The organism is Streptomyces sp. NPDC025806 (genome assembly GCF_055558275.1).
The window spans coordinates 240,380-325,478 of sequence record NZ_JBVHMU010000001.1 but is presented as its reverse complement, the minus strand read 5'-3'; the positions used below and the strand labels follow the sequence as shown (position 1 = coordinate 325,478).

Below are 85,099 nucleotides of genomic sequence, written 5' to 3'. Positions count from 1 at the left end.
GGGCTAGTACTTCTCCGGGAGCAGGGCCGGCGTCCGGTGGGCGTCGGCTCGTTCGGCGGTGCAGGACGCGCGAGCCTTCTCGAACGAACGTGACAATCCGGGCATGAACGTCTTTCGCGCGCGCACGCTGCGCCTCGCCCTTCCGCTGTCCGGTGTGCTGTGCGCCGGGGTCCTGCTGTCCGGGTGCTCCGGGTCCGAGGGGGCGGCGCGTTCCACGACGCGGGCCGCCGTGCCGGCCGCGCAGCAGAAGGCGGGCGACAGCCTGCAGGACGACTACATGCGGGTGATCAAGCAGGTCCTGCCGTCGGTCGTGCAGATCCAGGCCTCGTCGGACCTCGGCTCCGGGGTCGTCTACGACGACAAGGGGCACATCGTCACGAACGCCCATGTGGTGGGCGACGAGAAGACGTTCCGGGTCACGACGGCCAACAGCACCGAGGAACTCTCGGCGAAGCTCGTCTACTCGTACCCCGAGCAGGACCTCGCCGTGATCAAGCTGGACAAGGTGCCGGACGGGATGGAGCCGGCGCGGTTCGCGGACTCCTCGAAGGTCGCCGTCGGGCAGATCGTGCTGGCGATGGGCTCGCCGCTCGGCCTGTCGTCGAGCGTGACGCAAGGCATCGTGTCGGCGACCGGCCGGACGGTGAGCGAGGGCCGGTCCGGCGGCGGCACGGGCGCGACGATCGCGAACATGGTGCAGACCTCGGCGGCGATCAATCCCGGCAACAGCGGCGGCGCCCTGGTGAACCTCGACGGGCAGGTCGTCGGCATCCCCACGCTCGCGGCGACCGACCCGGACCTGGGCGGCAGCGCGGCACCCGGCATCGGATTCGCGATCCCGTCCTCGATGGTCACGACCGTCGCCGACCAGGTGCTCAAGGACGGCAAGGTGACGGACTCGGGGCGGGCGGCGCTCGGCATCAAGGGCCGTTCGGTCCTCGACGACGGGTACCGGCCGGCCGGGGTCGGGGTGGTCGAGGTGACGGACGGCGGCGCCGCGCAGAAGGCCGGCATCCGGCCCGGCGACGTCATCGTGCGGATCGGCGACACGGACGTGACGACGACGCAGTCCCTGTCGGAGGCGCTGGCCGGGGAGAAGCCCGGGGACGAGGTCTCGGTGACGTACACGCGGGACGGCGCCGAGAAGAAGACGACGGTCACGCTCGGCGAGATGTGACCGTCCGTCGGGAACCGCGGTGCCGGGCGCGGCCTCGGCGGGCGCCCGGCACCGGTCGGGTCAGTCCTGCGGCGCGGCCGCGTCCTCCGCGTGCAGGCTCATCGGGCCGTAGATCTCGGTCGTGTCCTCGAAGAGGCGGACCTGGTCGGCGCCGCCCTCGGCGAGCTCCTTCCAGTACTCACCGATCCAGGACTCGGCGTCCCCCTGCGTCGTGAACTCCTCGGGCTCCACCGCCGGGGCCACCTCGGTCCCGTCGGCCTTCTCGAACCGCCACGTCCATGCCGCCATGTGTCAGCCTCCCGCGTACCGGATGTCCGATGCGTTCTGTCACCGTCGCTCGCTCTGTGCGTCGAGCGATGTCCCTGGAAGACTAGCCGGGCGCGCGTACGTCACGGGGGCGCGGGAGGATCTTGGTGTGGAACTCACTCTGCTCGGCACCGGCGCCCCCGAGGGGCTGCCCCGCCCCGACTGTCCCTGTGCCGCCTGCGCGGCCGCGCTCGGCCCGGACGCACGGGCCGCGACGGCACTGCTGATCGACGGCACGCTGCTGCTCGACCTGACGCCGGGCGCCGCGTTCGCCGCGGCCCGGGCGGGGCACAGTCTCGGCGGGGTGCGGCAGGTGCTGCTCTCCCATCCGCACGACGGGCCCGCCGTCGAGGTGCCGGCCGGGCTTCCGACCCCGGGCCGGGTGCCGGACGGGCGCGAGCTGGCGCTGCTCACCGGGCATCGCGTACGGGCCCTGTCCCTGGACGCTCCGGGCACCGGGTACGAGGTGGCGGGGCCGGAGGGCGAGCGGCTGCTGTACCTGCCGCCGGGTGCCGGGCCCTCGGGCCTGGAGGCGGTGCGCACTCCGTACGAGATGGTGATCGCCGATGTGATCGGGCGGCCCGACGCGCTGGCGCGGCTGCGCTCGGCCGGGGCGATCGGCCCCACGACGGACGTGCTCGCCGTCCACCTCGACCACGACGTGCCGCCGGGCGCGGAGCTGGCGCGGCGGCTCGCGGCGGCCGGGGCGCGGGCCGTGCCGGACGGGACGACGCTGGTCGTCGGCGCGTACGAGGAGGTGCCGGACGTGCCGCGCCGGACGCTGGTGCTCGGCGGCGCGCGGTCCGGGAAGTCCGTGGAGGCGGAGCGGCGCCTGGAGGCGTTCCCCGACGTCCTGTACGTGGCGACGGGCGGGACGCGGGGCGGGGACACGGAGTGGGCGCAGCGGGTCGCGCTGCACCGGGAGCGGCGGCCCGGCTCGTGGCGCACCTCGGAGACCTGCGATCTGGTGCCGCTGCTCACCGACCCGGACGACGACGCGCCGCTGCTGATCGACTGTCTGTCGCTGTGGCTGACCTACGCGATGGACGAGGTCGGGGCGTGGGACGACGCGGAGTGGGCGGACGGCGGGGAGAAGGCGCTCCGCTCGCGCGTGGCCGAGCTGGTGGGGGCGGTGCGGGCGGCTCGGCGGGTGGTGGTGGCCGTGTCCAACGAGGTCGGGTCCGGGATCGTTCCGGCGACCGCGTCCGGGCGGCGGTACCGGGATGAGCTCGGTCGTCTGAACGCGGCGTTCGCGGGCGAGTGCGAGCATGTTCTGCTGGTGGTGGCGGGGCAGGCGCTTGCGTTGCGGGGCTGACGGGTTTCGTCGGCGGGTGCGGGTCCGGTGGGGGCTGGTCGCGCAGTTCCCCGCGCCCCTGAAATGCAGACCCTTCGGGTCGCATTTCCCCGATCAAGGTGCGGGGCGCCTTTGTCGGGGAAATGCGCGGCGAAGCCGCATGCCTTCCAGGGGCGCGGGGCTGTGTCGATTTGCGACTCCGTCGCGGGGCGCGACCGGCGGGCCCCTGGGGCGCACGAAGTGTGCCTTCCAGGGGCGCGGGGCTGTGTCCGATCAGCGACTCCGTCGCGGGGCGCGACCGGCGGGCCCCTGGGGCGCACGAAGTGTGCCTTCCAGGGGCGCGGGGAACTGCGCGAGAAGCCCCACCAGGCCGCGGATCACGGCGACGGGTCGGAGTTGCGGCGGGCGATGATCCGGTACGCGTTCGCGTAGGGGCTCCGGGAGATCAGGGGAGCCAGGGCGCGGTCGGCGACCCGCGCCGACAACAGGGCCGGCACACTCGCCCGGGTCAGAGCGGAGCGCACCCGCCGCTGGACCTCGGTCGGCGCCGAGGTCCGCCAGGGATCATCGGCCCGGGGCGACCACCGATCGAGAAACAGCGCACAGGCCGCCGTGAGATCCCGCGGCACATGCGCCGCCCGCCGGTCGACCCCCACGACCGTGAAGCCCAGCGCCGCCAGCTCGGCCCGCAGATTGGCGAGCGGGATGAAGTGCAGGTGCTGCGGCTGGAAGTAGGAGACCCACCAGCGGCCGAGGAGATGGGCGTACCGGCACTCGGGGTCGGGCAGTTCGAGGAGGAGATGCCCGCCGGGCCGCAGCACCCGCCGCGCGGCCCGCAGCTCCGCGCGCGGGTCCGGGGTGTGTTCGAGATGGTGGAGCATGCTGAGCGCGTCGTACCGCCCGGCGAGCCGCGGCACGAGCTCCTGGAGTCTGCCCTCGTGGGCCTCGTCGACCCGCCCCTCGCGCCGCGCCTCGGCGATCCCGGCCCCGACGTCGGCCCCGTCGAACGCGGTGTAGGGCAGCTCCTCGCGGGCGGCGGCGGGGAACTCCCCGCGTCCGGTGCCGACGTCGAGCCAGCTCTCGGGTTCGATGTGCCGGGCCAGGGCGCGGGCCCGCTCCCGGTGCCGGCGGGTGTCGCCGCGGGCGCCGGGGACGCGCCGCACGTGTTCGGCGCGCAGCCCGTCGTAGAAGTCGCGGTAGTAGAAGTCGAGGCCCACGGGGGTCAGCCGCGGGTTCTGGAACGAGTGGGCGCAGGCCCGGCACTGGTCGACGGTGAAGCTGCCGGGCTTGTGCTGGAGGAGATCGGTGGTGCGCAGCCGGGTGCGCAGTCGGGTGGAGCCGCACCAGGGGCAGTCGGGGCGGCGCGGTTCGTGGAAGCGCTCGGTGCCCTGGGCGAGCTCGCTGAGGTAGGCGGGGCGGCGCTCGGCCACCACCTGGGCCGTGGTACGACAATCCGACACAAACCGGAACGTAAGGGATCAGGAAGGGCGATGCAATGACGCTGTGAAGCCGGTGCGTCGCCCGCCCGGCGTCAGGGCTCGGCGGGGCCGGTACTGTTCGGCGAATGAGCTCGCTGAATCTCGACGACTTCACCGATCTGATCGAGCGCCCGGACGGCGGGACCCGCCGTGACGCCGAGGAGCGCAGGGCCCGGCAGGCCGTGCCGCCCGGCGCTCTCGGCCGCCTCGACGAACTGGGCGAATGGCTGTCGGCCGCCCAGGGTGCCGTGCCCGTACGGCCGGTGGCCCGGCCGCGCGTGGTCGTGTTCGCGGGCGACCACGGGGTCGCGGAGCTCGACGTGTCGAAGCGGCCCGCGGGCAGCGCCGCGGAGCTGGTGCGCGAGCTCGTCGAGGGCGCGTCCACGGGGGCGGTCCTCGCCCGGCGGCTCGACGTGGGTGTCCGGGTCGTCGACCTGTCCCTGGACTGCGAGCCGGACGAGCTGCCGAAGGGGGTCGAGGACCGCCGGGTGCGGCGCGGCTCCGGGCGCATCGACATCGAGGACGCGCTGACCCTGGAGGAGGCGGAGGCCGCGTTCCGCGCGGGCATGGCCGTCGCCGACGACGAGGCGGACTCCGGTACGGATCTGGTGGTGCTCGGCGACCTCAGCGTGGGCGGCACGACGGCGGCGGCCACGCTGATCGCGGCGCTGTGCGGCACGGACGCGTCGGTCGTCACGGGGCGCGGCGGCGATCCGATCGACGATCTGGCGTGGATGCGCAAGTGCGCGGCCGTGCGGGACGCCCTGCGGCGGGCGCGGCCGGTCCTCGGCGACCAGTTGCAGTTGCTGGCGACGGTGGGCGGGGCGGATCTGGCCGCCGCCACCGGGTTCCTGTTGCAGTGCGCGGTGCGGCGCACTCCCGTGATTCTGGACGGGGTCGTCTCGGCGGCCGCCGCGCTCGTGGGGCAGCGGGTCGCGTTCCGGGCGCCCGACTGGTGGCTCGCGGGGCATTCCAGCGGGGAGCCGGCGCAGGCCAAGGCGCTGGACCGGATGGCGATGGACCCGCTGCTCGATCAGGGGGTCCGGCTGGGCGGGGCCACGGGTGGGCTGTTGGCTCTGCCGCTGGTGCAGGCCGCCGCGTCTCTCTCCGCCGAACTGCCCGAGCAGCCCGAGGCGCCCGAGGCACCCGAACTGCCGCTCCAGAGCTGAACGCCGGCACAGGCCGCGGAGGCGCCCGCTCCCTCACGAGCGGACGCCTCCGCGGCCTTCGTCATGGCTGATCGCGCCCGGAAACGGCCCCGCGCCGCTGGCCGAACTGGACAAAAAGCCGCAATATGCTCGCCCGCATGGGAGCAGCCGTCACGACAAGCACACCCGCCTCGCGCCGCGCCGCGGGCTTCACGGTCTGGTATCTCCGGGTCGTCACGTTCATCAACCTGCTGAGCGCGGTCTGGGTCTCGTTCGGGCAGGACCTGCGCCGCCACAACGAGGAGAACTACTTCACGCCGTACCTGCTGGCGGCCGGCTTCTCCTCGGCGCTGGTGGCCGCGTTCCTCGCCATCACGATGCGCCGCCGCAAGCGGGCCGCGTGGATCCTCAACCTGGTACTGAGCGGCCTGTTCCTCGTGCTGTTCGCCCTGGTGATGTTCTTCCCCGAGGTGCGCGGGCACGCCCAGAACTGGATCTCGCTCGTGCTGACCGCCCTGTTCGTGGCGGCGCTGATCGTCGGGCGGCGCGAGTTCTACGCGAAGGGCGACCGGTCGAACCCCAAGCTGGCGGCGGTCGTCGCGGTCGGCGGCCTGCTGGTCACCTCGCTCTTCGCGACGTTCCTGGTGACGGTCACCAACCAGGCCCACGACGAGCACCGTTCGACGTTCCTGGAGCGCTGGCGCTACGGCACCCTGCGCATGCTGTCGGTCGCCTCGAACGACGCGCACTACGCCGGGATCTCCACCCCGAACTGGGTCAACGTCGTCATCAACATCCTGTCCACGGCCCTGCTGATCGCCGTCGTCTACGCCGCGTTCCGCTCCCGCCGCGCCGTCGACCCCCTCTCCCCCGAGGACGAGTCCAAGCTGCGCGCGCTGCTCGACAAGGACGGCGAACGCGACTCGCTCGGCTACTTCGCGCTGCGCCGCGAGAAGAGCGCCATCTGGTCGCCGACCGGCAAGGCCGCCGTGACCTACCGCGTCGTCAGCGGTGTCTCGCTCGCCTCCGGCGACCCGATCGGCGACCCCGAGGCATGGCCCGGCGCGATCGAGCCCTGGCTGGCCGAGGCGCGGGCGCACGGCTGGATCCCGGCCGTGATGGGCGCGAGCGAGGAGGCCGGCACGATCTACGCCCGGCACGGCCTCGACGCCCTGGAGCTCGGCGACGAAGCCCTCGTGGAGACGAAGGAGTTCACCCTGGAGGGCCGGGCGATGCGCACCGTCCGCCAGGCCTTCAACCGGGTCAAGCGGGCCGGCTACACGGTCCGCATCCGGCGCCACGAGGACATCCCCGAGGCGGAGATGGAGCAGCTCCTGAAGCGGGCGGACGACTGGCGTGACGGCGCCACCGAGCGCGGCTTCTCGATGGCGCTCGGCCGGCTCGGCGACCCGCACGACGGGCAGTGCGTGATGCTCGAATGCTCGGACGGCGAGGGCGAGTTGAGGGCGCTGCTGTCGTTCGTGCCGTGGGGGCCCAACGGCCTCTCCCTCGATCTGATGCGCCGTGACCGGGACGCGGAGAACGGCCTGATGGAGTTCATGGTCATCGAACTCCTGCAGCGCGCCCAGGAGATCGGGATCACACAGGTGTCACTGAACTTCGCGATGTTCCGCTCCGTCTTCGAGCGTGGCTCGCGACTCGGCGCGGGCCCGGTGCTGCGCCTGTGGCGCTCGCTGCTCAGCTTCTTCTCGCGGTGGTGGCAGATCGAATCGCTCTACCGGGCCAACGCCAAGTACCGGCCCATCTGGGAACCCCGCTTCCTCCTCTTCGAGAAGAGCGCCGACCTGCCCCGCATCGGCATCGCGTCGGCCCGCGCCGAGGGCTTCCTCGAAGTGCCGGGCCTGCCCTCGTGGCTGCGCCGCAGGCGGCTGGAGCACCACTGATGACCGCGGTGCGCCGCTGGGCGCACCGCGAATGGGGCCCGCTCCTGAGCACCGTGCGGGACGGGCTCGCGGCACGGCGGTGGCGGGCCGTCCCGATGACGCTCGCCGCGGTGTGCCTGACGGCCGCGTTCCAGTACGCGCAGAACCGGCCCTGGGGCTACGGGTTCGTGCAGGACGTCGGCGCGGTGCGGGCCGCCGACCCGTGGTGGCGGGCCCTGCTGCGCACCCCGCTCTCCCTGTTCGTCCCGGCCCTCGACCTGCCGGTGTGGGGCGCGCTCGGCCAGATCCTGGTGGTGTTCGGCGTCGCGGAGATCTGCCTGGGCCGGCCCCGCACCCTCGTCATCGCCTATGTGGCCACGCTCACCGGCACCCTGTACGCGCGGCTCGGCGTCGCGCTCGGCCCGGGCAGCCCCTTCGGCCTTCCCGCCTCGGACGCGCAGGTCGTCGACACCGGCCCGTCGGCGGCGGTCGTCGGGCTCGCCGTGTACGTGTGCGTGCGCTACGGCGCCCGGTGGACGGCGGCCTGCGTCGTCGTGGCGATGGGTGTCGAGTGCGCGCTCAAGCCGAACCTCGCGGGCAAGGAGCATCTCGCCGCGATCGGCGCCGTGCTTCTGCTGTGCGCGGTGGAGGCGCTGGCGCGGCGTCAGGACGGAGGCGGCTTGCGCTCCGGGTCCGGGGTGCCGCCGATCAGGTTCTGGAAGCCGCGGTCGAAGCGGGACCAGCGGCGCTCGTGCCGATAGGCCCGCAGTCCGGCCCGGGCGCGGGCGCGGGGCCGCCTCCGGTACCAGCGGCGGGCCCAGTACGAGCCGGGCCGGGCCAGGCGCAGCGCCCCGAACCAGGCGACGAACGGCACGAGCACGCCGATGACCGCGAGCCGGGGCTTGCCCTTGAGCAGCGTGACGAACACGAACGTGAAGTTGATGAACAGCGTCGACACGAGGGTGACCCGGTCGTGCTGCTCCTGGTCCGTCATGTCGTTCACACCGAGCGGCGAGAAGCCGCCGATCACCAGGAGACCGAGGGCGGACGCGAGGACCACGACCTCCACGCTGCGCCGCCCCTGCTCGCTCCAGTACACGTCCTGGAGATGCAGGATCAGGGCGAACTCGTCGAGCACGAGGCCCGCGCCGATCCCGAAGACGACGGCGCAGAGGGACGCGGCGAGCCCGTGCCGGCCGCTGCCGACCGCGCCGAACCCGCCGACGACGGTGAGCACGACCCCGGGCACCACGTGGTGGATGTGCATGCCGCCCGGCGTGATGTTGCGGAACGGGCCGCGGCCCGCCCGGATCAGCCGGGTGATGGTGCGGGTGATCAGGAACGTCGCCATGAAGGACAGCAGCGCGAGAAGCAGCGGGAGTTTGCCCGGCTCCGTGATGTTCCGGTACCACCAGTCGCCCATGGGCCCATCCTGCCGCCGGGCCCCGGGCGCCGCCCGCCCTCGTCGCCTGTCCGGGTAACCTCCCCCGATGCCCGATGTGAACTCCCGCGCCTCCCTGCCCGACGGCATACGTTTCGCCTTCGGCACCCTCACGGTGCTGCCCGTCACCGTCACCCGCTGGGACCGGGACGCGGCCCGCACGGGCATGCTGTGCGCCCCGCTCGCCGGTCTCGTCGTGGGGCTGTGCGCCGCCGCGCTCGGCGGGGCGCTGACCCTGCTCGGCGCGGGCCCGCTGCTCGCCGCGGTCGCCTCCGTCGCGGTGCCCGCCGCGCTCACCCGGGGGCTGCACCTGGACGGGCTCGCGGACGTCGCCGACGGACTCGGCAGCGGGAAGCCCGCCGAGGACGCGCTGCGCATCATGAAGCAGTCGGACATCGGCCCGTTCGGCGTCGTCACCCTCGTGCTCGTGCTGTTCGCCCAGGTGGCCGTCCTGGCCCAGCTGTACGGCGAGTCCTGGGCGCGGGGCGCGATCGCGGCGGCCGTCGCCGCGGTGACGGCCCGCCTCGCGCTCACCCTCGCCTCCCGCGCCGGGGTCCCGCCGGCCCGCCCCGAGGGGCTCGGCGCGGCGGTCGCGGGCACGGTCGGGCCCCGGGCCGCCCTGGTGGCGGGCCTGGTCGTGGTCGGGGTGACGGCCGGCGTCTCGTTGCCGGGGGCGGTCTCCGTCGTCCTGGGGTGCGGTGCGGCGGAGTTGCTGCTGCGCCGGTGCGTGCGGCGGTTCGGCGGGGTGACCGGGGACGTTTTCGGGGCGCTCGCGGAGGTCGCCGCGACGGCCGCTCTGATAGCACTTGCGCTGTAAGCGCACCCTCCGCGGGTCACATGGTGAGACACCGGCGTAGGCTCGCGTTCGGGCCACCCGACCCCGACAACGAAAGAGGGACCTCACCACCGTGACTGCTCTGACTCTCAGCACCGCTACGGCCACCGGCCTCCGCGCCGACGCGCTCGTCGTCGGTGTCGCGAAGGGCGACAAGGGCCCGGTCGTCGCGCCGGGCGCCGAAGCCGTGGACCAGGCGTTCGACGGAAAGCTCGCTTCCGTCCTGGAGACCCTGGGCGCCGCCGGCGCCGAGGGCGAGGTGACCAAGCTCCCCGCGCCGTCCGGCGTCAAGGCTCCGGTCGTGCTGGCGGTCGGTCTCGGTGCCCTGCCCGAGAAGGACGACGTCTTCGCCGCCGAGACCCTGCGGCGTGCCGCCGGTGTCGCGGCCCGCGCCCTGGCCGGTTCGAAGAAGGCCGCGTTCGCCCTCCCCGTCGAGGACGCCGAGGACGCCGGTGCGATCGCGGAGGGCGCGCTCCTCGGCGCGTACTCCTTCGACGCCTACAAGCAGTCCGCCAAGGACGCGAAGAAGAACGGCAAGGCGCCGCTCGCCGAGGTCGCGATCCTCGGCGGCAAGCCGCGCGACAAGGCGTTCAAGGCCGCGGTCGAGCGCGCCGTCGCGCTGGGCGAGGAGCTCAACCGCGCCCGCGACCTCGTCAACACCCCGCCGAACGACCTGAACCCGGAGTCCTTCGCCGCCGTCGCGCAGGCCGCGGCCAAGGAGCACGGCATCAAGGTGCAGGTGCTCGACGAGAAGGCGCTCGTCAAGGGCGGCTACGGCGGCATCCTCGGCGTCGGCGCCGGTTCCGCCGCGACGCCGCGCCTGGTGAAGCTGTCGTACACGAGCTCCAAGGCGGACAAGCACCTCGCGTTCGTCGGCAAGGGCATCACGTACGACTCGGGCGGCATCTCCCTGAAGCCGGCCGGGCACAACGAGACGATGAAGTGCGACATGGCCGGCGCCGCCGCCGTGTTCGCCGCCGTCGTCACGGCCGCCCGCCTCAAGCTCGACGTCAACGTGACGGGCTGGCTGGCCCTCGCCGAGAACATGCCGTCGGGCTCCGCCACCCGCCCGGGCGACGTGCTGCGCATGTACTCGGGCAAGACCGTCGAGGTCCTGAACACGGACGCCGAGGGCCGTCTGGTCCTGGCCGACGCGATCGCCAAGGCCTCCGAGGAGAACCCGGACGCGATCGTCGACGTGGCGACGCTGACCGGCGCCATGATGCTGGCGCTCGGCAACCGCACGTTCGGCATCATGGCCAACGACGACGCTTTCCGTACGTCGATCCACGAGGTCGCCGAGGAGACGGGCGAGCCGGCCTGGCCGATGCCGCTGCCGGCCGACCTGAAGAAGGGCATGGAGTCCTCCACCGCCGACATCGCCAACATGGGCGAGCGGATGGGCGGCGGTCTCGTCGCCGGTCTGTTCCTCCAGGAGTTCGTCGGCGAGGGCATCACGTGGGCCCACCTCGACATCGCGGGCCCGGCCTTCAACGAGGCCGCCCCGTTCGGTTACACGCCGAAGGGCGGCACGGGTTCCGCGGTGCGCACCCTGGTCCGCCTCGCGGAGCGCACGGCGGCCGGCGACCTCGGCTGAGTCCGGCTCCTTCGCAGGTGATCGACGTGTTCGGCCCCGGGTGCACTGCGCCCGGGGCCGTTCGCTTTCGACGAAATCCGTAGGTTCCTCCGAGGCCCGCACGGTCGATTCGGGTGTAACCGCCGTCTCAGACCCCGGCCCGACGTCCCGCACTCCTTCGACAAGTGCGAGGATGGGTGCCGGCAGGACAGGGCCCCCACCCGAGGGCCGAAGCAAAGAGCGGCCGGACACCAGCCGCCGCCCGGTCACGCGAGACCGGCGTACGGCGCACATGCATGGAGGACGTGACGTGGCGAACGACGCCAGCACCGTTTTCGACCTAGTGATCCTCGGCGGTGGCAGTGGCGGCTACGCCGCGGCCCTGCGCGGAGCGCAGCTGGGTCTCGACGTCGCCCTGATCGAGAAGAACAAGGTCGGCGGCACCTGCCTGCACGTCGGCTGCATCCCCACCAAGGCACTGCTGCACGCCGGTGAGATCGCCGACCAGGCGCGCGAGTCCGAGCAGTTCGGCGTGAAGGCGACCTTCGAGGGCATCGACATGCCCGCCGTCCAGAAGTACAAGGACGAGGTCATCTCGGGCCTGTACAAGGGCCTGCAGGGGCTGATCGCCTCCCGCAAGGTCACGTACATCGAGGGCGAGGGCCGGCTGTCCTCCCCGACGTCGGTCGACGTCAACGGCCAGCGCATCCAGGGCCGCCACGTGCTGCTCGCGACGGGCTCCGTGCCGAAGTCGCTGCCGGGCCTGGAGATCGACGGCAACCGGATCATCTCCTCGGACCACGCGCTGACCCTGGACCGCGTCCCGCAGTCCGCGATCATCCTGGGCGGCGGCGTCATCGGCGTCGAGTTCGCCTCGGCGTGGAAGTCCTTCGGCACCGACGTCACGGTCGTCGAGGGCCTCAAGCACCTGGTCCCGGTCGAGGACGAGAACAGCTCGAAGCTTCTTGAGCGCGCGTTCCGCAAGCGCGGCATCAAGTTCAACCTCGGCACCTTCTTCGAGAAGGCCGAGTACACGCAGGACGGCGTCCGCGTGACCCTCGCCGACGGCAAGACCTTCGACGCCGAGGTCCTCCTCGTCGCCATCGGTCGTGGCCCCGTCTCGTCCGGCCTCGGCTACGAGGAGCAGGGCGTCGCGATGGACCGCGGCTACGTCCTGGTCGACGAGTACATGCAGACCAACGTGCCGACCATCTCGGCCGTCGGTGACCTCGTCCCGACCCTCCAGCTCGCGCACGTCGGCTTCGCCGAGGGCATCCTGGTGGCGGAGCGTCTGGCCGGCATCAAGACCGTCCCGATCGACTACGACGGTGTGCCGCGCGTGACGTACTGCCACCCGGAGGTCGCCTCCGTCGGTATCACCGAGGCCAAGGCCAAGGAGATCTACGGCGCGGACAAGGTCGTCGCTCTGAAGTACAACCTGGCGGGCAACGGCAAGTCCAAGATCCTGAAGACCGCGGGCGAGATCAAGCTCGTCCAGGTCAAGGACGGTGCCGTGGTCGGCGTCCACATGGTCGGCGACCGGATGGGCGAGCAGGTCGGTGAGGCCCAGCTGATCTACAACTGGGAAGCGCTGCCGGCCGAGGTCGCCCAGCTCATCCACGCCCACCCGACCCAGAACGAGGCGCTCGGCGAGGCCCACCTGGCCCTCGCGGGCAAGCCGCTGCACTCGCACGACTGACCTCGTTCCCGCCTGTCGCACTGTCGCATGGGCGCGACGACCGACCCCACAGACTTCCGCACTGCGTTGCCGCGCATTGCACATTCGTAAGGAGCAACAGAAACCATGGCGGTTTCCGTATCCCTTCCGGCGCTCGGTGAGAGCGTCACCGAGGGCACTGTCACCCGCTGGCTGAAGGCCGAGGGCGAGCGCGTCGAGGTCGACGAGCCGCTGCTCGAGGTCTCGACCGACAAGGTGGACACCGAGATCCCCTCGCCGGCCGCCGGCATCCTGGCCTCCATCAAGGTTGCCGAGGACGAGACGGTCGAGGTCGGCGCCGAGCTGGCCGTCATCGACGACGGCACGGGCGCGCCCGCTGCCGCTCCGGCTCCGGCCGCCGCCGAGGCTCCGGCCCCGGCCGCCCCGGCTGCCGAGGCCGCTCCGGCCCCGGCTCCCGAGGCTCCCGCCGCCGCTCCGGCCGCTCCGGCCGGCGCCGCCTCCGGCACCGACGTCGTGCTGCCCGCGCTGGGCGAGTCGGTCACCGAGGGCACCGTCACCCGCTGGCTGAAGGCCGTCGGTGACGAGGTCGCCGAGGACGAGCCGCTGCTCGAGGTCTCGACCGACAAGGTCGACACCGAGATCCCCTCGCCCGTCGCCGGTGTTCTCCTGGAGATCGCCGTCGCCGAGGACGAGACCGCCGAGGTCGGCGCCAAGCTCGCCGTGATCGGTGCCGCGGGTGCCGCTCCGGCCGCTGCCGCCCCGGCCGCGCCCGCTGCCCCGGCCGCCTCTCCGGCTGCCCCGGCCGCTCCCGCCGCTCCGGCTCCGGCTCCGGCCGCCCCCGCGGCTCCGGCTGCTCCGGCCGCGCCCGCCGCCCCGGCTGCTCCGGCTCCGGCCCCGGCCCCCGCGCCGGTCACCCCGGCTCCGGCCGCGCCGACCGCCGTGTCCCCCGTGGACGACGGCGCCTACGTGACCCCGCTGGTGCGCAAGCTCGCGTCGGAGAACGGCGTGGACCTGTCCACCGTCAAGGGCACCGGCGTCGGTGGCCGCATCCGCAAGCAGGACGTCATCGCCGCCGCGGAGGCCGCCAAGGCCGCCGCTCCGGCCGCTGCCGCCCCGGCCGCCGCCGCGCCGAAGGCCCCCGCCCTGGAGGTCTCCCCGCTGCGTGGCCAGACGGTCAAGCTGCCGCGCATCCGCAAGGCGATCGCCGACAACATGACCAAGGCGCTGCACGAGCAGGCGCAGCTGTCCTCGGTCATCGAGGTCGACATCACCAAGCTGATGAAGCTCCGCAACCGGGCCAAGGACGGCTTCGCCGCCCGCGAGGGCGTCAAGCTCTCCCCGATGCCGTTCTTCGTCAAGGCCGCCGTCCAGGCGCTGAAGGCCCACCCGGTCATCAACGCCCGCCTGAACTACGACGAGGGCACGATCACCTACTTCGACTCGGAGAACGTCGGCATCGCCGTCGACTCGGAGAAGGGCCTGATGACCCCGGTCATCAAGGGCGCGGGTGACCTGAACATCGCGGGGATCGCGAAGCGGACCGCCGAGCTGGCGAACAAGGTCCGTACGAACAAGATCGCTCCGGACGACCTGGCCGGCGCCACCTTCACGATCTCCAACACGGGGTCGCGCGGTGCGCTGTTCGACACGGTCATCGTCCCGCCGAACCAGGTCGCCATCCTGGGCATCGGTGCCACGGTCAAGCGTCCGGTCGTCATCTCCGACCCGGAGCTCGGTGACACGATCGCCGTGCGCGACATGACGTACGTGACGCTCTCCTACGACCACCGTCTGGTGGACGGCGCCGACGCGGCCCGCTACCTGACGACGGTCAAGCAGCTCCTCGAGGCGGGCGAGTTCACCGCCGAGCTGGGCCTGTAGGACCCTCAGGAGCGCCCTGCGGGACCTCGGGAGCGCCTGAGAAGCACGACGGAGCCCCCGTCCGGAGACCGACCTCCGGGCGGGGGCTCCGTGCTGCCCGGACGCCGGGGCCGACGGTGTCTCAGCCTGTGGTCACCGGGCGTCCACCGGCGGCCCCGGGGAGGGCCCGGGCGCGGGCGTGCCGATCGATGCCGGTTCGGGGCCCAACGGGGCTTGTGGGCGCCGGAGTTGGCCCGTTTCGGGGGGCGTCCGGCAGGGCCCTCGACGTCCGGCACATCGGTGGCAAACCGTGCCACGTAACGCGCATCACCTGCGGCGGAAGCCCTCGCGCCCTTCCTGGCCTGGGGCGCGGCCGTATTGTCTAGTGGTCGATGTCCTTGGCCTCCCGGAGGAGCCCACAATGACCACGCCCGTCGTCCACTCGCTGCGCGAACAGATCCGCGAGCACATCGTGGAGGGGATCGTGAGCGGCCGCTGGAAGCCGGGCGAACGGATCGTGGAGCGGCGCATCGCGACCGAGCTGGAGGTCAGCCAGACGCCCGTGCGGGAGGCGCTGCGGGAGCTGGAGTCGCTGCGCCTGATCGAGTCGGCGCCGAACAAGGGCGTACGGGTGCGGAACCTGTCGGCGGCCGATCTGGAGGAGAGCTATCCGGTGCGGGCCGGCCTGGAGGCCATCGCGGCCGAGCTGGCGGCCGAGCGCCTGGCCGAGGACTGCTCGGCCCTGGAGCCGCACGTGGCGGCCCTCTACCGGGCCGACCAGGAGGCGGACGGGACCGGGCAGGTGCGGCACACGGTGGGGTTCCACCGGGAGCTGGTGCGCGCCGCGAACAACTCGGTGCTGCTGCACACCTGGGAGGGGCTCGGCATCGAGGTCTTCACCGCGCTGTCCATCCGCTGGCTGGGCACCGTGCAGCAGTCGTACGCGGAGGAGCACGAGGAGATCGTCGCCGCGTTCCGGCGCCGGGACCCGGCCATCGCGGAGATCGTGAAGACCCATGTCCTGGGGTGCGCCCCGCGCGCGTGACCTGCGGGACGAGGAGGAACGCGGGAGGGGCACTGGGTGCCCCTCCCCTTCGTTTTCGGGTCGCTTTGGGGTGATTTCCCTGGCACCTTGTGCCGACTTTCGCGTTCTGGCGAGGTTTTACCCCTGCACCCTTTGATCGATCATCGATCAGGGAGTTACAGTCGCCGACGGGTCCACACCCGGACCCCGCCCTGTCCTGCCAAAGACATCAAGGGCACCCCCTACCCCACCCCCTTCGACTCAGGAAGGCGTGCGGCGACTATGACCGACCCCATGCGCATCCAGCAGAGCGAGCTCGACCAGCTCCCGGACCGCGACCCGGAGGAGACCGCCGAATGGCAGGCCTCCCTGGACGCCGTCACGGAGGCCGCCGGCCCGCACCGTGCCGCGTACCTGATGCGGCGCACGCTGGAGCGCGCCGAGGCGGGCGGCCTGGCGCTGCCGAAGCTTCTTGAGACGGACTACGTCAACTCCATCCCCACCGCGGCCGAGCCGGCCATCGACGGTGACGAGGAGATGGAGCGCCGGATCACCGCCTGGAACCGCTGGAACGCGGCGGCCATGGTGACCCGCGGCTCGAAGCACGGCGTCGGCGGCCACATCGCCACCTTCGCCTCGGCCGCCTGGCTCTACGAGACCGGCTTCAACCACTTCTTCAAGGGGAAGGAGGGCGACGGCTCCGGCGACCAGCTGTACATCCAGGGCCACGCCTCCCCGGGCATCTACGCCCGCGCCTTCCTCGACGGCCGCCTGAGCGAGCAGCAGCTCGACCTGTTCCGCCAGGAGTCCGGCGGCAACGGCCTGCCGTCCTACCCGCACCCGCGGCGCCTGCCCTGGCTGTGGGAGTTCCCGACGGTGTCCATGGGCCTCGGCCCGCTGTCGGCGATCTACCAGGCCCGGTTCAACCGGTACCTGACCAACCGCGGCATCAAGGACGTCTCGGCCTCGCACGTGTGGGCGTTCCTCGGCGACGGCGAGATGGACGAGCCCGAGTCGACGGCGGCCCTCGCCCTGGCGAGCCGCGAGGGTCTGGACAACCTGACCTTCGTCATCAACTGCAACCTGCAGCGCCTCGACGGCCCGGTCCGCGCCAACTTCAAGATCGTGCAGGAGCTGGAGGCCCAGTTCCGCGGCGCCGGCTGGAACGTCGTGAAGTCGCTGTGGGGCAACGCCTGGGACGAGCTGTTCCAGCTCGACACCACCGGCGCCCTGGTCCGCCGGCTGCGCGAGGTCCCGGACGCGCAGGTGCAGACGTACCAGACGCGTGACGCGGCCTACATCCGCGAGGACTTCTTCGGCAAGGACCCGGCGCTGGTCGAGCTCGCGAAGCTCCTCAGCGACGACAAGATCCTCGAGTGCTTCCACCTGTCGCGCGGTGGCCACGAGCCGCGCAAGGTCTACGCCGCGTACAAGGCCGCCCTGGAGCACAAGGGCGCCCCGACCGTGATCCTGGCGCAGACCGTCAAGGGCTTCACCCTGGGTGAGGGCTTCGCGTCGAAGAACGCGAACCACCAGATGAAGAAGCTCACGACGGACGAGTTCAAGAACATGCGTGACCTTCTTGACCTCCCGATCAAGGACAGCGACTTCGTCGACGGCGTGGTCCCCTACGGCCACCCCGGCGCCGACTCCCCCGAGGTGCGCTACCTCCAGGAGCGCCGCGCGGCCCTGGGCGGTCTCGCCCCGGCCCGCCGCACGCAGCCGCTGCCCGCGCTCCCGGCCCCGGCCGACAAGGCGTTCGCGTCCTTCGACAAGGGCTCCGGCTCGCAGTCGGTGGCGACGACGATGGCCTTCGTACGCCTGGTCAAGGACCTCGTGCGCGACAAGGAGACCGGCAAGCGCTGGGTCCCCATCGTCCCGGACGAGGCCCGCACCTTCGGCATGGAGAGCCTCTTCCCGTCCCTGGGCATCTACTCGCCCAAGGGCCAGACGTACGAGCCGGTCGACCGCGACCAGCTGATGTACTACAAGGAAGCCAAGAACGGCCAGATCCTCAACGAGGGCATCACCGAGGCCGGCTCGATGGCCGACTTCATCGCCGCGTCGAGCGCGTACTCGACGCACGGCGAGGCGATGATCCCGTTCTACATCTTCTACTCGATGTTCGGCTGGCAGCGCACGGCCGACCAGATGTGGCAGCTCGGCGACCAGCTCGGCCGCGGCTTCCTCGTCGGCGCCACCGCCGGCCGCACGACGCTCACCGGTGAGGGCCTCCAGCACGCGGACGGCCACTCCCCGATGATCGCCGCGACGAACCCGGCCGCGCTGTCGTACGACCCGGCGTTCGCCTACGAGGTCGCGGCCATCGTCAAGGAGGGTCTGCGCCGTATGTACGGCGAGGCCAAGCAGGACGAGGACCAGAACGTCTTCTACTACCTGACGGTCTACAACGAGCCGATGCCGCAGCCCGCGAAGCCCGCGGCCGACGGCATCGACCATGGCATCGTCAAGGGCCTGTACCGCTTCAACACGGCGGAGACCGCGGGCCTGTCCCCGGCTGCCAACGCGCCGCGCATCCAGCTGCTCGGCTCCGGCACCGCGATCCACTGGACCCTCAAGGCGCAGCAGCTGCTCGCCGAGGAGTGGGGCGTGGCCGCCGACGTGTGGTCCGCGACCTCGTGGACCGAGCTGCGCCGTGACGCGCTGGAGGCGGACGCCGCGATCCTGCGCGGCGAGGAGCGGGTGCCGTTCGTGCGGCAGGCGCTCCAGGGCGCCGAGGGCCCGGTCCTGGCCGTGTCCGACTACATGCGCCAGGTCCCGGACCAGATCGCGCAGTGGGTGGAGCAGGACTGGTCCTCGCTCGGTGCGGACGGCTTCGGTCTGTCCGACACCCGTGAGGCGGCCCGCCGTCACTTCGGCGTCGACGCCGAGTCGATCGTCGTCGCGGCCCTGGCCCAGCTCGCCAAGCGCGGCGAGGTCAAGGCGACGGCCGTGAAGGAGGCGCGCGAGCGCTACGGCCTGTAGGTCGTCCCGAGAGGTACCGCGCGTGCCCCGTCCCGGATTGCCGGGGCGGGGCACGCGTGCGTGAATGGACGGGTCCGCCGCCCGCTGCCCGGAGGCGTCCCGTGAAGATCTCCAAGACTCCGTCCGCGCCCTGCTGGGCGAGCCTGTCGACCACGGACACCGCCGCGGCGGGCCTGTTCTACGAGGCCCTGTTCGGCTGGCGGGCCGAGCCGGTGGCCGATTCCTCGGCCGGCGGCTACGGGAACTTCGCGCTGGACACCGGCGGGCCGGTGGTGGCCGGAGTGGGCCCGGTGCGGATGCCGCAGCAGCCGGCGACCTGGCTGCCGTACTTCCAGTCGAGCGGGGTCGAGGCGATGTCCGCGCGGGTCGGCGGCAACAGCGGCCGCGTCGTGTCGGGGCCGCACGGCATCCTCGACCAGGGGCGGCTCGCGATCTGCCAGGATCCGGCGGGCGCGGCGTTCGGCCTGTGGGAGCCGCTGGAGCACGCCGGGTTCCAGACGGTGAACGTGCCGGGCAGCTTCTGCTGGTTCGAGCTGCTGACCCGGGACGCGGCGGGGGCCGTGGACTTCTACCAGTCGGTGCTCGGCTGGGGCACGCACCGGCGCGGGGACGGCCCGTACACGGAGTGGACGGTGGCCGACGAGCCGTTCGGCGGGATGGTCGACATGTCGATGGGCGAGTTCCCGCCGGACATCCCCTCGCACTGGAACCTGTACGTGGCCGTCGACGACCCCGACGCGACGGCCGCCCGGTGCGCGGAGAGCGGCGGGCAGGTGCTCGTGCAGCCGACGACGATCGACGCCGGGCGCTTCGCGATGCTGGCCGATCCGCAGGGCGCGGCGCTGTCCGTGATCCGCTTCGCGGACTGAGCCATGATGGCGGCATGCGTGCCGCCCGGCTGATCAAGATGGTGCTGTTGCTCCAGTCCCGCCCCGCGATGACGGCGGCGGAACTGGCCCGTGAGCTGGAGGTGTCGGAGCGGACCGTGACCCGGGACGCGCAGGCCCTGTCGGAGGCGGGCGTCCCTGTGTACGCGGACCGGGGCCGGGCGGGCGGCTACCGGCTGATCGGCGGCTACCGGACCCGGCTGACCGGGCTCGCGCGCGGGGAGGCGGAGGCGCTGTTCCTGTCCGGGGTGCCGGGCGCGCTGCGCGACATGGGCCTGGAGGACGCGGCGTCGGCGGCGCGGCTCAAGGTGTCGGCGGCGTTGCTGCCCTCGCTGTCGGACGCGTCGCGGACGGCGGCGCAGCGGTTCCATCTGGACGCGCCGGGCTGGTTCCACGAGCCGCGCACGCCCGAGCTGCTGCCCGCGGTGGCGGAGGCGGTGTGGGCGGACCAGGTGGTGCGGGTCGCCTACCGGCGCGGCTCGGCGGACTCCGGGTCGGCGCTCGTGGAGCGGGAGTTGGAACCGTACGGGCTCGTGCTGAAGGCGGGGGTCTGGTACCTGGCGGCGCGGGTGCGGGGAGGTTCCGGCGGCGGGTTCCGGGTGTACCGGCTGGACCGGCTCGACGCGGTGGAGCCCGTCACGGAGGCGGGTTCCGGAGGCGCGGAGTCGTTCGTACGGGACGAGGAGTTCGATCTGCCCGCGTTCTGGGCGGAGCGGGCGGAGCAGTTCGCGCGGGCTCTCCTGCGGGCCGAGGTGGTGGTGCGGTTGACGGAGGCCGGGGTGCGGCGGCTGCCGCAGGTCACGGACGGGGCGGCGGCGCGGGAGTCGGTGGCCGCGGCGGGGCCGGCCGACGGGGCGGGGCTCGTCACGGTGACGCTGGCGGTGGAGTCGGAGGAGGTCGCGTTCACGCAGCTGCTGGCGCTGGGGCCGGACGCGGAGGTGGTGGCGCCGACGGGGCTGCGGGAGCGGCTCGGGCAGGCGGCGCGGGCCATGGCGGCGCGGTACGCGTGAGCCGCCGGCAGGTGCGGCTTCGGCGAGTTCGGGCACTCGGCGTGCGCCCTTGCGGCGCAGGGCAGATGCTTGTCCCGTGATGGACGAGACGGAGTTCTGGGAGATCGTGGACAGCACCCGCGAGGCCGCCGAGGGCGACCCCGAGGACCACGCCGAGCTGCTCGTCGACCGGCTGCTCCAGCTGGATCCCGACGCGGTGCTCGACTTCGCCCGTCACTTCGAGTCCCGGTACAACCGGGCGTACCGGTGGGATCTGTGGGGCGCGGCGTACGTGCTGCTGGGCGGGGCCAGTGACGACGCCTTCGACTACTTCCGGTGCTGGCTGATCGGGCAGGGGCGGGAGGTGTTCGAGGGGGCGCTGCACGATCCGGACTCCCTGGCGGAGTCGCTCCGCGAGTTCGACGAGGAGGTCGACGGGGACGGGGAGGAGCTCGGGTATGCGGCGGACGAGGCGTACGAGGAGTTGACCGGGGCGGTGGCCGCGGATCTGGGGATTCCGCCGGCGCCGGCCGAGCCTGAGGGGGCGCCGGTGGACTTCGAGGACGCGGGGGTTCTGACGCAGATGTATCCGCGCCTGACGGAACGGTTCGGCGTTTCGCCGTAGCCTCGTCTCTTTGCGTCGCCGGGTGCGGGCCGGTGGGGCTTCTCGCGCAGTTCCCCGCGCCCCTGGAAGGCATGCGGCTTCGCCGCGCCTTCCCCAGATGAAAGGCACCCCGCACCTTGATCGGGGAAATGCGACCCGAAGGGTCCGCATTTCAGGGGCGCGGGGCTGTGTCGATTTGCGGCTCCGCCGCGGGGCGCGACCAGCCCCCACCGGGCCGCACCCGGGAACGGACCAGGTCAGGCAGCCTCGATCGCCGCGCGTAGCGTTGGGTGCCGGAACTCGAAGCCGGATTCCAGGAGGCGGGTCGGGACCGCGCGGGTGGAGCCGAGGACGTCGCCCGCCATTTCACCGAGCACCGCGCGGAGCGCGAACTCGGGGACGTGGAGGACCGCGGGGCGGTGCAGGACGCGGGCCATCGTGGAGGTCACCTCCCGGTTCGTCGCCGGGTCGGGCGCCGTCAGGTTCACCGGCCCGGACATCGACTCGGCGTCCAGGAGGAACCGCAGGGCCGCGACATGGTCGTCGAGGGCGATGAACGACCAGTATTGCCGCCCGTCCCCGAGCCGTCCGCCGAGCCCGGCCCGGAAGAGAGGGAAGAGCCTCCCCCACGCACCGCCGCGCCGCGCCACGACCAGCCCCGTACGCGCGAGCACGGTCCGGATGCCGGCCTGGTGCGCGGCGGCGGTGGCCGCCTCCCACTCGACGCACAGGGACGGCAGGAACCCCTCCCCCGCGGGCGCGGACTCGTCGACGACCCGGCTGCCGGTGTCGCCGTAGTAGCCGACGGCGCTGCCGTTGAGGAAGACGCGCGGCGGGGTCGCGAGCGAGGCCGCCGCCTCGGCGAGGGCGGTCGTGCCGAGGACCCGGCTGTCGTGCAGCTCCCGCTTGTAGGCGGCGGTCCAGCGCCGGTCGCCGACCCCGGCCGCCGCGAAGTTCACGATCGCCTCGCAGCCTTCGAGGCCCGCCGTGTCGACCCGCATGCGGCGCGGGTCCCAGCGCACCTCGTCGCCCGCGCGCGGGGCGCGCCGCACCAGCCGCACCACGTCGTGTCCGTCGGCGGTCAGGGAGCGGACGAGGGCCGAGCCGATGAGCCCGGAGGCGCCGGCCACCGCAATTCGTGTCATGGCTCCATCCTGCCGGTCGTACAGTGAGCCGCATGTCAGAGCCAGGGCCTCACATACGTATCGCCGTGTCCGGGGACGAGGAGGCGCTGGGGCGCCTCGACCGGGCGACGTGGTCGACGCTGCACGCGGTCAAGCCCCGCGACCAGCCCCCGTACCAGCCCTTCTTCACCGAGCGTTTCGGGCCGCGCGACCACCTCGTGGCCGAGCTCGACGGCCGGCTCGTGGGGTACGTCCGGGTCGGGTTCCCGACACCGCTCGAGTCGAACACGCACGTCCGGCAGATCCAGGGCCTCGCGGTCGACGAGGCGGCGCGCGGGCGGGGCGTCGGCCGGCTGCTGCTGCGGGCGGCGGTCGGGGAGGCGCGGCGGCAGGGCGCCCGCCGGATCACGCTGCGGGTGCTCGGGCACAACACCCCGGCCCGGAAGCTGTACGAGGCGGAGGGCTTCGTCGTCGAAGGGGTGCTGCCGGAGGAGTTCCTGCTGGCCGGGGAGTACGTGGACGACGTGCTGATGGGGCGCTCGCTGCTGCCGTGACGGCGTGCGGCGGTGCCCGAGTCGTAGCAGGCTCGTAGCAGGGCGTGGGGTCCACGCGCCCGTCCGCCGCGAAGGGAGCCCCGGTATGGACTGGCCCGTCGCGCGCCGCCGGGACCGGGAGGAGCGCGCGTGGCTGCGCGGGGCGCCGCCGCCGCGCTGGGTGCGGCTGCTGCCGTGGGTGATGCTCGTCGCCCTGTGCCTGGTGCAGCTCTTCACGGACGACCGGCTGGAGCTGGGCTTCCTGCTGGCGGCGATCCCGCCGCTGGCCGCCCTGTCCTACGGGTCGGCCACGACGGCGCTGCTCGGCGGGCTCGTGGTGCTGCTGCTGGCGCTGCCCGCGGTGGACCTGGGGCGCCCCGGCAACAGCGACGTCCTGACGGTGCTGTTCGTGGCGCTGCTGAGCGTGGTCATCGCCTGGGTGCGCAGCCGCCGCGACGAGCAGTTGGTGACGGTCCGTACGGTGGCGGAGGCGGCCCAGTTCGCGGTGCTTCCGCCGCTGCCGGAGAAGGTCGGTACGGTGCGCTGCGCGGGCCTGTACCGGGCGGCGCAGCGCGGGGCGCTGGTGGGCGGCGACTTCTTCGACGTGCGGCGCGGGCCGAGCGGGGTGCGGGCGGTGGTCGGCGATGTGCAGGGACACGGTCTGTCGGCGGTGGGCACGGTGGCCGGGCTGCTCGGCGCGTTCCGGGAGGCGGTGCTCGACCGGCGGGAGCTGGTGGGGGTCGCGGCGCGGCTCGACCGGCGGCTCGTGGTGGACGCGGGGCCCGAGGAGCACGCGGAGCTGTTCGCGACGGCGGTCCTCTTCGAGTTCCCGGACGGCTCCCCCGTCGTACGGGTGATCAGCTGCGGCCATCCGCCGCCGCTGCTGCTGCGGGACGGGCGGGTGAGCGAACTGCCGGTGCCGGCCGGGACGCCGCTGGGTCTCGGGGTCGCGGGCATCGCGCCGCCGGAGGTGCTGACGGTGCCGCTGAAGGCGGGCGACCGGCTGGTGGCGCTGACCGACGGGGTGACGGAGGCGCGCAACGGGGCGGGCGAGTTCTATCCGCTGGCCGCCCGGCTGCCCGGGCTGATGGACGCGGACCACGCGGATCCGGGCGAGCTGACGGACGCGGTGTGGCGGGACGTGGTGCGGTTCGCGGGGACGGTGCGGGACGATCTGACGCTGCTGGTGTTCGCTCCGGAGGACCCGGATGTGCCGGACGCCGCGTGAAATGTGAACGTAGGGCCCATGACTTACCAGGGACTCGCGCCTCGACCGCGGCGCGTCGCGGTCACCGCTTCCGTGCTGCTGCTGCCGTTCGCGCTGGCCGCGTGCTCCGACGACGGCTCGGCGACGCCGCCGCCCGCGGCCACTCCCGCGGCCACGGCGAGCGGGGCGCGGTGCGCGACGGATCCGCTGCCCTCGGGCGTGGACGCCGGTACGGGCACGGCGGGGACCTCCGTCTACACGGTGGACAGCGAGATGGCGACGGCGCCGCGCGGCAAGCCGTTCGGGGCGCGGACGGCGGACCGGTCCGCGGTGCTGGTGTCCGGCGGGGGGACGCTGAAGACGCGGGACTCCGGGGTCCGCAAGAGCGGTGCGACGACCTCGGCGGCGGCCTCGGGCGACCGGGGGCTCAACGCGGCGGTGCTGGTGCGCGACGGGAGCGGGCTGACGCTGTCCGGCGGGGAGATGAACACGGCCGGGCGCGGGTCGACGGGCGTGTTCGTGACGGGCGAGGACAGCTCGGCCACCATGAGCGCCAACCGGGTCACGGCGACCGGCGGGTCCGCGCGCGGTGTCACGGCCGCGCACGGGGGCCGGCTCGAACTGCGGTACACGGAGCTGCGGACGGCGGGCTCGCAGTCGGCGCCGATCGTGGCGGGGCCGGGCGGCGGGAAGGTCACGGTGTCCGGCGGCACGATGACGTCGGCGGGCTGCGGGTCGCCCGGGGTGCAGACGGCGGGCACGGTGTCGCTGACGGGCACGCTGTTCACCGTGGCGAACTCGGAGGCGTTCACGCTGGAGCCGGGCGGGGTGCTGACCCTGAAGGACGTGCGGTCGTCGGCGGCCGCGGGCGGGGTGCTGCTGCGGGGCTCCGGCGAGACGTCGTTCGAGATGACCGGCGGGTCGCTGGAGGCGGCGGAGGGTGACCTGTTCACCGTGCGGGAGAGCGTCGCGGACGTACGGCTGCGGGGGCGGGCCCATCTCACGACGGACGACGGGGCGCTGTTGCGGGTGAAGGACGGCGGGTCCGTGACGTTCTCGGCGCGGGACGAGAAGCTGCGCGGGGACGTGCTCGTGCCCGACGGGTCGGCGTCGGTGCGGCTCGACGGGGCGTCGAAGCTGACGGGGCGGGTCTCCGGGGCGTCCCTGTCGCTCGGGCGCGGCACGAAGTGGACCGTGGACGGGGACTCCAAGGTGGAGGAGTTGGAGCTGCGGGACGGGGTGAAGGTCTCCGACGTGCTGGTCGGCAACGGCTCGGACGTCACGTACGACCGTGCGGCCAGTCCGGATCTCGGGGGCCGCGCGTTCCGCCTCCCCGGGGGCGGGACGCTCCGGCCCGCCTGATCCGCCGGTTCGTCTGCGGGTGCCCTTGCCGGGCGGGTGCGGGCCGGTGGGGCTTCTCGCGCAGTTCCCCGCGCCCCTGAAATGCAGACGCTTCGCGTCGCATTTCCCCGATGGGGCACCGCCCCTATGGAGATCGCGCACGAAGTGCGCATCTCCAGGGGCGCGGGGAACTGCGCGACCAGCCCCCACCGGGCCCGCGGTCGGCGGACTACCTCTACCGCCCCTGGAGTTCCGCCGCCCGATCGCGGATCCAGGGAAGCTCGGACATCAGGGCAAGCCCCGGGCAATACGTCTCGTACCCGTCCCGGTGCCCCGAGATCGCCGAGAAGGACGCCTCCGTACCGGCGGGAAACCGGCTGAGGCTGTTGCTGGAGACCAGGCGGACGTGCCCGCGCGGGTCCACCCCGGCGGGCCCGAGCTTCCACGCGGCGACGGCGGCGATCGCCTCCGCCATGGCCCGCGGCACCGGCGTGCCCTCGGTGAACGTGCCGATGGCCGCGATCCCGGTCGTGTTCTTGTTGAACCCCTGCGTGTGCGCGCCGATGACGGGCCGGTCGACCCCGCCGGCCCGGCCCTCGTACACGTTCCCGCAGCGGTCGACGAGGAAGTTGTAGCCGATGTCGTCCCATTCCTTGGTGCCGGCCTGCCCGGCGTACAGGGTGCGGATGATGCGGGGCGCGTCGGCGCAGTCGTAGCGGTTCGGGGTGTCGGTGTGGTGGAGGAAGACCGCCTCGACACGGTCGGCGTACCGGACGGGGTCGCGGTGGTACGGCTCGGTGCCGGCGAGCCAGACGCGGCGCGGCACGATGTGCGGCCGGGCCGCGTAGTGCCGGGCCGCGGCCTGCTCGGTGGTGGACGCGCGGGGCGCCCGGGCCGCGTCGGGGCCGATCGTGACCGCGCAGAGCACGAGCGCGCCGAGGGCCAGCGCCCCGGGCACACAGCTGAGCACCACTCGTAGGACACGCACGTCTTCCACTGTCGGCCCGTTGCGGCGTTCCGGCCTGTGCGGTCGGCCACACGTGGGCCGAACGGAGGAACCGGCGCCCCCGCCCCGGGCGTTTGTCACCGATATGAACCTGCACTTCTCCGTGCTCGACGTGGCGCTGCTCGTACTGGCGCTGCTGTACGCGGCGTCCGGCTACCGGCGGGGCCTGCTCGCGGGCTGCGTGTCGCTGGCCGGGTTCGTGGGCGGCGCCGCGGTGGGGGTGTGGTGGCTGCCGTTCGTGATGCGGGCGGTGACGGAGGGGACGTCGACGGCCACGGTGGTGGCGGTGCTCGCGGTGCTGCTGCCGGCGGTCGCGGGGCACGCGCTCGCCGGGCGGCTCGCGGGGCGGGTGCGGGGCGAGATGGACCGGGCGCCGGGGCCGCTGCGGGTCGCGGACGGGGTCGGCGGGGCCGCGGCGGGCGTCGTGGCGATGCTGGTCGTGGCGTGGGTGGCGGGCAGTGTGCTCGCGGCGTCGTCGTCGACGGCGCTGAACCAGGCGATCCGGGGCTCGGCGGTGCTCGGCACGGTCCAGGACGCGATGCCGTCGTCGACGCCGGCGTGGTTCGCGCGGGCGTCCGGTGCGCTCACCTCGGCGGGGTTCCCGCAGGTCTTCGACCCGTTCGCGCAGGAGCCGTCGGCCGAGGTCGCGAAGCCGTCCGGGGACAGCGTGACGCGTGCGGCGACGCGGGCCGCGACGGCGAGCACGGTGAAGGTGGAGGGTGCGTCGGGCACCCAGGGCCGCGAGGGCAGCGGTTTCGTCTACGCGCGCGAGCACGTGATGACGAACGCGCACGTGGTGGCGGGCATCGACCACCCGACGGTACGGGTGGGCGGCGTCGGCCGGCCGCTGGCGGCGACGGTGGTGCTGTTCGACCCGGACAAGGACGTCGCGGTCCTGTACGTGCCGGACCTGAAGGCGCCCGTGCTGCCCTTCGACGGCTCGGCGGCACGCGGGGACGCGGCGGTCGTCGCGGGCTATCCGCAGGACGGCGGCCTGGATCTGCAGGCGGCGACGGTCGCGGACACGATCCGGGCCGGCGGCCAGGACATCTACGGCTCGGGGAGCGTCACCCGCGAGATCTACTCGATCCGCTCCACGGTCCGGCCGGGCAACTCGGGCGGCCCGCTCCTGACCACCGACGGCCGGGTCTACGGCATGGTGTTCGCCCGCTCCACGACGGACGACGGCACGGGCTACGTCCTGACGGCCGCCGAGGTCACCCCCGACGCCGACCGAGCGACAACGGCGACGACCCCAGTGGACACGGGCTCCCCGACAGAGTCGTAGGCGCGGGGCGCGACCGGCATGCCCCCTGGGGGCGCACGAAGTGTGCCCTTCAGGGGCGCGGGGAACTGCGCGAGCAACCACGACGGCGCAGCAGTCGGCGACGCTGCTCAACCCCTACGGCGAGGGCGCCGCGGCCGGCCACTGGAGCGTGGCCGGACGCGGCGCCGCGCCGGGCAAGCGACGGCCCCGGGTCAGACCTCGAGCCGCAGGGTCGGGTTGACACGACCGAGGATCATGTCGGTGCGGGGCTGAAGCGTCGCCTCGACCATCCCCGGCTGCGGCAGCACCCAGTACTGCCCGGCGGCGATCTGCTCGAAGCACCGCCGCGCATGCTCCTCCGGAGAGATCCCCTCCGCATCGGCCCGCGCCTGCAACTGCGCGTTGAACCCGGCGACTTCGGGCCGCGTCTGCGCGTCCGGCCCGGCCGCCTTGAAGATCTCGCTGCGCACGGAGTCGGGGAAGACGACCGAGACCTGGATCTCGGAGCCCTTCATCTGGAGCTCGTACGCGAGGGACTCGCTGAGCGCCAGCGCCCCGAACTTGGTGACGCTGTACGGGGCCATGAGCGGGCTGGGCAGGAACCCGCCCACCGACGACACGTTGACGACCCACGCCTTGCCGCCCTGCGCGAGCAGCCGCGGCACGAACGCCCGGATCCCGTTGACGTACCCGCCCACGTTGATCCGCAGCGCCGCGTCCCAGCGCTCGGCCGGGATCTCCCAGGAGTAGCCCATGGCCATGATCCCGGCGTTGTTGAGCAGCAGGTCGACGGTGCCGAAGCGCGCGTAGGCCCGCTCGGCGAGCGCCTCGACGGAGGCCGGGTCACCGACGTCGGTGACGACGTCCTCGACCTCGGCGCCGCCGGCCCGCAGTTCGTCGGCGAAGGCGGTGAGCCGGTCCTTCGCTATGTCGGCGAGGACGAGCTTCATGCCGAGCGAGGCGGCGTGCCGGGCGAACCCGGCGCCGATCCCGGCGGATGCCCCGGTGATGACGGCGGTGCGCCCGCCGAACACCTCGGCGGGGGTCATCAGAAGTGCGTCCCGCCGTCGATGCGGACCTCGGTGCCGGTGATGAACTTGCCGTCCTCGGAGGCGAGCATCGCGACGACGCCGGCGACGGTCTCGGGGCCGGCGAAGCCCTGGCCGAGGGCGGGGGCGAGCTTGGCGAAGAGGGACCAGTCGGTGTCCTCGGGGAGGCCGGGGCCCGCGGACTGCCTGCTGGCGCCGGAGCCGTCGGTCATGCCGGAGGAGATGGAGCCGGGCTGGACGGCGGTGAAGCGGATGCCCTGCTTCGCGTACTCGGCGGCGAGGGCGTGCGTCATGGACTGGATGCCGCCCTTGCTGGCCGCGTAGGCCGCCATGTAGGGGTGGGCGAACATCGCGGAGGTGGAGGAGAAGTTCACGACCGCGGCGTCGGTGCCCTCGAGGAGCGCCGGGATCGACTCGCGGATCATGAGGAAGGTGCCGGTCAGGTTGACCCGGATCACCGACTCGAACGCGTCGAGGCCGGTCTCGTGGGTGTGCGAGGAGCGCAGGATGCCGGCCGCGTTGACCAGCACGTCCAGGCCGCCGAGGGTCTCGACGGCGGCGGCGACGCCTTCGCGTACGGAGGTCTCGTCGCCGATGTTCACCACGAGGGTGGTGAGGCGCTCGGCGTTGTCGCCGGCCTTGGCGACGGTGTCCTTGAGGCCGTCCTCGCTGATGTCCGCCGCGACGACCCGGCCGCCCTCGGCGAGCATGCGCAGGACGGTGGCCTGGCCGATGCCCGAGCCGCCGCCGGTGACCAGGGCGCGGCGTCCCTCGTAGCGGTTCAGGATCTTCGTGTTCGTCATGGCGCGCCTCTCGTTCCTGTCCGCGGGCCGTGGATGGCGGTCCGCTGGTTTCCTTCACTTGCCACAGTACGACTTTGTGACACGTTTTGCCACAGTGACATTTCGCGCCGCACTGGCAGTGGACCGGTTAGGCTTCGTCCGGTGAACATCGAGCGCCGCACCCTGACCGAACGCCGCAAGGCCGCGACCGAGCTGGAGATCGCCCGCTCGGCGGTGCACCTGTTCACGGAACAGGGCCCCCACGAGACGACGGCGGAGGCGATCGCACAGCGCGCCGGGGTCTCGCTGCGCACCTTCTACCGGTACTTCCGCGGCAAGCAGGACGCCGTCGGCCCGGTCCTGGCGGCGGGCGGCGACCGCTGGCGCGAGCTGCTCGCGGCGACCCCGGCGGGCACCCCGCTGCTCCGCGCCCTGGAGCTCGCGGCCGTCGCGGCCCTGTCCGAGCCGGGGGAGGCCGCGCGCGAGGGGCTGGAGCGGACCCGTGCGCTGCTGCGCGCGGCGGCGGACGACCCCGCGCTGCGCGCCGTCTGGTACCGGGTCAACCAGGAGTCCGAGGAGAAGCTCGTCCCCGTCGTGGCCGAGCTGGCCGGCCCCGGCTCCGACCCGATGGAGAACACGCTGCTCGCGGCTGCCGCGACGGACGCGATCCGGATCTCCCTGGAGACCTGGTCGACGACCGACGCCGACACCGCCGGACCCGGCTCCCCCGCGGACCTCGTCGTCCGCTGTCTGCACCTCCTCACGCGCCCCCGGGCGTGACGGGGCGCACTCCCGGGCGCCGCGGTGCATCCGTGCCGCCCCGACGCGCGACTCCCCGCGCGCGGCGCTCCGCCTAACCTCGATCCGAACTCGAAACGCACGCGGACCGAGCTCGACGCGGACTCGACTGTTACCGGGCCGCGCCGAGGGGCATGAGGCCCCCAGACATCAGCCGCGCAACCTCGGGGAGGGGCACGTGCTTGAGCCCGCGCACGCGGACGTCGTCATCGTGGGGGCCGGAGTCGCGGGACTGACCGCGGCCCGGCAGCTGACCAGGGCGGGTGTGAGTGTCCTGGTCCTGGAGGCCGCCGCCGGCGTCGGCGGCCGCATGTCCACCGAGAAGATCGACGGGTTCCGCCTCGACCGGACCGGACAACTGCTCACGCCCGCGCACCGCCCGTGCCCGTCCTGTCCCGGCCTGCCGGACACCGACGGGCTCGCGGGCCTCGCGCTGCGGCCCTTCGCGCCCGGGGTGCTCGTGCACGGCGAGGGCCGGCGGCACCGCACCGGCGAACCCACACACCGCCCCCGGCGCGCGAGGGGCGCACTCAGTGCGGCACGCGCCCTGGCGAGCGCCCCCCGGCCGGCCCGGGGCCCCCGGCCCCCGCTCGGCGGCCCGTTGGACCACGCCCGCCTCGGCACGGCACTGGCCCGGCTCGCGGCGACCCCGGCCGAGCATCTGCTCGCCCGTCCGGAGCGCCCCGTCGGCGCGACCCTGCCGGAGCGGGGCATGCCGGCCCGGACCCTGCACACCTTCGTACGGCCCCTGCTCTCGGCCCTGTTGTGCGATCCGGACCTGACGACGTCGAGCCGGGCCGCCGATCTCGCCCTGCACGCGTACGCCGTCGGCGGGCTCGCCGTGCCCGAGGGCGGCGCGGACGCGCTGCCGGAGCGGCTCGCGGCCGGGCTGCCGCCGGGCACCGTGCACACCGGGGTCCGTGTCACCTCCGTCGCGACCAACTCCGTGACGACCGCCGGGCACGGCCGGGTCCGCTGCCGCACGGTGGTCCTCGCGACGGACGCGGTCGCCGCCGCCGCACTGCTGCCGGGACTGCGCGTGCCGGACTTCCACGAGGTGACGGTCGTGCACCATGCGGTGCCCGAACCACCGCTGGCCGAACCGGTGCTGCTGCTCGACGCCGACCGTCCGGGGGCGCTCGCGCACACCTCCGTCATCAGCCAGGTCGACCCGACGCGCGCCCCCGCGGGCCGTTCGCTGGTCTCCTCGGTCGTCCTCGGTCCGCCGCCCGACCCCGCGTCGCTGCGCGCCCGGCTCGCCGTGCTCTACGACACGTCGACGTCCGGCTGGGAGACCCTCGCCGTGCACCACACGCCCCGGGCCGTGCCCACGATGCCCGCCCCGCACGATCCGCGCCGCCCGGTGCGGCTGCTCGACGGCCTGTACGTGTGCGGGGACCACCGTGAGACGAGCACGGTGCAGGGCGCCCTCCACTCGGGCCGGCGCGCGGCCCACGCGGTCCTCGCCGATCTGGGCGTCCCCGTCCCCGTCCCCGAGTCCGCCGGACCGGCCCAGGAACACCCGGCGGGAGCCCCCTCGATCGGGGAGGCGGCGGCCTGAATCCCCACCTCTTCCGCCCCTGATCCTCCTTCCGTCGACCCCTCCTGAAGGTCCGTCACACCTCGGATCTATCATCCCCAAGACGCGCCCGTCCCCGTGGAACGAACCGGGGGCGGGCGCCTTCAACTCCCGCCCCTCCGCCGCCCCGCACCCCTGTCGGCTCTCTTGTCACCGTCACAACTCGCCTTTACGGTCAGCTCCATCAGCCGTCCAGGAGGTCGCAGTCGTGCGCAGACGTGTCCCGGGTCCGCTCCTCACCACCCTCGCCCTCGTCGCAGGATTCATCGGAGCTGTACTGCCGGTGCTCCCCGCCGCCGCGGCCGATCCCGGGGGCGGGCCGCCGACGGTGGTGCCCCGGCCCACCGACTGGACCTCGCTCGACGGCACGGTCCGGCTGAGCGAGAAGTCCCGGATCCTCGTCGACCCGCGCAGCCGTGACGCGCGGGTCCTGGCCGCGGGACGCGCCGAGTTCCCGGGTCCGGCCCGCCAGGACACCGAGGACCTCGCGGAGCGGCTCCGTACCGAGATCGAGGCGGTCACCGGGCTCGCCCCGAGCATCGGGAGCGACACCGCGCACGCGGGCCCCGGCGACATCGTGCTCGCACTGCGCGACGCGGACCGGCTCGGCGCGGAGGGCTACGCGTTCGACAGCGCGGACGGCCCGGTCCGCATCGACGCCGCGTCCACGCACGGCCTGTACTACGGCACCCGGACCCTGCTCCAACTCCTGCGCGCCACCGACCCGGACGGGCACCGCACGCTCCCCCGGGCCCGCGCCACGGACGTGCCCACGCAGCCGGTCCGCATGGTGCACATCGACGCCGCCCGCAAGTACTGGTCGGTGCCGTACTTGAAGAACCTGATCCGCAGGATGGGCGACCAGAAGCTCAACACCCTGCTGATGCACCTGTCGGAGGCGGAGGGCTTCCGGCTCCACAGCCCGAAGTTCCCGGGGCTCGCCGACCCGGCGCACAGCTACAGCCGCGCCGACATCGAGGAGCTGAAGGCCTTCGCGGCCCTCCACCACGTCCAGTTGACGCCCGGTCTGGAGATCCCCGGTCACGCGACCGCGATCAGCGACACCTTCGGCATCGGCTTCGGCGACGGCCCCGGCGCGTGCACCGCCGCGCACACCCACTCGCATCTGACGCCGGACTGGATCATCGACATGACCAGTGAGAAGGCGGTCGAGAAGACGAAGGAGATCGTCGACGAGTTCGCCGGCTGGTTCGACGCGCCGCTCTTCTCGATCGGCGCCGAGGAGGTGCCGGGCCAGCTCGCGGACTGCCCGCGCGTCCAGGACTATCTGGCGAAGGACCCGGACGTCACCACGCTCGGCGACCTGCTCAACCGGTACATCAACACCCTGGACGACGTCGTCACCGCGCACGGCCGCCGCACCGCCGTCTACAACGGCTCCGAGCACATGACGGCCCCGCAGCAGAAGGTGCACGGCCCGGTCGTCTTCCTCACCTGGGAGGGCACCGGTTCCGAGCCGGTGATCCCCGGCCATGACGAGATCGCCATCGGCCCGTTCTACGTCACGCCGAACAACTACCACCACAAGTACCCGGACCAGTCGTGGATGTACGACAGTTGGCAGCCCAGCACGGCGACCGACATGCTCGGCTCGGGCCTCACCAACTGGGCGGACTACAACTTCTGGGCCGAGGACGGGTACTTCGAGCAGCAGATGGCGGGCGCCCGCGCGGCCCTCGCCGACCGCGCCTGGAACGGCACCGCGACCCCGGACACCCTCGCCGGCTTCCGTACCCGCGCCGCCCTGATCGGCGACCCGCCCGGCATCACCGCGCAGCCGGAGCGCCCCCGCATCGACGACGGCCGGCCGAGCCACCACTGGACCTTCGACCCGGCCCCGTACCCGTCCGGATGGACCTACGCGGGCTCCCCCGGCAACACCCTCTACGCCGAGGACGTGGCCGGTGACCTGGCCGGATCCTCGTACATCGTCAACAACCCGACGCCGGTGGCCGACGGGGTGCACGGGCAGGCCTGGCGCTTCGACTCGGACCGGGACGGGGTCGGCTTCGGCGGGCTCGACGTGGCGGAGCCGTGGACGGTCTCGGTGTGGGTGCGTCCCTCGGCCCGCACCGTCGACCAGGTGCTGCTCAGCTCCTCGGCGGGCGCCCTCAAGCTCCAGCAGTACGGCACGGGCCGGGTCGGCCTGACCGCGTACGGCAAGGCCGACCACTCGTTCGACTACACGCTGCCGCTCGGCGCCTGGACGCGGTTGACCTGGGTGGCGACGCCGGGCCACACCGTCCTGTACGCGAACGGCGAGCGGGTCGGCGCGGTCGACGCGTCGATCCCCCTGCCGATGCGCTCGGTCGGCACCGAGAAGGCGTCCCTGCGCGGCGACCTGGACGACCTGAAGACCTGGGACGAGGCGTTGAGCCCCCAGGCGGTGGCCGCGCTGGACTGATCGCGAGGCGGCCGGGCGGAGGAAGGCCCTCCGCCCGGCCCGTGCTCACCCCAGCGCGGCGACCCGCTCCCGGTACCCCCGCACCGGCCCCGCGTCGCGGTAGGGCTCGAGCCGCCGCTCGAACTCCCGGACGTACTCATGTGCCCGCACCGAACGCATGTCGGCAGCCGCCGTGGCCGCCTCCGCGCCCAGGGCGCACGCCGAGTCCAGCTCGCCGAGGCCGAGCCGGGCGGAGGCCAGGACGACGCGGCAGAACAGCCGGCTGCGCGCGAACCCGGGCGCCCGCAGCTGGAGCGACCGCTCGGCGTGCTGCGCGGCGGCCCGGTACTGCTGGAGGTCGCGGTGGCAGTGCGCGAACTCGTCGGCGAGCTGCGCCTCGTCGAAGAACCGCGCCCACTGCGGCACCTCGTCCCCCGGCCGCGCCGCCTCCAGCGCCCGCTCGGCCCGCACCAGCGACGCCGTGCAGGCCCGCACCTCGCCGAGCACCCCGTGCCCGCGCGCCTCCACGGAGTGCAGCAGCGCCTGCACCACGGGCGGCGCCGCGGCCCCGACGCCCTGCTGCGCGACCCGCGCCAGCTGCACCGCCTCCCGGCCGTGCCCGAGGTAGACGGCCTGCCGGCTCATGGTGACCAGCACGTAGGACCCGTAGCCCCGGTCCCCGGCCGCCTGCGCGAGCCGCAGCGCCTGCACGAAGTACCGCTGCGCGAGCCCGTGCGCCGCGATGTCGTACGAGGTCCAGCCCGCGAGCCGGGTCAGATCGGCGACGGCGGCGAACAGCCGGCGCCCGGTCTGCTCCCCGTACGTGCCGCGCAGCATGGGCTCGGCCTCGTGCTCCAGGTAGCGCACCAGGGCCTGGCGGGCGTGGCCGCCGCCGTAGGCGTGGTCGAGGGCGCGGAACAGCTCGCCGACCGAGCGCAGGGCGGCGATGTCGCCGCCGGAGACCTTCTGCCCGGCGCCGCGCTCGGTCTGCAGGCGCTGGCGGGGCACGGCGGCGGGGCGGCCCTGTGTCGGGACGCGGTGCGGGGCCTCGCCGCGGGTGACGCGCTCGTCGGGGCGGCCGATCAGCCAGTCCCGGCTGGGCACGACGAGCCCGGCCGGGGTGAAGGCGATCTTGCGGAGCTCGGCGTGGCTGCCGGAGTCCTTGCGCCACAGGCCGCTGACGATGTCGACGGCCTCCTCGGGCGAGGCCGCGAACTCCAGGCCCGCGTAGACGGGCGCGCAGGCGTCGAGTCCGAGGTCCTGGGCGGACAGGCGGCGGCCCAGGCGCCGGGTGAACACCTCGGCGATGAGGGCGGGGGTGGTGCCGCGGGGCTGCTGCCCGCGCAGCCACCGGGTCACCGACGTCTTGTCGTAGCGCAGGTCGAGACCGTGTTCCAGACCGAGCTGGTCGACGCGGCGGGCGAGCCCCGCGTTGGAGAAACCCGCCTCCGCGATGAGCGCGGCGAGCTGGCGGTTCGGTGTGCGCTGCGGAGGTCGTTCCGTCATCAGCTGTGCGGTCTCCTGCCTTCCGGGCCGCGCTGCAGCCCCCTTGGAACGGCGTGAATTTAGCGGCGATACCAGGTCTGGGCGGGGTTCTGGCCAGGCCTTCATCCGATCGTGTGACGATGGGACGGAGTCACTGACGCAGCGGCCCGCGATCCGGGCGGACGTACAGTGGCTCGGGGCGCGATAGGTGCACGGTGAAGGTTTTCGAGGGAGGCACGTGCCGTGAGTGAGTTCCGGTTCGTCCGCATGGGATTCGGTGCGGACATGGTCGAGTACCAGGTCGCCTGGGACGAGCAGCGCCGTGTGCACGCCGCCCGTTTCGCCGACGAGGTGCCCGACACCTGTCTGCTCCTGGAGCACCCGCCGGTCTACACGGCGGGCCGGCGCACGGCCCCCGAGGAGCGTCCGCTGGACGGCACCCCGGTGATCGACGTGGACCGCGGCGGCAAGATCACCTGGCACGGCCCGGGCCAGCTGGTCGGCTATCCGATCCAGAAGCTGCCGCGTCCGGTGGACGTGGTCGCGCATCTGCGCCGCCTGGAGGACGCGATGATCGCGGTCTGCGCCGAGTTCGGCGTGACGGCGGCCCGCGTCGAGGGCCGGGCCGGCGTCTGGGTCCTGGGCGACCCGATCGAGGAGCGCACGGGTCTCGGCGGCCTGTCCCTCGACTTCGACCCGAGGCTGAGCAGCGAGGACGAGGAGTTCGACCACCGCCTGGTCGGCCCCGAGTACGCGCCGTCGAACGCGGGCCAGCGCCACGAGGACCGCAAGATCTGCGCGATGGGCATCCGCGTCGCCAAGGGCGTCACGATGCACGGCTTCGCGCTCAACGTGAACCCGGACACCTCGAACTTCGACAAGATCATCCCGTGCGGCATCCGCGACGCCGGTGTGACCTCGCTCTCGTACGAGCTGGGTCGCGAGGTCACGATGGACGAGGTGCTGCCGATCGCGGAGAAGCACCTCCAGGACGTGCTCGGGAACGCCGACTTGAAGCCGCGCGTCGTCGAGCCGGACACCGCCGGCACCGCCGCCTGACCGGTCCGACCGGAATAGGGCCCCGGGGCCACAGGTTGGCCACCCGTGAGGGCCATGAATGTCACGGGCGTACCCTGATGTACGCCGAGGAATCAAAGCTTTAGGGAGCCGGTCGTGTCCGCAGTCGCACCCGACGGACGCAAGATGCTGCGCCTGGAGGTCCGTAACGCTCAGACCCCCATCGAGCGCAAGCCCGAGTGGATCAAGACCCGGGCGAAAATGGGTCCCGAGTACACCAAGATGCAGAACCTCGTGAAGTCCGAGGGCCTGCACACGGTCTGCCAGGAGGCGGGCTGTCCCAACATCTACGAGTGCTGGGAGGACCGCGAGGCCACGTTCCTCATCGGCGGCGACCAGTGCACGCGGCGCTGCGACTTCTGCCAGATCGACACCGGCAAGCCCGAGGCCCTCGACCGCGACGAGCCGCGCCGTGTCGGCGAGTCCGTCGTCACGATGGACCTGAACTACGCCACGATCACCGGCGTCGCCCGCGACGACCTGGAGGACGGCGGCGCCTGGCTGTACGCGGAGACGGTCCGCCAGATCCACGCGCAGACCGCCGAGCGCGCCGACGGCCGCACCAAGGTCGAGCTCCTGGCCCCGGACTTCAACGCGGTGCCCGAGCAGCTGGCCGAGGTCTTCTCGTCCCGCCCCGAGGTCTTCGCGCACAACGTCGAGACGGTCCCCCGGATCTTCAAGCGCATCCGCCCCGGCTTCCGCTACGAGCGCTCGCTCAAGGTCATCACCGAGGCCCGCGAGTACGGCCTGGTGACGAAGTCGAACCTGATCCTCGGCATGGGCGAGACCCGCGAGGAGGTCTCCGAGGCGCTGCGCCAGCTGCACGAGGCCGGCTGCGAGCTCATCACGATCACGCAGTACCTGCGTCCGTCGGTGCGCCACCACCCCGTGGAGCGCTGGGTGAAGCCGGAGGAGTTCGTCGAGCTCAAGGACGAGGCCGAGCAGATCGGTTTCTCGGGCGTCATGTCGGGCCCGCTGGTCCGCTCCTCGTACCGGGCCGGCCGCCTCTACCAGATGGCGATCGAGAAGCGAGGCGCGTACGTGGCCTCGCAGGCCGTCTGAACCGGCCGGACACGGCGCGTGTGAATTCACGCACAAAGCATTACCGGCCGGTAGCGGCCGGATCGGCGCGGCCCTGACCGTCCCCGCAGTTGAGGGGGACCGTCAGGGCCGCGTCGGCGTTCGGGGCACGCACATCAAGGCTTCATAGGTGTTTGACCGTCCGGACACGGCCTGGTAACACCAGGGAGTGACCCTGAAATCACCGCTCGTGCACCCGTGCCGACAGGGGCCCACACCGTGAACCGCTCCCGAGGGGGGACCTCGACCATGCAGGCCGCGCCCGTTCGCGCCACCGCCATCCCGACCTTCACCGATGCCCTGCGGGCCGTGGAGTCGCTCCTCATGAGCGGCGGCCAGCGCACCGCACGGCGCAACGCCTGGACCTCCGTCCTGGAGGACCGCCGCCGCGCCAAGGACCGTGTCGAGGCCCAGCGGGTGCTCGACACCGCCGTCGCCGAGGGCTGAGCGAGCCCGGGGCCGGTGCCCCGAACCTCGACGATGCTTCCCGGCCACGTAGACTTCAGGCATGGCGAGGAAGGAAACCGCAGCGGACGCTGCGAACCCCGGGCGACTCAAGCAGATCGCCCTGACCTACAAGATGACCCGCAAGGCCGATCCGAAGATCGGTCTTGTACTCGCGGCTGTGGGAATCGTCACCTTCGGTGTCTTCCTCGCGATCGGCTTCCTGATCGGTCACCCCATCTATCTCGGGATTCTCGGCTTCCTGCTGGCCTTCCTCGCGATGGCGATCGTCTTCGGACGCCGTGCCGAGCGGGCGGCCTTCGGGCAGATGGAGGGTCAGCCGGGTGCGGCGGCCGCGGTGCTCGACAACGTCGGGCGCGGCTGGACCACGACCCCGGCGGTCGCGATGAACCGGAGCCAGGACGTCGTGCACCGCGCGGTCGGCAAGGCCGGCATCGTGCTCGTCGCGGAGGGCAACCCGAACCGGGTGAAGTCGCTGCTCGCGGCCGAGAAGAAGAAGATGGCCCGGATCGTGTCGGACGTCCCGGTCCACGACATCATGGTGGGCGACGGCGAGGGCCAGACCCCGCTGAAGAAGCTCCGCACCACCATGTTGAAGCTGCCCCGGGTGCTCACCGGGCCGCAGGTGACCGCGACCAACGACCGGCTGCGGGCCATGGGTGACCTGATGTCGAACATGCCGCTGCCCAAGGGGCCGATGCCGAAGGGTATGCGGATGCCCAAGGGGGGCGGACGGGGGCGCTAGCCGCTGTCGTACCCGAACTCATGGCGCCCTGAGCCGTTTGGCTCGGGGCGCCTTTTCGTGTGCGGGGTTCTGCCGTCGGGCGAGTGCGGCCCGGTGGGGCTTCTCGCGCAGTTCCCCGCGCCCCTGAAATGCAGACCCTTCGGGTCGCATTTCCCCGATCAAGGTGCGGGGCGCCTGTCATCTGGGGAAGGCGCGGCGAAGCCGCATGCCTTCCAGGGGCGCGGGGAACTGCGCGACCAGCCCCCACCGGGCCCGCGGACCACGACGGTCAGATACGGACCTCTACGGACTTGGCCATCCGGTCATGCAGGCCCCGGCCGTCCCGGTCCCAGACCAGCGCCGGGACCGCCAGGCACAGCAGCACGGAGCGGGCCAGGACCCGGCCGGGACCGAGGCGGCCGCCCGCCTCGGAGACGACCCGCAACCCGAACAGCCGCTTCCCGGGGGTGCAACCGATCGTCCCCACGGTGAGCACGCTGAGCACGAAGAAGATGAGCAGCGCCCAGTTGCTCGTAGCCTGGTCATAGCCGTGCGTGACCAGGCCGTATGCGATCAGCAGACACAGCGCCCAGTCCACGGCGAGCGCCCCGATACGGCGCCCTGGGCGGGCGATGGAGCCGGGTCCGTGCTCGGGCAGCCCGAGCTGCTCACCCCGGTGACCGAAGTCCGCGCCCGACTGCTCCAGGGCCTCGCGGGGCCCGGACAGCCACGATCCCATTGCTTCCCTCTTGTCCACGCATCCACGGTACTGGCAGCCCCGCGGGAGGGGTCCTCGGCCCCCGCTCCGGTTAACTTCGGCGAAACAAATGGGTCATGCTGGAGAAATCCCGTCTGCCTATGGTCGGGTCCGAGCGTCGGCCACCGCACTGGCCGGACGACCGAGCTGCAACCCCGCCCCTCCCCGGGCCGGGAGTAGGAGGAGTTGGATGTCCGAGAAGCACGGGTTCCAGAACGCCGACGAGGTCCAGAAGTTCATCAAGGACCAGGACGTCAAGATGGTCGACGTCCGGTTCTGTGACCTTCCGGGCGTGATGCAGCACTTCACGATCCCTGCGACGGCGTTCGACCCGTCCGAGGAGCTGGCCTTCGACGGTTCGTCGATCCGCGGCTTCCAGGCCATCCACGAGTCCGACATGGCGCTGCGCGCCGACCTGTCGACGGCCCGCGTGGACCCCTTCCGCCGCGACAAGACGCTCAACATCAACTTCTTCATCCACGACCCGATCACGGGCGAGCAGTACAGCCGTGACCCGCGCAACATCGCGAAGAAGGCCGAGGCGTACCTGGCCTCGACCGGGATCGCCGACACCGCGTACTTCGGCCCCGAGGCCGAGTTCTACGTGTTCGACTCGGTCCGCTTCGAGACCTCCGCGAACCAGGGCTTCTACCACATCGACTCCGAGGCCGGCGCCTGGAACACCGGCAAGGAGGAGAACAACCGCGGCTACAAGGTCCGCTACAAGGGTGGTTACTTCCCGGCCCCGCCGGTCGACCACTTCGCCGACCTGCGCTCGGAGATCTCCCTGGAGCTGGAGAACGTCGGCCTGCAGGTCGAGCGCCAGCACCACGAGGTCGGCACGGCCGGCCAGGCCGAGATCAACTACAAGTTCAACACGCTGCTGGCCGCGGCCGACGACCTGATGCTCTTCAAGTACATCGTGAAGAACGTCGCCTGGCGCAACAACAAGACCGCGACCTTCATGCCGAAGCCGATCTTCGGTGACAACGGCTCGGGCATGCACGTCCACCAGTCGCTGTGGTCGAACGGCGACCCGCTGTTCTATGACGAGCAGGGCTACGCGGGCCTGTCGGACACCGCCCGCTACTACATCGGCGGCATCCTGAAGCACGCCCCGTCGCTGCTCGCCTTCACGAACCCGACGGTGAACTCGTACCACCGCCTGGTCCCGGGCTTCGAGGCCCCGATCAACCTGGTCTACTCGCAGCGCAACCGCTCCGCGGCCATGCGCATCCCGATCACGGGCTCGAACCCGAAGGCCAAGCGCGTCGAGTTCCGCGCCCCGGACCCGTCCTCGAACCCGTACCTGGCGTTCTCGGCGCTGCTCCTCGCGGGCCTCGACGGCGTCAAGAACAAGATCGAGCCGGCCGAGCCGATCGACAAGGACCTCTACGAGCTGGCCCCCGAGGAGCACGCGGGCGTCGCCCAGGTCCCGACCAACCTCGAGGCCGTCCTGTCCGCTCTGGAGGACGACAACGAGTACCTGCAGGCCGGCGGCGTCTTCACGTCCGACCTGATCGAGACGTGGATCGACTACAAGCGCACGCAGGAGATCGCCCCGATCCAGCTGCGCCCGCACCCGCACGAGTTCGAGCTCTACTTCGACCTCTAGGCCGTACCGAGGTTCTGAGCTGACAGGCCGCCGCTTCCCTCCGGGGAGCGGCGGTCTTCGCGTTGGGGTCAGATGCCCGGGGCGGCGGTGAGGACTCCGGAGGAGATCGCGTCCTGGAGGGTGGCGTGGTCGCGGAGGGTCTGGTCGGCGTAGTGGAGGGCGAAGGCGGCCACCGCGCGGTCGAAGGTGTCGGCGCTGCCGAGGTACGCGGCGATGGCGATGCGGTCGCCGGAGCGGGCGTGGGCGCGGGAGAGGGCGATGCCGCACAGGCGGGCGTAGGCGAGCAGGTCCTCGGGGCGCATGACGCCGACGTCCGCGGAGCCCTTCATGTCGCGCAGCTGGCGCCAGTAGAAGGAGCGGCCCTGGGGGCCGGTCATCCAGCCGAGGAAGATGTCGCTCGCCGCCTGGAGGAGGCGCTGGCCGGCGACGACGCGGTGGCCGGGGTGGAGATAGGGGCCGTGGTACGGGGTGTGCTCCTCGACGACGGACCGGGTCGCCTCCTTGATCTGGAGGAAGAGCGGGTCGTCGGCGTCACGGCCCGCGAGGAGCACGATGAAGCAGCGGGTGCCGACGCTGCCGACTCCGACGACCTTGCGGGCGGCGTCCACGAACCGGTAGCGGTCCAGGAGGCGGCGCCGGTCCTCGGTGAGCGTGGAGCGGTAGTCGCCGAACATCTTGCGGATCGCGGCGGCGTCGGTGACGCCCGCCGGCTGGAGCAGCGGCGGGTCGTGGACGATGCGGCGGCGGCCGTCGGGGGTGGTCTCGGTGAGTTTGCCGAGGGCGTGGAGGCTGGTGCGGCGGGTGGCCTGGGCGAGGGTGTGCTCGACGCGGCGCCGGTCGCGGGCGGAGCGGATCAGTGGGAGCAGGTCCTGCGCGTCGATCCGCTCGTACCAGACGGCGAGTTCGCCGAGGCCCGCGAGGCGGCGCAGGTTGGTGCGGTACGCCTGGGCGGCGGCGAGGGCGGCGCGGTGGGCCTGTTTGTCCGAGTGGCCGTTGTCGCGGGCGGCGACGACGACCGAGGCGACGAGCCGTTTGACGTCCCATTCGAAGGGGCCGGGGTACGTCTCGTCGAAGTCGTTGAGGTCGAAGAGGAGGGCGCGCTCGGGGGAGGCGAAGAGGCCGAAGTTCAGCAGGTGGGCGTCGCCGCAGAGTTGGACGGTGAGGCCGGTGTGGGGTATCGCGGCGAGGTCGCCGGCCATGACGGCGGCGGCGCCGCGGTAGAAGGCGAAGGGGCTCGCGGACATCCGGCCGTAGCGGATCGGGAGCAGGTCGGGGAGGCGGTCGGCGCCCTGGCGTTCGAGGACGACGACGGGGTCGGGGCGGTCCGCGGCGGGGATCCAGGGGCCGTGCGCGGAGCGGGCGAGGTGTTTGCGGGCGCGCTTGCCCTGGGCTGCGCGTTCGGCGGGGCTGGTCATGGCCGCCGGGGGTCAGTGGCTCAGGGCGCGGTCGAGTTCGGCGGTGACGTCGCCGCCGAGGGTGCGGTGGCTGCGGGCGGTCGCCTTCTTCGACGCTCCGGCGCCGACGTCGTTCACCTGCACGGCGACGGCGTCGAGGCGGTTGCCTCCGGCGTCCCGGAAGGTGACGAGCACGAGGTACGACTTCTTGGCGTCGGCGGTGTTCTGCACGGTCACCGGGACCGTGGCGCGGCCGTCCTCCTTGGCCACGTCGCCGAGCTTCACATCCTTCTTCGCGTCGACGCCGTTCTTGAACTCGTCGACCTTCTTCTGGGCCTCGGCGGTCGCGGACGCCAGGATGCCGGCGCCCTTGGAGGCGACGTCGGAGGGACTGGTGTCGTTGTCGGAGCAGGCCGTCGCGCCGACGGCCAGGGCCGCCGCCAGCAGGGCCGCGCCCGTGGCCCGTGCCGCGCATCGTGTGCCCGTCATGCCGATCACCCACCTCTGCTCGCCCGCCCGCCGGTGCGGCTCACCCCCCAGTCAACGGTCGGACGGCGGGTACCCGCATGCCATGGGGGCCGAACAGGTGACGGGCGGGCAGGATGGCCCCATGACGACACGGCACATCGGTACCGAGGAGCGGCGGGCCCGGCTGGTGCTCGCCCATCGCCTGTCCCCCGCCGGACGGGCGGAGCGCGCCGAGGACGTCGCGCGGTCGCTCGTGGCGCTGCACGGGACGGATCCGGCGACGGTGTACCTGGCGGTCGGGGCGCGGCTCGCGGACCCGGGCGGGACGGTCGCGGACGTGGAGCGGGCGCTGTACGAGGACCGGACGCTGGTGCGGATGCACGGGATGCGGCACACGGTGTTCGTGTTCCCCACGGAGCTGGCCGCGACGGTGCACGCGTCGACCGGGCTGGCCGTCGCGGCGAAGGCGCGGGCGGGGCTGCTCAAGGACATCGCGGCCGGCAGCGACGGGCGGCTCACCCCGGTGTGGCTGGACGGGGTCGAGTCATCGGCGCTGGCGGCGCTCGCGCGGCGCGGGCAGGCGACGGTGAACGAGCTCTGCGAGGACGAGCCGCGCCTGAGGGAGCAGTTCACGTACGGCCGCGGCAAGAGCTACGAGGCGCTGCAGACCGTGTCGTCGCGGCTGATGCGGGTGCTCGGGGTCGAGGGGCGGGTCGTGCGGGGGCGGCCGCTCGGGTCCTGGACGTCGTCGCAGTTCCGCTGGGAGGTGGCGCCGCCGCATCCGGAGCTGCCGGTCGACGAGGCGCAGGCGGAGTTGCTGGGGCGCTGGCTGGCGGTGTGCGGGCCGGCGACCGAGGCGGACCTCAAGTGGTGGACGGGGTGGAAGGTGACCGAGGTGCGGCGGGCGCTGGCCGCCGTGGGGGCGGTGCGCGTGTCCCTGGACGGGGGCGGGGCCGGGTTCGTGCTTCCGGACGCGGTGGAGGGGCCGGCGGAGGTCGCGCCCTGCGCCGCGTTCCTGCCGGCGCTCGACCCTACGGCCATGGGGTGGCAGGAGCGGGAGTGGTACTGCCCGGACGAGGTGCGGGGGGCCTTGTTCGACCGGAGCGGGAACATCGGGCCGACCGTGTGGTGGGGCGGGCGGATCGTGGGGGGTTGGGGGCAGCGGGACGGGGGTGAGGTGGTGTGGCGGTTGCTGGACGACTTCGGGGGGCGGGAGGTGAGGGAGGCTGTCGCCTCGGAGGCGGGGCGGCTCGGGTCCTGGTTGGGCGGGGTCCGGGTGACCCCGCGGTTTCGCACGCCGTTGGAGCGGGAGCTGGGGGCGGCGCCCTAGGGGGTGGCGGGTTCTGCGTCTCGGGCGGCTGCGGCCCGGTGGGGCTTCTCGCGCAGTTCCCCGCGCCCCTGAAAAGCAGACGCTTCGCGTCGCATTTCCCCGATGCGCAAGCGCCCGATGAGATCGCGCACGAAGTGCGCATCTCAGGGGCGCGGGGAACTGCGCGACCAGCCCCCACCGGAGCCGCACCCGACAACGAAGAACCGGCGCCGAGTAGGAACTCGGCGCCGGTCAGCGAGGCACGGATCAGCGGGCGTAGCGCATCAGCGTGCGGACCATGTGACAGGTCGTGTCGGACGGCGGCCGGATCCCGATGAGCTCGGCCGTCGCCCGGATCCTCCGGTTGTGGGCGTTCTGCGGAAGGTAGATGCCCGAGTCCAGCAGGGCGATCGCCAGACGCATGGCCTTGAGGCGGCGGTTGTGGGTGATGTACCAGTCACGAGGGCGCCCCGCGGGGAGCGGCCTCTTGGCGAGCGGTGCGTACGGCAGATCGAACAGCGGTGCGGCAGTGGCGGTCACAGGCATCCTCCTGTCGCGCAGTCGAGAGCCCCCGAAGCTCTCGAACACTGCTTCTATTCTACTGCCGACCACTGACAATAGCCGCTGGCCAGACGGCATTTGAGGACCGATTCGAAGCTAGGGTGGAGCCATGGAGATCTGGATCAACCCGGCCTGCTCGAAGTGCCGCAGCGCACTCACCCTGCTCGACGCGGAGGGCGCCGACTACACCGTCCGCCGCTACCTGGAGGACGTCCCCACGCCCGACGAGATCCGCGCCGTCCTGGACCGGCTCGGTCTGGAGCCCTGGGACATCACCCGCACCGGTGAGGCCGACGCCAAGGAGCTTGGGCTCAAGGACTGACCGAAGGAGGCCGGCAGCCGGGACCGCTGGATCGAGGCCCTCGCCGCGCACCCCAAGCTCATCCAGCGCCCGATCATCACCGCCGAGGACGGCACCGCCGTGGTGGCCCGCAGCGAGGAGGCCGTACGGGACGCCCTGAGCCGCGAGAAGTAGGCGCGCGGGAGACACCCGGAGGGCACGGCGTCGGTAACACGGGGTTCACAAACGGGCAACGGCCGGGAAATCGCCTGTTGACAGGCTGCGCAGCAGCAAGCGACCTGCTCCTCGAGGAAGTGGCCCCGTGACGTTCAAGGCTGAGTACATCTGGATCGACGGCACCGAGCCGACGGCCAAGCTTCGTTCCAAGACGAAGGTCATGGCCGGTACGCCGGGCGGTCTGGACACGCTGCCGCTGTGGGGCTTCGACGGTTCCTCGACGAACCAGGCCGAGGGCCACGCCTCCGACCTCGTGCTCAAGCCCGTCGCCGTGTACCCGGACCCGATACGCGGCGGCGACGACGTCCTCGTCATGTGCGAGGTCCTGAACATCGACATGACGCCGCACGCCTCCAACACGCGTGCCGCGCTCGCCGAGATCGAGGGGCGCTTCGGCGCGCAGGAGCCGATCTTCGGCATCGAGCAGGAGTACACCTTCTTCGAGGGCGACCGCCCGCTCGGCTTCCCCGTCGGCGGCTTCCCGGCCGCGCAGGGCGGCTACTACTGCGGCGTCGGCACCGACGAGATCCACGGCCGTGACGTCGTCGAGGCCCACCTGGAGAACTGCCTGAAGGCCGGTCTCGGGATCTCCGGCATCAACGCCGAGGTCATGCCCGGCCAGTGGGAGTTCCAGGTCGGCCCGCTCGCCCCGCTGGAGGTCTCCGACCAGCTGTGGGTGGCCCGTTGGCTGCTGTACCGCACCGCCGAGGACTTCAACGTCTCCGCGACCCTCGACCCGAAGCCGGTCAAGGGCGACTGGAACGGCGCGGGCGCGCACACCAACTTCTCCACCAAGGCGATGCGCGAGGGCTACGACGCGATCATCACCGCCTGCGAGTCCCTCGGCGAGGGCTCCAAGCCGATGGACCACGTCAAGCACTACGGCGCCGGCATCGACGACCGTCTGACCGGCCTGCACGAGACCGCCCCGTGGAACGAGTACTCGTACGGCGTCTCGAACCGCGGTGCCTCCGTGCGCATCCCGTGGCAGGTCGAGCGGGACGGCAAGGGCTACATCGAGGACCGCCGCCCGAACGCCAACGTCGACCCGTACGTCGTGACCCGGCTCCTCGTCGACACCTGCTGCACCGCCCTGGAGAAGGCCGGCCAGGTCTGATTCCGGCCATGAGCAGCACCTGGGCGCCCGCTTCGATTGCGGGCGCCCTCTTGTTCCCGTACTCCATCTGCTTCAATAAGGGCATGGCCGACTTCCAGAACACCCGCGCGCAAGGTCGTCACGACCTTGAGCCGTTCTGGCCTTCCCGCCAGCACCACGACTTCGACCGTGTGTGTTGCCGCGCGACGAACGCGCAGGCCCTCTAACGCCGTTCCCCGTCCCGCACGGGTCGCACGGCCTTCGGTCCGCGCGCATGACGTACGTCCTCTCCCAGACGGCCTCTCGCGCGAAAGAGTTGACCTTCCATGGCACACGCCCGCCCGCTCTCCGTTGCCCACTCCCCCGCTCCCGCCCGCCACCGGCTGCGCGCCGTCGAACGGGACGAGGTGGCCCCGCCCGGCCCGCAGCTCGACGTCTCCGCGTTCCTGCCGCCGGGCGCCACGCTGCTGCCGGCCCCGCCGCACACGCTGCCCGCGCTGCCGGGCCGGCCGCCGATGATCGGTTACCTGGTGCTCGTCCCGGCCGACCAGCAGAGCCTGCTGACCGCGCCCCCGGCCGAGGAGCCCGCTCCGCCGACCGCCCTCTCCGGTGACACGCTCATCACCATCGACGCCGGGGAGCGCACGGCCGCCGTCGACGGGCGCCCGCTCGATCTGACCTACCTGGAGTTCGAGCTGCTCGCCCACCTCGTCGCGCATCCGCACCGGGTGCACACCCGCGACCAGCTCGTCACCACCGTGTGGGGCTACGGGCACGTCGGTGACGGCCGCACCGTGGACGTCCACGTGGCCCGGCTGCGCCGCAAGCTGGGCGCCGAGCACCGCCGGACGATCCAGACGGTGCGCCGCGTCGGCTACAAGTACGCGCCGCCCGCCGGCCGCTGACCCGCACGGACCGGCCCGGGGGTGTACCCAGTGACACCCCCGGGCCGGGTGCCGTTCCCCCTGACGCGGCGGCTCCCGGCCCGCGACACTGTGGGGGAACGGTCGGGCCGGTGGACGGAGCAGCGGGATGGGTACGAGGGCGCGGAGCGCCGTGGTGGCGGGACTGCGGGCGTTCGCCCTGGCCGCGGTCGGGTTCGCCGGGTCGGTCACCCTGTTCGTCCTGACCGTCCTGTCGCTGGCCTTCGTCCTGCTCGGCGTCGGCGCGCTGACCACTCCCTGGGTCCTGGACCTCGTCCGGCACTGGGCGAACTGGCGGCGGGCCGTCGCCGCCGAGTGGTGCGGGGTGCGGATCCCGGCGGCGTACCGGCCGTTTCCGGCCGATCTGCCCGGCGGAGTCCTCGGACAGCTCACGCGCTGCCGGCTGATGCTCGCGGACCCGGCGACCTGGCGGGACCTGCGCTGGCTGCCCGTCGACATGACCGCCGGATTCGTGACGGCGCTGCTGCCCGCCGCGCTCGTCCTCTATCCCGTCGAGGGGTACGCGCTCGCGGCCGGGCTGTGGCGGGTCTTCACCGACGGCACGCACATCGGCTGGTGGTACGCGTTCGTGCCGATCTCCGGGCAGGGCACCGCGCTGCTCGCCGCGGTCCTCGCCACAGTGTTCCTCGGTGTCGCGCTCTTCGTGGCGCCGACGCTGCTCAAGGCGCACTTCCAGCTGGCCCGGGCCGTGCTCGCGCCCGCCGACGGTGAACTCGCCGAGCGGGTCCGGGTGTTGACCGACACCCGCAAGGACGCGGTGGACACGTCGGCGGCCGAACTGCGGCGCATCGAGCGGGATCTGCACGACGGGGCGCAGGCCCGGCTCGTCGCGATGGGCATGGACCTCGGCACGATCGAGGCGCTCATCGAGAAGGATCCCGAGAGGGCGAAGGAGATGGTGGCGCGGGCCCGCCGGTCCTCCGCCGACGCGCTCACCGAACTGCGGGACCTGGTGCGCGGCATCCACCCGCCGGTGCTGGCCGAGCGCGGCCTCGGCGACGCCGTACGGGCCCTCGCGCTGCGCCTCCCGGTGACGACGGAGGTGGGGGTCGAGACGGCGGGCCGGGCGGACGCTCCGGTCGAGTCGGCGGCCTACTTCGCGGTCAGCGAGGCGCTGGCGAACGTGGTCAAGCACGCGGGCGCGGACCGGGTCTGGGTCGACATCCGACACGAGGACGGCCGGCTGCGGATCGCGGTCACCGACGACGGCAAGGGCGGTGCGGCGGTGGCGGCGGGCGGCGGACTGGCCGGGATCGAGCGCCGGCTCGGTACATTCGACGGTGTCCTCGCCGTCAGCTCCCCCGCGGGCGGTCCGACCATGGTGACCATGGAGATCCCTTGCGTGTTGTCCTAGCCGAAGACCTGTTCCTGCTGCGGGACGGCCTGGTGCGGATGCTGGAGGCGTTCGGCTTCGAGATCGCGGCCGCCGTCGAGAGCGGGCCCGAACTCAGCAAGGCGCTGGCCGAGTTGGAGCCCGACGTCGCCGTCGTCGACGTACGGCTGCCGCCCTCGCACACGGACGAGGGCCTGCAGTGCGCGCTCGCGGCGCGCCGGGCGCGGCCCGGGCTGCCGGTCCTGGTGCTCTCGCAGCATGTGGAGCAGTTGTACGCGCGTGAGCTCCTTGCGGACGGGAACGGCGGGGTCGGCTATCTGCTGAAGGACCGGGTGTTCGACGCGGAGCAGTTCGTCGACGCGGTGCGCCGGGTGGCGGCGGGCGGCACGGCGATGGACCCGACGGTGATCCAGCAGCTCCTGGCGCGGCGGGGCGTGGAGGAGCCGCTCGGCGGGCTGACCCCGCGCGAGCTGGAGGTCCTGGAGCTGATGGCGCAGGGCCGGTCGAACGCGGCGATCGCGGGGCAGCTCGTGGTCACCGAGCGCGCCATCGCCAAGCACACCTCCAACATCTTCCTCAAGCTCGGCCTGCCCGTGTCCGACGACGACAACCGGCGGGTGCTGGCCGTGCTCCGGTATCTCGACAGCCGCTGAACACCCTTGGGTTCGCCGCCAGTTGAACGCAGCGGCCCCTTCTCGCGTACGTAGTCCCATGGGACGCACCTCAAGGACCTCAAGGAAAAGGCGCTCTTCGCTGGCGACGCGCATGACCGTCGCGTCGGCCGCGCTGCTCCTGGGCGGGGGTGGGCTGGCCGCGGTCAACGTGTACGCGTCGGCCCATGAAGAGGACCCGCAGGAGACGGAGCAGGTGGGCCAGGTGGTGGCCACGATCGACTGTCCGGACGTCGGGACCGCGCTGCCGGACGTGCCGGAGGCGGCGCGCGGCGAGGTCGACGGTGAACTCGCCGCGCTCGACCGGCAGATCACCGAGGCCTATCAACGGCTCGCGGACAACCAGGACGCGGCGGCGCGGGACCCGCGGTTCGTGGACAACAGCATTCTGGGCCCGCTCAAGGACCAGCGCACCGCCGTCCTCGGCCGGATCGCCGAGGACATCCGGCGGGAAGGCGGGCAGCCGCCGGACGGGCTGGACGCGATGGCCGCGTGCACGGGGCGGGCGTCCGACGCGCCTGCGCCCTCCGCGAGCCCGGGGCCGCCGGGCGGGGGCAACGGGCCCGAGGCGAGCGACTTCGTCGACATCGAGTCCGTGCAGCCGAACGTGCAGACTGCGCGCAACCGCCGCGGCGCCTCCCGCGGCAGCTTCACCACGAAGTGCGGGCGCAACGAGAACGGCAAGTTCAACCCGGACAACGTGATCGTCGCGCCCGGCGTGAGCAACGGCGCCCACCACATGCACGACTACGTCGGCAACCAGGCCACCGACGCGTTCTCGAACGACGATGCCCTCGCGGCCGGTGACACCAGCTGCCGCAATCAGGGCGACCGGTCGACGTACTACTGGCCGGTGCTGCGGCTGCAGAACGGCGAGGACGAGAACGACGCGGGCGCGGACGGCGGCGGCAAGGACCAGAACGTGGGCGAGATCCAGACGCCCGCCTCGGTGACGCTGAGGTTCGACGGGAGTCCGGTCTCCAAGGTCGTGCCGATGCCGCGCTTCCTGCGGATCATCACCGGCGACGCGAAGGCCTTCACCAACGGCGACGCGAACGCCAACGCGTCGTGGAGCTGCACCGGCTTCGAGGACCGGCAGCTGAAGGACAAGTACCCGATCTGCCCGGACGGTTCGCGGGTCGTGCGCACCTTCCGCTTCCAGAGCTGCTGGGACGGGGTGAACGCGGACAGCGCCAACCACCGTACGCACGTGGCGTTCGAGGACCCGCGCACCGGCGCCTGCCCCGAGGGGTTCAAGGCGATCCCGCAGCTCGTGCAGCGGATCGTGTACGACGTGCCGCCGGGGCCCGGCTTCGCGGTCGACTCGTTCCCCGAGCAGCTGCACAAGCCGGTGACCGACCACGGCGACTTCATCAACGTGTTCGACGAGCGGCTGATGCGGCGGGTGGCCGCCTGCATCAACCGGGGCGACCGCTGCCGGTGACGCAGCATCGTCGGTGACGCCCTGTCAGGGGTGGCCGTGGTGCGCGGAGGAGCGCTCCACGGCCCCGCCGAGCCGGTCCCGCAGCGCGGTCACGACCCGCTCGGGGCCGGCCGCGACCCAGCGGCGGCCGACGAGATAGGTGCCGCCGTAGTCGTCGGCGGCGTCCAGCCACTCGGCGCGGCCTCGGTCGGTGGCGAAGGTGGCCAGGACGTAACGCGCCTTTCCCGTACCGCAGTTCGCCTGGCGCAGGTCCGCCGCGTCGGTCTGCACGTCGGGGGTGCAGCCGGCGCGGCGGGCGAGCTGTTCGAGGGTGCCGGTCGCCGTGCGGGGCACCGGCGGCCGGTCCCGCTCCCCCGCCGTGCATCCGGCGACGGCGAGCGCCCCGGCGACCGCGATCCCCACCAGCCGCTTCCCGGACCCGAACCCTGTCCTGAACCCCATCCCGCACTCCTGTCCCGTGACTCCCGCGGCTGCGACACGTTCCCGCCGACTCCGCGCACACCGTTGAGCACCCGCGTGCCGCCGGTTAACGTGCGCCGCACCATCCGCGAAGCAGGGGGGTTTCCACGCATGTCCGCACCGACGCGACGCACGGTTCTCGGCACGGCGGGTGCCATCGGGCTCGGCACGGCCCTGGGAGGTCTGGCCGTACCGGCGCCCGCACACGCCGCTCCGGCGCTTGATACGGACGCGGCGCGCGCCGCGCTCAACCGTCGGCTGCCGCATCACGCGGACCAGTTCCGGCTGAGACTGACGCCCGGTCAGGGCGACGGCGACCGGTTCCGGGTCTCCGGGGAGGCCGGCCGCATCGAGGTGGAGGGGACGACCCCGGCCGTACTCCTGGCCGGGGTCCACTGGTATCTGAAGTACACGTGCGGGGCGCACATCGCGTGGAACGGCGACCAGCTGGACCTGCCGGACCGGCTGCCCGCGCCGGACCGGCCGCTGGAGCGGTCGACGGCGCTCCCCCACCGGTTCGCGCTCAACGACACGAACGACGGCTACACCGCGCCGTTCGCCGGGTGGGCGTACTGGGAGCGGATGATCGACGTCCTGGCGCTGCACGGCTGCAACGAGGTGCTGGTCGTCGCGGGCATGGAGGCCGTCTACCACCGGCTCCTGAAGGACTTCGGGTACAGCGACGCGGAGGCGCGGGCCTGGCTGCCGGCGCCCTCGCACCAGCCGTGGTGGCTGTTGCAGAACCTGTCCGGGTACGGCGGCCCGCTCTCGCCGGAGCTGATCGCGGACCGCGCCGCGCTGGGCCGCAGGATCGCCGACCGGCTGCGCGAGCTGGGGATGCGGCCGGTCCTGCCGGGCTACTACGGGCACGTGCCGAAGGGGTTCGTCGAACGGAACGGCGGCGACGCGCACGTGGTGCCGCAGGGCGTGTGGCACGGCTTCGAGCGCCCGGACTGGCTGGATCCGCGCACGGACGCGTTCACGCGGGTCGCCGGGTCCTTCTACGGGCACCAGCAGGACGTGTTCGGCGCGGTCGACGCGTTCAAGATGGACCTGCTGCACGAGGGCGGCACCGCCGGTGACGTACCGGTGGGGGACGCGGCGCGGGGCGTCGAGCGGGCGTTGCAGCGGAACCGGCCGGGGGCCGTCTGGGTGATCCTCGGCTGGGAGGCGAATCCGCTGCCCGCGCTCCTGGACGCCGTGGACAAGCGGCGGATGCTGATCGTCGACGGGGTCTCGGACCGGTTCACGTCGGTGACGGACCGGGAGGAGGACTGGGGCGGCACCCCGTACACGTTCGGCACGATCCCCAACTTCGGCGGCCGTACGACGATCGGGGCTCGCGCGCACATCTGGAACGAGAAGTTCTTCGCCTGGCGCGACAAGCCGGGCAGCGCGCTCACGGGCACCGCGTACATGCCGGAGGGCACGGACCGCGACCCGGCCGCGTTCGAGCTGTGGTCCGAACTGGCGTGGGCCGAGGGCCCGTTGGACCTGCCGGCCTGGTTCGACGGGTACGCGGGCTTCCGGTACGGGAAGGACGACAAGGACGCCCGCGCCGCGTGGCGGGCGCTCCAGGAGACGGCGTACCGGCACACGGCGCGCGAGCGGTCCGACCCGCACGACTCGCTGTTCGCGGCGCGCCCGGACCTGGCGGCGGACAGTGCCGCCTACTACGCGCCGAACGCCCTCTCCTACGATCCGGCCCGCTTCGACGCGGCGCTCGCCGGGCTCCTGGGCGTGGCGGGGAGCCTGCGGGGCAGCGCCGCCTACCGCTACGACCTGGTGGACGTGGCCCGGCAGGCGCTCGCGCACCGCAGCCGCCAGTTGCTGCCGCAGCTGAAGGCGGCGTACGGGGCGAAGGACGCGGCCACGTTCAAGGCGCTGTCGACGCTGTGGCTGAAGCTGATGCGGCTCTCGGACGACGTGACGGGCACCGATCCGGCGTTCCTGCTGGGCCCGTGGATCCAGGACGCGCGCACGATGGCGACGAGCGAGGCGGAGCGGGCCGAGTTCGAGCGCTGCGCGAAGGTGTTGATCACGGTGTGGGGCGACCGGGCCACCTCGGACCCGGGGCATCTGCACGAGTACGCGAACCGCGAATGGCAGGGTCTGACGGCCGACTTCTATCTGCCGCGCTGGCAGAAGTGGCTGGACACGCTCCAGGACGCGCTGGCGCGCGGCGAGGACCCGGCGGCCGTCGACTGGTTCGCGTTCGAGGAGCCGTGGACGCGGGAGCGCAAGGACTATCCGCTGCGGCCGTACGGGGACGCGTACAAGACGGCCGACCGGGTGCGGGACGTGCTGGCTCGGGCCCCCTACCAGGGGACGCTGAAGGTGTCGGCGGATCCCGCCGCGTTCCCGCCGGGCGGGCACGCGCGCGTGGCGGCCACGTTCCGCAACGTCAACGGGCTGCGGGCGACGGACCGTGTCGACTTCACCCTGGCGGGTCTCGACGCCGAGCCGGAGGGCGCCACGTCCCTGGAGCGGGTGGAGCCGGCGGGCGAGGGCACGGTGGCGTGGCGGGCGAGCGCACCGGGCACCCCGCTGGACCGGCCGCTGCGCCCGCTGCCCTACACGATCGACGTGGAGTACGGGCCGCTGGGCGAGGACCGGGTCACGCACGTGCACCGGGGCACCCTCTTCGAGGCGGGGCCGCTGGACGCGGGCTGGCGGACGTACTCCGACAATGCGGCGGTGTTCGGGCAGTTGGGCCACCGGTTCGCGATCGACGGCGGCGGCGCGGACCTGTGGAAGGGCACGGCGGAGTTCGGGACGGCGTACCGCGCGGCGGCGTTCACGGAGGGCTCGGCGGTCGAACTGCGGGTGGACGCGCAGGCGTCGACCGGCGCCTGGGCGCGGTCCGGGATCGTCGTGCGCAACTCCCTCGCCACGCCCGGCGCTCCGGGCTTCCTGAACCTGTCGGTGACCCCGTCCAACGGCGTCGTGCTGTCCTACGACTCCAACGGCGACGGGACGCTGGACACGTACAAGCGGATCACCGGGATCAAGGCGCCGGTGCTGCTGCGGCTGTCCCGGGCGGGCGGCTCGTACACCGGGGCGTGCTCGACGGACGGCGGGGCGACCTGGCGGACGGTGGCGACGGTGCCGGTGCCGGGTGCGGCGGCGGTGCAGGACGTGGGCCTGTTCATGAGCGCGACGAACGGGGGCAACGGGACGCGCGGCACCGTGGAGTTCAGCGGCTGGCGGTTGACGTAGATCACGTCGCGGAAACTGTGACCATCGCACGAGTCACTCGTTCTGCTGAACGTGCAGTCGCAGACGTCGCAGTCCAAGGTGCAGTCCCCGGCTCCGCCCCCGGGCGCGGCCTCCGTCGTCGATGTCGAGCAGGCCGAGGCCTGCCTCGTCGAGCACTATCCGCGGCTCGTGCGGCTCGCGTATCTGGTGCTGCCGCCGACGCTCGGCCGCAACCGCCGGGTGCTCACGGCCCACGCGGTGACGCAGCGCGCCCTGCCGCGGGGCCGGACGGGGACGGCGCCCCCGGCGATCCCGGCGCAGCGCGGCGGCGCCCGGCGCGCCGCCGATCCCGCGTACGCGTACGTACGAGCGCGGGTGCTGCGGGCCGCGCTGGACGCGGGACGGCCTCTGCTGCGGGCGGCGTGGCCGCGCCGGGCCCAACTGCCGCCGCTGCTCCCGCAGGTGTGGGGCCTGCGGCTGTTCCCGAAGTCGGGCGGCGCCGACGAACTCGCCCTGGACCAGCGGCTGTCGGCACTGACCGGCGCGGCCCGGGCCGCGTACGTGCTGCACGGTCTGGAGCGGCTCGACGACGCGGCCGTGCGGTCCGTGCTCGCGGCGGCGGGCTGTGCCGAGGAGGAGGTGACGGGCGCGCTCGCCGAGGCCGGCGGGCTGCGCGCGGAGGACGGCGCGGGCGCGGCAGCGCTGCTCGCGTCCCCCGAGTTCGACCCGTGCTCGCTGCACGCGCGGCCCCCGGACCTGATGCGGCGGCGCCAGCACGTGAAGGCAGTGGTCGCGGGGCTCGCGGCGGTCCTGGTGTGCGGGGCGCTGCTCGGGCTGCCGGGCGACAGCTGGGGTCCCGAGGGGGCGGCGGCGCCCTCGTACGCGCGCAATCCGGCGGCGCAGGCGGCGCTCGACCCGGGGAAGCTGACGCGGGTCGCGGCGACGGCGTGGCGGGGCTCGGCGCGGACGGACTTCTCGGTGTGGCCGGCGCGCGGCTCGCTGACCGGGGACCGGGAGCTGCTGCGCCGGGCGCTCGCGGTGTGGGCGCGGCCGGGCGGCACGGTCCAGGTGTCGGCGACGCCCGGCACCCCGGCGGGTGCGCCGCCCGGTCCGCCGCAGTTGCTGTACGCGGGGTCGGTGGACGGGGCGCGGGTCGTGCTGTTCCACGACGGGCTGCGCCTGGTGCGGTACGCGGAGCCGGAGCACGGGACGAGCGGCGCCGCGCTCGACTTCGCGCGGGTGGACGGGGCGTCGGGCCCGGAGTCGGGCGCGGTGATCGTCGACCGCACCGACGGCAACGTCCGCTATCTGACGGCCCCCTGGGTGACCGGCGCGGCCGTGCGCGACCTGCTCGCGCCGGACGCGGCGCCGCGCCGTCTGGCCCGGACGAAGGACGGGGTCACGGCCCCGTTCCCGAGCCCGGCCGTGTCGGCGTCCTGCACGGGGTGGAACGCGCTGGCGCTCACCGACGCCGACGGCACCCGGCTCGCCACCGACCTCGGCGAGCTGGTGCCCGCGCATCTGACGGCGGGGCGTCCGGACGCGCCGCGCGAGTCCCGGCCCGGCGACTGGTCGGCGACGGCCTGTTCGCTCGCCGCGGCCCGCTCGCACGGGGTCCGCTCCGTCAACGCGTGGGCGTACGCGCGTCAGCCGCTGCCCGAGGCGGGCGGCGAGGCCCGCTGGGTGTGCACCCGGGCGGAGACCTGGCGGGGCGGCGGTCCGCGCACCCTGGCGCTGTTCCGGGCGCCGGGGGTGGCGGGGGCGGTGGTGGCGGCCCGCTCGCAGAACGCCCCGGCGTGCGGCGGGCGGGACCCGCGGGTGCTGGCCGGGGTGCGCTGGAAGTCGCGGGCCGGCACCTGGTACCTGGTCGCGGCGGGCAGTCCCGGTGTGGGCTCGGTGACGGCGGCGGGCACGACGGGCAGCGGCCCGACGCTGGCGGTGCGGGTGGCGCGGGGCACGAAGGCGAGCCTGTCGGCGCGGACGCGGGACGGGGTACGGATCGACCCGCTGGGCTGATCCGCCCACACGGCGTCGGCGGCCGTGTGACACCTTGCTGACGATCACGTAAAGAAAGTCGGTTCCGGGGGCTGTCCAGGGGCTCTACCGCTCAGTACATTGACGTCATGTCTAATAAGCGCGTCACGCTGAAGGCACGCCAGGTGTCCTTCGCCTGGGACAAGACTCCCCTGCACTGGCTGCCCGACGACCCGTTCACCACGCACACCATCAATGTGCTGCATCTCCTGCTGCCCGCGGGTGAACGGTGGTTCGTGCACGTGTACAAGCAGGTGCTGCCCTTCATCCGTGACGACCGGCTCCGCGAGGACGTCATCGGCTTCATCGGCCAGGAGGCCATGCACGCGCAGGCCCACGACGAGGTGCTGCCGCACCTGCGCGACCTGGGCCTGGACCCGACGCCGTACACCGCGCAGGTGGACTGGTTCTTCGAGAAGCTGCTCGCCGACCGGACGCTGCCCCCGGGCAAGGCCCGCCAGTGGTGGCTGATGGAGCGGGTCGCGCTGATCGCGGCGATCGAGCACTACACCGCGTTCCTCGGCAACTGGGTGCTGAACGCGGACGAGCTGGACCGGCGCGGGGCCGACCCGACGATGCTGGACCTGCTGCGCTGGCACGGCGCCGAGGAGGTCGAGCACCGCTCGGTGGCCTTCGAGCTGTTCATGCACCTCGACGGCAGCTACCGACGCCGGGCCCGCACCTGGGCCACCGCGTTCGCCGCCCTGATGTTCCTGTGGCAGCGCGGCGCGCGCTTCTTCATGGAGAACGACCCGACGCTCCTGGACGGCAAGGCCTCGTTCAAGGACTTCTACCGCGGCGGCAAGAAGGGCGTGCTGCCCTCGACGCCCGACATGCTGCGGTCCATCCCGCGCTACCTGAGCCGCGACTACCACCCCGAGCAGGAAGGTGACACGGACCAGGCCGTCGCCTACCTCGCCTCCTCGCCCGCCGCCCGCGCCGCCGAGGCCCGCGAAGGAGCCGCCCGATGAAGGCCCGCACGCTGCGCAAGGCCGTCCTCGTCGCGGGCGCCGCGCTCGTCGTGCGGCGCGCCCTGCGGCGCCGCATCAAGGACTCCCCGCTGTGGCCGCTGCCGGCCCTGGAGGAGCCGACCTCCGGGCGCCCGCGCGCCCGTGCGCTGCGGCTGCTCGTCGCCGGGCACGAGCAGGTGGCCGACGGCGTCGTCCAGGTCCGCCTGGAGGGCCGGGACCTGCCCGCGTGGCAGCCCGGCGCCCACCTCGACCTGATCCTGCCGTCCGGACTGGTCCGCCAGTACTCGCTGTGCGGCGACCCCGAGGACACCTCCTCGTACACCGTCGCGACGCGGCTGATCCCGGCCGAGGAGGGCGGTCGGGGCGGCTCGCGCGAGGTGCACGAACAGCTCGCCGAGGGCGCCGAGATCGAGATCCGCGGCCCGCGCAACCGCTTCCCGCTGGACACCGCGGCGCCCGCGTACCTGTTCGTCGCGGGCGGCATCGGCATCACGCCGGTCCTGCCGATGCTGCGCGCCGTCGAGGCCCGCGGCGCCGAGTGGCGGCTGCTCTACGCGGGCCGGACCCGGGCCTCCATGCCGTTCCTGGAGGACCTGCTCAAGCTCGACGGGCAGCGGGGGCGGGTCACCGTCGTCGCCGAGGACGAGGGCGGGCGGCCCGACCTGGCAGCCGCGCTCGGGGCGACCGCGCCGGGCACCGCCGTGTACTGCTGCGGCCCCGAAGGTCTGATGACGGCGGTCGAGGACCTGCTGCCCGAGGGCCGCGCACTCCACCTCGAACGCTTCGCCCCGCGCAATTCGGCCGAGGGGAACGGGCCGTTCGAGGTCGAGCTGCGGCGCAGCGGCAAGGTCGTCCAGGTGGCGGCGGACACCACGGTGCTCGCGGCGCTGCGCCCCGAGGTGCCGGGGCTGGCCTACTCGTGCGAGCAGGGGTTCTGCGGGACCTGCCAACAGCGGGTGGTCGAGGGCGAGATCGACCACCGCGACGAGCTGCTCACGGACGCGGAGCGCGACGACGCGATGCTGATCTGTGTCTCCCGCTGCCGCGGCGAACGCCTCGTTCTCGATCTCTGAGGCGTGTGATCTCCACGGCCTGATCCGCTCGGTAGAGTGTTCGGTATGACTACCGGGGTGCGGCGCAGATTGGGAGTCGAGGAGCGGCGGCGGCAGTTGATCGAGGTCGCCCTCGACCTGTTCAGCAACCGCTCCCCCGACGAGGTCTCCATCGACGAGATAGCGGCCGCCGCGGGCATCTCGCGACCGCTCGTCTACCACTACTTCCCGGGCAAACTCAGCCTGTACGAGGCCGCGTTGCAGCGGGCCGCGCAGGATCTCGCGGAGCGCTTCGAGGAGCCGCAGGACGGGCCGCTGGGGGCGCGGCTGCTGCGCGTGATGAGCCGCTTCTTCGACTTCGTGGACGAGCACGGGCCGGGTTTCTCGGCGCTGATGCGCGGCGGCCCGGCCGTCGGCTCCTCGACGACGAACGCGCTGATCGACTCCGTCCGGCAGGCCGCCTACGTCCAGATCCTGGCGCATCTGCAGGTGACCCGGCCGACCCCGCGCCTGGACCTCGTGGTCCGCTCCTGGGTCTCGCTGGCCGAGTCGACGGCGCTGATCTGGCTGGACGGGCGCCGGATCCCCCGCGAGGAGCTCCAGCGGCAACTGGTGCACGACTTCGCGGCGCTGGCCGCCGTCAGCGCCGCCTACGACGAGGAGATGGCGGCGCTGCTGCGCCGCATCCTCGCCGACGAGCCGGCCGACGGGCCCTTCACGGACCTGGTCGAACGGCTCGCGCTGCTGGCCCCCGCGTAGCCGCTCAGCCGATCGCGGAGCGGTAGGTCGGGTCCAGGTCCCGCACCTCGGCCGACAGGTGGACGCCGGCCGGGTCCTTGATGTGCGCGGGCAGCAGCCCGAGCACGGTCTCGGCGAGCGCCGCCTTGGCCTCTTCGGTGCGGCCCGCGAGCAGCGCGATCTCGACGTGCAGCACCGGCGCCGGCTCGGCCCCGTCGCCGACGATCGTCAGCGCGGCCTGCCGGAACGTCGTCTTGCAGGCCGGGATCCGGGCGGCGACGGTGTCGACGCAGGCCTGGTGGACGGCGGCGGTGAGCTCCGCTCGGGCCAGCCGGCCGTCGAGGGAGGCGGAGTGGTCGACGGTGATCAGCGGCATGTTCTCGGCTCCGGGTACGTGTGTTTCTGGGCAGGTCCTCGCACAGCCTCGTCGGTGCCGCGGGGCCGCACAAATCGCGCCCACGGGGTGGACGGCAGGGGCACGTTCGCGACCACCGCCCGGTGGGGGCTGGTCGCGCAGTTCCCCGCGCCCCTGAGATGCGCACTTCGTGCGCCATCTCATCGGGCGCCGGGGAAATGCGACCCGAAGGGTCTGCATTTCAGGGGCGCGGGGAACTGCGCGAGAAGCCCCACCGGGCGGGAGGTCGCGAGAAGACCGCAGCCCAGCTCGGCGGGAGCGCTCCGCACCCACAGACGAACCGCACAGCGGGCGATAAAGTCGGCCCGTGACAGCGCGATTGGCCGACATAGCGGCACAGGCGGGGGTCAGTGAAGCGACGGTCAGCCGCGTGCTCAACGGCAAACCGGGCGTCGCCGCGGCCACCCGACAATCCGTCCTCGCCGCCCTCGACGTCCTCGGCTACGAACGCCCCGTGCGGCTCAAACAGCGCAGCGCGGGCCTGATCGGCCTGATCACCCCGGAGCTGGAGAACCCCATCTTCCCGGCGCTCGCCCAGGTCGTGGTGCAGGCCCTGACCCGGCAGGGGTTCACCCCCGTCCTGGCGACGCAGACACCGGGCGGTTCGACCGAGGACGAGCTGACCGAGATGCTCGTGGACCGCGGGGTCAGCGGCATCATCTACGTGTCCGGACTGCACGCCGACACGACGGCGGACACCCGGCGCTACGAGCGACTGCGCGGCCAGGGCGTCCCGTTCGTGCTCGTCGACGGCTTCTCCGCGTCGGTCGCGGCGCCGTTCATCTCCCCCGACGACCGGGCCGCGGCGGCACTCGCCGTGACGCATCTGGTCTCGCTCGGCCACACCCGGATCGGCCTGGCGCTGGGCCCGAAGCGGTTCGTGCCGGTGCAACGCAAGACGGAGGGCTTCGTCCGGGCGATGCGCGAGCGGCTCGGACTGTCCCCGGAAGACGTCGAGCGGGACTTCGTCGAGCACTCCCTGTACACGCTCGAGGGCGGTCAGGCGGCGGCCTCGGCACTGCTCGACCGGGGCTGCACGGCGCTCGTCTGCGCCAGCGACATGATGGCACTGGGTGCCGTACGGGCGGTGCGGCAGCGCGGCCTCGACGTGCCGCGGGAGGTGTCGGTGGTCGGCTTCGACGACTCCCCGCTCATCGCGTTCACGGACCCGCCCCTGACCACGATCCGCAAGCCCGTGCACGCGATGGGTCAGGCCGCCGTCAACACGCTGCTCGAGGAGGTCGCCGGGACCCCGGCCCCGCACAGCGAGTTCGTCTTCATGCCCGAGCTGGTGGTCAGGGGCTCCACTGCCTCGGCTCTCGGGGGTCCGGCTCGTTCCTGAGATGTAGGGGGTGCGTCCAGGACCCGCCCGAGGGATGATCGGACAGGGGGGTGGAATCTGGCAGACTCTGCGTCTATGGGTGAAAAGACCGTGACGACTGTGGAAGGCCGACAAGGGCCCACCAACTCACCCATCGCGGACGATCGCGCCGGGGAGCAGGACCCTGGCCGGCTGCGTCGTCTGCGCGCCCCGCGCCGCCCGCGTCTGTGGTTCGAGATCCTTCTGATCGCGGTGAGTTACTGGACGTACTCCCTGGTGCGCAACGCGGTACCGGAGCAGAGGGCGCAGGCCCTGCGGAACGCGGACTGGATCTGGCAGGTCGAGCACCATCTCGGCATCGCCGTCGAGCAGAGCGTCAACCATGCCGTGAACGCCGTCACTTGGCTCGTCGTCGGCATGAACTACTACTACGCGACGCTCCACTTCGTCATCACGCTCGGTGTCCTCGTGTGGCTGTTCCGTCGCCATCCGGGGCGGTACGCGGCGACGCGGCTCGTCCTGTTCGCCACCACCGCGGTCGCGCTGGTCGGCTACTACTTCTATCCGCTGGCGCCGCCGCGCCTGATGACCGGCGGGCACTTCATCGACACCGTCGCCGTGCATGAGACCTGGGGCTCCATGGCCTCCGGGAACCTCAAGACCATGTCGAACCAGTACGCGGCGATGCCGTCCATGCATATCGGCTGGTCGCTGTGGTGCGGGCTCACGATCTTCGCGCTGGCGTCGGTGCCGTGGGTCCGTGTGCTGGGTCTTGTGTACCCGGCGGTCACGCTGGTCGTCATCGTGGCCACGGCGAATCACTTCTGGCTGGACGCGGTGGGGGGCATGGCGTGTCTGGCGTTCGGCTACGCGGTGGCGTGGGTCTGGTACGGGTCCTTGCCGTACCGCTTGCCGCGGGCTGTGGCGACGGAATCCGCCTCCGTCCTGCCGATGAAGGTGTAGTCGCGGCTGCGGGCCGGTGGGGGCTTGTCGCGCAGTTCCCCGCGCCCCTGAAATGCAGACCCTTCGGGTCGCATTTCCCCGATACAGGTGCGGGGCGCCAGTCATCTGGGGAAGGCGCGGCGAAGCCGCAGCCTTTCAGGGGCGCGGGGAACTGCGCGACCAGCCCCCACCGGGCCGCAGACCCGTGGCGACCGAACCACCCCCTTCGAGGGGCTACTCGCCGCGATGCGTGACGCGGCCACCGACCGTGGTCAGAACGACCGGCGCCTGCGCCACCTCGTCCGGCGAGGCGAGAACCGGGTCGAGCCCGAGCACCGTCAGATCCGCGCGCAGCCCCACCGCGATCCGCCCCCCGAGATGCGCCTCGCCGGAGGCGATCGCCGCATGCGAGGTGACCCCCTCCAGCGCCTCGATCCCCGTCAGCCCGGGCCGAGCCCCCGCCGCCCCTTCCGGCACCCGAGCCATGGCCAGCACCCGCCGCGCGTCGAAGTGCGCGATCGGCCAGTCGGACCCGAGCGCGAGCACCGCCCCCGCGTCCCGCAGATCCCGCGTGCGCCAGGCCCGCCCGGCCCGCTCGGCCCCCAGCCGCTTCGACCACTCGTCGCTGTGGTCACCCTTGGTGTACGCGGTGTGCGGCGGCTGCATCGACGCGGCGACGCCGAGCGCCGCGAACCGCGGCAGCGTGTCGTCCGGCACCGTCTCGATGTGCTCGATGCGGTGCGCGTCGCGACCGCTCGCGCCGAGCGCCTCGATGGTGTCGAGCGCGTGCCGTACGGCGGCGTCGCCGATGGCGTGGGTGGCGGTGCGGACGCCGGCCGCGTGCAGGGTCCGTACGGCGGCGCTGTACGCCTGCGGATCGGGCCAGAACGCGTCCGTGCCGCGGCCGTGGCAGTCGGCCTGCTCCAGCCAGGCGGTGCCGCCCTCGACGGTGCCGTCCATGAAGAACTTGACCGCGCCGACCCGCCAGTCCCGGCCGCCGCGCTTCTGGAGGGCGATCAGCTCGTCGAGGCCGTCCTGGTCCACGCCGGGCATGCACCAGGGCGCGACGGTGAGCCGCAGCGGCAGATCGGTGTCCTCCTCGACGGCGGCGAGGAGCTCGAGGTCGGCGCCGTCCATGACGTGGGCGCCGGTCAGTCCGGTGGCGGCCATGCCCTTGAGCAGGTCGACGAGGCCCGCGCGGCGCTTGGCGTACGAGAGCCGGGGCACGACCGCGTCGACGACGTCCATCGCCGCGTGCTCGATCAGGTGCCCGGTCGGGCGGCCCTCGGCGTCGCACACGATCTCGGCTCGCTGGGCGAACTCGCGCGGGCCGGTCACCTGCGCGGCGGCCAGCGCGGCGGTGCTCGCGAGCGCGGAGTGGCCGTCGTAGAGGCGCAGGAAGGCGGGGGCGCCGTCGAGGACGTCCTCGATGAGGTCGTGGTGGACGGGGCGGCCGCCGAAGGCGTTGTGGTCCAGGCCCCAGCCGATGACCCAGCCGTCGATCCGGGGCGCCGTGCGCAGCGCCGCGCGGAGGGCGTCGAGATCCTGGACGCCGGTGAGGTCGGCGCCGGCGGACATCTGGAGGCCCCAGACCGGGTGGCTGTGGGAGTCGACGAAGCCCGGGGTCACGGTGGCTCCGGCGAGGCTCAGCCGCTCGGTCCCGGTGCCGGTCCAGTCGCGGGTCAGGGTGGCCGTGTCACCCAGTGCCGCGATACGGCCGTCCTTGATCGCGAGGGCGGTGGCCTCCGGCCGGGCCGGGTCGAGGGTGCGGATGCGGGTGTCGGTGAGCAGGAGGTCGGCCTGGGGCATGGTGCGGGTCCTTGGTCGGGGTCGGGTGCGGGTCGTCACTTGCTGCCGAAGGCCTCGTAGACCTCGGGGCGCCGGGTCTTGAGGCGATGCGCCAGGGGGAAGCCGAGGAGGAAGACGGCGGGGGCCACCGCGACCATGATCCAGTTGGCGAGGGGGGACGCTCCGGTGAAGAGGTCGATGTGGCCGATCACCAGGACGATCGCCGCCCCGAGCAGGACCGTCGCCGCGGCCGGGGCCCAGACCGTGCGGGCGCGGCCCTCCCGGTGGGAGGCCCGGCGGAAGAAGAACGGGACCGCGAGCGCCGCGAGGAGCTGGAGGGCCATGAGGCCGAGCATGCCGGGCGTGTTCACCCAGAGCAGCAGCTGGTTGTACGGGTCCGCTCCGGCCGCCCAGAACGCGAGGACGACGACCGCGCCGAGGGCGCTCTGGGCGAGCCCGGCGACGTACGGCGAGCGGTGCCTGGGGTGGACGCGGGCGAAGGAGCGCGGCAGGACGCCCTCGTCGGCCAGGGCGAGGCCGTAGCGGTTGATGGCGTTGTGGAAGGCGAGGAGGGAGGCGATGACGCTGGTGACGATGAGGACGTGCATCAGGTCGGCCGCCCAGCCGCCGACGAAGGTGGTGATGGCGGTGAAGAAGAGGTTCGCGGGGTCGGATCCGGCGGCCTTGACCACGTCCGCGTCGCCGAAGGCCTGGACGGCGATCCACACGGTGAAGGCGTAGAAGAGGCCGAGGAAGGCGACGGCGATGTAGGTGGCGCGCGGCACCGTGCGGTCGGGGTCACGGGCCTCGCGGCGGTAGATGACGGTCGACTCGAAGCCGGTGAACGCGGCGAACGCGAAGGCCAGGACGGCGGCCGTGCCGGGCACGAGGACGTTGGAGGGCGCGAAGGACGCGGCGGACAGGCCGTGCGCGCCGCCCTTGAGGAGCACTCCCCCGGCGAGCAGGACGAGGATGCCGGTCTCGGCGACGAGCAGCACGCCGAGGAGTTTCGCGCCGAAGTCGATGGAGCGGAAGCCGCCGTACCAGATGAGCGCGAGTCCGGCGAGGGAGACGGGCAGCCAGGGGATGTCGGCGCCGAACAGGGCGTGCACGGTGTCCTGGGTGGCGCTGCCGAGGAGCCCGTAGACGCCGATCTCCATGCCGTTGTAGCCGACCATGGCGAGCAGGGCGGCGCCGATGCCGGCGGGCCGGCCGAGGCCCTGGGTGATGTACGAGTAGAAGGCGCCGCCGCCCTTCACGTGCCGGCTCATCGTGGTGAAGCCGACGGCGAAGACGGCGAGCGTGAGGCCCGCGAGGAGGTAGCCGGCCGGGGCTCCGATGCCGCCGAGGGCGATGGCGATGGGCGCGACTCCGGCCATGACGGTGAGCGGGGCAGCGGCGGAGACGACGAAGAAGGCGATGTCGGAGGTGCCGAGGCTGCCGGTGCGCAGGCCGGCCGGGGCGGCGCTCGGCGGAGCGGTCTTCGGGGAGGTCACGGACATGAGGGGAGGGGCCCTTCAGGCGGCAGGCAGGAGCGGCGGAAGGCCGTGCCGGGTGACGGCGGGGCGTAAATCTAAAGGCTTTCGGTTTCCGCAATGTAACCTCCCCGTCGGGCCTACGGGAAGACCTGTTTTTCCGGAAGGGGCCCGCACGGGGACGGAAGAGAGCGGAGAGCAGGGCGGATGGGACGGCCGAGCAAGCCACTCCTGGACCGGGAGCGCATCACCACGACGGCGCTCCGGCTCGTCGACGAGACGGGCGAGTTCAGCGTGCCGCAGATCGCGCGGGCGCTGGGGGTGCAGACGGGTTCCGTCTACCACCACGTGGACGGGCGGGACGGCATCGTGGAGCTGCTGCGCGAACGGGTCGCGGGGGCGATCGACCCGGGGCCGCTCACCTCGGGGCTGCCCTGGGACGAGGCGATGGCGGGCTGGGCCCGCTCCTACCGCGCCGCGTTCGCCGCGCACCCCCGGGCCATCCCGCTGCTGACGACGAACCCGGTGCGGGCGCCACGGGTCCTTGAGCAGTACGAGCTGGCGGTACGGGTGCTGCTCGACGCCGGGTTCGCGCTGCGGGACGTGATGCCGCTGATCATCGCCCTGGAGAACACGGTCCTCGGCTCGGCCCTGGACCTGGCGGCCCCGGAGGCGATGTGGGAACTACCGGAGGAGGTGGAGACCCCCCTCCTGCAACAGGCCTTGGCCGCCCTCCCGGACGCCCGAGCAGACGCTTCGTTCGAACTGGCCTTGACGGCGTTCATCAAACATTGCCGCACGATGCTGGAGGCCAGTTGAGATGCCGCACGAAGTGCGCATCTCAGGGGCGCGGGGAACTGCGCGAGGACGGACCACGACCCGCAGCCGCCCACGAACGCTCAACCAGGCAGACGAAGAGGCGCCCCCCGCCGAACCGCCGGAGGCCTACGCCCCATAAAAACGCTCCTCCACCACCGCCCGGGCCCGCCGGGTGATCCGCCGGTAGTCGTCCAGCATGTCCCCGACGTGCCCGGGGTCGTACCCCAGGTACCGTCCGACGGCCCCGAGTTCGCGCCCGTCGGACGGGAACGTGTCCCCGGCCCGCCCTCGCACCAGCATCACCGCGTTCCGCACCCGCGTGGCCAGCACCCACGCCTCGTCGAGGACCTCCGCCTCCTCGCCCGGGATGAGACCGGCCGCGCACGCCGCGCCGAGCGCCTCCCGCGTGCGGGTCGTGCGCAATCCCGGTTCGGCCCAGCCGTGCTGAAGCTGCATCAGCTGCACGGTCCACTCCACGTCGGACAGTCCGCCGCGCCCGAGCTTGGTGTGCAGCGTCGGATCCGCGCCGCGCGGCAGCCGCTCGGACTCCATGCGGGCCTTGAGCCGCCGGATCTCGCGGACGGCGTCGTCGCCGAGGCCCTCGGCCGGGTAGCGCAGCGGGTCGACGAGGTCGAGGAAGGCGCGGCCCAACTCGGCGTCCCCGGCGACCGGTTCGGCCCGCAGCAGTGCCTGGGCCTCCCAGACCAGCGACCAGCGCCGGTAGTACGCCTCGTAGGACTTGAGGGTGCGCACGAGCGGGCCCGACTTGCCCTCGGGGCGCAGGTCGGCGTCGATGAGCAGCGGCGGGTCGGCGGTGGGCAGGGCGAGCAGCCGGCGCATCTCGGCGACGACCTTGTTGGCGGCCTGGGCGGCCTCGTGGTCGTCGACGCCTTCGCGGGGCTCGTGCACGAACAGCACGTCGGCGTCGGATCCGTAGCCCAGCTCGTGTCCGCCGAAGCGGCCCATGGCGATGACGGCGAAGCGGGTGGGCAGGGTGTCGCCCCAGCCGGCGCGGACGACGGCCCGCAGCGTCCCGGCGAGGGTGGCCGCCGTCAGGTCGGAGACGGCGGAGCCGACCCGGTCGACGAGCGCGCCCTGGTCGGCGACGACGGGCTGGTCCTCGGTGCCGTACGAGGCGATGATGTCGGCCGCGGTGGTGCGGAACAGCTCGCGCCTGCGCACCCCGCGCGCGGCCCCGACCGCCTGCTCGGCGCCGTCGGCGCGGCCGACCGCGGCGAGCACCTCCTGCTCCAACTGGGCGTGTCCGCGCTGGTCGAGGCCGTGCGGGTCACCGAGCAGGGCGACCGCCTCGGGGGCCCGCATCAGCAGGTCGGGGGCGAGCCGGCCGGCGGACAGGACGCGGGCCAGGTTCTCGGCGGCGGCGCCCTCGTCCCGTAGCAGCCGCAGGTACCAGGGGGTCTTGCCGAGGGCGTCGGAGACCTTGCGGAAGTTCAGCAGGCCCGCGTCGGGGTCGGCGGAGTCGGCGAACCAGCCGAGCAGGACGGGCAGCAGGGTGCGCTGGATGGCGGCCTTGCGGGAGACGCCGGAGGCGAGGGCCTCCAGGTGGCGCAGGGCGGCGCTGGGGTCCGCGTAGCCGAGCGCGACGAGCCGTTCGCGCGCGGCCTCGGTGCTCAACCGGGTCTCACCGGGCGCGAGTTGGGCGACGGCGTCGAGCAGCGGCCGGTAGAACAGCTTCTCGTGCAGGCGGCGCACGGAGGAGGTGTGGCGCTTCCAGGCGCGGTTGAGCTCGGTGATCGGCTCGGTGCGCATGCCCATGGAGCGGCCGATGCGGCGCAGGTCGGCGTCGTCCTCGGGGACGAGGTGGGTGCGGCGCAGCCGGTAGAGCTGGATGCGGTGTTCGAGGGTGCGCAGGAAGCGGTAGGCGTCGTCGAGCTGGACGGCGTCGACGCGGCCCACGTAGCCGCCGTCGGCGAGGGCGGCGAGCGCGTCCAGGGTGGTGCCGCTGCGCAGCGAGGCGTCGGAGCGGCCGTGCACCAACTGGAGGAGCTGGACGGCGAATTCGACGTCGCGCAGGCCGCCGGGGCCGAGTTTCAGCTCGCGCTCGACCTCGCCCGCCGGGATGTTCTCGATGACGCGGCGGCGCATCTTCTGCACGTCGGGCACGAAGTTGTCGCGCTCGGCGGCCTGCCAGACGAGCGGGGAGACGGCCTTGACGTACGCCTCGCCGAGCTCGGGGTCGCCCGCGACGGCGCGCGCCTTGAGCAGCGCCTGGAACTCCCAGGTCTTGGCCCAGCGTTCGTAGTAGGCGAGGTGCGAGGCGAGGGTGCGCACGAGCGGGCCGTTGCGGCCCTCGGGGCGGAGGTTGGCGTCGACGGGCCAGATGGTGCCCTCGACGGTGGTCTCGGAGCAGATCCGCATCATGTGCGAGGCGAGCCGGGTCGCGGCCTGGAGCGCCTTGCCCTCGTCGGCGCCCTCGGCGGCCTCACCGACGAAGATGACGTCGACGTCGGAGACGTAGTTGAGTTCGTGGCCGCCGCACTTGCCCATGGCGATGACGGCGAGCCGGCACTGGGCGGCGTCGCCGGGCGCGGCGGTGCGGGCCAGGGTGAGGGCGGCGCGCAGGGTCGCGGTGGCGAGGTCGGCGAGTTCGGCGGCGGTCTGCGTGATGTCGGTGGTGCCGCACACGTCGCGGGCGGCGATGGACAGCAGGCAGCGGCGGTAGGCCACGCGCAGCGACACGGGGTCGTCGGCCTCGGCGAGGCCGCGCTCGAACTCCTCGACGCCCGGGTGCAGATCGCGGGGTTCGTACGTGACGAGGGCCTGCCAGTCGCCGGGGTGGCGGGCCAGGTGGTCGGCGAGGGCCTCGGAGGCGCCGAGGACGCCCAGGAGGCGGTCGCGCAGCGGCTTCGCGGTGATGAGGGTGTCGAGCAGCTCGCGCCGGCCGGTCTCTCCGGAGTCCCGCTCCTGCGCCTCGGCGAGCCGGACGAGGCCGAGGAGCGCCAGGTCGGGGTCGGCGGTGGCGCCGAGGGCGTCGAGGAGCAGCGGGTCGGACCGTACGGCGGACAGCGCGTCGGCGTCGAGCAGTCGCTCGGCGGCGGACGGGTCGGTGAATCCGTGCCTCAGCAGCCGGGTGAACGTACTGCTCCTGCGGCCCCGCGGCACCGACATCCCGGCCTCCTGTTCGATCAACAAGCCCGGTGCTGAGCCTACTGCGGACCGTGGGGGACCGATGAGTCGAGCGCGGGTGCGGAGTCTGTACGGGAGCGGGAGGATGCGAGAGTCGCACCCCGATCGCCCGAAAGGTCAAGGTCGCATCATGGAGTGGACCCTCGAAGTGGTCGTCGTCCCCGTCTCCGAAGTGGACCGTGCCAAGGAGTTCTACGCGGAGAAGGTGGGTTTCAAGGTCGACCTGGACACCGAGGTGGCCCCGGGCGTCCGCATCGTGCAGCTGACGCCGCCGGGCTCGCGCTGCTCGATCAGCCTCACCGAGGGCCTGCCGGGCGCGCCGGACCAGCAGACGATGACACCGGGCTCGCTCACCGGCCTCCAGGTGTGCGTCACGGACATCGCGGCGGCCCGCGAGGAGCTGGTGGCGCGCGGCGTCGCGGTCTCGCCGGTGCAGCACGCGGGGCCGCAGGGCTGGGAGGACGGGCCGGGCGGCGAGTGGAACTCGTTCATGTTCTTCCGTGACCCGGACGGCAACGGCTGGACGGTCCAGGAGGCCCCGTCGCCGCTCTCGGAGCGCTGAGGGGCGCTCACGCGGGAGGCGGGGCGAGGCGGGTCCAGGTGAGGCGGGTCCGGGTGAGGCGGGGCGGGCCCGAGGGTTCATCCATCGTTCACCCGAAGGGGTCCGAAGGCCCGACACCCGGGTATTTTGGCGTGTGCATGCTCTGTCCGCACCGCCAAGGTCCCGTCACTCCCCCACACGGAGGCTCACGTGTCCGGCAGATCACTGTTCCGCCGCGCCCGCGGCAAGGCCGTCGCCTCGGCCCTCGCCCTGGCCACGGCCGCGACCGGCGGCTGGCTCGCCCTCACCGGCGCCGGCACCGCGCACGCCGCGGCGACCGTGCCCACCCCCGACCACGTCGTCGTCGTGGTCTTCGAGAACCACGCGTACAACCAGGTCATCGACTCCTCCAGCGCGCCCTACATCAACAGCCTGAAGTCGGGCGGCGCCAACCTCACCGCCTCGTACGCCGAGACGCACCCCAGCCAGCCCAACTACTTCGCCCTGTTCTCCGGCTCCACCCAGGGGATCACGGACGACAGCTGCTACACCCCCGGCTTCTCCTCCGCCCCGAACCTCGCCTCGGAGCTGATCGGCGCGGGCAAGACCTGGGCCAGCTACAACGAGACCCTCCCCAGCCAGGGCTCGACGACCTGCTCCTCCGGGAAGTACGCCCGCAAGCACAACCCGTGGTTCGGCTTCAGCAACGTACCGACGTCGTCGGCGAAGACCTTCGCCCAGTTCCCCACGGACTTCTCGACGCTCCCCCAGGTCTCCTTCGTCGTGCCGAACCTGTGCAGCGACATGCACGACTGCTCGGTCTCCACGGGTGACACCTGGCTGAAGAACAACCTGGGCGCGTACGCGACCTGGGCCAAGGCCCACAACAGCCTCCTCGTCGTCACCTTCGACGAGGACAACCGCCTCAGCGGCAACAAGATCCCCACCGTCCTCTACGGCCAGCAGGTGACCCCGGGCGCCACCTCCGCCACCACCTACAACCACTACGACCTCCTGCGCACCCTGGAGGACATGCACGGCCTGTCGACGCACGCGGGCAACGCCGCGTCGGCCAAGGACATCACCGGCATCTGGACGTCCTGACATGTACGTAGCGGACAGCCGCGCCACTCCTTCGGCGCCGGCGTCCGCGGAGCCCGCCGCCCGGCCCGGTGCCGGGCGGCGGCGCGCCGTGGGCCCGACCGTGCTCGCCCTCGGCACGGTCAGTCTGATCACGGACGTCTCGTCGGAGATGGTGACGGCGGTGCTGCCGCTGTACCTGGTGGCGGGCCTCGGTCTGAGCCCCCTCGGCTTCGGCCTCCTCGACGGCGTCTACAACGGCTTCTCGGCCGTGGTGCGGCTGCTCGGCGGGCACATCGCCGACCGGGGCGGCGGCCGGCACAAGGCGGTCGCCGTCCTCGGCTACGGCCTCTCGGCCCTGTGCAAGCCGCTTCTGCTCGTGGCGGGATCGCTGGCGTCCTTCGGCGCGGTGCTCGCCGCCGACCGCACCGGCAAGGGCCTGCGCACGGCGCCCCGCGACGCCCTCATCTCCCTGTCCAGCGAACCGGCCGCGCGGGGACGGGCGTTCGGCGTGCACCGGGCGATGGACACGGCGGGCGCGCTGCTCGGGCCGCTGGCCGCCTTCCTCATCCTGCGGGCGACCGTCGACGGCTACGACGCCGTCTTCACGGTGAGCTTCTGTGTGGCCGTGCTCGGGGTGATCGTCCTGGTCCTGTTCGTACCGGGCCGGACGCCCTCGACGACCCCATCGACCCCGGCGACCCCATCGACCCCGGCGGCTCCGGCGACTCCGCCTGAACGCCCGGCCGTACGGCCGCACCTGCGCCTACGCCTGCCGTCGGCCGTCGTCCGCCCCACGATCTGCGCGGCCCTGCTCGGCCTCGCCACGGTCAGCGACGCGTTCGTCTACCTCGTCCTGCAACGCCAACTCGGCGTGCCGGAGCGCTGGTTCGCGCTCCTTCCACTCGGCACGGCGGCGGCCTTCCTGCTCCTCGCGGCGCCCCTGGGCCGACTGGCCGACCGGGTCGGCGCCTGGCCGGTGTTCCTGGCCGGCCACGGCGCCCTGCTCGCGGTCTACGGCCTGCTGCTCACCCACGCGCACAGCCCCGCGCTGCCCTACGCGGTGCTCCTGCTCCACGGCACGTTCTACGCGGCGACCGACGGCGTCCTGATGGCGGCCGCCTCCACCGGGCTGCCCGCCGACCGCCGCTCCACCGGCCTCGCCGTCGTCCAGACGGGCCAGGCCCTCGCCCGGTTCGCCTGCTCCCTCGGGTTCGGGGCGCTCTGGACGGCGTGGGGCGACCGGAGCGCGCTGACGGTGGCGGCCCTGCTCCTGACGGCCGCCGCCACGGTCTCGTACGCCCTCCGCCCCCGCACGAAAGAGACGGCTCCGGTATGACGTCCCGTACGACTGACGGTCCCGTGCCGCCGGACCCTGCGAGCGATTCGGTGCCGGGCGATTCCGTGGCGGGCCCCGCGCCCGAGGCCGGAGCCGAGGCCGGGGGCGGCCGGCCGCCCCGCCTGGGCGGCACCCGCACCCGCCTCACGGTCCTCCTCGCCGCGGTGCTCGCGCTCGCCGCCGTCGCGACGGCCGCCGTGCTGCACGCGTCGGCGCGTGCCGAACGCAGGGACCAGGCCCGGCCCGGCGGCCCGGCGGTGGCCTCCGGGCAGGTCGCGCTGACCCCGGGCGGCCGGCGCCTGGTGTTCCGCAACATGGCCTGGGGCCCGCACCGCGACGAGCTCGCCGCGGTCCCGGCCGGGGCGCCGGGCGGCCCCCGTACCGCCACCTCGACGGGCCGCAAGTGCCTGCGCTTCTACGCGAGCGCGGGCACCGGAATCTGTCTCCAGGCCGTGCACGGCCCCCTCGCCGACACCTACCGGGCCACCGTCCTGGACGCCCGCCTCCACGAGAAGGCCCACTACCCGGTCCCCGGCGTCCCCTCCCGCGCCCGGGTCTCGCCGAGCGGCCGGTACGCGGCGTGGACGGCGTTCGTCGGCGGTGACAGCTACGCGGGGACGAACTTCTCGACCCGGGCCGCGATCCTCGACACGGCCACCGGGAAACTCACCCCCACTCTGGAGACGTACGCGATCGTCAAGGACGGCAAGCCGTACCGGGCGACGGACGCGAACTTCTGGGGCGTGACGTTCGCCCGCGACGACCGGCACTTCTACGCGACGCTCGCCACGCACGGGGCCACCTACCTGGTCCGCGGCGACCTGCACCGCCGCACGGTCACCACCGTCCACCGCAACGTCGAGTGCCCGTCCCTGTCCCCCGACGGCACGCGCATCGCCTACAAGAAGCGGGTCCCGGGCCTCCCCGCCGACGCCCCGTGGCGCCTGTACGTCCTGGACCTGGCCACCGGCCGCGAGACCCCGCTCGCCGAGACCCGCAGCGTCGACGACCAGGCGGTCTGGAGCGACCCCGCCCACGTCACGTACGCGCTCCCCGGTGACTACGGCGCCGACCTCTACTCCGTCCCGGCCGACGGCTCGGGCACTCCTCGCCGTCTCGCCACGGCAGCGGTCTCACCGGCCTACCTTTGACTCATGGAGATGACCCTCGAAGTGATCCCGCTGCCCGTCTCGGACCTCGACCGGGCGAAGGCCTTCTACGTCGACAAGGTCGGCTTCCGCTGCGACGTCGACCGCGAGCTGATGCCGGGCAGCCGTCTCGTCCAGCTGACCCCACCCGGTTCCGGCTGCTCGATCGTCCTCAGCCAGAACATCCCGAACCCGACGGGCACCCCGACCCCCGGCACCTACCACGGCCTCCAGCTCGTGGTGACCGACATCAAGGCCGCCCGCGAGGAACTCCTCGCCCGCGGCCTGGACGTCTCGGAACCCGTCCAGTTCGGCCCGTCCGACGGCGGCACGTTCATGCACTTCACGGACCCGGACGGCAACGGCTGGGCGATCCAGGAGTACCGCCGCAGGAAGACCGTGCCCCTGCGGGACGCGCTCCGGCCCTGACGGCGACACGGGCGCGGTGCCGGCGCCGCCGTCAGCCGAACCGGTGGACGACCTGGATCTCACCCACGATGTGGGCGTTGAACTCGTCCAACTCCTCGGCCGGTACCCAGAGTTCGAGGATCGTCCGGCCGCCGGCCTGCTGCACGGGATAGCGACTCAGGAACTCCGAGTCGACCTCGAACCGGGTGACGAAGCCGGCGCCGTCGTGCTTCACGTTCCAGTCCCGGGCGATCCGGATCGCGTAGTCCTCGTTCAGGACCGGGTAGAAGATCGGCTGCTCGGGCAGCCGGGGCGGCCAGGCACGCCAGTTCAGCTCCCGCACCAGGTCCAGCTCGACGGGGCCGGTGGGGCGCCACAGGGTTGTCGTCGCTTGCCGGGTGGTGGTCATACGTACCGCTCTCCTAACGCGGTCCGCCGGGACGGCGGATCGAGACCGGACGATACCGGGCCGCCGGCCATCGGACCGGGCGGGCACGGACAGACACGACCCACTTACAGCGCGAACGCGTAAAGAAGGCTCTTGCATTAGCCAGCGTGCGCAAGTATTGTCTTCACATGTAAGGCGCGCTTGCATCTAGAAGCGGCGCTCACAGGAGGGGCCACCCCCTCCCCCTCCTCCCCCACATCACGCAAAGGCACTTCCCTCATGTCGCTCAAGAACATCCTCCCCGGCCGTCTCGGCTTCGGTACCGCCCCGCTCGGCAACATGTTCCGCGCCATCCCCGACGCCGAGGCCGCCGCCACCGTCGAGGCCGCCTGGGACCAGGGTGTGCGCTACTTCGACACCGCTCCCTTCTACGGGGCGGGCCTGTCCGAGGAGCGGCTGGGCCAGGTCCTGTCCGCCAAGCCCCGGGACGAGTACGTCCTGTCCACGAAGGTCGGCCGGGTCGTCCTGGACGAGATCGAGAGCGACGTCCCCGACTTCGGCGAGAAGGGCGGCCTGTTCGAGCACGGCAACCCGAACAAGCTCCTGCACGAATGGACCGCCGAAGCCACCGAACGCTCCATCGAGGGCAGCCTCAAGCGCCTGGGCACCGACCGCCTCGACATCGTCTGGGTCCACGACATCGCCCAGGACTTCCACGGCGACGCCTGGATCCAGAAGTTCGAGGAAGCCCGCACCGGCGCCTTCCGCGTCCTGTCCCGCCTGCGCGACGAGGGCGTCATCAAGGCCTGGGGCCTGGGCGTCAACAAGACCGAGCCCATCGAGCTGACCCTCGCCCTCGACGAGCCGCAGCCCGACGGATTCCTCCTGGCCGGCCGCTACACCCTCCTCGACCACGAGCACGCCCTGCAGCGTCTGCTCCCCCTGGCCCAGGAGCAGGGTGTCGACATGGTCGTCGGCGGCCCCTACAGCTCCGGCATCCTCGCCGGTGGCACCCACTTCGAGTACCAGCAGGCCCCCGCCCACATCATCGAGCGGGTCGCCAAGCTGAAGGACCTCACCGCCCGGCACGGCGTCTCCATCAAGGCCGCCGCCCTCCAGTTCTCCCTGGCCCACCCCGCCTCCGCGGCCGTCGTCCCCGGCGCCACCAAGCCCACCCGCATCGCCGAGGACACCGCCGCCCTCGACGAGACGATCCCGGCCGCCTTCTGGACCGACCTGCGCGCCGCCGGCCTGGTCAGCCCGGCAGCCCCCCTCCCCCACAACGCCTGAACCACCTCACGCCTGAACGACCTCCCAGGAGCAGCAGCACCCATGGCCTCCACCTCTGTCTCCCGCACCGTCCCCGCCGCCCCCCAGCAGGTCTGGAACCTCATCGGCGGCTTCGACGCCCTCCCCGACTGGCTCCCCTACATCCCCCAGTCCACCGCCCTCGAAGGCGGCCGCGTCCGCCGCCTCACCAACCCCGACGGCGACGTCATCATCGAACGCCTCGTCGACTTCAGCGAGGCCGAACGCCACTACAGCTGCGCCATCCTCGAGGCCCCCTTCCCCGTCGACGGCTACGTCTCCACGCTCCGCGTCCACCCCGTCCCCGGCCACGACGACCTCGCCGAGGTCCAGTGGTCCGGCCGCTTCCACCCGGTCGACGCCACCGAACAGGAAGTCGTCGACCTCTTCACCACCATCTACACCGACGGCCTGGCCGCCCTCACGAAGACCCTCGCCGCCTGACACACCCCCAAGCACCGCACGGCCCGGACACGCAATACGCGTGCCCGGGCCGCGGCGCGCGACGCCAGGTCGCCCGCAAACCGTTCCGAACTGCCCTACAGCACCGGCAGGTTCTTCCGCAGCTCAAAGGCGGTGACCTCGCTGCGGTACTCCTCCCACTCCTGCTTCTTGTTGCGGAGGAAGAAGTCGTAGACGTGTTCGCCGAGGGTTTCGGCGACGAGTTCGGAGCGTTCCATGAGGGCGATTGCCTCGCCGAGGTTCTGCGGGAGGGGTTCGATGCCGAGGGCGCGGCGTTCGGCGTCGCGCAGGGCCCAGACGTCGTCGTCGGCGCCGGGCGGGAGTTCGTAGCCCTCCTCGATGCCCTTGAGGCCGGCGGCGAGGAGGACGGCGTAGGCGAGGTAGGGGTTGCAGCCGGAGTCGAGGGAGCGGACCTCGACGCGGGCCGAGCCGGTCTTGCCGGGCTTGTACATGGGGACGCGGATGAGGGCCGAGCGGTTGTTGTGGCCCCAGCAGATGTACGAGGGGGCCTCGCCGCCGGCGCCGGCGGTGCGCTCGGAGCCGCCCCAGATGCGCTTGTAGGAGTTGACCCACTGGTTGGTGACCGCGGAGATCTCGGCCGCGTGGCGCAGCAGGCCCGCGATGAAGGAGCGGCCGACCTTGGAGAGCTGGTACTCGGCGCCGGACTCGTAGAACGCGTTGCGGTCGCCCTCGAAGAGGGAGAGGTGGGTGTGCATGCCGGAGCCGGGGTATTCGGAGAACGGCTTGGGCATGAAGGTCGCGTTCACGCCCTGTTCGAGGGCCACCTGCTTCATGACCAGGCGGAAGGTCATGATGTTGTCCGCCGTGGAGAGGGCGTCGGCGTAGCGCAGGTCGATCTCCTGCTGGCCGGGGGCGCCCTCGTGGTGGCTGAACTCGACCGAGATACCCATCGACTCGAGCATGGTGATCGCCTGACGGCGGAAGTCCATGCCCACGTTCTGCGGGGTGTGGTCGAAGTAGCCGGAGTTGTCGGCCGGCGTGGGGCGCGAGCCGTCCAGCGGCTTGTGCTTGAGCAGGAAGAACTCGATCTCGGGGTGGGTGTAGAAGGTGAAGCCGAGGTCGGAGGTCTTGGCGAGGGCGCGCTTGAGGACGTAGCGCGGGTCGGCGAAGGACGGGGAGCCGTCGGGCATGAGGATGTCGCAGAACATGCGGGCCGTGCCGGGGGCCTCCGCGCGCCAGGGCAGGACCTGGAAGGTGGACGGGTCCGGCTTGGCGATCATGTCGGACTCGTAGACGCGGGCGAAACCCTCGATGGCGGAGCCGTCGAAGCCGATTCCCTCGTCGAATGCCTGTTCAAGCTCGGCGGGGGCCACGGCCACCGACTTGAGGAAGCCGAGCACGTCCGTGAACCACAGGCGTACGAACCGGATGTCGCGCTCCTCGAGAGTCCGGAGCACGAATTCCTGCTGCTTGTCCATCTTCCGCTTCCACCCATCCTTGCTGGTCAGGCCGCCTGCTCCAACGCCGTCGAAAGGCCTGCTTCCATCCCACCACACGCCCGTTTCGTGCGCGTTGCCGACCATGATCGTCCTTGATCGGCCGGTGTGGTTCTCATAGTGCCTGCCGGTCCCCTTCCGGCCATAGTGCCTGCCGCCGTCCAGCCGCACGACAGGGGGCCCGCACCTGGGCCGGAAGCCGTCTCCCGCGACCCCTGTTTCCCCACTACGATCGGCGGACCCGTCCGTCTCATCCTTTTCACAGAAGGACTCTGCATGGGTTCCGCCAAGAGCACGACCCCTCTGTCCGCCCGGGACCGCATCGAGGAGATGCGGCGCGCCGAGCGGGCCCGCGAGCGGCGCCGCCGGATCTCCGTCGTCGTCGCGAGCACGGCCGTCGTGGCCGCCCTGATAGGAGCGGGCGCCTGGGCCGTCAGCAAGGGCGGCGACGACGACGCGTCGTCCGCGAAGGCCGGCGCGAAGTCCGACGCGAAGGGCGCGGCCGGTTCCGGGCACTTCAGCTACGACAAGGACGGCGTCGGCACCTGGAGCGGCAAGCTCGCCCGCAACCACGTGGCGAAGAAGGTCACGTACCCGATGGAGCCGCCGGTCGGCGGCGACCACAACCAGGTGTGGATGAACTGCAACGGCGACGTCTACGGCAAGGCGATCCCGAACGAGAACGCGGTGCACGCCCTGGAGCACGGCGCGGTCTGGGTGACGTACAACGGCAAGGCCTCCGACGCCGACGTCGCCGCGCTGGAGAAGAAGGTGAAGGCGACCCCGTACTCGCTGATGAGCCCGGTCGAGGACCAGAAGGACCCGATCATGCTCAGTGCCTGGGGGCACCAGCGGACGGTGAAGAGCGCCTCGGACCCGGCGCTCGGCGCGTTCTTCGAGCGGTTCGTGCAGGGACGGCAGACGCCCGAGCCGGGTGCGGCGTGCACGGGTGGTCTGAGCGGGTGACGATCGCGACCAGGTGGCTGGTGCCGGCCGCGGCGGCGGTGCTCGTCGCGGCCGGCGCGGTCACGTACGCGGTGGCCGACGGGGACCACCCGCCGGCCCCGGCCTCGGTGGCGGTGCCGTCCGCGGACTCCGCGGACGCGGGCTTCGCCCGGGACATGGCCGTGCACCATCAGCAGGCCGTCGAGATGTCGTACATCGTGCGCGACGGGACGCGCGACGAGGACGTGCGGCGGCTCGCCTACGACATCGCGCAGACGCAGGCGAACCAGCGCGGGATGCTGCTCGGCTGGCTCGATCTGTGGGAGCTGCCCAAGGTGTCCGCCGATCCGCCGATGACGTGGATGGGGATGGGGGACGCGCCGGCCGGTGAGGACGGGGCGCTGATGCCGGGGATGGCGACGAACACGCAGTTGGAGGCGTTGCGCGGGAAGCGCGGCCGGGACGCCGAGGTCGGCTATCTGCGGCTGATGATCGCCCACCACAAGGGTGGGGTGCACATGGCCGAGGGCTGTGTGAAGCGCTGCGAGGTGAAGGCCGAACGGCGCCTGGCGCGCGGCATGGTGGAGTCACAGCAGTCGGAGATCGACCTGATGACGGGGATGCTGAAGGAGCGCGGCGCCCGGCCGTAGCGCGATGCGTCCGGATCGGTCAGGTCAGGCCAAAACGGCGTCAAACCGACGCCTCCCGACCGGACTTGACTCGACTTGACGCCAACTTGATCGTTCCATTCCCCTCACGTGAACGGTTGATGGTGAGAGTGGGGGCCCTCTGCGTGTGCATCACATGTGCACCTCACCCAGGGGGTTTCCACGATGAGATCCATCCGCGGCACTCGCCGCACCCGCGCCAGAGCAGGCCTGAGCATCGCGGCGACACTGCCGCTGCTGGCCGGCGCACTCGCCCTCGCCACCCCGGCCGCACAGGCCGACACGGGCGCCCGCGACACGCTCTCCGGCACCAAGCCGCTGTGGGCCACCGGCTCCGCCGACCGCGGCGCCACCCCGGACGGCAACACGGTCCACACCCGCGTCTACCTCGCGGGACGCGACGCGAAGGGCCTGGCCGCGTACGCGCGCGCCGTGTCCGACCCGAAGTCGCGCCAGTACGGCAAGTTCCTGACGGCGAAGCAGGCGCGCGACCGCTTCGGCGCGACGCAGCAGCAGGTCGCCGAGGTCACCGCGTGGCTGAAGGCCGCGGGTCTGACCGTCACCGGCACCACGGAGCACTACATATCCGTGTCGGGTGACGTGGCCGCGACCGAGAAGGCGTTCGGCACCCAGCTGCACGACTTCGCCAAGAGCGGTCACACCTACCGGGCCCCGGCCCGGACCGCCTCCGTGCCCGCCTCCCTCGACGGCGCCGTGCTCACGGTCACCGGCCTGGACAGCGCCCCGCACAAGGCGACGAAGAAGGACCAGCTGCCGCCGCCGGACGCGGTGTTCCGCAACTCCGGGCCGTTCTCCTCGTACTACGGCTCGAAGATCGCGACGACGCTCCCTGACGCGTACGGCGGCAAGGTGCCCTACGCGATCAAGGGGTACACCGGCAAGCAGCTGCGCGCGGCCTACGGCGCCGGCAAGGCGACCGGCAAGGGGGTGCGGGTCGCGATCACCGACGCGTACGCCTCGCCGACGATCGCGAAGGACGCGGCGGAGTACGCGTCCAAGCACGGTGACGCGCCGTACGCGAAGGGCCAGTTCAACCAGGCCCTGCCGAAGAACTACACGAAGACCGAGGAGTGCGGCGCGGCCGGCTGGTACGGCGAGGAGACCCTCGACGTCGAGGCCGTGCACGCGGTGGCGCCGCAGGCGGGCATCACGTACGTGGGCGCCTCGTCCTGCTACGACGACGACCTGCTCGACTCGCTGCACAAGGTCGTCGACAAGCACCTGGCCGACATCGTCTCCAACTCCTGGGGCGACGTCGAGGCCAACCAGACGCCCGAACTGGCCACCGCCTACGACCAGGTGTTCCAGCTCGGCGCCGTCGAGGGCATCGGCTTCTACTTCTCGTCCGGCGACAACGGCGACAACGTCGCGTCGACCGGTACGAAGCAGGTCGACACGCCCGCCAACTCGGCCTGGGTGACCGCCGTCGGCGGTACCTCGCTGGCCGTCGGCAAGGGCGACACGTACCAGTGGGAGACCGGCTGGGGCACGCTCAAGTCGAGCCTGTCGGCCGACGGCAAGAGCTGGACGGACTTCCCCGGCGCGTACACCTCCGGTGCGGGCGGCGGCACCAGCAAGACCGTCCCGCAGCCCTTCTACCAGAAGGGTGTCGTCCCGGGTGAGCTCGCGCACGCCAACGGCGGCCTGAACCGCGTCGTGCCCGACATCGCCGCGGTCGCCGACCCCAACACCGGCTTCCTGGTGGGCCAGACGCAGACCCTGCCCGACGGCTCGCTCGGCTACGACGAGTACCGCATCGGCGGTACGTCGCTGGCGGCGCCCGTGATCGCGGGTGTGCAGGCGCTGGCGCAGCAGGTGCGTGGCGGGCAGGCGATCGGGTTCGCGAACCCGGTGATCTACGGTCACTACGGGTCGCGGGTCTACCACGACGTCACCGACCAGCCGGTGAAGGGTGACCTCGCGGTGGCGCGGGTCGACTTCGCGAACGGGGCCGATGCGGCGGACGGGCTGCTCACCTCGGTTCGCAGCCTCGGTAAGGACGCGTCCCTGAAGGCGGTCCGCGGGTACGACGACGTGACGGGTGTCGGTTCGCCGACCTCGGGTTACGTGTCGTCCTACGGTCGCCGCGGCTGAGGCTTACGCCGACGCGAGCATCTGCCCAGCCCCCATCGGTCGCGACCACCGGCCGGTGGGGGCTGGTCGCGCAGTTCCCCGCGCCCCTGGAAGGCATGCGGCTTCGCCGCGCCTTCCCCCGACAACAGGCGCCCTGCGCCTTGATCGGGGAAATGCGCCCGAAGGGCATGCATTTCAGGGGCGCGGGGAACTGCGCGAGAAGCCCCACCGGCCCGCAGCCGCGAACCACGGGCAACCCCCAGACGACTAGGGCGTGTGTCGAAAGTCCCGCCTGCCCCGCGGCGCCCGGCACGCACGCTCGCGGCGTTGCCGAAACGACCTAATAGCTCCGCTATGAGGACGCTCCGGCGCCTTGCGATCGCACGCACCGGACACCGCGGGGCCCGCCCTTCGGGCGAACGACGGGACTTTCGACACACGCCCTAGGCGACCCGCGCCATGTCCCCCCGCCCCGTGCCGCCCCGCAGCTCAAGGCCCGCGACGACCCGCTCGACCTCCTCCACCGCGAACACCCCGAGCCGCCGCACCTCACTCCCCTGCGCCCCCGCCACATGCGGAGTGACGAGCACGTTGGGCAACCCGAGCAGCGGATGCCCGGAGGGCAGGGGCTCGGGCCACGTGACGTCGAGGTAGGCCGACAGCCGCCCCGCGGAACACTCCACGGCCAGCGCCTCGTTGTCGACCAGCGCGCCCCGAGCCGTGTTGATCACGGTCCCCCCGTCCGGCACCAGCGCCAGCATCTGAGCGCTCAGCATCCCCCGCGTCTCGGGCAGCAGCGGCGCGTGCACGCTGACGATCGTGCTGCGCCGGCACAGCTCGGCGAGCGAGACCCGCTCGACGCCGAGCCGTGCGGCCTCCGCGTCGTCGACGTACGGGTCGCACAGCAGCACCCGGTACCCGGCGTCGTCCGCCCGTAGCCCCTCGATGACCCGGCGCCCGATGCGGGAGGCTCCGATGACGCCGACGGTGCGCCCGTCGGCCCCGTCCCGCTCGGTGAAGCCCGGCCAGGCCGTCGCGTACGCCGCGGCCGTGGCCAGCGCCCCCTTCGCCGCGAAGGTGATCGCGGCGAGGGTGTAGGCCACGACGGGCCCGGCGTTGGCGTCGGCCGCCGAGGACACGAGCAGCCCACGCTCCCAGACGGCATCCGTGACGATGGGCCGTACGGAACCGGCCGCGTGGATCACCGCCTTGAGGCGCGGCGCGCTGTCGAGCACCTCCCGGGTGAGCGGCGGGCAGTCCCAGCCGGTCACCAGGATCTCCGCCTCGGCGAGGGCCGCGACGGCCTCGGGCGCGTCGAGCGGCCCGGTCAGCGGCGGGGCCGCCAACCGCACGCTGCGGTCCAGCCGTTCGCGCAGGTCGGGCGGGAAGACCCGCTCCACCACCTGGGCCCCCATGGCCAGTGCCGCGGTCGGTCGGTGTGCCGTCACGCGCTCCTACCTCTCCTCGCAAGGATCTCGCACGAGGTCGCGCGGGATGTCGCGGCAGACCTCTGTAACCGGTTACAGCAGTGCCTCAGATGGTCGGGCACGGGACGACAGTACGTTCAATACTTCCCTGCGCCAAGGGGGTTGACCGGCCGTAGTAACCGTTTTAGATTCCGCCTCACCTTGTTCGAACGACGGAGGGGTTCCCGTGCCCACGGTGGCGAAGGAAAGGCCCGAAGCCGGGGTGGCTGACTCTCCCGGTGGGCCGGAAACCGGCACAAAGGCCGTCATAGGTCGACGCGACAGCAGGTGGAAACGTTTTCGGAGCAGTCGCACGCTGCTGCTGCTCATGGTGCCGGGCGTCGCGTACTTCCTGGTCTTCCACTACGGCGCCTTCGTCGGGAACGTCGTGGCGTTCAAGGAGTACGACCCGTTCGCCGGCCTGTGGGGCAGCCCCTGGGTCGGGTTCGGGAACTTCAGCCGGATGTTCGGCGACCCCGACTTCTGGCACGCGACGTGGAACACGCTCTACATCGCCGTGCTCCAGCTGGTGTTCTACTTCCCGGTGCCGCTCGGGATCGCGCTGCTGCTGCACAGCCTGACCTCGGATCTGCTGCGCCGCTTCGTGCAGTCCGTCGTCTACCTGCCGCACTTCCTGTCGTGGGTGATCGTCGTCGCCCTGTTCCAGCAGGTCCTGTCGGACACCGGCCTGCTCAACAGCTTCCTGGGCGACACCGGGCTGCACACCGTCGACATCATCGGCAACCCCGACGCGTACCGCCCGCTGGTGGTCGCCGAGGTGATCTGGAAGGACGCCGGCTGGGGCACGATCATCTTCCTGGCCGCGCTGATGCAGGTCGACGAGCAGCAGTACGAGGCCGCCGCGATCGACGGGGCCGGGCCCTGGCGCCGCTTCTGGCACGTGACGCTGCCGTCGATCCGGCCGATCGTCGTGCTGCTGCTGATCATGCGGCTCGGCGACATCCTCTCCGTCGGCTTCGAGCAGATGCTGCTCCAGCGCCCGTCGGTGGGACCGGAGGTCGGCGAGGTGCTCGACACCTTCGTCTACTGGCAGGGCATCATCGGCGGCGACATCGGCTACGCCACCGCGGCCGGCCTCTTCAAGGGCCTGGTCGGCGCCCTCCTTGTCTTCGTCGCCAACCGCATCGCGCACCAGCTCGGCGAGCAGGGGGTCTACAAGTGAGCAGCACGTCCACCCGAGTCGACCGTCCGGCCTGGATGGAGAAGCCCAAGCCGGTCACCAAGGCGGCCAAGGGCGTGGCCGTCCTGGTGCTCCTGGCCCTGGTCCTGGTCCCGTTCCTGGTGATCATCTCGACGTCGCTGGCCTCCAACAAGGAGGTCGTGGCGAACGGCGGCTGGGTCCTGTGGCCCACCGATCCCACCCTGCGCGCCTACGAGCAGATCCTCAGCGGCGGCATCGTGACGAAGGCACTCGGCGTGAGCGTCGGGATCACCGCGATCGGTACGTTCGCCTCGCTGGCCTGCACCGCGTGCCTGGCGTACGCGCTGAGCCGGCCCGGCGTCTTCGGCGGCAAGCCCGTCCTGCTGGTCGTGCTGTTCACGTTCCTCTTCCCGCCCGGCATGATCCCCGCGTTCCTGCTGGTCAAGGGCCTGGGCATGCAGAACATGTACGCCGCCCTGATCGCGCCCGTCCTGATCAACGTGTTCAACCTCGTCGTCCTGCGCGGCTTCTTCCAGGGCATCCCGGAGGAGCTGTACGAGGCGGCCCGGCTGGACGGCGCGGGCGACTGGACGGTGTTCTGGCGGATCGTGCTCCCGTTGTCGAAGGCGGCGCTCGCGGTGGTCGGCCTCTTCTACGCGGTCAGCTACTGGAACGCCTGGTTCCACGCCTCGATCTACCTGGAGTCCGACCACTGGCCGCTCTCCCAGGTGCTGCGCACGTACGTGATCGGCGGCGCCCAGATCGCCGACACCGGGCTGAGCGAGGCCGGCATGGTCTCCGCCCCGCAGACGACGCAGATGGCCGTCCTGGTGATCGCCACCGTGCCGATCCTGATCGTCTACCCCTTCCTGCAGAAGTACTTCACCAAGGGCGTGCTCACCGGCGCCATCAAGAGCTGAGCAGGTCAAGCACCACCGAGCACGGTCAAGCACCAAAGAGCTGAGGGGGGGGGGGGGGGGCGGGGGGGGGGGGGGGGGGGCGGGGGGGGGGGGGGGGGGGGGGGGGGGCTGATCGCGCAGTTCCCCGCGCCCCTGAAATGCAGACCCTTCGGGTCGCAT

General features: G+C 72.6%; 73 protein-coding genes and 1 pseudogene. 54 read left to right on the top strand and 20 right to left on the bottom strand.

Going from position 1 to position 85,099, the window contains the following annotated elements; all coding sequences use genetic code 11:
* Nucleotides 1-103 precede the first annotated feature (103 nt).
* A complete protein-coding gene (locus ACZ4E1_RS01470; RefSeq protein WP_467534745.1) occupies nt 104-1,177 on the top strand; it encodes a S1C family serine protease in 1,074 nt (357 codons plus the stop codon).
* A gap of 60 nt (nt 1,178-1,237) precedes the next feature.
* Here the strand turns inward: ACZ4E1_RS01470 and ACZ4E1_RS01465 are convergent, their stop codons facing one another.
* On the bottom strand, nt 1,238-1,465 hold the full coding sequence (locus tag ACZ4E1_RS01465; RefSeq protein WP_467534743.1) for a hypothetical protein: 228 nt from the start codon (nt 1,463-1,465) through the stop codon (nt 1,238-1,240).
* Nucleotides 1,466-1,592: 127 nt separating this feature from the next.
* Between ACZ4E1_RS01465 and ACZ4E1_RS01460 the strand changes: the two genes are divergently transcribed.
* Nucleotides 1,593-2,798, top strand: coding sequence for a bifunctional adenosylcobinamide kinase/adenosylcobinamide-phosphate guanylyltransferase (locus ACZ4E1_RS01460; protein ID WP_467534742.1), 1,206 nt, complete (start codon nt 1,593-1,595; stop codon nt 2,796-2,798).
* A 356-nt stretch (nt 2,799-3,154) separates the two neighbouring features.
* Here the strand turns inward: ACZ4E1_RS01460 and ACZ4E1_RS01455 are convergent, their stop codons facing one another.
* The gene (locus tag ACZ4E1_RS01455; protein WP_467534740.1) at nt 3,155-4,237 is read right to left on the bottom strand and encodes a class I SAM-dependent methyltransferase; all 1,083 of its coding nucleotides are present in this window, start codon (nt 4,235-4,237) and stop codon (nt 3,155-3,157) included.
* Between the two features lie 104 nt (nt 4,238-4,341).
* Between ACZ4E1_RS01455 and cobT the strand changes: the two genes are divergently transcribed.
* From cobT to ACZ4E1_RS01440, 3 genes are all read left to right on the top strand, one after another.
* On the top strand, nt 4,342-5,424 hold the full coding sequence (cobT, locus tag ACZ4E1_RS01450; RefSeq protein ID WP_467534738.1) for a nicotinate-nucleotide--dimethylbenzimidazole phosphoribosyltransferase: 1,083 nt from the start codon (nt 4,342-4,344) through the stop codon (nt 5,422-5,424).
* Nucleotides 5,425-5,561: 137 nt separating this feature from the next.
* Nucleotides 5,562-7,307 (top strand): phosphatidylglycerol lysyltransferase domain-containing protein, encoded by a 1,746-nt coding sequence (locus tag ACZ4E1_RS01445; protein ID WP_467534737.1) that lies wholly within the window; start codon nt 5,562-5,564, stop codon nt 7,305-7,307.
* Nucleotides 7,307-8,047, top strand: a complete 741-nt coding sequence (locus ACZ4E1_RS01440) for a hypothetical protein (RefSeq protein WP_467534736.1) — start codon at nt 7,307-7,309, stop codon at nt 8,045-8,047. Before ACZ4E1_RS01445 ends, ACZ4E1_RS01440 begins: the two co-directional genes overlap by 1 nt.
* Here ACZ4E1_RS01440 and ACZ4E1_RS01435 read toward each other — a convergent pair.
* A complete protein-coding gene (locus ACZ4E1_RS01435) occupies nt 7,951-8,709 on the bottom strand; it encodes a hypothetical protein (protein ID WP_467534734.1) in 759 nt (252 codons plus the stop codon). The genes ACZ4E1_RS01440 and ACZ4E1_RS01435 overlap by 97 nt on opposite strands.
* 67 nt (nt 8,710-8,776) lie before the next feature.
* Here ACZ4E1_RS01435 and cobS point away from each other — a divergent pair, with 67 nt between their 5' ends.
* The 9 genes from cobS (at nt 8,777) to ACZ4E1_RS01390 (ending at nt 21,186) form a co-directional block, all read left to right on the top strand.
* Nucleotides 8,777-9,544, top strand: coding sequence for an adenosylcobinamide-GDP ribazoletransferase (gene cobS, locus ACZ4E1_RS01430; protein ID WP_467534732.1), 768 nt, complete (start codon nt 8,777-8,779; stop codon nt 9,542-9,544).
* 91 nt (nt 9,545-9,635) lie between these two features.
* On the top strand, nt 9,636-11,159 hold the full coding sequence (locus ACZ4E1_RS01425) for a leucyl aminopeptidase (RefSeq protein ID WP_467534731.1): 1,524 nt from the start codon (nt 9,636-9,638) through the stop codon (nt 11,157-11,159).
* A 289-nt stretch (nt 11,160-11,448) separates the two neighbouring features.
* Entirely contained in the window at nt 11,449-12,837 is a 1,389-nt protein-coding gene (gene lpdA, locus ACZ4E1_RS01420) for a dihydrolipoyl dehydrogenase (RefSeq protein WP_467534729.1), read from the top strand.
* Between the two features lie 105 nt (nt 12,838-12,942).
* Nucleotides 12,943-14,697 (top strand): 2-oxoglutarate dehydrogenase, E2 component, dihydrolipoamide succinyltransferase, encoded by a 1,755-nt coding sequence (gene sucB / locus ACZ4E1_RS01415; RefSeq protein WP_467534727.1) that lies wholly within the window; start codon nt 12,943-12,945, stop codon nt 14,695-14,697.
* 400 nt (nt 14,698-15,097) lie between these two features.
* Nucleotides 15,098-15,721, top strand: a complete 624-nt coding sequence (locus ACZ4E1_RS01410; protein ID WP_399126928.1) for a GntR family transcriptional regulator — start codon at nt 15,098-15,100, stop codon at nt 15,719-15,721.
* A 261-nt stretch (nt 15,722-15,982) separates the two neighbouring features.
* On the top strand, nt 15,983-18,685 hold the full coding sequence (gene aceE, locus ACZ4E1_RS01405) for a pyruvate dehydrogenase (acetyl-transferring), homodimeric type (RefSeq protein ID WP_467534726.1): 2,703 nt from the start codon (nt 15,983-15,985) through the stop codon (nt 18,683-18,685).
* 101 nt (nt 18,686-18,786) lie between these two features.
* Nucleotides 18,787-19,554 carry a VOC family protein gene (locus tag ACZ4E1_RS01400; protein ID WP_467534724.1) on the top strand — a complete coding sequence of 256 codons (768 nt, stop codon included), beginning with the start codon at nt 18,787-18,789 and terminating at the stop codon, nt 19,552-19,554.
* Nucleotides 19,555-19,568: 14 nt separating this feature from the next.
* Nucleotides 19,569-20,582 (top strand): helix-turn-helix transcriptional regulator, encoded by a 1,014-nt coding sequence (locus ACZ4E1_RS01395; RefSeq protein WP_467534722.1) that lies wholly within the window; start codon nt 19,569-19,571, stop codon nt 20,580-20,582.
* Nucleotides 20,583-20,661: 79 nt separating this feature from the next.
* The gene (locus tag ACZ4E1_RS01390) at nt 20,662-21,186 is read left to right on the top strand and encodes a DUF4240 domain-containing protein (protein WP_467535398.1); all 525 of its coding nucleotides are present in this window, start codon (nt 20,662-20,664) and stop codon (nt 21,184-21,186) included.
* 236 nt (nt 21,187-21,422) lie between these two features.
* Here ACZ4E1_RS01390 and ACZ4E1_RS01385 read toward each other — a convergent pair whose 3' ends face one another.
* Nucleotides 21,423-22,310 (bottom strand): TIGR01777 family oxidoreductase, encoded by an 888-nt coding sequence (locus ACZ4E1_RS01385; protein ID WP_467534720.1) that lies wholly within the window; start codon nt 22,308-22,310, stop codon nt 21,423-21,425.
* Nucleotides 22,311-22,342: 32 nt separating this feature from the next.
* Between ACZ4E1_RS01385 and ACZ4E1_RS01380 the strand changes: the two genes are divergently transcribed.
* The 3 genes from ACZ4E1_RS01380 (at nt 22,343) to ACZ4E1_RS01370 (ending at nt 25,391) form a co-directional block, all read left to right on the top strand.
* Nucleotides 22,343-22,843 carry a GNAT family N-acetyltransferase gene (locus ACZ4E1_RS01380; RefSeq protein WP_467534718.1) on the top strand — a complete coding sequence of 167 codons (501 nt, stop codon included), beginning with the start codon at nt 22,343-22,345 and terminating at the stop codon, nt 22,841-22,843.
* A gap of 85 nt (nt 22,844-22,928) precedes the next feature.
* A complete protein-coding gene (locus ACZ4E1_RS01375) occupies nt 22,929-24,050 on the top strand; it encodes a PP2C family protein-serine/threonine phosphatase (RefSeq protein ID WP_467534717.1) in 1,122 nt (373 codons plus the stop codon).
* Nucleotides 24,051-24,068: 18 nt separating this feature from the next.
* A complete protein-coding gene (locus ACZ4E1_RS01370) occupies nt 24,069-25,391 on the top strand; it encodes a hypothetical protein (RefSeq protein ID WP_467534715.1) in 1,323 nt (440 codons plus the stop codon).
* A gap of 214 nt (nt 25,392-25,605) precedes the next feature.
* Here the strand turns inward: ACZ4E1_RS01370 and ACZ4E1_RS01365 are convergent, their stop codons facing one another.
* The gene (locus tag ACZ4E1_RS01365) at nt 25,606-26,358 is read right to left on the bottom strand and encodes a peptidoglycan recognition protein family protein (protein ID WP_467534713.1); all 753 of its coding nucleotides are present in this window, start codon (nt 26,356-26,358) and stop codon (nt 25,606-25,608) included.
* A gap of 103 nt (nt 26,359-26,461) precedes the next feature.
* On the opposite strand from ACZ4E1_RS01365, the gene ACZ4E1_RS01360 reads away from it, so the two are divergent.
* On the top strand, nt 26,462-27,664 hold the full coding sequence (locus tag ACZ4E1_RS01360; RefSeq protein WP_467534711.1) for a MarP family serine protease: 1,203 nt from the start codon (nt 26,462-26,464) through the stop codon (nt 27,662-27,664).
* A gap of 191 nt (nt 27,665-27,855) precedes the next feature.
* Here ACZ4E1_RS01360 and ACZ4E1_RS01355 read toward each other — a convergent pair whose 3' ends face one another.
* A complete protein-coding gene (locus tag ACZ4E1_RS01355) occupies nt 27,856-28,692 on the bottom strand; it encodes an SDR family NAD(P)-dependent oxidoreductase (protein WP_467534709.1) in 837 nt (278 codons plus the stop codon).
* On the bottom strand, nt 28,692-29,495 hold the full coding sequence (locus tag ACZ4E1_RS01350) for an SDR family NAD(P)-dependent oxidoreductase (RefSeq protein WP_467534707.1): 804 nt from the start codon (nt 29,493-29,495) through the stop codon (nt 28,692-28,694). The genes ACZ4E1_RS01355 and ACZ4E1_RS01350 overlap by 1 nt, the downstream gene beginning before the upstream one ends.
* 141 nt (nt 29,496-29,636) lie before the next feature.
* On the opposite strand from ACZ4E1_RS01350, the gene ACZ4E1_RS01345 reads away from it, so the two are divergent.
* From ACZ4E1_RS01345 to ACZ4E1_RS01335, 3 genes are all read left to right on the top strand, one after another.
* Nucleotides 29,637-30,254: a TetR/AcrR family transcriptional regulator gene (locus ACZ4E1_RS01345; protein WP_467534705.1), complete on the top strand. Its 618-nt coding sequence runs from the start codon at nt 29,637-29,639 to the stop codon at nt 30,252-30,254.
* A 196-nt stretch (nt 30,255-30,450) separates the two neighbouring features.
* A complete protein-coding gene (locus tag ACZ4E1_RS01340; protein ID WP_467534702.1) occupies nt 30,451-31,833 on the top strand; it encodes an NAD(P)/FAD-dependent oxidoreductase in 1,383 nt (460 codons plus the stop codon).
* Between the two features lie 226 nt (nt 31,834-32,059).
* Complete coding sequence (locus ACZ4E1_RS01335; protein ID WP_467534700.1) at nt 32,060-34,276, top strand: family 20 glycosylhydrolase; 2,217 nt, start codon at nt 32,060-32,062, stop codon at nt 34,274-34,276.
* Between the two features lie 45 nt (nt 34,277-34,321).
* On the opposite strand, the gene ACZ4E1_RS01330 is transcribed toward ACZ4E1_RS01335, so the two are convergent.
* Nucleotides 34,322-35,761 (bottom strand): regulator, encoded by a 1,440-nt coding sequence (locus ACZ4E1_RS01330; protein WP_467534698.1) that lies wholly within the window; start codon nt 35,759-35,761, stop codon nt 34,322-34,324.
* A gap of 222 nt (nt 35,762-35,983) precedes the next feature.
* Between ACZ4E1_RS01330 and lipB the strand changes: the two genes are divergently transcribed.
* The 4 genes from lipB to ACZ4E1_RS01310 all read left to right on the top strand — a co-directional run bounded on the left by lipB (nt 35,984) and on the right by ACZ4E1_RS01310 (nt 39,107).
* Nucleotides 35,984-36,799 (top strand): lipoyl(octanoyl) transferase LipB, encoded by an 816-nt coding sequence (gene lipB, locus ACZ4E1_RS01325; protein ID WP_399126949.1) that lies wholly within the window; start codon nt 35,984-35,986, stop codon nt 36,797-36,799.
* Nucleotides 36,800-36,913: 114 nt separating this feature from the next.
* Complete coding sequence (lipA, locus tag ACZ4E1_RS01320; protein WP_399126951.1) at nt 36,914-37,879, top strand: lipoyl synthase; 966 nt, start codon at nt 36,914-36,916, stop codon at nt 37,877-37,879.
* 267 nt (nt 37,880-38,146) lie between these two features.
* A complete protein-coding gene (locus ACZ4E1_RS01315) occupies nt 38,147-38,344 on the top strand; it encodes an SCO2195 family GlnR-regulated protein (RefSeq protein ID WP_467534695.1) in 198 nt (65 codons plus the stop codon).
* 61 nt (nt 38,345-38,405) lie between these two features.
* Complete coding sequence (locus ACZ4E1_RS01310; protein WP_467534692.1) at nt 38,406-39,107, top strand: DUF4191 domain-containing protein; 702 nt, start codon at nt 38,406-38,408, stop codon at nt 39,105-39,107.
* A 268-nt stretch (nt 39,108-39,375) separates the two neighbouring features.
* Here the strand turns inward: ACZ4E1_RS01310 and ACZ4E1_RS01305 are convergent, their stop codons facing one another.
* On the bottom strand, nt 39,376-39,843 hold the full coding sequence (locus tag ACZ4E1_RS01305) for an RDD family protein (protein ID WP_467534691.1): 468 nt from the start codon (nt 39,841-39,843) through the stop codon (nt 39,376-39,378).
* 190 nt (nt 39,844-40,033) lie between these two features.
* Between ACZ4E1_RS01305 and glnA the strand changes: the two genes are divergently transcribed.
* Nucleotides 40,034-41,458: a type I glutamate--ammonia ligase gene (gene glnA / locus ACZ4E1_RS01300; protein ID WP_467534689.1), complete on the top strand. Its 1,425-nt coding sequence runs from the start codon at nt 40,034-40,036 to the stop codon at nt 41,456-41,458.
* A gap of 68 nt (nt 41,459-41,526) precedes the next feature.
* Here glnA and ACZ4E1_RS01295 read toward each other — a convergent pair whose 3' ends face one another.
* Nucleotides 41,527-42,873 (bottom strand): DUF2252 domain-containing protein, encoded by a 1,347-nt coding sequence (locus ACZ4E1_RS01295; protein WP_467534687.1) that lies wholly within the window; start codon nt 42,871-42,873, stop codon nt 41,527-41,529.
* Nucleotides 42,874-42,885: 12 nt separating this feature from the next.
* Nucleotides 42,886-43,341 (bottom strand): hypothetical protein, encoded by a 456-nt coding sequence (locus tag ACZ4E1_RS01290; RefSeq protein ID WP_467534685.1) that lies wholly within the window; start codon nt 43,339-43,341, stop codon nt 42,886-42,888.
* A gap of 121 nt (nt 43,342-43,462) precedes the next feature.
* Between ACZ4E1_RS01290 and ACZ4E1_RS01285 the strand changes: the two genes are divergently transcribed.
* Nucleotides 43,463-44,650 carry a winged helix DNA-binding domain-containing protein gene (locus tag ACZ4E1_RS01285; protein ID WP_467534683.1) on the top strand — a complete coding sequence of 396 codons (1,188 nt, stop codon included), beginning with the start codon at nt 43,463-43,465 and terminating at the stop codon, nt 44,648-44,650.
* Nucleotides 44,651-44,896: 246 nt separating this feature from the next.
* On the opposite strand, the gene ACZ4E1_RS01280 is transcribed toward ACZ4E1_RS01285, so the two are convergent.
* The gene (locus ACZ4E1_RS01280; protein WP_188339306.1) at nt 44,897-45,175 is read right to left on the bottom strand and encodes a hypothetical protein; all 279 of its coding nucleotides are present in this window, start codon (nt 45,173-45,175) and stop codon (nt 44,897-44,899) included.
* 124 nt (nt 45,176-45,299) lie between these two features.
* Between ACZ4E1_RS01280 and ACZ4E1_RS01275 the strand changes: the two are divergent.
* From ACZ4E1_RS01275 to ACZ4E1_RS01245, 7 genes and pseudogenes are all read left to right on the top strand, one after another.
* Nucleotides 45,300-45,665 (top strand): annotated as a pseudogene (locus tag ACZ4E1_RS01275) (arsenate reductase family protein).
* A 127-nt stretch (nt 45,666-45,792) separates the two neighbouring features.
* Nucleotides 45,793-46,824 carry a glutamine synthetase gene (gene glnII, locus ACZ4E1_RS01270; RefSeq protein WP_467534680.1) on the top strand — a complete coding sequence of 344 codons (1,032 nt, stop codon included), beginning with the start codon at nt 45,793-45,795 and terminating at the stop codon, nt 46,822-46,824.
* 8 nt (nt 46,825-46,832) lie between these two features.
* A complete protein-coding gene (locus ACZ4E1_RS01265; protein WP_467534678.1) occupies nt 46,833-47,030 on the top strand; it encodes a hypothetical protein in 198 nt (65 codons plus the stop codon).
* A 99-nt stretch (nt 47,031-47,129) separates the two neighbouring features.
* Nucleotides 47,130-47,708 carry a winged helix-turn-helix domain-containing protein gene (locus ACZ4E1_RS01260; protein WP_467534676.1) on the top strand — a complete coding sequence of 193 codons (579 nt, stop codon included), beginning with the start codon at nt 47,130-47,132 and terminating at the stop codon, nt 47,706-47,708.
* Between the two features lie 127 nt (nt 47,709-47,835).
* Nucleotides 47,836-49,101, top strand: coding sequence for a sensor histidine kinase (locus ACZ4E1_RS01255; protein ID WP_467534675.1), 1,266 nt, complete (start codon nt 47,836-47,838; stop codon nt 49,099-49,101).
* Entirely contained in the window at nt 49,086-49,733 is a 648-nt protein-coding gene (locus ACZ4E1_RS01250) for a response regulator transcription factor (protein ID WP_467534674.1), read from the top strand. Before ACZ4E1_RS01255 ends, ACZ4E1_RS01250 begins: the two co-directional genes overlap by 16 nt.
* Before the next feature lie 112 nt (nt 49,734-49,845).
* Nucleotides 49,846-51,195: a DUF1996 domain-containing protein gene (locus ACZ4E1_RS01245; RefSeq protein WP_467534673.1), complete on the top strand. Its 1,350-nt coding sequence runs from the start codon at nt 49,846-49,848 to the stop codon at nt 51,193-51,195.
* A gap of 24 nt (nt 51,196-51,219) precedes the next feature.
* Here the strand turns inward: ACZ4E1_RS01245 and ACZ4E1_RS01240 are convergent, their stop codons facing one another.
* Nucleotides 51,220-51,636, bottom strand: a complete 417-nt coding sequence (locus ACZ4E1_RS01240) for a hypothetical protein (protein ID WP_467534672.1) — start codon at nt 51,634-51,636, stop codon at nt 51,220-51,222.
* 129 nt (nt 51,637-51,765) lie between these two features.
* On the opposite strand from ACZ4E1_RS01240, the gene ACZ4E1_RS01235 reads away from it, so the two are divergent.
* The 5 genes from ACZ4E1_RS01235 to ACZ4E1_RS01215 all read left to right on the top strand — a co-directional run bounded on the left by ACZ4E1_RS01235 (nt 51,766) and on the right by ACZ4E1_RS01215 (nt 59,668).
* Nucleotides 51,766-54,873 carry an alpha-N-acetylglucosaminidase gene (locus ACZ4E1_RS01235; RefSeq protein ID WP_467534670.1) on the top strand — a complete coding sequence of 1,036 codons (3,108 nt, stop codon included), beginning with the start codon at nt 51,766-51,768 and terminating at the stop codon, nt 54,871-54,873.
* 42 nt (nt 54,874-54,915) lie between these two features.
* Entirely contained in the window at nt 54,916-56,868 is a 1,953-nt protein-coding gene (locus ACZ4E1_RS01230; protein WP_467535395.1) for a hypothetical protein, read from the top strand.
* Between the two features lie 107 nt (nt 56,869-56,975).
* Complete coding sequence (locus tag ACZ4E1_RS01225) at nt 56,976-57,857, top strand: metal-dependent hydrolase (protein ID WP_467534669.1); 882 nt, start codon at nt 56,976-56,978, stop codon at nt 57,855-57,857.
* Nucleotides 57,854-58,930: a PDR/VanB family oxidoreductase gene (locus tag ACZ4E1_RS01220; RefSeq protein ID WP_467534668.1), complete on the top strand. Its 1,077-nt coding sequence runs from the start codon at nt 57,854-57,856 to the stop codon at nt 58,928-58,930. The genes ACZ4E1_RS01225 and ACZ4E1_RS01220 overlap by 4 nt, the downstream gene beginning before the upstream one ends.
* A 45-nt stretch (nt 58,931-58,975) precedes the next feature.
* Complete coding sequence (locus ACZ4E1_RS01215) at nt 58,976-59,668, top strand: TetR/AcrR family transcriptional regulator (RefSeq protein ID WP_467534667.1); 693 nt, start codon at nt 58,976-58,978, stop codon at nt 59,666-59,668.
* 4 nt (nt 59,669-59,672) lie between these two features.
* Here ACZ4E1_RS01215 and ACZ4E1_RS01210 read toward each other — a convergent pair whose 3' ends face one another.
* Entirely contained in the window at nt 59,673-60,023 is a 351-nt protein-coding gene (locus ACZ4E1_RS01210) for a 5-carboxymethyl-2-hydroxymuconate Delta-isomerase (protein ID WP_467534660.1), read from the bottom strand.
* A 346-nt stretch (nt 60,024-60,369) separates the two neighbouring features.
* On the opposite strand from ACZ4E1_RS01210, the gene ACZ4E1_RS01205 reads away from it, so the two are divergent.
* Nucleotides 60,370-61,404 (top strand): LacI family DNA-binding transcriptional regulator, encoded by a 1,035-nt coding sequence (locus ACZ4E1_RS01205; RefSeq protein ID WP_467534658.1) that lies wholly within the window; start codon nt 60,370-60,372, stop codon nt 61,402-61,404.
* Nucleotides 61,405-61,479: 75 nt separating this feature from the next.
* Entirely contained in the window at nt 61,480-62,346 is an 867-nt protein-coding gene (locus ACZ4E1_RS01200) for a phosphatase PAP2 family protein (protein ID WP_467534656.1), read from the top strand.
* A gap of 213 nt (nt 62,347-62,559) precedes the next feature.
* Here the strand turns inward: ACZ4E1_RS01200 and ACZ4E1_RS01195 are convergent, their stop codons facing one another.
* Together ACZ4E1_RS01195 and ACZ4E1_RS01190 are read right to left on the bottom strand one after the other, a co-directional pair.
* Nucleotides 62,560-64,134 carry an amidohydrolase gene (locus ACZ4E1_RS01195; RefSeq protein WP_467534655.1) on the bottom strand — a complete coding sequence of 525 codons (1,575 nt, stop codon included), beginning with the start codon at nt 64,132-64,134 and terminating at the stop codon, nt 62,560-62,562.
* Between the two features lie 35 nt (nt 64,135-64,169).
* Nucleotides 64,170-65,615: an APC family permease gene (locus ACZ4E1_RS01190; RefSeq protein WP_467534653.1), complete on the bottom strand. Its 1,446-nt coding sequence runs from the start codon at nt 65,613-65,615 to the stop codon at nt 64,170-64,172.
* 180 nt (nt 65,616-65,795) lie between these two features.
* On the opposite strand from ACZ4E1_RS01190, the gene ACZ4E1_RS01185 reads away from it, so the two are divergent.
* Nucleotides 65,796-66,407 carry a TetR/AcrR family transcriptional regulator C-terminal domain-containing protein gene (locus ACZ4E1_RS01185; RefSeq protein ID WP_467534652.1) on the top strand — a complete coding sequence of 204 codons (612 nt, stop codon included), beginning with the start codon at nt 65,796-65,798 and terminating at the stop codon, nt 66,405-66,407.
* Between the two features lie 126 nt (nt 66,408-66,533).
* On the opposite strand, the gene ACZ4E1_RS01180 is transcribed toward ACZ4E1_RS01185, so the two are convergent.
* Nucleotides 66,534-69,536, bottom strand: a complete 3,003-nt coding sequence (locus tag ACZ4E1_RS01180) for a bifunctional [glutamine synthetase] adenylyltransferase/[glutamine synthetase]-adenylyl-L-tyrosine phosphorylase (RefSeq protein ID WP_467534650.1) — start codon at nt 69,534-69,536, stop codon at nt 66,534-66,536.
* Nucleotides 69,537-69,684: 148 nt separating this feature from the next.
* Here ACZ4E1_RS01180 and ACZ4E1_RS01175 point away from each other — a divergent pair, with 148 nt between their 5' ends.
* The 5 genes from ACZ4E1_RS01175 (at nt 69,685) to ACZ4E1_RS01155 (ending at nt 74,091) form a co-directional block, all read left to right on the top strand.
* Nucleotides 69,685-70,116: a VOC family protein gene (locus ACZ4E1_RS01175; protein ID WP_467534648.1), complete on the top strand. Its 432-nt coding sequence runs from the start codon at nt 69,685-69,687 to the stop codon at nt 70,114-70,116.
* Nucleotides 70,117-70,305: 189 nt separating this feature from the next.
* Nucleotides 70,306-71,199, top strand: a complete 894-nt coding sequence (locus ACZ4E1_RS01170) for an alkaline phosphatase family protein (RefSeq protein WP_467534646.1) — start codon at nt 70,306-70,308, stop codon at nt 71,197-71,199.
* A gap of 1 nt (nt 71,200) precedes the next feature.
* Nucleotides 71,201-72,514 (top strand): MFS transporter, encoded by a 1,314-nt coding sequence (locus ACZ4E1_RS01165; protein ID WP_467534644.1) that lies wholly within the window; start codon nt 71,201-71,203, stop codon nt 72,512-72,514.
* A 65-nt stretch (nt 72,515-72,579) separates the two neighbouring features.
* Nucleotides 72,580-73,665 carry a TolB family protein gene (locus ACZ4E1_RS01160; protein ID WP_467534643.1) on the top strand — a complete coding sequence of 362 codons (1,086 nt, stop codon included), beginning with the start codon at nt 72,580-72,582 and terminating at the stop codon, nt 73,663-73,665.
* A 3-nt stretch (nt 73,666-73,668) separates the two neighbouring features.
* A complete protein-coding gene (locus tag ACZ4E1_RS01155) occupies nt 73,669-74,091 on the top strand; it encodes a VOC family protein (protein WP_467534642.1) in 423 nt (140 codons plus the stop codon).
* A gap of 31 nt (nt 74,092-74,122) precedes the next feature.
* Here the strand turns inward: ACZ4E1_RS01155 and ACZ4E1_RS01150 are convergent, their stop codons facing one another.
* Nucleotides 74,123-74,479, bottom strand: a complete 357-nt coding sequence (locus ACZ4E1_RS01150) for a hypothetical protein (RefSeq protein WP_467534640.1) — start codon at nt 74,477-74,479, stop codon at nt 74,123-74,125.
* Between the two features lie 258 nt (nt 74,480-74,737).
* On the opposite strand from ACZ4E1_RS01150, the gene ACZ4E1_RS01145 reads away from it, so the two are divergent.
* Both ACZ4E1_RS01145 and ACZ4E1_RS01140 read left to right on the top strand, forming a co-directional pair.
* The gene (locus tag ACZ4E1_RS01145) at nt 74,738-75,748 is read left to right on the top strand and encodes an aldo/keto reductase (protein ID WP_467534639.1); all 1,011 of its coding nucleotides are present in this window, start codon (nt 74,738-74,740) and stop codon (nt 75,746-75,748) included.
* A gap of 42 nt (nt 75,749-75,790) precedes the next feature.
* Nucleotides 75,791-76,210 (top strand): SRPBCC family protein, encoded by a 420-nt coding sequence (locus tag ACZ4E1_RS01140; protein ID WP_467534637.1) that lies wholly within the window; start codon nt 75,791-75,793, stop codon nt 76,208-76,210.
* 95 nt (nt 76,211-76,305) lie between these two features.
* Here ACZ4E1_RS01140 and ACZ4E1_RS01135 read toward each other — a convergent pair whose 3' ends face one another.
* The gene (locus ACZ4E1_RS01135) at nt 76,306-77,667 is read right to left on the bottom strand and encodes a glutamine synthetase family protein (RefSeq protein ID WP_188339280.1); all 1,362 of its coding nucleotides are present in this window, start codon (nt 77,665-77,667) and stop codon (nt 76,306-76,308) included.
* Between the two features lie 294 nt (nt 77,668-77,961).
* Here ACZ4E1_RS01135 and ACZ4E1_RS01130 point away from each other — a divergent pair, with 294 nt between their 5' ends.
* The 3 genes from ACZ4E1_RS01130 to ACZ4E1_RS01120 all read left to right on the top strand — a co-directional run bounded on the left by ACZ4E1_RS01130 (nt 77,962) and on the right by ACZ4E1_RS01120 (nt 81,413).
* Entirely contained in the window at nt 77,962-78,651 is a 690-nt protein-coding gene (locus ACZ4E1_RS01130) for a DUF3105 domain-containing protein (protein ID WP_467534635.1), read from the top strand.
* Entirely contained in the window at nt 78,648-79,280 is a 633-nt protein-coding gene (locus ACZ4E1_RS01125; RefSeq protein ID WP_467534633.1) for a DUF305 domain-containing protein, read from the top strand. Before ACZ4E1_RS01130 ends, ACZ4E1_RS01125 begins: the two co-directional genes overlap by 4 nt.
* Before the next feature lie 183 nt (nt 79,281-79,463).
* Nucleotides 79,464-81,413 (top strand): S53 family peptidase, encoded by a 1,950-nt coding sequence (locus tag ACZ4E1_RS01120; RefSeq protein WP_467534631.1) that lies wholly within the window; start codon nt 79,464-79,466, stop codon nt 81,411-81,413.
* A 422-nt stretch (nt 81,414-81,835) separates the two neighbouring features.
* Here the strand turns inward: ACZ4E1_RS01120 and ACZ4E1_RS01115 are convergent, their stop codons facing one another.
* A complete protein-coding gene (locus ACZ4E1_RS01115; RefSeq protein WP_467535393.1) occupies nt 81,836-82,807 on the bottom strand; it encodes a hydroxyacid dehydrogenase in 972 nt (323 codons plus the stop codon).
* A gap of 379 nt (nt 82,808-83,186) precedes the next feature.
* On the opposite strand from ACZ4E1_RS01115, the gene ACZ4E1_RS01110 reads away from it, so the two are divergent.
* Together ACZ4E1_RS01110 and ACZ4E1_RS01105 are read left to right on the top strand one after the other, a co-directional pair.
* The gene (locus ACZ4E1_RS01110; protein WP_467534629.1) at nt 83,187-84,041 is read left to right on the top strand and encodes an ABC transporter permease; all 855 of its coding nucleotides are present in this window, start codon (nt 83,187-83,189) and stop codon (nt 84,039-84,041) included.
* Between the two features lie 35 nt (nt 84,042-84,076).
* On the top strand, nt 84,077-84,940 hold the full coding sequence (locus ACZ4E1_RS01105) for a carbohydrate ABC transporter permease (protein ID WP_467535390.1): 864 nt from the start codon (nt 84,077-84,079) through the stop codon (nt 84,938-84,940).
* Nucleotides 84,941-85,099: the final 159 nt, after the last annotated feature.

Excerpts from the sequence above, each read along its gene's own strand:
- ACZ4E1_RS01130 (WP_467534635.1), top strand. The coding sequence starts at position 77,962 with ATGGGTTCCGCCAAGAGCACGACCCCTCTGTCCGCCCGGGACCGCATC.
- ACZ4E1_RS01395 (WP_467534722.1), top strand. The coding sequence starts at position 19,569 with ATGCGTGCCGCCCGGCTGATCAAGATGGTGCTGTTGCTCCAGTCCCGC.
- ACZ4E1_RS01330 (WP_467534698.1), bottom strand. The coding sequence starts at position 35,761 with ATGACGGAACGACCTCCGCAGCGCACACCGAACCGCCAGCTCGCCGCG.
- ACZ4E1_RS01210 (WP_467534660.1), bottom strand. The coding sequence starts at position 60,023 with ATGCCGCTGATCACCGTCGACCACTCCGCCTCCCTCGACGGCCGGCTG.
- ACZ4E1_RS01165 (WP_467534644.1), top strand. The coding sequence starts at position 71,201 with ATGTACGTAGCGGACAGCCGCGCCACTCCTTCGGCGCCGGCGTCCGCG.
- ACZ4E1_RS01240 (WP_467534672.1), bottom strand. The coding sequence starts at position 51,636 with ATGGGGTTCAGGACAGGGTTCGGGTCCGGGAAGCGGCTGGTGGGGATC.
- ACZ4E1_RS01255 (WP_467534675.1), top strand. The coding sequence starts at position 47,836 with ATGGGTACGAGGGCGCGGAGCGCCGTGGTGGCGGGACTGCGGGCGTTC.
- ACZ4E1_RS01310 (WP_467534692.1), top strand. The coding sequence starts at position 38,406 with ATGGCGAGGAAGGAAACCGCAGCGGACGCTGCGAACCCCGGGCGACTC.
- cobT (WP_467534738.1), top strand. The coding sequence starts at position 4,342 with ATGAGCTCGCTGAATCTCGACGACTTCACCGATCTGATCGAGCGCCCG.
- ACZ4E1_RS01195 (WP_467534655.1), bottom strand. The coding sequence starts at position 64,134 with ATGCCCCAGGCCGACCTCCTGCTCACCGACACCCGCATCCGCACCCTC.
- ACZ4E1_RS01120 (WP_467534631.1), top strand. The coding sequence starts at position 79,464 with ATGAGATCCATCCGCGGCACTCGCCGCACCCGCGCCAGAGCAGGCCTG.
- ACZ4E1_RS01445 (WP_467534737.1), top strand. The coding sequence starts at position 5,562 with ATGGGAGCAGCCGTCACGACAAGCACACCCGCCTCGCGCCGCGCCGCG.
- ACZ4E1_RS01315 (WP_467534695.1), top strand. The coding sequence starts at position 38,147 with ATGCAGGCCGCGCCCGTTCGCGCCACCGCCATCCCGACCTTCACCGAT.
- ACZ4E1_RS01280 (WP_188339306.1), bottom strand. The coding sequence starts at position 45,175 with ATGCCTGTGACCGCCACTGCCGCACCGCTGTTCGATCTGCCGTACGCA.
- ACZ4E1_RS01200 (WP_467534656.1), top strand. The coding sequence starts at position 61,480 with ATGGGTGAAAAGACCGTGACGACTGTGGAAGGCCGACAAGGGCCCACC.
- ACZ4E1_RS01410 (WP_399126928.1), top strand. The coding sequence starts at position 15,098 with ATGACCACGCCCGTCGTCCACTCGCTGCGCGAACAGATCCGCGAGCAC.
- ACZ4E1_RS01145 (WP_467534639.1), top strand. The coding sequence starts at position 74,738 with ATGTCGCTCAAGAACATCCTCCCCGGCCGTCTCGGCTTCGGTACCGCC.
- ACZ4E1_RS01290 (WP_467534685.1), bottom strand. The coding sequence starts at position 43,341 with ATGACGGGCACACGATGCGCGGCACGGGCCACGGGCGCGGCCCTGCTG.
- ACZ4E1_RS01245 (WP_467534673.1), top strand. The coding sequence starts at position 49,846 with ATGACCGTCGCGTCGGCCGCGCTGCTCCTGGGCGGGGGTGGGCTGGCC.
- ACZ4E1_RS01260 (WP_467534676.1), top strand. The coding sequence starts at position 47,130 with ATGGCACACGCCCGCCCGCTCTCCGTTGCCCACTCCCCCGCTCCCGCC.
- ACZ4E1_RS01110 (WP_467534629.1), top strand. The coding sequence starts at position 83,187 with ATGGTGCCGGGCGTCGCGTACTTCCTGGTCTTCCACTACGGCGCCTTC.
- ACZ4E1_RS01135 (WP_188339280.1), bottom strand. The coding sequence starts at position 77,667 with ATGGACAAGCAGCAGGAATTCGTGCTCCGGACTCTCGAGGAGCGCGAC.
- cobS (WP_467534732.1), top strand. The coding sequence starts at position 8,777 with ATGCCCGATGTGAACTCCCGCGCCTCCCTGCCCGACGGCATACGTTTC.
- ACZ4E1_RS01225 (WP_467534669.1), top strand. The coding sequence starts at position 56,976 with ATGTCTAATAAGCGCGTCACGCTGAAGGCACGCCAGGTGTCCTTCGCC.
- ACZ4E1_RS01115 (WP_467535393.1), bottom strand. The coding sequence starts at position 82,807 with ATGGGGGCCCAGGTGGTGGAGCGGGTCTTCCCGCCCGACCTGCGCGAA.
- ACZ4E1_RS01175 (WP_467534648.1), top strand. The coding sequence starts at position 69,685 with ATGGAGTGGACCCTCGAAGTGGTCGTCGTCCCCGTCTCCGAAGTGGAC.
- ACZ4E1_RS01180 (WP_467534650.1), bottom strand. The coding sequence starts at position 69,536 with ATGTCGGTGCCGCGGGGCCGCAGGAGCAGTACGTTCACCCGGCTGCTG.
- ACZ4E1_RS01380 (WP_467534718.1), top strand. The coding sequence starts at position 22,343 with ATGTCAGAGCCAGGGCCTCACATACGTATCGCCGTGTCCGGGGACGAG.
- ACZ4E1_RS01470 (WP_467534745.1), top strand. The coding sequence starts at position 104 with ATGAACGTCTTTCGCGCGCGCACGCTGCGCCTCGCCCTTCCGCTGTCC.
- ACZ4E1_RS01390 (WP_467535398.1), top strand. The coding sequence starts at position 20,662 with ATGGACGAGACGGAGTTCTGGGAGATCGTGGACAGCACCCGCGAGGCC.
- ACZ4E1_RS01285 (WP_467534683.1), top strand. The coding sequence starts at position 43,463 with ATGACGACACGGCACATCGGTACCGAGGAGCGGCGGGCCCGGCTGGTG.
- ACZ4E1_RS01105 (WP_467535390.1), top strand. The coding sequence starts at position 84,077 with ATGGAGAAGCCCAAGCCGGTCACCAAGGCGGCCAAGGGCGTGGCCGTC.
- ACZ4E1_RS01375 (WP_467534717.1), top strand. The coding sequence starts at position 22,929 with ATGGACTGGCCCGTCGCGCGCCGCCGGGACCGGGAGGAGCGCGCGTGG.
- glnA (WP_467534689.1), top strand. The coding sequence starts at position 40,034 with ATGTCCGAGAAGCACGGGTTCCAGAACGCCGACGAGGTCCAGAAGTTC.
- ACZ4E1_RS01440 (WP_467534736.1), top strand. The coding sequence starts at position 7,307 with ATGACCGCGGTGCGCCGCTGGGCGCACCGCGAATGGGGCCCGCTCCTG.
- ACZ4E1_RS01385 (WP_467534720.1), bottom strand. The coding sequence starts at position 22,310 with ATGACACGAATTGCGGTGGCCGGCGCCTCCGGGCTCATCGGCTCGGCC.
- aceE (WP_467534726.1), top strand. The coding sequence starts at position 15,983 with ATGACCGACCCCATGCGCATCCAGCAGAGCGAGCTCGACCAGCTCCCG.
- ACZ4E1_RS01155 (WP_467534642.1), top strand. The coding sequence starts at position 73,669 with ATGGAGATGACCCTCGAAGTGATCCCGCTGCCCGTCTCGGACCTCGAC.
- ACZ4E1_RS01215 (WP_467534667.1), top strand. The coding sequence starts at position 58,976 with ATGACTACCGGGGTGCGGCGCAGATTGGGAGTCGAGGAGCGGCGGCGG.
- ACZ4E1_RS01150 (WP_467534640.1), bottom strand. The coding sequence starts at position 74,479 with ATGACCACCACCCGGCAAGCGACGACAACCCTGTGGCGCCCCACCGGC.
- ACZ4E1_RS01190 (WP_467534653.1), bottom strand. The coding sequence starts at position 65,615 with ATGTCCGTGACCTCCCCGAAGACCGCTCCGCCGAGCGCCGCCCCGGCC.
- ACZ4E1_RS01185 (WP_467534652.1), top strand. The coding sequence starts at position 65,796 with ATGGGACGGCCGAGCAAGCCACTCCTGGACCGGGAGCGCATCACCACG.
- ACZ4E1_RS01265 (WP_467534678.1), top strand. The coding sequence starts at position 46,833 with ATGAGCAGCACCTGGGCGCCCGCTTCGATTGCGGGCGCCCTCTTGTTC.
- ACZ4E1_RS01360 (WP_467534711.1), top strand. The coding sequence starts at position 26,462 with ATGAACCTGCACTTCTCCGTGCTCGACGTGGCGCTGCTCGTACTGGCG.
- ACZ4E1_RS01370 (WP_467534715.1), top strand. The coding sequence starts at position 24,069 with ATGACTTACCAGGGACTCGCGCCTCGACCGCGGCGCGTCGCGGTCACC.
- sucB (WP_467534727.1), top strand. The coding sequence starts at position 12,943 with ATGGCGGTTTCCGTATCCCTTCCGGCGCTCGGTGAGAGCGTCACCGAG.
- ACZ4E1_RS01295 (WP_467534687.1), bottom strand. The coding sequence starts at position 42,873 with ATGACCAGCCCCGCCGAACGCGCAGCCCAGGGCAAGCGCGCCCGCAAA.
- ACZ4E1_RS01140 (WP_467534637.1), top strand. The coding sequence starts at position 75,791 with ATGGCCTCCACCTCTGTCTCCCGCACCGTCCCCGCCGCCCCCCAGCAG.
- ACZ4E1_RS01350 (WP_467534707.1), bottom strand. The coding sequence starts at position 29,495 with ATGACGAACACGAAGATCCTGAACCGCTACGAGGGACGCCGCGCCCTG.
- ACZ4E1_RS01355 (WP_467534709.1), bottom strand. The coding sequence starts at position 28,692 with ATGACCCCCGCCGAGGTGTTCGGCGGGCGCACCGCCGTCATCACCGGG.
- ACZ4E1_RS01235 (WP_467534670.1), top strand. The coding sequence starts at position 51,766 with ATGTCCGCACCGACGCGACGCACGGTTCTCGGCACGGCGGGTGCCATC.
- ACZ4E1_RS01220 (WP_467534668.1), top strand. The coding sequence starts at position 57,854 with ATGAAGGCCCGCACGCTGCGCAAGGCCGTCCTCGTCGCGGGCGCCGCG.
- ACZ4E1_RS01435 (WP_467534734.1), bottom strand. The coding sequence starts at position 8,709 with ATGGGCGACTGGTGGTACCGGAACATCACGGAGCCGGGCAAACTCCCG.
- ACZ4E1_RS01465 (WP_467534743.1), bottom strand. The coding sequence starts at position 1,465 with ATGGCGGCATGGACGTGGCGGTTCGAGAAGGCCGACGGGACCGAGGTG.